The sequence below is a fragment of the Stenotrophomonas sp. GZD-301 genome, from assembly GCF_049310345.1.
Classification (GTDB): domain Bacteria; phylum Pseudomonadota; class Gammaproteobacteria; order Xanthomonadales; family Xanthomonadaceae; genus Stenotrophomonas.
The window spans coordinates 1-115,343 of sequence record NZ_JBMOWY010000008.1 but is presented as its reverse complement, the minus strand read 5'-3'; the positions used below and the strand labels follow the sequence as shown (position 1 = coordinate 115,343).

The following is a 115,343-nucleotide window of genomic DNA, read 5'->3' as shown; positions in this document are numbered from 1 at the left end:
GCGACCGGCGCCATCACGCTGGCCGCCACCGGCCTTCTTCGGGCCGGCATGGGCGTGGCGCGGGGCCTCGCTGTGCGGACGACGCGCGTGCTTGCGCGGCGAACGGTCGCCACCGGGCTGCTCGGCCTTGCCCGGCGCGCTGTTGCCCCAGCGGATCGGGGTCTGCGGCTCGAAGCCCGGCACATCACGGATGTCCATGTCCTTGTCCAGCAGGCGCACGATCTGGCGCAGCAGCTTGGCCTCGTCCTGGGCCACCAGCGAGATCGCCTGGCCGGTCGAGCCGTTGCGGCCGGTACGGCCGATGCGGTGCACGTAGTCTTCGGCCACCATCGGCAGGTCGTAGTTGATGACCTTCGGCAGTTCGTTGATGTCGATACCGCGCGCGGCGATGTCGGTGGCCACCAGCACGGTCACGCGGCCGGCCTTGAAGTCGCCGAGGGCGCGCAGACGCTGGCCCTGGCTCTTGTTGCCGTGGATCGCCGCGGTCTTGATGCCGGACTTCTCCAGGAACGTGGCCAGCTTGTCGCAGCCGTGCTTGGTACGGCCGAACACCAGGGTCTGCTCACGGCTGTCCTGGGCCAGCAGGTGCAGCAGCAGCTCGCGCTTGCGCGCGCCATCGACCGGGTGCACGCGGTGGGTGATGGTTTCGGCGACGGTGTTCTTCGGCGTGACCTGGATCTGTTCCGGGTCGCGCATGAACTCCAGCGCCAGCTGCTTGATGCTTTCCTCGAAGGTGGCCGAGAACAGCAGGGTCTGGCGGTTCTGGCGCGGCAGCTTGGCCAGAATCTTCTTGATCGACGGCAGGAAGCCCATGTCGAGCATGCGGTCGGCTTCGTCCAGCACCAGCACTTCGATCCCGGACAGGTCGACGCTGCGACGCTCCAGGTGGTCGATCAGGCGGCCCGGGCAGGCCACCAGCAGGTCCACGCCACGGCGCAGCACGTCGAACTGGTTGCCCATGCCGACGCCGCCGTAGATGCAGGCGCTCGGGATGCGCAGGTACTTGCTGTAGCCGCGCAGGCTGTCATGCACCTGGGTGGCCAGCTCGCGGGTCGGGGCCAGCACCAGCGCACGCGGCTTGCGCGGGCCGTTGACGGCCTGCGGGTTGGTGGCCAGGTGCTGCAGCAGCGGCAGGCCGAAGGCAGCGGTCTTGCCGGTGCCGGTCTGGGCGCCGGCCAGCAGGTCGCGGCCGTCCAGGGCCAGCGGGATGGCCTGTTCCTGGATCGGGGTAGGGGTGTCGTAACCCTGCTCGGCCAAGGCACGCAGCAGGAAGGGCGCAAGGCCCAGCGATTCAAAAGACATCGGGTGGAAGCTCCAAAAACGAAGTAACGCCAGGCCGATTGGCCGGACGTGAGGCAGATCGTTGAGATCGGCTGACTCGGAGCGTTCCCGTAAACCGCGCTGCGAGAATTGGGTGCAGCCGGCGCGGTGCGCAGACTGGAATGCATGACGAATGGCGTCGGAGTGGGGGCGGGCGACGGATCGTTGATCCATATCGCCGGCGATCCCGAAGGGAAACGGACGGCCGCTGCAGACCCGCATAGTCTAACGGATGTTTGAGATCCATACCAAATCAGCCTGTTCAGTTATGTGCAGCGACCCCACGGGCCGGCGAGCGCTGCACCGCCTGCCTATCGCCGGGTCGAGGCGCATGGCCGGTCCGTGCCGCTGCGCCGGGCATTCCTGAACGGGCCGCCCCGCAGCGTCGGCAGCCACCAACGTCTCAAAGCGCTTGCCACGCCGGCTCGGCCCGCACCACAGGGTTGGTATCGTTTATGGTGGTTTTCTGTCGCAACGCAGCTTGGCTGTGCCGCGCATTTGATTACACTTGAAACCTATTTTCGCGATCCCGGATACCCACCCATGAAGCTTGGTTCTTTGAAGGAAGGCGGCCGCGACGGCACCCTGATCGTCGTCTCGCGCGACCTCGCCCACGGCGTGCGCGCCACCGGCATCGCCGGCACGCTGCAGCAGGCCCTGGAAGACTGGAGCCACGTGGCGCCGCGCCTGAACGCGCTGTATGAATCGCTCAACGACGGCAGCGCCGACGGCGTGTTCGACATCGACCTGCAGGCGCTGGCCGCGCCGTTGCCGCGTTCCTATGAATTTGTCGATGGCAGCGCCTACCTGCCGCACGTGGCACGGGTGCGCCGCGCCCGCGGTGCCGAAGTGCCGGAGAGCTTCTACACCGATCCGCTGATGTACCAGGCCACCAGCGCCGGCTTCTACGGCCCGCGCGATGCGGTCAAGGTGGTCAGCGAGGAGTACGGCATCGACCTGGAAGCGGAGATCGTGGTGATCACCGACGACGTGCCGATGGCGGTCACCCCGGAGCAGGCCGCCGGCCATATCCAGCTGGTGGGCCTGGTCAACGACGTCTCGCTGCGCAACCTGATCCCGGGCGAACTGGCCAAGGGCTTCGGCTTCCTGCAGTCCAAGCCGCGCTCGGCGCTGTCGCCGGTGTTCGTCACCCCCGACGAGCTGGGCGATGCCTGGCAGGACAGCAAGGTGCACCTGCCGCTGGTGACGCATATCAATGGGGCCTGGTTCGGCGCGCCGGAAGCCGGGGTGGACATGCAGTTCAACTTCGCCCAGCTGGTGGCCCATGCCGCCAAGACCCGCCCGCTCGGCGCTGGCGCGATCGTCGGCTCGGGCACCATCGCCAACGAGGACACCAGCAAGGGTGCCTCGTGCTTCGCCGAGCAGCGCACCGTGGAAACCCTGCGCGACGGCAAGCCGAGCACGCCGTTCATGTCCTTCGGCGACGTGGTCCGGATCGAGATGTTCGACGCGGCCGGCGAGAGCATCTTCGGTGCGATCGAGCAGCGCATCGAACAGGCAGCCAAGCCCTGAACGCACGTTACGGAGCGCACATGGACCGGATCGAGCTGTACAGCTACTGGCGCTCCAGCGCAGCCTACCGCGTGCGCATCGGCCTGAACCTGAAGGGCCTGCCGCACCAGATCACCCCGGTGCATCTGGTCCGTGACGGCGGCCAGCAGCACACCGCCGCCTATGCCGCGCTCAATCCGCAGGAGCTGGTGCCGACCCTGCGGCATGGCGAACGCGTGCTGCAGCAGTCGATGGCGATCCTGGAATACCTCGACGAGGTGTTCCCGGACCCGGCGCTGCTGCCCGACGACGCCGAAGGGCGCGCACGCGTGCGGGCGCTGGCCCAGCTGGTGGCCTGCGACATCCACCCGCTCAACAACCTGCGGGTGATGCAGTTCTTCAGCGATACCTGGAACGTGCCGCAGCCCGAACGCGACGACTGGACCCGGCACTGGATCCGGGTGGGGTTCGACGCGATGGAGCGGATGCTGGTCGAATCGGTCGATACCGGCCGGTTCTGCCACGGCGACATACCGACCCTGGCCGACTGCTGTCTGGTGCCGCAGATGTACAACGCGCGCCGCTTCAAGCTGGACCTGGAGCCGTACCCGACCCTGGTCCGCATCGATGCAGCCTGCCTGGCCCTGCCGGCGTTCGGCGCGGCCAAGCCGGAAAGCCAGGCCGACGCATCGGCCTGACGGTGGGCGTACCGACCGTTGGTCGGTACGCCGCCGGCTCAGAACCCGTGGGTAATCGCGGCCGGGGTGGCGGCCGAATAGTCGGCGTAGGGGTCGTGCTCGCCGCTGCCGCCTTCGGACAGGCGGAATTTCAGCGCCAGGCCATCGCGTGAGTCGGCCGCGCGCAGCGCCTCTTCCTGCTCGATGATCCCCGACTTGGCCATCCGGAACAGGCACTGGTCGAAGCTCTCCATGCCTTCTTCCAGCGAGGCTTCCATCGCGGCCTTGATCTCGTGCACCTGGCCGCGGCGCAGCAGGTCGCGGATCATCGGGGTGTTGATCAGCACCTCGGTGGCCGGCAGGCGGCGCCCGTCCTTGCCTTTGACCAGGCGCTGGGAGACCACCGCGCGCAGGTTCAGCGAGAGGTTCATCAGCACGTTGCGGTGCGCGCTCTCGGGGAAGAAGTTGAGGATGCGCTCGATGGTCTGGTCGGCGTTGTTGGAGTGCAGGGTGGCCAGGCACAGGTGCCCGGTCTCGGCGAAGGCGATCGCCGCCTCCATCGTCTCGGCATCCAGGATTTCGCCGATCAGGATCACATCCGGCGCCTCGCGCATCGCGTTCTTCAGCGCGTTGTGGAAGGCGTGGGTGTCCAGGCCGACCTCGCGCTGGTTGACGATGGACATCTTGTGCTTGTGCAGGTACTCGATCGGGTCCTCGATGGTGAGGATGTGCCCGGTCGTGGTGCTGTTGCGGTGATCGATCATCGAGGCCAGCGAGGTCGATTTGCCCGAGCCGGTCGAGCCGACCACCAGCACCAGGCCGCGCGGCGTCATGATGACGTCCTTCAGCACCTGCGGGAGGTTGAGCTCCTCGATGCTGGGGATCTTGCTGCGGATGGCACGGATCACCATGCCCACTTCGCCGCGCTGCTTGAACACGTTCACGCGGAAGCGCCCCGCGTCCGGCAGGGCGATGGCCATGTTCAGCTCAAGCTCGCGCTCGAACTGCGGCACCTGGCCTTCATCCATCAGCGAGTAGGCGATTTTCTTGACCATGCCGGGCGGCAGGCCGGTGTTCCCCAGCGGGTACAGCTTGCCCTCGATCTTGATGTACACCGGGGCTCCGGTGGTCAAGAACATGTCCGAAGCGTTCTTTTCGGTCATCAGCTTCAGGAAGTAGCCGATATCCATGCGCAATGTTTCCCCAACAAATCAGCGGCGTACCGTTGCAAGCACGCCGCAGGCTTCCGACAATGGCCGCGCACAGACAACCCGGCGACGGCACCCCCAATGAAAACTAGCTTCGCACAAATACGACACCCTCTGTATGTGATGGTGTGCGCATTAGCGCTTTCCGGCACCGCCACGGCGCAGGAAGCGGCCCTGGAGCTGGCGCAGGCCCGTCAGGCCGTGGACAAGGCCACCCAGGCCGATGCCGACCAGTACGCACCGGACCTGATCGCCGTGGCGCGCCAAGGGCTGGAACAGGCCCAGCGCGCCGCCGGCGATCGCCACGAGCGCAAGAACGCCCCGGCGCTGGCGCTGCGGGCCACGGTCGATGCCGACCTGGCCCGGGCCCGCAGCGAAGAAGCCACCGCCACCGCGCAGCTGCAGCTGCGGCGCAACGAGGTGGCCCAGTTGCAGCGCCAGCTCGCCACTGGAGAAGACCGCCCGTGAAGCACACCCGCATCCTGTTGCTGGCCCTGAGCCTGTCGCTGCCGCTCGTGGCCGTGGCCGCCGACGACCCGGCCGTGGCCCAGCTCACCCAGCGCCTGCTGACCATCCAGGCCAATCCCGACACGGCCGAACTGGCCGCCTTCCAGCGCCTGCAGGCCCAGCAGGCCGTGGCCGACCTGGCCAAGGCCAAGCGCCGCGACGTGGACCAGGCCCGTTACCTGGCCGACCGGCGGGTGGAGATCGCCGAGTCCAGCGTGCGCGCGGCCCTGGCCCAGCGTGAAGTGGACCGCCTGGAGCGCACCCGCAGCGAACTGCTGATCGAGGCCAGTCGCCGCGACGCCGTGCGCGCCCGCCAGGAGGCCGAGCGCCTGCGCGTGCAGGCCCAGATCCAGGCCGAGGAAAGCGAACGCCTGCGGGTCGCCGCCGAGACCGAGGCGCTGGCCCGGCAGGATGCCGAGACCGCGCTGACCAGCGTGGCCGGCAAGCAGACCGCACGCCTCAGCGCCGCCCAGCAGAACGCGGCCAAGCTGGCCCGGGAAGAGGCCGAACTGGTGTCCGGCCAGAAGCTGCCCGGCTCGAAGTTCGATACCCGCGGGGAGGTGTTCACCTTCAACGGCGATGCCTTCGCTGCCGGCAAGGGCACCTTGTCGGGCGGGGCCAAGGGGCAGGCCAAGGCCCTGGCCGAGTACCTGAACATCGGCAAGAAGGGGCGGGTGCGGATCGAGGCCTACGATGCGGCGGCCGGGGTCGGTCAGCAGCGCGCGGACGCCCTGCGCGACGCCCTGGTGGCAGCCGGGGTCAGCGCCAGCCGCCTGCAGGCCAGTGGCAAGAAGGCCGCCGCCACCAAGGCCCGGTCGGCCGAGGTGATCATCGCGCCCTGATGCCGATCCGGCATATGCAGCTCGTTGTTTTCGTTGATTTTTCGTTGTCCTGTGCGTTCAGGCTGAACCCCGCCTAGGTGGGGTCGAAAATATCCTCGGAAACGCTTGAACCGCCCCTCAAGCAAGCGTAGGGTCAATTGTCCGGGGCGCCTCCGCGGCCCGGACGATTGGAGGGCCGGTAATGCGCCAGCGTCACGAACCACAGCCGTTTGTCGCCCCGCATGGGTGGGGTGCAGGTCGTGGTGAGGGCGCACGCAGCGCCGCGTGCTCCGCCCCCAAAGCAACGCCCCGTGCCGCAAGGCCGGGGCGTTCTTGTTTCAGCAAGACGCGATAGGAGGTTCATCATGTTTGAAGGTCAGCCCCAGAGTGAGATCGATGCACGTCGCAAGCGTGATCCGGAATTCAAGGCGCTCTACGAACGGCACCAGAAGTTGAACAAGAAGTGCATGGATGCCGAGCTGGGCGTACTTCCGATAGACCACCTCACCCTGGGCCAGATGAAGCGTGAGAAGCTGCTGACCAAGCAGAAGCTGGAACGGATGTACGACTCCCCCACGCATTGACGCTTTTCGGATGCCGGCCCAGGGCCGGCATCCGGCACCCACCGCCGCGGGCGGTACCTGTCACCTCGTCGACGGATGCCGTCCGCGTCGCTTTCCACCCTGTTGGCCGTGCCCCCCGGCCGGTGGCGAAGCGTGGGTGGATCGGCGCTTATGGCGCCCGGTAACCTGACATTCGTCGCCAACCGTCGGATAATCACCGGTCCGGCCGCCCTGCGGCGCGAATCGATGTGACCCGATGGCAATCCACTCCTCCGTACTCGACCTCATTGGCCAGACCCCGATCGTCAAGGCCCAGCGCCTGGATACCGGCGTCTGCGAGCTGTACCTGAAGCTCGAGAGCGCCAATCCCGGAGGATCGATCAAGGACCGCATCGGCCTGTCGATGATCGAGGCGGCCGAGCAGCGCGGGGATCTCAAGCCCGGCGCGACGCTGGTGGAAGGCACCGCCGGCAATACCGGCCTGGGCCTGGCCCTGGTGGCGCAGCAGAAGGGCTACAAGCTGATCCTGGTCGTGCCGGACAAAATGTCCCGCGAGAAGATCTTCAACCTGAAGGCGATGGGCGCCGAAGTGCGCCTGACCCGCTCGGACGTGGCCAAGGGTCACCCCGAGTACTACCAGGACATGGCCAAGCGCGTGGCCGAAGAAACCCCGGGCGCCTACTTCATCAACCAGTTCGGCAACCCGGACAACCCGGCCGCGCATGAGTTCGGCACCGGTCCTGAGATCCTGGAGCAGATGGGCGGGGACCTGGACGCGATCGTGTTCGGCTGCGGCAGCTCGGGCACCATGACCGGCCTGTCGCGTGCCTTTGCCACGCTGTCGCCGAAGACCGAGCTGGTGCTGGCCGATCCGGTCGGCTCGATCCTGGCCGAGTACATCAATGATGGCGTGCTCAACGACAAGTCGGGCAGCTGGCTGGTGGAAGGCATCGGTGAGGACTTCCTGCCCTCCATCGCCGATTTCAGCCGCGTCACCACGGCCTATGCGATCAGCGACGCCGAGAGCTTCCATACCGCGCGCGAGCTGCTGGGCAAGGAAGGCATCCTCGGTGGCTCCTCCACCGGCACCCTGCTGGCGGCCGCGCTGAAGTACTGCAAGGCGCAGACCACCCCGAAGAAGGTGCTGGTCCTGGTCTGCGACACCGGCAACAAGTACCTGTCCAAGATGTACAACGACTACTGGATGCTGGACAACGGCTTCCTGGAGCGCCCGCAGCACGGCGACCTGCGCGACCTGATCCTGCGCCCGTACGGCCAGCGCGACACCGTGGTGATCGGCCCCAACGACCTGCTCACCACCGCCTACCAGCGCATGAAGCTGTACGACGTGTCCCAGCTGCCGGTGATGGACGGCGACCAGCTGGTCGGCATCGTCGACGAAAGCGACGTGCTGCTGCATGTGTACGGCGATGAAGCGCGCTTCCGCGACCCGGTCTCCACCGCGATGGTCAGCAAGCTGGACCGGCTGGACGTGAAGTCCCCGATCGAGGCCCTGCTGCCGGTGTTCGACCGCGGCCAGGTGGCCATCGTGATGGACGGCGCCAGCTTCCTGGGCCTGATCACCCGCATCGACCTGCTGAACTACCTGCGCCGGCGCGTTCAGTAACCGCTGCCGGCCCCCGCGCCCCGCTCTGAACTCCCGTTTATCCGCGTCAATGGCTGATTAAGCCGCCGCTGATAGACTTCCGCTCCTTTTGCGGGGGCCCTCCGGGGCCTCCTCTGGCTGGGAAACAACATGTCCGATCACGCTTCCTCCGCGCACGACGCCCGCGCGCTCGCCCTGGCCACCCTGGCCATCCACGGCGGCCAGTCGCCGGACCCGAGCACCGGTGCGGTGATGCCGCCGATCTATGCGACCTCCACCTATGCGCAGTCCAGCCCCGGTGAGCACCAGGGTTTCGAGTACTCGCGCACGCACAATCCCACCCGCTTCGCCTATGAGCGCTGCGTGGCGTCGCTGGAAGGCGGCACCCGCGGCTACGCCTTCGCCTCGGGCATGGCGGCCAGCGCCACGGTGATGGAACTGCTGGATGCCGGCAGCCACGTGGTGGCGATGGACGATATCTACGGCGGCACCTTCCGCCTGTTCGAGCGCGTGCGCCGCCGCACCGCCGGGCTGCAGTTCGGCTTCGTCGACCTGACCGATCTGGCTGCCTTCGAAGCGGCGATCACCCCGCAGACGAAGATGGTCTGGATCGAGACCCCGACCAACCCGATGCTGAAGATCGTGGACATCGCCGCGGTGGCCGCCATCGCCAAGCGCCACGGCCTGATCGTGGTGGTCGACAACACCTTCGCCTCGCCGATGCTGCAGCGCCCGCTGGAACTGGGCGCGGACCTGGTCCTGCACTCGGCCACCAAGTACCTGAACGGTCACTCGGACATGGTCGGTGGCATGGTCGTGGTCGGCGACAACGCCGAGCTGGCCGAACAGATGGCCTTCCTGCAGAACTCCATCGGGGGCGTGCAGGGCCCGTTCGACAGCTTCCTGGCCCTGCGTGGCCTGAAGACCCTGCCGCTGCGCATGAAGGCGCACTGCGCCAACGCGCTGGCCCTGGCCCAGTGGCTGGAAAACCACCCGGCGGTGGAGAAGGTGATCTACCCCGGCCTGACCTCGCACCCGCAGCATGCGCTGGCCACGCGCCAGATGAACGGCTACGGCGGCATCGTCTCGATCGTGCTCAAGGGCGGTTACGAGGCGGCCAAGCGCTTCTGCGAGCGCACCACGCTGTTCACCCTGGCCGAATCGCTGGGCGGGGTGGAAAGCCTGGTCAACCATCCCGCGGTGATGACCCATGCCTCGATCCCGGTTGAACGCCGCGAACAGCTCGGCATCAGCGATGCGCTGGTGCGCCTGAGCGTGGGCGTGGAAGACCTGGGTGACCTGCAGGTGGATCTGGAGCGGGCGCTGTCGGCCTGAGGCCGCCCGTCCGCCGCTCGTTCCTTCGTTTTTTCATCGAGGTAAAGCAGGTTGCATAACACGACCCTCCAGGTCCCCTTCCGCCGCCGCCTGGTCCAGTGGGTGATCCGCCAACCGTGGCTGAAGGCGGTGTACCAGCATGTCCCCGCGTCGTTGCGCGACCGGGTCACCTCGCGTCTGAACGCACCGGTGGAACTGGCCGGTGTCCGCTTCGCCAACAGCGAGCGCTGGGCGGCCAAGAAGCAGCCGGTCACCGACGCGCCGGTGCGATTCTTCGACCAGGCCACGGTCTACGGGCCGGAGCAGGGGGTGAACATCTTCGCTTACCTGCGTGGGCAGTTCGGACTGGCCGAGTGCGCGCGCATGTACGCGCGGGCGCTGCTGGGCGCCGGCTATCCCACCGCGCTGATCGACGTGGACATCAAACTGCCGCACGACTGGAACGACCGCAGCCTGGACGCATACATCCGCGAGGACGCCCCGCACGGGGTGCACCTGGTTTTCATCAACCCGGACTACCTGCGGGCCTCGCTGGACCAGATTGGCGAGGCACGCCTGGCCGGCAAGTACATCATCGCGTGCTGGTTCTGGGAGCTGGAGAACATTCCGGCCTCCTGGTTGCCCGCCCTTGAGCTGGTGGATGAGATTCTGGTGGCATCGCAGTACGTCGGCGATGCGTTCGCCAAGGTGACCGACAAGCCGATCCTGTGCGTGCCGCTGCCGTTGAGCGACGTGGGCGACAGCGGGCTGCAGCGGGCCGACTTCGGCATCGATGCGCGTGCGTTCGTGTTCATGACGTCGTTCGACTTCAACTCTTTCGTACACCGCAAGAATCCGTTTGCGGTGATCCGTGCCTTCCAGCGCGCGTTCCCCGATCGCAACCGCAACGTGCAGTTGCTGATCAAGACCAGCAACGGGCACCGCAACCCCGAGCGCCTCAAGCTGCTGCTGGACAGCATGGGCGAGGATGCCCGCATCGTCGTGCGCGACCACGTGCTGGACCGTGCCGACGTGCAGGCGCTGCAGCGCTGTGCGGATGTGTACGTGTCGCTGCACCACGCCGAAGGCTTCGGCCTGGGCCTGGCCGAGTGCATGGCCCAGGGCAAGCCGGTGATCGGCACGGCCTGGTCGGGCAACATGGAGTTCATGGATGCCGACAACAGTGCCCTGGTTGGCTACACGCTGGTACCGGTCGAGGAGGGCGAGTATGCCCACTACGAGGGCCAGCGTTGGGCGGCCGCCGACGAGGGCCAGGCCGCCGACTGGATGCGCCGCCTGGCCGACGAGCCCGGGCTGGCCGAGGCGATCGGCGCGCGTGCGCGCGCGTCGGTGCTGCAGACCCTGTCCCCCGAACGCTCCGCCGCCGCGCTCATCGCACGCTTGAGCGCGATCAACGGCACCCCCCAGAATTCACGCAATGCCACGGCGACAATGACGCCACTTCAGGGAAGTCCGCACTGATGCACAGCTACTCCACCACCTTCAAAGACCTGCAGGAGGGCATCAAAGGTGCCAAGGTCTCCTTCTACATCGCGATGGGCGACATCCGTGCGCGCTACCGTCGCAGCATCCTGGGGCCCTTCTGGCAATCCCTGGCCACCGCGATCGGCGTGGTCGGCCTGGGCCTGCTCTGGAGCCAGCTGCTCAACATCGAGCGCGAGAAGTTCATCCCCACGCTGACCGCCGGCCTGATCATCTGGCAGATGCTGTCCGGCGTACTGATCGAAAGCTGCGGCCTGTTCGTGCGCCAGGCCTCGATCATCCGCAACGTGGTGATGCCGCTGTCGGTGCACCCGATGAGCGTGGTGACCCGCTACCTGGTCAACTTCGTGCACAGTCTGCTGGTGTTCGTGATCGTCGCGGTGGTGATGCGCATCGACGTCAACCTCAATACGCTGCTGTTCATTCCCGGGATGCTGCTGGTGGTGGCCAACCTGCTTTGGCTGTCCTTCGTGTTCGGCGTGATGGGCGCCCGGTATCGCGACCTGGAGTATGGCGTGGCCTCGGTGATGCCGATGCTGTTCCTGATCAGCCCGGTCATGTACCGCCTTGAATTCCTGCCGTTCTCCTCGGCCATCCTCGAATACAACCCCTTCACCTACCTGATCGAGGTGCTGCGCGCGCCGATGCTGGGCCACGTCCCGAGCCTGCATACCTACCTTGTGCTGGTGGCGATGGCGGTGCTGGGCTGGCTGCTGGCCTTCTGGTTCCTGCACAAAGCCAAGCTGCGCCTGCCTTTCTGGATCTGACATGACCGCCAAGCTCACCTTCGAAAACGTCACCCTGCGTTACCCGATCTACAACTCGCACAGCCTGTCGCTGCGGCGCAATCTGGTCGGCATCGCCACCGGCGGCCGGCTGATGGCCGGCAGCGGGCAGGTGACCCAGGTCACCGCGCTGGACAATGTGTCCTTCAGCCTGCGCAGCGGCGATGCGGTCGGCATCGTCGGCCACAACGGCGCAGGCAAGAGCACCATGCTGCGTACCATGGCGGGCATCTACACGCCGCTGGAAGGCCGCATCGAGCGGGTCGGCCGGGTGGCCACCATGTTCGAGGTCGGCGCCGGCATGGACCCGGAACTGTCCGGGTACGAGAACATCCGCCGCATGGGCATGATGCTCGGCCTGCCGCTGAAGGAAATCAACGCGCGGATCCCCGAGATCGAGGAGTTCACCGACCTCGGTGACTTCCTGCAGCTGGCGGTGAGGACCTATTCGGCGGGCATGGCGATGCGCCTGATGTTCGCGGTGGCCACCTGCACCACGCCCGACATCCTGCTGGTCGACGAGGTGTTCGACGTCGGCGACGAAGCCTTCAAGGAACGTGCGGCCAAGCGCATGCGCGAGTTCATCAAATCCTCGCAGATCTTCTGCCTGGCCTCGCACTCGCCGGAGACCATCGCCGAGTATTGCAATCGGGTGTTCGTGCTGAATCACGGCACGCTGCGTGAAATTTCGGTCTCACAACTCAAGTCAGAAGGATATGGCATTGAATCTCACGCTGGGTAATGCGGTCCGCAACGCCGCCGACATGGCGGCGCAGTCTCGGGCCAGCGATGGCTACCTGGCGCCAGGCGAAGAAGTCGTCCTGAGCAGCTCGCCGTACTCCAGCATGGACGCGGTGACCATGCGCGGCTTCGCGCTCCCGGAAACAGACGGCATCTGGTCCAATGGGGCGATCAGCTCGATCGATGTCCGCCTGCGCGACGTCGGCGCCGATCGTCGCTATCGCGTGGTCATGGGGGCGCTGGCCTTCGAAGCCGCCGGCCACCGGGCCCTGGTATCGATCGGGATCAATGGCGGGCCCGCGCACCAGGTCCTGGCCAACGGGTCGGGCTGGTCGAGCATCAGCGCCGACTGCGAAGTGCGGATGGTCGGCAAGGTGCCGATGATCCGGATCGAATTCCAGGTCGCCAACCCGATGTCGCCCACCGCGTTGAGCCTGGGCGACGACAACCGGCTGTTGGGTTTCAAGATCCGGTCGCTGCAGTTGATGGACATCGGTCCCGCTGCCGTGGTCGCTCCGGTCGCCGTTGCCCAGACGACACCCCTGGAACATCCAGTCGACGCGACCGCGCCGGCGCATGACGGGAGTTCGACAATGGAACGCTTGACCCAGAGTCCGACCGAGACCATCCGCGAGTTGGCCAAGCGCGGTCCGATCTGGCGCATGGTGCTGCTCGACAAGAATCCGGTCGTGCGCGTGGTGCGGTGGATGCGGCGGGTCAGCCGCAACCTCTCCGAGATGCGCTACCAGCTGGACCAGATCCGCATCGATTCGGCGCGCCAGACCCGCGAGCTGGCCGAGCGGGTGGACAACATCGAGATCGATGCGCGCGTGCAGGAGCGAGAGCGGCAGAAGGCCGGCTCCGATGTGGACGCCATCATCCAGCGCCTGGAGCTCAACCACGCACGCCTGCTGGCCATCGAGGAGTCGGCGCAGCAGGTCGAGCGGCTGCAGGAAGCCAGCCGTACCGAGCATGCCGACAATCTGGAGACCATCGTGGCCACCACCGACGGCCTCGGTCGGGATGTGGCGGTCGTACTGGATACCTTGAACAAAACGCTGGGTGAGTCGGTGCGGCTGCTGCGCGAGTTCGAAAGCGTGGATACCAAGCTGGCCGGCATGGACCAGGCCCTGCGGCGCGTGCAGCAGCAGGGCGAGGAACACGCGCGCCATGCAATCACCGGCATCCGTGAGCTGCGCGAGCAGCTGCACCTGTCGCTTCAGCAGCAGCACGACCGCGCGACCCAGTCCCAGAGCAGCATCGAGTCGAGCCTTCAGGGCGTGATCGAGCGCCAGTGGGCCGACGGCGACGAACTGCGCCGCCACCTGCATACCACCCTCCAGCAGATGGAGGAGCGCCATGAGGCCGAACGCGAGCGCCTGCGCACGCTGTTGCAGGAGACCCTGGAAGAGGGTGTCCAGGCGATGGACGCGCGCCCGGAAGTGGACGTGGACGCGATCCACGAGCACCTGATCGCGCTGCGTGAACGCGTGGACGGTCTGGGCGTGGTCGCCCGTGGGGCCCCGCAGTCCAACGAGAGTGCGGCGGTCCAGGCCCTGCACCTGGTCGGGTTGGTGCACCAGAAGCTGGACAACGGCGAAATCGAAGTCGGCCAGATGCTGGAGCTGCTGCTGAGCATCAAGCAGCGCGTGGATGCGCAGCAGGCGCTGCTGGACAACATGACCACACAGGGGCCAGTCACGTCCCCGCGCCGCGTCCTGCGCCGGCATGATGGCTGGATCATCGCCACCGAGTTCGGTTCGTTCTCCTGCAGCGAAAGCGACGATCTGCTGGCCATGTGCCTGCTCGACAGCGGCGATGTGGAGCGCGGCCTGCGGCTGTTCCTCGAGCACGCGCTGAAGGCCGGCGATGTGTTCGTCGACGCCGGCGCGAACATCGGCCTGCACACCGTGGCGGCGGCGCACGCCGTTGGCCCGGACGGCAAGGTGATCGCCATCGAGGCCATGCCGCGCACGCTCGAGCACCTGCGGGCATCGCTGCGGCTCAGCGGCGTCGAGCCGCAGGTCAAGGTGCTGCCGGTGGCGCTGGGCGCCCGGGACGAGGATGGCCGTGCCTTCCACGTCGGCGCCGTTGCCGGCCACAGCTCGCTGTACCCGCTGGATGAAGAGGTCGAGACCGTCCTGGTCGACGTGCGTACCCTGGATGGCCTGCTGGGCGAACGGCGGATCGATCTGGTCAAGATCGACGTCGAAGGTGCTGAACTGGACGTGCTGGCCGGCATGGAAGGGCTGCTCGCGGCAAATCCCGCGATCGGCGTGGTGGCCGAGTATGCGGTGTCGCACCTCGGCCGGGCCGGTACCAGCGAGGCCGACTGGGAGGCATTCCGGGTGCGGCACGGCTTCGACCTGTACCGTATCGACGATCTCACCGGCGCCTGTCTGCCGGTGGAGGCGTTCGCCGCGCTGCGTGACGAAGTCAGCTCCAACATCCTGCTGTGCCGCCCCGGTAGTCCGCTGCCGTCCACGATGAATACGGGAGCCGTTGCGTGAGCCGGGTCGCCGTGATCGGTGCCGGCGGCCATGCCAAGGTGATCATCGACCTGCTGCGCTGCGGCGGCCACGAGGTGGTGGCGTGCCTGGATGCAGGTCGGGTGGGGCAGATCGTCAATGGCGTGCCGGTGCTGGGCGACGAGCGCGTTGAACTGCCGCGGTTGATGGAGCAGGGCGTGGACGCGGCGTTCGTGGCGTTGGGCGACAACCGCCTGCGTCAGAAGGTCGCCGCTACCGTCACCGCGCTCGGGTTGCACATGGTCGCCGCGATCGGCCGATCAGCGGTCGTATCACCCAGTGCCCGGATCGGCCGTGGCTGCGCCATCATGGAGGGTGCCGTGGTGAATGCGGACGCCCGGATTGGCGAGTTTGCTATAATCAATACAAACGCCTCCATCGACCATGACTGTGTCGTCGGGCCTTATTCCCACGTTGCACCTGGCAGCGCCCTTGCGGGCGGCGTCGAGGTCGGTGCCGCCGTATTCATGGGCGCCGGGACGCGTGCGATTCCCGGGGTCAAGATCATGGACGGTGCCGTCGTTGGCGCCGGTACGGTCGTGGTAAGGGACATTGCCTCGCCCGGAACCTGGGTTGGCGTGCCGGCAAGACAAATTAAAAACAAGGACTGATCAATGTTGGCGTCAAAGCGGATTCCAGTTGCTGTTCCAAGCCTGACCGGCAACGAAAAGAAGTACGTGGAACAGTGTCTCGACTCGACGTGGATTTCGTCGGCCGGTGAGTTCATCGGCAAGTTCGAGCAGAGCTTCGCCGACTTCTGCGGCGTGCGCCACGCGGTAGCCATCAACAACGGCACCACCGCCATCCATCTTGCACTGGTCGCACTGGGTATCGGCGAGGGCGATGAAGTCCTGATCCCGACCCTGACCTACATCGCCACCGCCAATGCGGTGGCGTACTGCAATGCCAAGCCGGTGCTGGTGGATTCCGAACCCGGCACGATGAACATGGATCCGGCCAAGCTGGAAGCCAGGATCACGCCGCGCACCAAGGCGATCATCGTCGTGCACCTGTACGGTCACCCGACCGACATGGGGCCGGTGATGGAGCTGGCGCGCAAGCACAACCTCAAGGTGATCGAAGACGCTGCCGAGGCGCACGGCGCCGAGTACAACGGCAAGCGCGTGGGTGGCATCGGCGACTGCGCGACCTTCAGCTTCTTCGGCAACAAGATCGTCACCACCGGCGAAGGTGGCATGGTCACCACCGATGACGACGAACTGGCCGCGCGCCTGCGTCTGTACCGCGGTCAGGGCATGGACCCGAAGCGCCGCTACTGGTTCCCGGTGGTCGGCTTCAACTACCGCATGACCAACATCGCCGCGGCCATCGGCCTGGCGCAGATGGAGCGCATCGACGACGCCCTGGCGGCGCGGCAGAAGGTGGCTGGCTGGTATGAGCAGGCCCTGGCGGCGCACGCCGATATCATCGAGCGTCCGGTGGTCGCCGACTACGCGCACCACGTGTACTGGATGTACACCGTGCTGCTGACCGGCCTGACCGATGCACAGCGTGACGAAGTGATGCGCCTGATGGACGCCGACGGCATCGAAACCCGCCCGGTGTTCTACCCGATGCACGTGCTGCCGCCGTACCTGGAAGATGGCAGCAGCTACGCCGTCGCCAACGATCAGGCCGCGCGTGGCATCAACCTGCCCACGCATGCCCAGCTGGAAGCCGAAGACATCGAGCGCGTGGTCGCCTCGCTGGTGTCGGCACTGCGACGTGTGGGCAGCTGACCTTGCGTATCGCCATCTGCTCTTCGTTCGTCCCCTTCGTCAACGGTGGAGCGCGCTTCATCGTTGACTGGCTCGGAAGCCGACTGCGTGAACACGGGCACGAGGTCGAGATCATCTACCTGCCGATGGTGGAGACGCCCACCGACCTGCTGCAGCAGATGGCCGCGTACCGGATGATGGACCTGTCCGATTCGGTGGACCGGGTGATCACCACCCGGCCCCCGGCGCACCTGATCCAGCACCCCAAGAAGGTCGCGTGGTTCATCCACCATTTCCGCATGTATTACGACATGTGGGATACCTCGTACCGTGGCTTCCCCGACGACGCGCGCCATCGTGCGCTGCGCGGGGCGCTGGTGCGTGCCGATACCACGGCCCTGGCCGAATCGCATCGCCTGTTCACCAATTCGCAGGTGGTCGCCGACCGCGTCAAGCGCTACAACGGCCTGAACGCAGAGGTGCTGTACCCGCCGCTGTTCGACGTGTCGCACTTCCGCAGCGACCAGCAGGGCGACGAGATCGTCTACATCTGCCGGATGGAGCACCACAAGCGCCAGCACCTGCTGCTGGAGGCGTTCAAGTACGTGACCACGCCGGTCAAGCTGCGCCTGTGCGGCACCAGCAGCGGACCGGGCTACACCAACGGCCTGCGCGCCTTCATCGTGGCCGAAGGGCTGCAGGATCGCGTGGCCTGCGTGGACCGCTGGATCACCGAGGAAGAGAAGGCGCAGTGGCTGTCCACCGCGCTGGCGGCGGCGTACCTGCCGGAAGACGAGGATTCCTACGGGTATCCCTCGCTGGAGGCGGCACAGTCGTCCAAGCCGGTCATCACCACCACCGATTCGGGCGGCGTGCTGGAATTCGTCGAGCATGGCGTCAACGGCATGATCGCCGAGCCGGACCCGCGTGCGCTGGCCGAGGTGATCGATGCGCTGTGGCGCGATCGCGAGCACACCCGTCGCATGGGTGAGGCGGCCAAGGCGCGCGTGCAGGAACTGAAGATCAATTGGGACCACGTGCTGGAGCGGTTGCTGTCATGAAGGTACTGGTCGTCAACAACATGGTGCCCGGGCTGCGCGGCGGCGCCGAGGAGCTGGCCGATCAGCTGGTGCTGAACCTGCGCAAGGCCGGGCACCAGTCCGAGCTGCTGCGCATTCCGTTCACCTGGCATCCGCCGGAACGCATCGTCGGCGAAATGCTGATGTGCCGCAGCATGCGCCTGATCAACGTCGATCGCGTGATCGCGATGAAATTCCCGGCCTATCTGCTGCCCTTCGATGACAAGGTGTTCTGGCTGGCGCATCAGTACCGCCAGGCCTACGACATGTGGGATTCCGGGCACAGCAACATCCCCAACACGCCGGAAGGTCGCCAGATCCGCTCGGCGATCACCGAGGCCGACAACGATGCCTTCTCCCTCGGCCGTGGCGTGTATGCCGTTGGCCGCACGGTGCAGGATCGCCTGATGCACTACAACGGCATTCCGTCCGAGCTTCTGCGCGCACCCTTGAACGACACCGAGCTGTTCACCGGCGGTCCGCATGGCGATTACATCTTCGCCGGTGGTCGCATCAACGCCGGCAAGCGCCAGCACCGCCTGATCGAGGCGATGGCGCTGACCAAGGCACCGGTCAAGCTGATCGTGGCCGGCCCGGCCGACACGCCCGAGGACGCCGACCGCCTGCGTGCGCTGGTCGAAGCGCATGGACTGCAGGGCCGGGTGAAGCTGGATATCGGCTTCCATCCGCGCCAGACCATCGCCGACTACGTCAACGGTGCGCTGGCCTGCGCCTACCTGCCGATGGCCGAGGACTCCTTCGGTTACGTCACGATGGAAGCCTGCCAGGCCCGCAAGGCCGTGATCACGGTGGACGATTCGGGCGATCTGACCGAGTTGATCAAGGATGGCGTCAACGGTTGGGTCTGCGCCGACGATACCGCGCAGATCGCTGCGGCATTGACGCAGGCCTTCGCCACGCGGGCGGTGACGCTCGAACGTGGGCAGAGCGCCTATGAAAGCTGGACCAGCCTGGACATCAACTGGGCCACAACGGTGGAGAAACTCACCCGATGAAGCTTATCTGGGCCGGCCCCTACTGCGGTCCTTCGGCGATCGCACGTTTCAGCAGCCACGTCGTCGCCGAACTGCGCGCGCTTGGCCACGATGTGGCGATCTACCGCACTGAAACCGGCGAGGCCGCACTCAACGCCTCTCTGCCCGATCCCGTGGTGCTCGTGCCGGGCAGTGCGATGGAAGAGGAGTGGCTGCGTACCGCCGATCTGGTGTTTGCCAATATCGGCGACCACTACGGATTCCACGGTGGCATCTTCGAGCTGGCGCGCAAGCGTCCGTTCGTCGGCGTGATGCATGACTGGTTCGTGCTCAACCTGTTCTGGGATCGACTGAAGGCCGAAGGGCGTCCGCAGGATGCCCCGCGCGTGATCCAGGGGCTCTACGGCCAGGAAGCGGGGGAGCTGTGCGCTGCGGCCACCAGCGAAACCATCATGACCGTGGCTGCCGAGCACTTCCCGATGACGCAGTGGGCAGTCTCCGACCTGCTCGGCTGCATCATCCACTCCGAGTTCTACCGCGCCAAGGTCCAGGCACGCTGCCCGGGGCCAGTGCACAAGCTGTCGCTTGCCTATCCGGCGCCGGACGTGCCGCAGGATCGCCGTGCGCCGGTCGAGGACCGCTCGCGCCTGCGCTTGTGTACGCTGGGCGTGGTCAATCCGAACAAGTGCGTGGACAAGGTCGTGCGAGCATTGGTACGCGACCCGGAACTGGCGGCACGCACCGAGTACCACGTGCTCGGCGGCGTGGGCGATCAGGAACGCAGGCGCCTTGAGGCGATCTGCGCCGAGGTCGGTTTCCTGGGTCTGACCCTGGAAGGCCGCGTCAGCGACGAACGCCTGATCGAGGGCATGGCCGAGGCAGATGCCATCTGCTGCCTGCGCGATCCGGCGCTGGAGGGCGCCTCTGCCTCGGCGGTGGAAGGTATGCAGTCTGGCGTGCCGGTGATCGTGTCCAACGCAGGCTTCTATGCCGATCTGCCCGACGAGTACGTACTCAAGATCCCGCAGGGTGATTGCGAAGAGGAGCTGCTGGCGCAGCTTCAGTACATCGACCGCCATCGTGCCGAAGGTCGGCAGATGGGCGCCCGCGCCCGCGCATGGGCGCACGGCGAGTTCTCCGCCAAACACTATGCCACCGGCCTGGATCAGCTCATTCCCGAGTTCATCGCCTGCGAGCCCTACCTGCTGACCAGCAAGGCGCTGGGCCGCGAACTTGGCCGGATGGGCATCCCGGGCAGCAGCCCCGCCGCCGGCAGGGTCGCTGAAGCGCTGGATCGCATGTTTGCCCTGTGAGCGTCGCGCCGACCTTCACTTCACCTCATCACCCAGGAATGAAAACCATGAAATCTGCAGTTATCACCGGTATTTCCGGCCAGGACGGCGCTTACCTGGCGCAGTTGCTCCTTGAAAAGGGCTACAAGGTCTACGGCACTTACCGCCGCACCAGCTCGGTCAACTTCTGGCGTATTGAAGAGCTCGGCATCGAGAAGCACCCGAATCTGCATCTGGTCGAACACGACCTGCAGGATCTGGGCTCGTCGATCCGCCTGCTGCAGGAAAGCGAGGCAACCGAGGTCTACAACCTGGCCGCGCAGAGCTTCGTGGGCGTGTCCTTCGACCAGCCCGTGCTGACCGCGCAGATCACTGCGCTGGGCGCACTGAACCTGCTCGAAGCCATCCGTGCAGTCAATCCGAAGATCCGCTTCTACCAGGCATCGACCTCGGAAATGTTCGGTCTGGTCCAGCAGGTTCCGCAGACCGAGCAGACCCAGTTCTACCCGCGCAGCCCGTACGGCGTGGCCAAGCTCTACGCGCACTGGATGACGGTGAACTACCGCGAGTCCTACGACATGTTCGCGTCCAGCGGCATCCTGTTCAACCACGAGTCCCCGCTGCGCGGCCGTGAGTTCGTGACCCGCAAGATCACCGACTCGGTGGCCAAGATCAAGCTGGGCAAACTGGACGTGCTGGAATTGGGCAACCTGGATGCCAAGCGCGACTGGGGCTTTGCCAAGGAGTACGTGGAAGGCATGTGGCGGATGCTGCAGGCCGACAAGCCGGACACCTACGTGCTGGCCACCAACCGGACCGAGACCGTGCGCGACTTCGTCACGATGGCGTTCAAGGCCATCGGCGTGGACCTGGCCTGGAACGGCACCGGTCTGGACGAAGTGGGTACCTGCAGCGCCTCAGGCAAGACCCTGGTCAAGATCAACCCGAAGTTCCACCGTCCGGCCGAAGTGGACCTGCTGATCGGCAACCCGGAAAAGGCCAAGCGCGAGCTGGGCTGGGAACCGTCGACCACGCTGGAAGAGCTGTGCGAGATGATGGTGGCTGCCGACCTGCGCCGTAACGAGGCCGGCGCATCGTTCTGACCTGCGAAGTCGTTGCTTAATCGTCCAATCGCGTGGGGCGGGCCGGGATGACGGCCCGTCCACCGCGGTTCCACCTAGGCAGTCGAACCTCAACGGAACTCTCCCATGAAGCCCATCGCAGCGATAACCGGAATCGAGGGATTCACGGGCCCTTACATGGCCGCCGAGCTGGAACGGCTTGGCTACCAGGTACAGGGAATCAGCCGCAGCCCGATCGCAGGGCGCGACCACGTCATCGCCGACATCCTGGACCGCGATGCACTGGCTGCGGCGTTGGCCTGCATCCAGCCCCAGGTCGTGATTCACCTGGCGGGGGTCTCGCACGTCGCCCATCGCGACGTTTCGGCGATCTACCAGGCCAACATCATGGGCACGCGCAATCTGCTGGACGCGCTGGTCGAGCTGGAGACGCCTCTGCACAGCGTGGTGCTGCCCAGCAGCGCGCATGTCTACGGTGCTTCGTCCAGTGAGCTGCTCAGCGAGCAGTCGCCGATGGCGCCGTTCAACGATTACGCCATCAGCAAGGTCGCCAGCGAGCATGTGGCCCACCTGTACATGGACCGATTGCCGATCATGGTAACCCGTCCGTTCAACTACACCGGTGTCGGCCAGTCGCCCTCGTTCTTCGTCGCCAAGGTCATCGATCATGCGCGTCGCGGCAGCACCGACCTGCGGCTTGGCAACTTGGACGTGGAGCGGGATTTCACCGACGTCCGCGACCTGGTCCATTGCTATGGCATGTTGATCCAGCAGCGCTGTCGCGGCGATGTGGTCAACATCTGCAGCGGCGTATCGACCTCGCTGCGCACGGTCATCGACACTGTCAGTGAGCTGTCGGGCCTGGATTTCGCCATTGAAAGCGACTCGGGTCTGATCCGCAGCCACGACGTGGACCGGCTTGCAGGCTCCAATGCGCGCTTCACGGCGTTGACCGGGGGAATTGCGTTCCGCCCGCTGCGTGAAACCCTGCAATGGATGCTTGAAGGCTGACCCCAGGCAGGGCGCGCGCCAGCGGCGCGGGCCCACCAATGAAAACGCCCCGGAGCGCGTCGCGCTGCCGGGGCGTTTTTTTACACTGACCGCAATTACGGGGCGGTAGCCGCGAGCGGCGCACCCTTGTCGTCGCACAGGCCCTTGCCGTCCGCACAGCGGGCGAACGGACCCAGCACCAGCACCGGCTGCTGGAAGTTGAAGCCGAACCACGCCACACCTTCCTGCAGCAGTTCAACCTGCAGCTTGTTGCCCACCAGCAGCTCGGCCGGAACGGATGCCTTCATCTCCTGGGACTGACCCACCTGCAGGTCGCCGGTAAGCAGTGCGCGGCCGATATCCTGGCCACGCTTGCCTTCCGGCGTAGCGGGATCCGGAACCAGCTGCAGCACGCCAGCAGACACGATCTGGGTGCCGTTGGCGGGCAGCGCGACCTTGCCGTTGTTGGTGACCTTGAAGGCCACCGTCACGGTGTCTTCGGCCGCGTTGTAGGTGGTCTGACCCACCTGCTCAATGGCGATCGCCACCTCTTCCTGGGTCAGCGGCTTGTTCTGGTTCGCCGGAGCGGCCGCCGGAGCCGCCTGTTCGGCTGCAGCCGGCGTTTCGCTTTCATTGGAGGAGCAGGCCGCCAGTGCAAAGGTGGAGGCCAGAATCAGGGGGAATGCAATCCTGCGGTACTGTGTATTCATGAAATGCTCGATGAGCTGTTGGATTGGGGTGGTCGGATCCGTCGACGGCAATCCTTCCGGTACGTGGAAAGGTGGACATACAACTGAGCGAATGATACAGCCACTGCTCACCGGGCGGGAGAGGGTTCCTCAGGGTCCAGCGTCACCCAGTCGACGAGGAAGCTCAGGGGCGTGGCATCCTTGGACACCGGGCTGTCGAAGGCGATCACATTGGTGCCGATCCTGAGGGCATCGGCCGGGACGTCCGCGCTCAGGGTGGTCGGGTCCTTCCACTGCACTGCGATCAACCGGTCGTTGACGCGCAGCTTGATGGACTCGGGGGTGGTCGGTGGCACCAGCTGCAGGATCCGCGCGGTCAGCGTATACGGGCGCGGGCCTGGGAGCAGGTCGAACTGCAGCGTGGCTTCTGGTTGGATCTTCCATGCGACCGAGCGCCAGACCGGCACTTTGTGGCCGTTGATCGTCCAGCCACCGGCCGCCCAGCCAGCGCCTCGGGTCGGCTCTTCCATGCTCCACCAGCGGCCGAAGTCCCAGCGGAAGCGGTCGCTCGAACGCGCGGTGCGGAACTGGTCGAACGCCAGCGGCCATGCGCTCGGGCGCAGGATGTGACGGTAGCGCTCGGCGAGCGGCGCATGGCCGGTCTCCAGCATGCGCCGGTAGGCCACCAGGTCTTCCTGGGACGCGCTGGAGGTGGTGGTTCCATCGGCTTCCAGGGTGACAACCACCGTCTTCTCGCGGTTCACCTTCAGGGTCCGCGGTTCCTTGTCGGGGGCGCTGACCAACGGCGCTTCGGTCAAGGTCCAGCCGGTTTCGGTCTCCTCGCAGGTGCCCAGGCGGCCTTCCGCGTTGGGGAACTGCCAGACATTGCCGGACGGGCTGCAGATCACCGGGCGCTCGATGGGCCGGTCATACAGATAGGTCAGCGCCATCACCATGCCCTCACGGACCATCCAGACATCGTTGAGCTGATCACGCTTGTCCACGATCACCAGGGTCTGGTCGAGCTTGAACGGTGGCGCATTGGAGACGATGTCGCCCAGGAGCGTCTGCTGGGCGACCGACAGGCGGCGGTAGTGGTCGAACTGGAACATCTGTGCCGCGAAGGCCACGATCAACGCGCTGGCGGTCAGGACCACGCCCAGGCCCCAGCTGCGGCGGGTGAAGGCGACGAGCACGGCGACGCAGACCAGGGCGGCGCCCGGCGCGGCGCCCAGGAAGGTCCGCTGGGAGATCTGCAGGTGGGGCAGCGAGGCGGCGAACGGCAGGTACCCCAGACCGATCATCACCAGACCCGCCACCGCCATGCGTACCAGCGATGTGGAGGGGGCGACGATATCGGCGGTGGGGTTCTCACCGGGCAGCGCGCGGCTGCTGCGCCACACCGCGACACCGACCAGGCACGTGGAGAGCGCAAGATACAGGTGCGTGCGGTACTCGAACCAGGTAATGGCTGTGGCGTCGAGCCAGGCACCGACCAGGGCGCGGCCGAAGCCAATGCCGCCGACGCGTTGCAGGCGGTCGACGACGTCGATCTGCACCGACGGCCCCATCAGGGCAGCCTGGTAGGTATCGCCGCTGCCCTTGGCGTACAGCACATAGCCGATGTTGATCAGAATGCCAACAATCCAGGCGGCGCTGACCACCCGGTGACCGTTGACCTTGGCCAGGGCACCACGTACGCCGAAGCGCGCGTACAGCAACAGCAGCGGGACGACCACGAAGGTCAGGGCGGCCTCGTAGGCGAAGGTGGCCAGCACCGCGCACGGCACGGCCAACACCATCGCCAGCGCACGCTGCCACGTCTTCTGCAGCGTGTAGGCGTAGGCGCAGAGCGCCACGCCGAGCAGGGACAGGGAGATCGACCAGTCGATGTGGAAGGAGCGGAACGACAGCTGCATCGTATCGGCGGGGTAGAACACCACCAGCAGGCCGAGTACCGCCGCCCAGCGGCGGGAGCGGGTCAGCCACCAGCCCATGAGGCTTGCGCCGATGCCCTTCAGCATCAGCGAGCCGATCAGCAGCACGTGCCAGTAGGCGAACGAGTTCGGGTCGAGCAGATAACCGATCGCGTGCGGTGCCACCGTCAGCGGACGCAGGCGATGCGCGGTCAACGGTCCATCCGGGCTGACCCAGATGAATGGGTCACGCAGCGTGAACAGGGCAAGTACGTCCCATTCCTCGATCAGGCCGGTGATGCTGAAGCCGAAGGGCAGCCACAGCAGCGCGACCATGACCGCGCAGGGCAGGACCAGGAAGCCCCAACGACGGAGCAGCGCGATGGGTAGGGAAGAAGGACTGTTCAGACTCATGGACGGACTCGATGCCGGGCGGACCAGGTGGAAACCGGGTCTGCGGTGCGATTAGCGATCCGGGCGCTGCAGCAGCGCCCGGGTCAGCAGGAAGGAAACGGGAAGCGTGACGACGATGGAAATGATGGGCCCCAGCGCCGCGGGTACATGCAGGTAACCGACAGTCACCTTCAGTGTGAGTGCGCCCATGACATACACCACCGCGTAGATCAGCGGGAACGCCGCGAACTTCAGCCAGCTGTGCCGCGCCTTGAACACATAGCGCGTGTTCAAGGCGTAACTGAGCACGATGCCGGCGCAGTAGCTGATCAGGTAGGCCGCCTGGTAATGGACGAACCGCAGCAGCACCCAATAGAGCACCAGGGTCGCACCCGTGTTGAGCGCACCGCCGACCAGAAAACGCAGCGCCAGCACGTGCAGCGGCGGGCGTTGCGGTCCGGTCGGCAGGCCGCCGGGGGCGCCGGCATCAACCTGCGGCATGTGCCAGCGACTTGAAGCTGGCGTAGTCGCGGATGTACTCGTCCGAATCGTAGGGCTCGGAAGCGAACACCAGCAGCACGGCATCCTTGGAATACTTGTACTGCGTACCCCAGATCATCGGCGGCAGGTGGATGCCCTGGCTGGGCGAACTCAGCTCGACATCGATGCGGCGGGTGCCGTCATCGGCCAGTACCCGTACCGACCCCGACACGCAGACCAGGAACTGGTGGCAACGCTTGTGCGCGTGCTCGCCACGCGTTTCCTGGGTCGGCACGCCATACACGAGGAAGTAGCGCTTGGCTGCGAACGGCAGGAAAGAATCGAAATCGCCGACCGACAACGAGCCGCGGATGTCCACGTAGCTCGGCATGGTGTACAGCTTGACGCCCGGCACCGCGGTCTCGGCGATACCCTGCGGTGCGTTGATCTGGGGGGCGTGCGCGGCGCCGTCCTTGTCGCTGACGTAACCGACGATGCGTGCGGGATTGCCGATCACGATCGCATTCGGCGGCACCGAACGGGTCACCACTGCGCCGGCGCCGATCATCGCGCCGCTGCCAATGGTGGTGCCGGCCAGGATCGTGGCGTTGGCGCCGATCGAGGCGCCGGCTTCCACCACGGTCCCCAGGAACTGGTCGGGGTAGACCTTGCTGCGCGGGAACAGGTCGTTGGTGAAGGTGGCATTGGGGCCGACAAACACGTCGTCGCCCAGGCGCACGCCGTTCCACAGCTGGACACCGCACTTGATGGTGACACGATCACCGACCACGACGTCCGATTCGACGAACACGCCGTCGCAGATGTTGCAGTCGCTGCCCAGGCGCGCGCCGGGCAGTACATGGGCGAATGCCCAGATCCGGGTGCCGTCGCCGATCTGGTCGCTCTCGCACAGGGCGTTGGGATGAACGAAATGACTCACTTGACTTCCTTCTCGAAGGTCTCGACCGATTGCTTGATCGACAGGGGACGCGCCTTGGTGTTCTCGAACGCATGCCAGGCGTAGGTGCCGACGATGCCGAGGCCGAGGGAGTTGAGGGCCCCGAAGAACAGGACCGTCAGGATGGTGCCGGCATAGCCGGGCACGGTGACCAGGCCGGACAACTTGGCTGCCACCACCAGTACGCCGAGCAGCACGGTGAACACCAGGGCCAGCAGGCCCAGCGCAGTGAGCATGCGTACCGGCAGGTCGGTGAAGGCAAACACACTGTCGGACAGGTAGCGCAGCTTCTTGCTCAGCGTCCACGCACTCTTGCCGTGCTGGCGCTCGCGGCGTTGATACGGGACGAACTCCCGCTTGCCACCGAGCCAGAACAACTGCGCCAGCAGGCTGGAATGCGATTCGTTGAGCAGCAGCAGCCGTTCGCGGAAATCCGCGCTCACCGCGAAGATGTCCACACCACCCTTGGGAATATCCTTGATGACCAACCGGCGATACAGCGCCCAGAAGGCCGTGGACGCGAGCTTGGAGCCCATCGGATCCTGCCGCGCCTCGCGGATGCCGAACGCAACATCGTAGTGCTCGGCGGCGTAGCGCTTCCAGAAGTTGATCACCAGTTCCGGCGGCTCCTGCAGATCGGCCGCCATGACCGCAGTCACGTCGGCCTGGCTCTGCTGCAGGCCGGTGCGGATCGCGGGGAACGCGCCGAAATTGCGGGTGAGGTTGACCAGTTGCGAACGGAACGCGCAGCCCGGCAACTTCTCGCGCAGCAGCGCATGGCTACGGTCGGGACTGCCGTCGACGACGAAAATGGCCTCGAAGTCGCCGTCCACCGAGCGGGAGATGTGATCGACGGCCTGCAGCAGGTCGTCGATCGAACCCTCGTTGCGGTAGATCGGGACGACAAGCGCAAGCGATGGCACGCTGGGGCTCAGAACCGGTTGCATGCGGCGATGACCTGATCGGCTTCTTCGTCGGTCAGTTCCGGGAAGCAGGGCAGGGTAAGCACGCGCTCGGCGTCTGCTTCGGTGGCGGGCAACTGCACGGTGTCGAACGCGCCGGCATGGCACGGCTGGCGGTGGTCGCACAGCGGATAGTGGATTTCGGTCTGCACCCCGGCCGCCTGCAGGTGGCTGCGCAGTGCATCACGGTCATCGGTGCGCACCACATACAGGTGTGCCACGTTGTCCTCGCCGACCGGCGCGGCGACCTGGATCCGCGGATTGCGGATGCCGGCGGCATAGCGGTTGGCGATCTCGCGACGACGAGCATTCCATGCGTCCAGGTGCGGCAGCATCACGCGCAACATGGCGGCCTGGATTTCATCCAAACGGCTGTTGCGACCACCGCGCAGGCTGTTGGTGTACTTGGCCGACCAGCCGTACTGACGCAGCTGTGCGGCGGTCTGGGCCAGTGCAGCGTCGTTGCTGACAATCGCGCCGCCGTCGCCCAGCGCACCCAGATTCTTGGTCGGGTAGAAGCTGAAGCTGGCGATGTCGCCGAAGCTGCCGGCGCGCGTCTGGTTGCGAATGGCGCCATGTGCCTGGGCGCAGTCTTCAAGCACTTTGATGCCACGGCCGTGGCACAGGGCCACGATCGCGGCGATATCAGCCAGCTGGCCATACAGGTGCGTGACGATGACCGCCTTCGGGGCGGCGCCGGCATCCAGCGCTGCCTGCAGTGCCGTCACTGACATCACGCCGGTGGCGGCCTCTGTATCGATGAACAGCGGGGTGCCACCGCAGGCCAGGACCGCCGAGGTGCCGTACATCGCCGCGTTGGCAACCACGCCCACCGTATCGCCTTCGGTCACGCCCAGCGCGCGCAGGGACAGTTCCAGGGCATCGGTGCCGTTGGCGACGCTGACGCAGTGCGCTGCACCGCAGTAGGCGGCGAACTCCTGCTCGAAGGCCTTGACGTTCGGGCCAAGCACGTAATAGCCGCTGGCGATGATCTGTGCCGCGATGGCGCCCAACTGCTCCTGCAGGGGGGCGATATGCCGTGACAGGGAGTTGACGGGAATCTGGGTGGTCATGGATGTTCGCTGCAAGAAAAGAGGAAAGGGGCGGGCGATAGCCTTACTGGGCGCGGCCGTACTGGTCTTCGAACCGCACGATGTCGTCCTCGCCGAGATAGCTGCCCGACTGCACCTCGATCAGCTCCAGCGGCAGCTTGCCCGGATTCTTGAGGCGGTGGGTCACGCCGAGCGGGATATAGGTGCTCTGGTTCTCGGTGAGCAGGATCACGTCGTCGCCGCGGGTGACCTCGGCAGTGCCGCTGACCACGATCCAATGCTCGGCGCGGTGGTGGTGCATCTGCAGGCTCAGCGTGGCGCCGGGCTTGACGGTGATGCGCTTGACCTGGAAACGGGCGCCGTTGTCGATGGAGTCGTACGCACCCCACGGGCGGTAGACCTTGCGGTGCGCAGCGGCTTCGCTGCGGCCGTCGCGCTTGATCTGGCCGACGATTTCCTTGACGTCCTGCACGCGGTCCTTGTGGCCCACGAACACGGCATCGTCGGTCTCCACGACCACCACATCTTCCAGCCCGACCATCGCGATCAGGCGGGTGCCGTAGGCGTAGCTGTTGCGGCAGTCCAGCGCGATGACGTCGCCGTGGCAGGCATTGCCGTCGGCGTCCTTGTCGGACACGTCCCACAGCGCCGACCAGGAGCCCACGTCATTCCAGCCGGCATCCAGCGGAACCACGGAGGCATCGGCGGTCTTTTCCATCACCGCGTAGTCGATCGAATCGTTGGGGCTGGCCGCGAACGCTTCGGCGTCCAGGCGGATGAAGTCGCTGTCGCGCGAAGCCTTGTCCAGTGCGGCGCGGCAGGCAGCAAGCATGGCCGGCTGCAGTGCTTCGAGCTCCTGCAGATAACGGGATGCCTTGAACAGGAACATGCCGCTGTTCCAGTAGTACTCGCCGGAGCTGACGTACTGCTGGGCGGTTTCCAGGTTCGGCTTCTCGACGAAGCGGTCGACGCCGCGCACGCCTTCGCCGGCGTGGGCCTTGATGTACCCGTAGCCGGTTTCCGGTGCGGTGGGCACGATGCCGAAGGTGACCAGCTTGCCGGCATCGGCCGCCACGGCCGCCTGCTTGACCGCCGCGTGGAAGGCGGCATCGTTGCGGACCACATGATCGGACGGCAGCACCAGCAGCAGCGCGTCTTCACCGCCAGCCAGTGCCTGCAGCGCGGCGATGGCGATCGCCGGCGCGGTGTTACGCCCCATCGGCTCGAGAATCAGCGCCTGCGGCACCACGCTGCATTCGCGCAGCTGTTCGGCGGCCATGAAGCGGTGTTCCTGGTTGGCCACCACGATCGGCGCCCTGCCGGCAATGGCGGCCACGCGGTTCCAGGTGGCCTGCAGCATCGTGACATCGCCCACCAGCGGCAGGAACTGTTTCGGGTATGCCTCGCGCGACAGCGGCCACAGGCGGGTACCGGAACCACCGGAAAGGATGACGGGGAGAATGGGCAACATGAAGATCGTCCTGAATCAGTGTTGGGGGGCTTGTCCGCCGATCAGAGCGGTGAGCTCTTCGGTCCGGGCGCGCAGCAGCGCGGCATCGCCACGGGTCTCGACGTTCAGCCGGAGAAGGGGTTCGGTATTGGAGCTGCGCAGGTTGAAACGCCAGGTGGCGAATTCGACGCTGACGCCATCGGTGTGGTCCAGCTCGGGTGCCTGGTCGGCATAGTGGGCCAACACACGGGCCGTTGTGGCCTTGGCGTCATCGACGCGGAAGTTGATCTCGCCGCTGCAGGGGAAAGCCTTCATGCGGTCGGCGACCAGGTCCCCGAGCGACGTGCTGGTCTGCGAGACCAGTTCGGCGATCAACAGCCACGGGATCATGCCCGAGTCGCAGTAGGCGAAATCGCGGAAATAATGGTGCGCGCTCATCTCGCCGCCGTAGATGGCATCTTCGGCGCGCATGCGCTCCTTGATGAACGCGTGGCCGGTCTTGCTCATGATCGGCACGCCGCCGGCCTGCTCGACCATTTCGACGGTGTTCCAGGTCAGGCGCGGGTCGTGGATGACCTTGCCGCCCGGCCGGCGCTTGAGCAGCGCCACGGCCAGCAGACCGACCAGGTAGTAGCCCTCGATGAACGAGCCGGCGCTGTCGAAGAAGAAGCAACGGTCGAAATCGCCGTCCCAGGCGATGCCGAAATCGGCCCCGTGGGCGCGCACCGCATCGGCCGTGGCGGCGCGGTTTTCCGGCAGCAGCGGGTTGGGGATGCCGTTCGGGAACGTGCCGTCGGGCTCATGCTGGATGCGGATGAAGTCGAACGGCAGGTGCGGTGCCAGTTCGTCGATCACCACACCGGCGCCGCCGTTGCCGGCGTTGACCACGATCTTCAGCGGCTTGAGTGCGGTCACATCGACATAGCCCAGCAGGTGCTGGATGTAGGCGGTCTTGTCGGTATCGCTGCGCACCACACCCTCCCCCGAGGGCAAAGGTGCATCGCCGGCGGCAAAATCGCGTACGTCGAACAGGCCGGTGTCGCCGCTGATCGGGCGCGCGTGTTCACGAACCAGCTTCATGCCGTTGTAGCCCATCGGGTTGTGGCTGGCAGTGACCATCACCCCGCCGGCGGCCTGGCGGTGGAAGGTCTGGAAATAGACCTCCTCGGTACCGCACAGCCCAATGTCGATCACATCGCGGCCGGAGGCCGTGAATCCCTTTTCCAGGGCCGCCTGCAGCTCCGGGCTGCTCAGGCGGATGTCGCGTCCCAGGACGACAGGCCCCGGTCCCAGCAGGGACGCGGTGCCGGCGCCAATGCGCTCGGCGAGGGCAACGTCCAGTTCTTCCGGAACGCGGCCGCGGATGTCGTATGCCTTGAAACAGGGGAGCGTCATCAATGCAGTCCTTACGGGGGTGACCGCCGATTATAGCGACAGCGTTCTGGGGAACGGGTCGCTTTTTCGAGCGGAGGGGCCTTCCAAGGCCAGATGGCACAAGGGCCGCGCAACGGCAGGTTGCGCGGCCCAGGCGTCACGCAGCGCTTACAGCGCGGCTTCCAGCTCCGGCAGCAACGTGAACAGGTCCCCGACCAGGCCGATGTCGGCGATCTCGAAGATCGGCGAATCCGGGTCCTTGTTGATGGCCACGATGGTGCCTGCATCCTTGATGCCGGTCAGGTGCTGGATGGCGCCACTGATGCCCACGGCCACGTACAGCTCCGGCGAGATGATCTTGCCGGTCTGGCCGACCTGCAGGTCGCTGGGCACGTAGCCGGCATCGACCGCCGCGCGCGAGGCGCCGACGGCGGCGCCGAGCTTGTCGGCCAGCTGGAAGATGATCTTGAAGTTCTCTTCCGAGCCGACACCACGGCCGCCGGAGACCACGCGCTTGGCGCTCTGCAGGTCCGGACGGTCGGTGGCACCGGCGGCCAGGCCGATGAAGCGGGTGTGGGTCGGCAGGGCCGCGTCCACGCTGGCCGCTTCAACGGCGGCACTGCCGCCCTTGGCCGCTTCCGGCCAGGACGCCGCGCGCACGGTGGCGACCACGATCTGGTCGGCCGGCACGTCCACGGTGATGATCGCGTTGCCGGCGTAGATCGGGCGCTTGAAGCTGTGGCTGCCTTCGACGGTCATCAGGTCGGAGACCTGGTTGACGCCGAGCAGGGCGGCCACGCACGGCATCAGGTCCTTGCCGAAGGTGGTCGAGGGCCCGAACACATGCGTGTAGCCCTTGGCCAGCTGTGCGATCTGCGGCGCGAGCACCTGGGCCAGGGCCTGGGCGTTGGCGGCGTTGGCCACGGTCAGCACCTTGGCCACGCCTGCCAGTTCGGCGGCCTGGGCGGCCACGGCGGCCGGGTCGGCAGCCAGCACCAGCACGTCGATGCTGGCGCCGCTGATGGCGGCTGCGGCGCTGACGGTTTTGGCGGTGGCGGCGTTGAGCTTGCCGTCATGGTGTTCGGCAACAACGAGGATCTTGGTCATTACAGCAACCCCTTCTGCTTGAGTGCGGCGACCAGTTCGGCCGCGTCCTTGACCATCACGCCCTTGCTGCGCTTGACCGGCGCGGCGTAGTGGGTGGTGCTGAAGGTATCGGCCGCTTCCACGCCCAGATCGGCCAGCTGCAGGGTCTCCAGCGGCTTGGCCTTGGCCTTCATGATGTCGGGCAGCTTGATGAAGCGCGGCTCGTTCAGGCGCAGGTCGGTGGTGACCACGGCCGGCAGGTCCACTTCCAGCGTTTCCAGGCCGGCGTCGACTTCACGGATGACCGTGGCCTTGCCGTCGGCGATGTCCAGCTTGCTGGCGAAGGTCGCCTGCGGGCGGCCCCACAGCGTGGCCAGCATCTGGCCGGTCTGGTTGGCGTCGTCGTCGATCGCCTGCTTGCCCAGGATGACCAGGTCCGGCTGTTCCTTTTCGACCAGCTTGAGCAGGGTGCGTGCGGCGGTCAGCGGCTGGATGGCCTGGTCGGTGACCACGTGGATGGCCCGGTTGGCACCCATCGCCAGACCGTTGCGGAGGTGGGCCTGGGCGTCGGCCGGTGCGATGGTGGCAACCACGACCTCGGTGGCGATGCCCTTGTCGCGCAGGCGCAGCGCTTCTTCCAAGGCGATCTCGTCAAAGGGGTTGGGCGACAGCTTGACGCCATCGGTGACCACGCCGGAACCGTCCGGCTTGACCTGAATGCGGACGTTGTAGTCCACCACGCGCTTGTACGCGACGAGGATTTTCATCTGGTGCGGGATCCTTCAATAACGGGGGAACGTCCGGTCCTTGGAACAGCAACCGGTTCGGGGGTGGGACCTGGATTCTAACTGCCTGCGCGGCACCATGCGAATGCGTATGGTGATGCCGCAATGCAGCAGAAAAAGCGGCGCGTGCCGCTGGCGTTCACCTGCGGCAGGCAGTCGTGAAGGCGGGTGCAATGTATGCTGTGCCGCTGTGCCGGGGCGGCCCACCTACCCGCCCGGGACGTAACCGAACAGGAGAACGGGTAGTGCCCACTTGGCTTGTAACCGGCGGAGCCGGCTTCATTGGCGGTAATTTTGTACTGGAGGCGGTCGCCAAAGGCGTGCGCGTCATCAATCTTGATGCGCTGACCTACGCGGGCAACCTGAAGACCCTGTCCTCGCTGGAGGGCAATGCCAACCATCTGTTCGTCGAAGGTGACATCGGCGACCAGGCGCTGGTTGCCCGCCTGCTGGCCGAGCATCAGCCCGACGCGGTGCTGAATTTCGCGGCCGAAAGCCACGTGGATCGTTCCATCGACGGTCCTGGCGCATTCATCCAGACCAACGTGGTCGGCACGCTGGGGTTGCTTGAGGCGGTACGCGACTACTGGAAGGCGCTGCCGGCAGAGCAGGGCGCGGCGTTCCGCTTCCTGCACGTGTCCACCGATGAGGTGTACGGCACCCTGGGCGAGACCGGGAAGTTCAGCGAAACCACTCCGTATGCCCCGAACTCGCCGTACTCGGCGTCCAAGGCGGCCTCGGACCACCTGGTGCGTGCGTTCCACCACACCTACGGGTTGCCGGTGCTGACCACCAACTGCTCCAACAATTACGGCCCGTACCACTTCCCCGAGAAGCTCATCCCGCTGGTGATCGCCAAGGCGCTGGCCGGCGAACCCCTGCCGGTGTACGGCGACGGCAGGCAGGTGCGCGACTGGCTGTTCGTGTCCGACCACTGCGAGGCGATCCGCACCGTGCTGGCCAAGGGCCAGGTCGGCGAGACCTACAACGTGGGCGGCAATTCGGAGAAGGAGAACATCGAGGTGGTGCATGCGATCTGCGCGCTGCTCGATGCACGTCGTCCGCGCGAGGATGGCCAGCCGCGCAGCAGCCAGGTCACCTACGTGGCCGACCGCCCGGGCCATGACCGCCGCTATGCGATCGATGCCTCCAAGCTGAAGGATCAGTTGGGCTGGGAGCCGAAGTACACCTTCGAGCAGGGTATCGCCTTCACCGTGGACTGGTACCTGGACAACCAGGCATGGGTCAACGGCGTGCTCGACGGCAGCTACCGTCTGCAGCGCATCGGCACCGCCGCCTGACCGGCGGCGATCACCAGACACAGGACAACCGCATGACGCAACGCAAGGGCATCATTCTCGCCGGTGGCTCAGGCACCCGTCTCTATCCGATCACCAAGGGCGTCAGCAAACAGCTGCTGCCGGTGTACGACAAGCCGATGATCTACTACCCGCTCAGCGTGCTGATGCTGGCCGGGATACGCGACGTGCTGATCATCAACACGCCGCATGAGCAGGCCTTGTTCCAGGCATTGCTGGGCGACGGTTCGCAGTGGGGCATGAACATCGAGTACGCCGTGCAGCCGAGCCCGGACGGGCTGGCGCAGGCGTACCTGATCGGCCGCGACTTCATCGGTGGAAAGCCGAGCTGCCTGGTGCTGGGTGACAACATCTTCCACGGCCACGGCTTGGGGCAGATGCTGCGCAGCGCCGACGCGCGGCAGCACGGAGCGACGGTCTTCGGCTACTGGGTCAATGACCCGGAACGATATGGTGTGGCCGAGTTCGACAGCGCCGGCAAGGTCGTGGATCTGGTCGAGAAGCCGGAGAAGCCGCGCTCGAACTACGCTGTCACCGGCCTGTACTTCTACGACGGCAATGCCAGCGACTACGCCGCCGACCTCAAGCCGTCGCCGCGCGGCGAGCTGGAGATCACCGACCTCAACCAGCGTTACCTGCGCGAAGGCCAGTTGCACCTGGAAGCGCTCGGTCGTGGCTATGCGTGGCTGGACACCGGTACGCACCAGTCGTTGCTGGAGGCGTCCAACTTCATTGAGACCATCCAGACCCGACAGGGCCTGCAGGTGTGCTGCCCGGAAGAAATCGCGTTCGGTCAGGGCTGGATCAATGCCGAGCAGCTGGAAGCGCTGGCGGCACCATTGATCAAGAACGGCTACGGGCAGTACCTGCACAAGCTGGTGCAGCGAGGATCGGTGCCGTGAAAATCATCGACACCTTGCTGCCGGGCTGCAAGGTAATCGAGCCGAGTGTGTTCGGCGATGACCGCGGGTTTTTCTTCGAGACCTGGAATGCCGAGCGCTTTGCCGCGCACGACCTTCCGGGCGGTTTCGTCCAGAGCAACGTCTCCTCTTCTTCACGAGGTGTCCTGCGCGGCCTGCACTACCAGTGGCCGCGACCGCAGGGCAAGCTGGTGACCGTGCTGCAGGGGGAGGTGTACGACGTGGCGGTCGACATCCGCCGGGCGTCGCCCACCTTCGGGCGCTGGGAGGCCTTCATCCTCAGCGCCGAGAACCGTCGTCAGCTGTGGATACCGCCGGGGTTCGCCCACGGCTTTGCCGTGTTGTCCGAAATGGCGTTGTTCAATTACCTGTGCACCGATGTGTACGTCAAAGAGGCCGATGCGGCGATCCGCTGGAACGATGCCGATCTGGCCGTGGACTGGCCGGTCAGCGCGCCGTCGTTGTCGCCCAAGGATGAGCAGGCGCCGTTCCTGAAGGACATCGCCCCCGACCGGTTGCCGGTCTACGTGGCATGACCGTGCTGGTGCTGGGCGGCAATGGCCAGCTCGGGCGGGAACTGCTGCGCGCGCTGGCGCCGCTGGGCCCGGTGATCGCCACCACCCGCAGCGGGCGGCTCGCCGATGGGACGGTCTGCGAGGTGGCCGATCTGGATCGGCCGGCATCGCTGCCGTCGTTGCTGGATCGCCTGCGGCCCTCGGTGGTGGTCAACGCGGCCGCCTATACCGCCGTCGACCGGGCTGAGCAGGAACCGGATGCCGCGCGCCGGGCCAACACCGACGCCCCTGCGGCCATCGCGCGCTGGTGCGCGCAGCACGATGTCCCCGTGGTGCACTACTCGACCGACTACGTGTTCGACGGGCGCTCGCGCGTGCCGTACCGGGAGGACGCCCCGACCGCGCCGCTCAACGTGTATGGGATGACCAAGCGCGACGGCGAGGACGCCATCCGGGCCGCCGGCGGCCGTCACCTGATCTTCCGCACCGCCTGGGTGTACGCCCCGCACGGCGCCAACTTCCTGCGCACCATGCTGCGCGTGGGCGCCGAGCGTGATGTGCTGCGCGTGGTTGCCGACCAGATCGGTACGCCCACGCCGGCGGCGCTGATCGCCGAGGTCACCGCGCGCGCGCTGCACCCTGCCGGTGGCCTGTCCGGCACATGGCACCTGACCGCCACGGGCGAGACCAGCTGGCACGGCTTTGCCGAGGCGATCTTCGCCGCCGCCGTGGCCCGTGGCGTGCTGCCGCGTGCGCCGCGCGTGGAGGCGATCACCACTGCCGAGTACCCCACGCCTGCGCCCCGGCCCGCCTACTCGCACCTGGACGTATCGCGTCTGCAAGCCGATTTCGGTCTGGTTCTGCCGTCCTGGCAGGACGGCCTTGCGCAGGTGATGGCGCAGTTCCCCGCGCGCTGAACGCGCTGCAGCGCGGCAGGGAAAACAGTGTCCAACCGCTACAATGCGCCCTTACATCAACGAGGTGAGGGCGTAGATGAGCAAGTCCCCAGACACCGCCACGCGGCGCGGCAAGCAGTACGCCAGCGCTGCCGAGGCACTGCAGGGCGTGATCGCCGATGGCCAGACCCTGGCGGTCGGCGGTTTCGGCCTGTGCGGCATTCCCGAGGCGCTGATCGCCGCACTGCGCGACACCGGGGCCAAGGGCCTGACGGTGATCTCCAACAATGCCGGCGTGGATGGCTTCGGCCTGGGCCAGCTGCTGGAAACCCGCCAGATCCAGAAAATGATCTCGTCCTACGTGGGCGAGAACAAGGAGTTCGAGCGGCAGTTCCTGGCCGGTGAGCTGGAACTGGAGTTCAACCCGCAGGGCACCCTGGCCGAGCGCCTGCGCGCCGGTGGTGCGGGCATTCCCGCGTTCTTCACCGCGACCGGGTACGGCACCGTGGTGGCCGAGGGCAAGGAAACCCGCGAGTTCGACGGCAAGCACTACGTGATGGAAACCGCGCTGCGCGCCGACGTGGCGCTGGTCAAGGCGTGGAAGGCCGACGAGGCCGGCAACCTGGTGTTCCGCAAGACCGCGCGCAATTTCAACCCGGCCTGTGCGATGGCCGGCAAGCTGTGCATCGTCGAAGTGGAGGAGGTGGTGCCGGTGGGCAGCATCGATCCGGACCAGGTCCACCTGCCCGGCATCTACGTGCACCGCATCGTGCACAACCCGCATCCCGAGAAGCGTATCGAACAGCGCACCATCCGTGCGGAGGGCAACTGACATGGCATGGACCCGCGATGAAATGGCGGCCCGCGCCGCCGGCGAACTGACCGATGGCGCCTACGTCAACCTGGGTATCGGCCTGCCGACCCTGGTCGCCAACCATATTCCCGACGGCGTGGATGTGTGGCTGCAGTCCGAGAACGGCCTGCTCGGCATCGGTCCGTTCCCGACCGACGCCGAGGTGGATGCCGACCTGATCAATGCCGGCAAGCAGACCGTCACCGCGCGTGCCGGTGCCAGCTACTTCGGCAGCCACGACAGCTTCGCGATGATCCGTGGCGGCCACATCAACCTGGCCATCCTCGGCGCGATGCAGGTCACCGACAAGGGCGACCTGGCCAACTGGATGGTGCCCGGCAAGATGGTCAAGGGCATGGGCGGGGCGATGGACCTGGTGGCCGGCGTGCAGCGCGTGGTGGTGCTGATGGAGCACACCGCAAAGAACGGCGAGCACAAGATCCTGCCGGACTGCACCCTGCCGCTGACCGGCGTGGGCGTGGTCGACCGCATCATCACCGACCTGGCCGTGTTCGACGTGACCGACGATGGCCTGGTGCTCGTGGAAGCCGCCCCTGGCGTGGGCGTGGACGAACTGAAGGAAAAAACCGGCGTGGCGTTCGTCCAGGCCTGAGCGAACCGGAGGTGCATCGCAGCGTCCCGTCCGCGGGCGCTGCGGTGGCCCTGAGGGAGTGCATGGATCTCCACCTTCCCGATGCCCGGGTGCACTGGCACCGCCACTGGCTGGCCGCCCCGGAGGCCGATGCGTTGCAGCGCCAACTGCGCGAGGAGGTGCCGTGGGAGGTTCACCGCATCCGCCTGTTCGGGCGCCAGGTCGATTCGCCGCGGCTGAGCTGCTGGATGGGCGATCCGGCGGCGCGCTACCGCTACTCCGGCACGGACTTCGTGCCGGCGCCCTGGCATGCGGCGCTGCTGCCGCTGAGCGAGCGGCTGGCCGCGCTGTGCGGCACCGGATTCAACAGCGTGCTGCTCAACCGCTACCGCGATGGTGACGACGGCATGGGCTGGCACAGCGACAACGAGGCCGAACTGGGGCCCACGCCGTTGATCGCGTCACTGAGCCTGGGCGCCGAGCGGCGCTTTCTGCTGCGCCGTCGCGACGATCATGGCCGCAAGGCCGAGGTGACGCTGGGGCACGGCGATCTGCTGCTGATGGGCGGGCAGACCCAGCGTCATTACCAGCATGCATTGCCCAAAAGCACACGGCCGCTGGCCGAGCGCATCAACCTGACCTTCCGCTGGATCGCGCCTTCCTGACGGCCACGCGCCGGGGCTGGCCGCGTGGCGATGGCGCACCGCGTGAGGTTACCGCTGGTGGTCGGCCTGGCCGGTGGTCAGCGTCCAGCCCACCACCTCGGTGGTGAACGCCTGCAGGCTCTGCTCGATGGCCTGGGCGACGTCGGCCACCGCGGTGCTGCCAACCGGACGCTCCTGGCGGAAGGTGCGATCGGCCACCACCCGCTGGTCGACCACGTGGATCAGCTTGGCGTTGATCTCCAGCAGGGCGGTCGGGGTGGCCTGGCCGCGGTAGTCGGCCTCGAAACGGCGCACGTCCAGGGCCAGTTTGTAGTCGGCGCGGATGCCGGTGGTGGCGCGGGCCACGCCGCCGATCCGGCCGGAATCCTCGAAGCCGCGCACCAGCGCGTCATCGACCATGTCGGTGGCCGGCTGCGCCCAGCTCACGCCCTTGTACACCTCCAGCTCGGAGGGCGAGGGGCGTACGTTGATGCGCGGGCTGTCGACCACGCGCGCGGCGGTGGGCTTGACCAGGATCAGCTGCCAGTCCACGCGCGGCCAGGCCGGATCGGGCTGGATGCGCACCACCGGCGAGTAGATGGTCACGGCGCTGCGCTCGCTGCTGCCCAGCAGCGAGCAGCCGCCCAGCAGGGTCATCAGGGCAACGGGCAACAGGGTGCGGAGCAGGGTCGGGCGGCTCATTTGGGTTCGAACTCCTTGGGCGCGTCGTGGCCCAGCAGATAGCGTGCCGGATTGTTGTCGAGGCGGTCGCTGACCCGGCGCAGGTCACGGATCAGGCCGCGCAGCTCGGTCAGGGTCGGGCCGAGCTGGGCCAGGCCGTCGTTGGCGAAGCTGTTGATCGCCGCGCGGTTCTCGCCCAGGATCGAATCGGCGTTGCCGGCGGCCGAATCCAGCTTGGTCAGCGTGGTTTCCAGCTTGTCCAGGATCGGCGGCAGCTGCTGCACCAGATTGGTGTCCAGGCGCTGGATGGTGCCGTTGGTGGTCTTGAGCGTGGTGTCCAGGCTGCGCGCGGCATCGCGCGCACTGAGCAGCAGCGCCTGGGTGCCCTGGTCGCGGTCGGCCAGGCCGCCGCTGATGGTTTCCAGGTTGGCCAGGGTGGCGTTGATGCTGGCCACGTTGCGGTCGCTCAACACCTGGTCCATGCGTTCGACGATGCGGTTGGCCACGTCGGTGATGTTCTGCAGCGCCGACGGGGTGGTCGGAATGATCGGCGCGGGGTCCTTGTTGACCACCGTGAGCGGCTGCGCCTGCGGGGTGCCGCCGCTGAGCTGGATGATCGACGGCCCGGTCAGGCTGGTGATCGCCAGCTTGGCGCGGGTGTCGGTCTTGACCGGCGTGTTGGAGTTCAGGCGGATCCGGGCCACCACCTGGCGCGGGTCGTCGGGCACCAGGTTCAGTTCGGTGATCGAGCCGACCGCGATGCCGTTGTACTGCACCGGGCTGCCGACCGACAGGCCGGTCACTGCCTCGCGGAACACCACCCGGTATTCGGTCCAGGTACGGTCGGAGGAGTACTTGGCGGCCCACAGGCCGAACGCCAGCAGCGCCAGTCCCACCACCAGGGTGAAAGCGCCGATCAGTACGTAGTTGGCTTTGGTTTCCATGCGTCAGGTACCCGGAAAAGTGCGGTTCATCAGGGGGTGGTCGCCGTCGCGTCGCGATCGGGCGGTGGCGGCACGGCCGCGCGCGCGGCGCGGGCACGCGGCCCGTGGAAGTATTCCTGGATCCACGGATGGTCCAGCTGCTCGATCTCGTGCAGCGGTGCGTTGGCCACCACTTTGCGGTCGGCCAGCACCGCCACCCGGTCGCAGATGGCATACAGCGTGTCCAGGTCGTGCGTGATCAGGAACACGGTCAGGCCCAGTGCTTCCTGCAGGGTTTTGATCAGGCGGTCGAAGGCGGCCGCGCCGATCGGGTCCAGCCCGGCGGTGGGTTCGTCCAGGAACAGCAGCGGCGGGTCCAGCGCCAACGCGCGGGCCAGACCGGCGCGCTTGCGCATGCCGCCGGACAGCTGCGAGGGCAGCTTGTTGATCGCGTCGGCGGGCAGACCGGCCAGTTTGACCTTCAGCAGCGCCAGTTCGTAATGCCAGCGGTCCGGCAGTTCGCGATGGTGCTCCTTCAGCGGCACCTGCACGTTCTCGCCCACGGTCAGCGAGGAGAACAGCGCGCCGTCCTGGAACAGCACGCCGGTGTTGCGCTCGATGTGCAGGCGGTCGGCCGGATCACCGGAGCGCGCATCCACGCCGAGCACCTCGATGCGGCCTTCGTCGGGCGTACGCAGGCCCAGGATGCTGCGCATCAGCACCGACTTGCCGGTGCCCGAGCCGCCGACCACGCCGAGGATCTCGCCGCGCCGCACGTCCAGGTCCAGCCCGTCGTGCACCACCTGGCTGCCGAAGCGGTTGGTGAGCCCACGCACGCGGATGGCCAGGCCCGCGTCGTCGCAGGTGGTGTCGTCGGTGGCCGGGGCAGTGTCGGTCTGCATCGCTTACCAACCCATTTTCATGAACCACAACGCGGCGAACGCGTCGAGGATGATCACCAGGGAAATGGCCTGCACCACGCTGGAGGTGGTGCGCTCGCCGACCGACTGGGCGGTGCCTTCCACCTTCAGGCCTTCCAGGCAGCCGATCAGGCCGATCACCAGCGCGAACACCGGCGCCTTGGACAGGCCCACCAGCATGTTGCGCACTTCCATCGTCTCGTGCATGCGCGCGATGTACATCTGCGGCGGAATGCCCAGGTCGAACGCGCCCACGGTAATGCCGCCGGCCAGACCGGCGGCCATCGCGATGAAGGTCAGCAGCGGCAGGGTGATCAGCAGCGCCACCAGGCGCGGCAGCACCAGCAGATCGATCGGGTCCAGGCCGAGCGTTTTCATCGCGTCGATTTCTTCGCGCGCCTTCATCGCGCCGATCTGCGCGGTGAAGGCGCTGGCGGTGCGGCCGGCCAGCACGATGGCGGTGAGCAGGACCGCGAACTCGCGCAGGAAGGCGATGGAGACCAGTTCCACCACGTAGATCTCCGCGCCGAAGTCGCGCAGGATCGTCGAACCGAGGAAGGCGATCACCGCACCGACCAGGTACGACAGCAGCGCCACCAGCGGCACCGCGTCCAGCCCGACCTGTTCCATCTGCGCCACGGTGGCGGTGAGACGGAACCGGCGCGGCTCCTTGATCAGGCGCGCGCCCTTGACCAGGTTCTCGCCGAGGAAGCTGGCCAGCGCCACGATGTTGTGGCCCATGCCATGCACGCTGACGCCCAGCCGTTCCAGCGCGGCCAGCACGCCGAAGTCGCGCTTGGCGCGCGGCCGGTCGTCGGCGACTTCCTCGATGGTGCACACCAGCGCCTGGTGTTCCTCGCGGAAGATCAGCACATCCTCGGCCAGGTCGGCACGATGGGCCACACGCAGGACCTGCAGCACGCCGGCCGAATCGAGCTGGGTGATGCCGCTGGCATCGATGCCGGTCACCTTTTCGGGCGCCTGGCGCAGCACGTCGGCCGCCGCCAGCGCGGTGCGCAACGTCCATTGGCCGGACAACCGGATCAGGCCGGGGTCCTGGGCATCCTGCTCGAGATGGGGGGCTTGGGATGAAGTCATGGGGTCGTCCTGCACGCAGCATACCTTGTCCGAGTGCAAGGCTAGAGCGCGTGATGTGGTGCGCCGGCGTGCGTCCACCGCCGCGCGCTGCAGGGCACGGCGAGGTCGGATGTTCTGCCGGGGCATGGTTCAGGTAATACTACGACGCATGTCCGCCGATGCCGCCGCCATTCCCACCCCCCAGGCCACCTACGCACAGCGGGTGGCGTTCGTCTCGGAGATCGCCGGGCGCCTGCACAGCTATGGCACCACCGCGCAGCGGCTGGAAGCGGCCGTGGTGGCGCTGGCGCAGCGGCTCGACCTGGATTGCGAACCGTGGTCGAACCCGACCGGGTTGATCCTGAGTTTCAGCGACCCGACCAAGGCGATCGGCTCGTCGGACATCACCCGCGTGATCCGGCTGGCACCGGGCGAAAACGACCTGCATAAACTCAGCATTGCCGACCAGATCACCGATGCGGTCGCCAATGGCACGATGAGCATCGCCCAGGGCCATACCGCCCTGCGCCAGCTCGACAAGGACCCCGGTCGCCGCGGCAAGATCCGCATGATCCTGTCCTACAGCCTTGGCGCGGCCGGCGTGGCCGGGCTGTGGAAACTGCCGTGGCTGGATATCGCCACCGCCGGCGTGATCGGGCTGCTGATCGGCCTGATGACGCTGTATACCGACCGTCGCCCCGCCAGCCGCGAAGCCAGCGAGGCGCTGGCGGCGCTGCTGGCCGGCACGGTGGCCGCGCTGGTGGCCTCGTTCATCGGGCCGCTCAACCTCAATACGGTGATCATCGCCTCGCTGGTGGTGATGCTGCCCGGCATGTCGCTGACCAATGCGGTCAACGAGCTGGCCAGCCAGCACTGGGTATCGGGCACCGCGCGGTTTGCCGGTGCGATCACCACCATTCTCAAATTGACCGTGGGCGCGGTGATCGCGGTGACCCTGTCCGGCATCATCGGCCTGGAGCCGCACGTGCGCGCGTCGCGCCCCCAGGACGACTGGGTGGAATGGAGCGCGCTGCTGGTGGCCGCGTTCGCCTTCGCGATGCTGTTCAAGGCCAATCGCCGCGATTATCCCTGGGTGATGGCCGCCTCGGTGGCCGGGTATGCCATTTCCAAATTCGCCGGCCAGGCGTGGGGCCTGCCGGCCGGTATTTTCATGTCGGCGATGCTGATGACGGCAGCGGGCAATCTGTTCGGCCGGCTGGTGCAGCGCCCCGGTGCGATCATCCGCCTGCCCGGCATCATCATGCTGGTGCCCGGCAGCACCAGTCTGCGCGGCGTGCTCACCCTGGTGCAGCAGCAGGACATGAGCGCCGGCCAGACCGTGCTGATGACCGTGCTCAACGTAGTGATGGCGCTGGTGGCGGGCCTGCTGTTCGGCAACCTGCTGATTCCGGCGCGCAAGAATCTCTGAGCGGGCAGTGCCGCAGCGGAAAACAAAAACGCCGGCCCAGGGCCGGCGTTTTCAATCGTGGACGGGCCGCGATTACTTCTTGATCAGGAAATCTTCCGGCTTCTTGCCCTTGGCGGTATGCGCGGCCAGCCAGCGCGGCTGCTTGCCACGGCCGGTCCAGGTTTCCTTCGGATTGGCCGGGTTGCGGTACTTCGGCGCCACCTTGCCCAGCTTGCGCACGGCCTTCTTGGCCGGTGCCGTGGCGGCCTTGGCGGCGCGACCACGTGCCGGCGCGGCGCCACCGAACAGCTCTTCCACCGAATAACCCTGCGCCTTGGCGAGCTTGGTCAGCTGCGCACGCACCTTGCTGATGGCCGGCCGCTTGGCGACGATGGTCTGCTGCTTCTTCGCATTCTTGATCAGGGCGCCCAGCTCTTTGGCGGACAGGCCACTCAGGTCAATGCTCATTTACTACTCCGGAATATATATAAGGACAGGGTGAGCCGGTCCTTGGCATCGACAACAGCATACATTCCCGGAAGTCCACGGTACAAACCCGGGGGAATAATCAATCACATCGTAAAACAGGAAAGCCGGGATATTGCACCCGGCTTTCTGTCATCACGCGGTCAAGGTCGCCATCAGTGCCGACCGGTCCAGGTGCTGCGCCTCGGTGGCGCGGCGTGCCCGGTACTCGTAGGTGCCTGCGGCAAGGCCGCGGTCGGAGACCACCACGCGGTGCGGGACGCCGATCAGTTCCATGTCGGCAAACATTGCGCCCGGGCGCAGGCCGCGATCGTCGAGTGCGGCATCCAGCCCGGCGGCCTGCAGCTCGGCGAGCAGCTCGGCGGCAGCGGCGGCGATGGTCTCGTCCTGCTTGGGGTTGATCACGCACACCACCACCTGCCACGGCGCCATCGCGTCGGGCCAGATAATGCCGGCGTCATCATGGTTCTGCTCGATCGCTGCGGCGACGATGCGCGAGATACCCACGCCATAGCAGCCCATCGCCATCACCGCCGCCTTGCCGTTCTCATCCAGCACGGTGGCGTTGAGCGCCTGCGCATACTGGCGGCCGAGCTGGAAGACGTGACCCACTTCGATGCCGCGGGCGATTTTCAGCTCGCCACCATCGGCGGCGCGGTCGCCTTCCTTCGCGTTGCGGATATCGGCCACGTCCGGTTCGGGCAGATCACGGCCCCAGTTGACGCCGGCAAGATGGGCACCGGTTTCATTGGCGCCGATCACGAAGTCGGCCAGGGCGGCGACGTCGCGGTCGGCGACGATGCGCACCGGCTGTGCCGGGCCGAGCGGCCCGAGGAAGCCGGGTTCGCTGCCCAGGTGCGTGGCGATCTCCGCCTCGCTGGCCATGCGGTAGCCCTGCAGGCCGGGCACCTTGGCCAGCTTGATCTCGTTGACGTCGTGGTCGCCGCGCACCAGCGCGAGCACGAAGCCCGCTTCGCTCATGATCGCCACCGACTTGACCGTGCGCTCCAGGCCCAGACCGAGCAGCGCGGCCACGGCCTCGCAGGTCTTCTGCGTGGGCGTATCGACCTTGCGCAGGGCTTCGCTGGCGGCGGGGCGCGGGCCGGGGGCGGCGGCCACGGCCGCTTCCATGTTGGCCGCGTAGTCCGAGCCGGTGGAGAACACCAGCGCGTCTTCGCCGGAGTCGGCGATGACGTGGAACTCCTGCGAGGCGTCGCCGCCGATCGCACCGGAATCGGCCTGCACCATGCGGAAATCCAGGCCCAGGCGGGTGAAGATGCGGCTGTAGGCCGCCTTCATGTTTTCGTATTCGCGCACCAGGCACTCATCGTGCAGGTGGAAGGAGTAGGCATCCTTCATCAGGAATTCGCGCGCGCGCATCACGCCGAAACGCGGGCGGATCTCATCGCGGAACTTGGTCTGGATCTGGTAGAAATTGACCGGCAGCTGCTTGTAGCTGGACAGCTCCTGGCGCGCGAAATCGGCCGCGGCCTCTTCGGCGGTGGGGCTGTAGCAGAACACCTGCTCCTTGCGGTCCTTGATCTTGAGCAGCTGCGGACCGAACTTTTCCCAACGGCCGGTGGCTTCCCACAGTTCCTTGGGCTGGATGGTCGGAATCTGGAACTCGACCGCGCCGGCACGGTCCATTTCCTCGCGCACGATGCGTTCGACCTTGCGCAGCACGCGCAGGCCCAGCGGCGACCAGGTGTACAGCCCCGAGGCCAGCTTGCGGATCATGCCCGCGCGCAGCATCAGGCGGTGGCTGGTGAGCTCCGCGTCGCTGGGTGTTTCCTTGGTGGTGTGCAGGTGGAACTGGGAGAGGCGCATCGTCGGCTTCGCTGAACGGCGGAAAGCCTACATTCTGCCAGTCCCGCCCCAATCGACCAACGGTCCGCTGGGACGGGGCCGCCCGGACGGCGGGCCCGGTGGCGGCGGTCTGCGTGGGCGGCGATGGCCCCGGCCGGCTCAGCCGGTGGGTTTGCAGTAGGCCTTGATGGCTGCTTCGGCCAGGGCTTTCTGTGCCCCGCGCTGTTCGTCGTTCAGGGCGGTCTCGGCCTTGCCGTCGCCATCGGTGTCCTGCATCACCGCGCCCTGGCCGTTGAGCAGGGTCAGGTTGCTGCGGGCGGTGCTGCAGTCGGCCGACTCGGCGGCGGGGGCCGCGGCCTTGGCGGTCGGCGCGGCCGGGTCGCGGTTCTGCACCTGGCGCGTCTCGAAGGTCTTGCCGGCCGGCGGCTTCTCCGAATACTGGGTCACGCCGTTGGCGTCCTTCCACTTGTAGACGGTACCGGCACTGGCCGTGGCGCTGGCGAGCAGCAGCAGGCAGCACAGAGAGGGCAGGGCACGCATGGCAACTCCGGGCATCAGGGCAGGTGCGCGATTGCAGCATCCCGGTGGCGCGCTGGCAAGCCGGGCCGCCCGCACTGCCCCAAAGGCCGCCACACCCACTAAACTGGCCGGCATGGATCAGATGAAACCCCCGCCGCGCAACCGCAGCATCTACCTGCTGCCGAACCTGTTCACCACCGCAGGCCTGTTCGCCGGCTTCTACGCGATCATCGCCGCGGCCAACGGTGATTTCGTCAACGCCGCCATCGCCGTGTTCGTGGCCGCCGTCATGGATGGCCTGGACGGCCGGGTCGCGCGCCTGACCGGCACCAGCAGCGAATTCGGGGTGCAATACGACTCGCTGGCCGATCTGGTCAGCTTCGGCATGGCCCCGGCCCTGGTGATGTACCACTGGTCGCTGTCCTGGCTGAAGTTCGACGACCCGGTGATGGGCCGGGTCGGCTGGGCGGTCGCCTTCCTGTATGCCGCCTGCGCGGCGCTGCGCCTGGCCCGCTTCAATACCCAGGTCACGGTGGTCGACAAGCGCTGGTTCATCGGCCTGGCCAGCCCGGCCGCGGCCGGCCTGATGATGTCCTTCGTCTGGGCCTTTGCCGACGGCAACCTCGGCTGGGACGGCAACCAGCTGCGCTACGTGGCGCTCGGGGTGACCCTGGTGGCCGCCCTGCTGATGGTCAGCCGGATCCGCTTCTGGAGCTTCAAGGGCAGTGGCGAGAAGGGCCCGCGCGCCGACCGCGTGCCGTTCCTGGCGCTGGCCCTGGTGCCGATCGTCATCGCCATCATGGTCATCGACCTGCCGCGCGTGCTGTTCGCGGTGGGCGTGCTGTACGCCCTGTCCGGCCCGGTGTACTGGCTGTGGCAGCGCACCCGCAAGACGGCCGAGCCGGGCGCGTGAGTTCGCCGGTGCTGCCACCGCTGTGGTCCCCGGCGCAGCAGTCGTGGCTGCAGGCGATGGGCTGCACCGTGTTCGTGGATGGCAGCATCCCGCCGGAGCCGGTGGTATCGCCGGTGGCGCAGATCGAGGTGAGCGCGGCGCCGGTGGTGGCGCGTGCACCGGCGGCACCGGATACCCGGCCTGACGCCGCCCCGGTCGCCGCCGCGGTGGCCGCGCCGGCCGACGCACCGGTCCGGCGTACCGCCCCGGTCGCGGCCGACGCACCCACGGCGCCGGCACGTACGCGCGGCGGCCGCCGCCCGGCGGTGCAGATGCCCGACCGCCTGCAGATCGCCCTGCTGCGCGCCTCCGGCTGCAACCCCAATGCGCCGGAAACCCAGACCCTGATGGCCGGTTGGGCACTGGACGAACTGCGCGGCAACCCGGCCGCCAAGCGCGCGCTGTGGCCGCAGCTGCGCGCCCTGCGCCGGCAGGGCCGGCCGTGAGCGCGGTCAGCTCACCGCGGCCGTTGTCGTTGCGCGCGCTGCGTGAGAGCGATCTCAACGCGGTGATGGCGATCGAGGTACGCGGGTACCCCTATCCGTGGACCCGCGGCATTTTCCAGGACTGCCTGCGCGCCGGTTACCCGGCTCTGGCGCTGGAGGAAGATGGCCTGCTGATGGGCTATGGCGTGCTGAGCATCGCTGCTGATGAGGCGCATGTGCTCAACGTCTGCGTGGACCCTCTGTGCCAGTCGCGCGGGCATGGCCGCTTCCTGCTGCGGGCGCTGGTCACGCTGGCGCGCGACCACGGCGCGCACCGGGTGTTCCTGGAGGTGCGTCCGTCCAACACCCCGGCGCTGGCGCTGTACCACAGTGAAGGATTCAACGAGATCGGCCGCCGGCCGCGCTACTACCCGGCCCGCGATGGGCGCGAGGACGCGCTGGTGATGGCGATGGAACTGGTCGGCGACGACATCCAGACGATGCCGCCGCTGTAGGCGGGAATCACGCGATCCGCAGCACCGCCGCGCCCAGCACGATCACCCCCGCAGCGATCCAGCGCTGGCGGTCGACCCGCTCGCGCAGCACGAACGCGGAGATCAGGATGCCGAACAGGATCGAGGTTTCGCGCAGTGCCGAGATCATCGCCACCGGCGCGATGGTCATCGCCCACAGGGCAAGCGCGTAGGACGTCAGCGTGCCGGCACCGCCGACCACGCCATAGCGCCAGTTGCGCCGTGCGTAGGCCCGCAGCGCCGCCGCGCGCGTGCACAGCGCCCAGATCGGCAGGGGCAGCCCGGACAGCAGGAACAGCCACAGGGTGTAGCTCAACGCGGCACCGGACTGGCGCGCGCCCCACGCATCGACCAGCGTATAGGTGGCGATGACGCCGGCATTGAGCAGCGGCAGCCACAGGTGCTGGCGCGACTGGCCGCGGGTCATGGTGAGGATGCCCAGGCAGATCAGGGCGATGCCCGCCCAGGCCAGCGGCGGCAGCGGCTCGCCGACCACGAAGGTGCCGACCAGCGCCACCAGGATCGGTGCGCAGCCCCTCATCAGCGGATACGACGCGCTCATGTCCGTGACCCGGTAGGTGCGGGCCACCAGCACGTAGTAGGTCACCTGCAGCAGTGTCGATGCCGCCAGCCACGGCCAGCTCACGCGGGCGGGCGCCGGCAGGAAGGGCAGGGCAAGGGCGGCGATCACGGCCGCCGAGCCGGTCACCAGAATCGTGGTCAGCAGCGTGTCGCTGCCGCGTTTGACGATGGCGTTCCAGCTGGCATGCAGGGCGGCGGCAAACACCACCACCAGAAAAATGGTCAGCGACATCGTGTCGGTACGCGCTCCGTATCAGAGCGCCCATGATGCCAGCCGTGCCGGGGATGCGCGGACGCATCCCCGGTCAGTGCATCACAGCTTGGCGCGTTGCCCGCGCAGGCCGGCCAGCTGCGCGGTCCAGTCGACCAGGCGCACGCGCTCCTGTTCGACCACGGCCGGCGGCACCTTGTCGGTGAACTTGGACAGCTTGGTCTCGCTCTTTTCCTTCTCCGACTCGACCCGGGCGATTTCCTTGTCCAGGCGCGCGCGTTCGGCCCCGAGATCGACCAGGCCTTCCAGCGGCACCAGCAGCAGCAGATCGCCCACGATCGCCGTGGCGGCCGGCGGGATCTCGCCGTCATCGGCCAGCCACTCGATGCGCTCGAGCTTGAGCAGGAACGACAGCGCGGAGGTGAAGCGGGTGATCCGTGCGCGGTCGTCGTCGTTGCCACGCTGCAGCAGCAGCGGCACCAGCTTGGACGGCGGCACGTTCAACTCGCTGCGCACGCGACGCAGGGCGTTGACCATCGACTTCACCCATTCCACGTCGGCTTCGGCACGGGCGTAATCGCCGGCGAATTCGTCGGCCATCGGGTACGGGCGCAGCGACACCGTGTCCTCGGTGAGGCCCAGGCGCGGGGCGACCTGGCGCCACAGCTGTTCGGTGATGAACGGCGTCAGCGGGTGCAGCAGGCGCAGCAGCGCTTCGAGCACGTACAGCAGGGTGTGGCGGGTGCTGTTGGCATCGTCGGCGTCGGCACCGTTGAGGGCCGGCTTGGTCAGTTCCAGGAACCAGTCGCAGAACTCGTTCCAGGCGAACTCGTACAGGCACTGCGCCAGCAGGTCGAAGCGGTAGTTGGCGTAGTGCGTCTGCGCCTCGGCCGAGACCGCGGCCAGGCGCGCCAGGATCCAGCGCTCGGCATCGGTACGCGGCTGTGGTGCGCCGGTGAAGCTGCTGCCCTCGGTGTTCATCAGGGTGAAGCGGCTGGCGTTCCACAGCTTGTTGCAGAAGTTCTTGTAGCCCTCGGCGCGGTTCATGTCGAACTTGATGTCGCGGCCGTGGGTGGCCAGCGCGGCGATGGTGAAGCGCAGCGCATCGGCACCGTGGGCGATGATGCCGTCCGGGAATTCCCGGCGCGTGGCCTTCTCGATCTTCGGCGCGTCCTTGGGCTTCATCAGGCCGGTGGTGCGCTTGGCGACCAGGTCCTCGATGGAGATGCCGTCGATGATGTCCAGCGGGTCCAGCACGTTGCCCTTGGACTTGGACATCTTCTGGCCCTGCGCATCGCGGATCAGGCCGGTGATGTACACGTCCTTGAACGGAATCCTGCCGGTGAAGCTGTCGGTGGCCATGATCATGCGGGCCACCCAGAAGAAGATGATGTCAAAGCCGGTGATCAGCACCGACGAGGGCAGGTAGCGCTCGAACCCGCGCGCGTCCATCGCCTGCTCGTTCGGCCAGCCCAGGGTGGAGAACGGCCACAGCTGCGAGGAGAACCAGGTCTCCAGCACGTCGCTGTCCTGGTGCAGGGCGATGTCCGGACCCAGGTTGTTCTTCGCGCGTGCCTCGGCCTCGTCGCGGCCGACGTAGCAGGTGCCGGCATCGTCGAACCACGCCGGAATGCGGTGGCCCCACCACAGCTGGCGGCTGATGCACCAGTCCTGGATGTTCTCCATCCAGTGGCGGTAGGTGTTGATCCAGTTGGCCGGGACGAACTGGATCGAGCCGTTCTCAACGAGCTCCAGGCCGCGCTTGGCCAGCACGTCCATCTTCACGAACCACTGGTCGGTCAGGTACGGCTCGATCACCTGCTGGGTACGGTCGCCACGCGGCACCTGCAGCTTGTGCGCCTTGGTTTCGACCAGAATGCCCAGGTCTTCCAGCTCGGCCAGGATCACCTTGCGCGCTTCGTAACGGTCCAGCCCGCGGTATTTCTCCGGGGCGTTGTCGTTGATCGCCGCCACCGGGGTGAACAGGTTGATCATCGGCAGGTTGTGGCGCAGGCCCACCTGGTAATCGTTGAAGTCGTGCGCGGGGGTGACCTTGACCACGCCGGTACCGAACTCGCGGTCGACATAATCATCGGCGATCACCGGGATCTCGCGGTCGGTCAGCGGCAGCTTGACCATCCGGCCGATCAGGTGCGCGTAGCGCTCGTCTTCGGGGTGCACCATCACCGCGGTGTCGCCGAGCATGGTTTCCGGGCGCGTGGTGGCCACGGTCAGGCTGCCGCTGCCATCGGCCAGCGGATAGCTGATCGACCACAGGAAGCCGTCTTCCTCCACGCTCTCCACTTCCAGGTCGGAAATGGCGGTCTTCAGCACCGGGTCCCAGTTGACCAGGCGCTGGCCACGGTAGATCAGGCCCTGCTCATGCCAGCGCACGAAGGCTTCGACCACCGCCTCGGACGGCTGCGGGTCCATCGTGAAGGTGCTGCGCGACCAGTCGCTGGAGGTGCCCAGGCGGCGCATCTGGCGCTCGATGGTGTCACCGGACTGTGCCTTCCACTCCCACACCTTCTCGATGAAGCCGTCGCGGCCCAGCGAATCGCGGCTTTCGCCGTTGCCGGCCAGCGCGAGGTTGCGCGACACCACCATTTCGGTGGCGATGCCGGCGTGGTCGGTGCCCACCTGCCACAGGGTGTCGTAGCCGCGCATGCGGTGGTAGCGCACCAGCGCGTCCATCAGGGTCTGCTGGAAGGCATGGCCCATGTGCAGCGTGCCGGTCACGTTCGGCGGCGGCAGCAGGATGGTGTACGGCTCGCCCTTGCCGGACGGCTTGAAGTGGCCGGCCTTCTCCCACCCGTCGTACAGGTCGGTTTCGAAGGTGGCGGGGTCGTAGCTGGAGGCGAGTTGGGTCATGCGGAAACCGGATCGAAGACGGGAGGTGGGGGTGCCTGAGGATCAGCGGCCGAGGGCGCGCCGGATCTTCTGGTCGGTGTGGAACTGGGAGACCGCGTAGGCGGCCCAGATGGCGGCGGGCAGCCAGCCGATCAGGGTGATCTGCAGGATCAGGCAGAGGATGCCCGCAAACGGGCGGCCGATGGTGAAGAACGACAACCAGGGAAAGATCAGGGCAATCAGCAGGCGCATCAAGGGTCTCCGGACGCAGCGGGCACCCGCGCGGGGTGCCGGGCGTTACATGTCGTATTTGTTCAGGTCAAAGCCCAGCGCCTTGTACTGGCGCCAGCGCTCGCGCAGCGGCTCGCGGGCTTCCGGGTCGGCCGGGACCACTTCCAGCACGCGGTCGCAGCTGGCCAGGTAGGGGTCATCGCGCAGGTTGATCACCAGCGGGCGGGTCGGGGCGTCGGTGCCGGGTACCGCGATCAGCACCAGCGCCTCTTCCTCATCGACGTCATCGCCGGCGATCTGGTGCGGAATGTAGGCATCGTCGTCGAACGACCAAAGCAGTTCGTCCAGCTCCTCGGCCTGGGCCTGGTCGCGTGCCAGCACCAGGGTGAACAGCCCGGCGTCATTGGCCTTGCGTGCCAGCTCGCAGACCAGGCGCAGGGGCTCGGTCAGGAAGCGGGGCTTGGCGATCAGGTAGAAATCAGCACGGGACATGGGCAGGCCTGGAGCGGAGGGGAATGCCCGGCAGCCGGCCGGGCGGGATCGGAGCGGCCGGGCGGCCGCCCCGATCGAACGGCATCAGGCGCGTGCGACCTGGTCCAGCAGCCACTGGCTCAGCAGGCCGACCGGACGGCCGGTGGCCATGCCACGCTTGCCTTCGTCGCTGGCCACGCCGGCGATGTCCAGGTGGGCCCAGCGCTGGCCTTCGGTGAAGCGCGACAGGAAGCAGCCGGCGGTGATCGCACCGGCCCAGCGGCCGCCGATGTTGTAGACGTCGGCGAAGCTGGAATCCAGCATCGGCTGGTACTCGTCCCACAGCGGCAGGCGCCAGGCGCGGTCGAACACGTGCTCGCCGGCGACCAGCAGTTCATTGGCCAGGTCGTCGTGCTTGGTCATCAGACCGGCGGTCTGGTGGCCCAGGGCGACCATGCAGGCGCCGGTCAGGGTGGCCACGTCGACCAGGGCGGCCGGCTCGAAGCGCTGCGCGTAGGTCAGGGCGTCGCACAGGATCAGGCGGCCTTCGGCGTCGGTGTTGCCCACTTCGATGGTCTTGCCGGACATCGAGGTGATCACGTCGGACGGGCGGTAGGCGTTGCCGTCGATGGCGTTCTCGACGGCCGGCACCACCACCACCAGGTTCAGCGGCAGCTTGGCGGTGACCGCGGCGACGAAGGTGCCGATGACGTTGGCGCCACCGCACATGTCGTACTTCATCTCTTCGATGCCGCCCTGGGTCTTCAGGTTGACGCCACCGGTATCGAAGGTGATGCCCTTGCCGACCAGCACGTAGGGCTTGGCGTCGCCGCCGTTGCTCCACTTCAGCACGACCAGGCGCGGGCGGTTGGCCGAGCCGCGGGCCACGGCCAGCAGCGAGCCCATGCCCAGCGCTTCCATCTGGGTCTCGTCCAGGATCTCCGCGTCGGCGCCGGCATGGGCCTGGGCGAAGGCGACGGAGGACTCGGCCAGGTAGGCCGGGGTGCACAGGTTCGGCGGCAGGTTGCCCAGCTCGCGGGCGTACTGCACGCCGGCGGCGATGGCCTGGCCCTGGGTCAGCGCCTGGGCGTCGTCGCCGGCGATGGCCAGGGTGGTCAGGCCGGGTTCCTCGGCCTTCTTCTTGCCCAGGGTGGCGCTGTAGCGGTAGGCGGCGTGGTCGGCGGTGATGATGGCCTGGCGGATGTTCCAGGCGGCATCGCGGCCCTTCACCGGCAGTTCGGTCAGGGTGAACAGCGCATGGTGGTTGACCCCGCTCTTCAGGGCGCGGCTGGCGTCGCCGACCGCCTTGAGGTACTGCGGCACGCCGAATTTGGCCGTTTCGCCCAGGCCGACGACCAGCACGCGGGGCGCGGTCACGCCCGGCAGGTCGTGCAGCAGGGTGGTGTTGCCGGTCTTGCCGCCGACGTCGCCGCGGGCGACCAGCGCCGCCAGGCGACCACCGGAGGCGGCATCCAGGGCCTGTGCCGCCGGGCTCAGGGACTGGTCGGCAAAGACGCCGACGATGACGCAATCGCACGCGGCGGTGGCCGGTGCTGCGTGGTTCAGGGTGAATTCCAGGGCCATTGATCAGATTCCGTTGGCAAATCCGTACAATCGCGAGCTGTTTACGCCCAGCCAGTAGACTGGACCGTGCCGCGAACGAATCCGAGAGTTTAAACCACCGCCCCATGTCGAAGCTCGATCGCTATCTCCTGCGTGATTTCCTCCAGAGTTTCCTGGCCACCCTGATCGTGCTGCTGGTGGTGAGTGTCGGTGGTGTCCTGGTGGACATCCTCGGCAACATCGCCGATGGCCGCCTGCCCGCCCGCCTGCTGTTCTCGCAGCTGGGCCTGCAGTTCATCGTGTACATGCCTCTGATCCTGCCGCTGGCGCTGATGCTGGGCCTGCTGCTGGCCACGGCCCGCCTGTACCGCGACTCGGAGATGGCCGTGCTGACCGCCATCGGGGTCGGGCCCCGGCGCCTGCTGCGCCCGCTGATGATGCTGGTGCTGCCGGTAATCGCCGTGATCGGTCTGTGCTCGCTGTGGCTGGGCCCCTGGGCCGACCGCACCGGCGAGAAGATGATCGACGAGGCCAACCGCAGCATCGTGATGGCCGGCCTGGAGGCGGGCAAGTTCACCTCGCTGCCCAACGGCGGGGTGGTCTACCTGTCGTCGGTGTCGCCCGATGGCACCCAGCTGGGCAAGGTGTTCATGCAGCGCCAGAAGGGCGACCGCATCGAGGTGGTGTCGGCCGACCGTGGCCGGATGTTCTTCGAGGGCGAGCGTCAGCGCTACCTCGAGCTGGACGATGGCCACCAGGTGGAAGGCCCGGTCAACGGCGGCCTGGACTACAAGCTGGTGACGTTCGCGCGCAACGATGTGGCGCTGCCGGACGGGGCCGACACGCGCAAGGACGACGATCCGGAGCTGTTGACGACCGGCCAGCTGCTCGGCGATGACCGCCCGGCGGCCCGCGCCCAGCTGCACGCGCGCATCGCCCCGCCGCTGATCGCGCTGGCCTTTGCGCTGATGACACTGCCGCTGGCACGCAGTTCGCCGCGCCAGCAGCGCTACGGGCGGATGATGCTGGCGTTCCTGGCCTACATGGTGGGCATGAACCTGATGTTCATCGGCACCCGCTGGATCGCCGATGGCAAGGTGCCCGGCAGTGTGGGCCTGTGGTGGCTGAGCCTGCCGCTGCTGGCGTTGGCGCTTTGGATGTATTTCCGCGACGGCAAGCTGTCGCGTCCTCGGAGGACCGCATGAAACTGCGTCCCATGCGGTTTGATTTCTATCTGGGCCGGGCGGTGTTCGGCACGGTCCTGCTGACCTGGGCGGTTCTGGTCGGGCTGGACGTGGTGATGGCGTTCTCCGGCGAGTTCAAGGACGTGGGCAAGGGCAGCTATACGGCTGGCCATGCGGCGGCCTGGGTGCTGTACACAGTGCCGCGCCGCGCCTACACGTTCTTCCCGACGGCCGCGGTGATCGGCGCGCTGATGGGGCTGGGGCAGCTGGCGGCCACGTCGGAACTGACGGCGCTGCGGGCGCTGGGCCTGTCGCGCAAGCGGCTGAGCGTGTCGGTGGCGGTGGCGTTGTCGCTGCTGACGGCGGTGATGGTGTTCAGCGGCGAGACGCTCGGGCCGTGGGGCCAGAGCAAGGCCGACGACATCAAGATCAGCGCACGCTGGGGCAGCACGCTCAGCGCGGCACGCTACCAGGGTGTCTGGGCGCGCGAGGGCGATACGTTCCTGAGCGCGACCAGCGGCGATGAGCAGTTGCAGGCAGGCGGCGGGACGCGCCTGATCCTGCATGACGTGCGTCTGTACAAAATTGGCGACGACGGGCGTCTGGCCTCGCTGACGCATGCGGCGACGGCCGAGCACGATGCGAAGGGCTGGGTGCTGAACACGGTGCGCCGGGATACGTTCGGCGACCGCTCGGCAACGCGCCAGACCGTGGCCTCGGAGCCGTGGGATTCGCGGCTGGATGCGGCGGCGCTGGCCACGGGCATCGCCAAGCCGCGCAATCTGACGGCGATGGATCTGCGCAACAGCATCGAGTACCGCAAGCGCAACGGGCTGGATGCGCGCGACTACGAAGACATCTACTGGAGCCGCTGGTTCTATCCGTTGAACGTGCTGGCGCTGTGCCTGGCGGCCGTTCCGTTCGCGTTCGGCTCGCTGCGCAGCGGCGGCATGGGCAAGCGCCTGTTCCTGGGCATCCTGTTCGCGCTGGGGTTCTGGTTGCTGCAGCTGTTCTTCGGCCGCATGGCCGGCGCGCTCAAGTTCGATTACCGCATCGCCTACGCGCTGCCACCGATCGTGATGCTGGTGGTGTCGGGCATGCTGTTCCGGCGGAAGTCGGGGTAAGCGGCGTCAGGCGCCAAGCAGAAGCAGGGCGTGCGGCGCTTTGATTGTCCCGGGGCAGGCGTGACGCGGTGCCCATGCCGGGACACGCCGTAAACCCCGCTCCGCGGCCCGGCCCAGCCGCTGGCGGCTGGGCGTTCGGGCGCTTGCGAAGCGGTGCTTCGCAGGCAAAGCGCCCTCACCCGTGGGGGCTCGATGGCGGCATCCATGCCGCCAACGGTCCCGGCATGGGCACCGCGCCACGCCTCGACAGTGGGTCGGTGGCGGGCGCCACCATCAAAAACAAAGCCGATGCTGGAGCCAGAGCAGGGGGCATTGCTCGACGGCTTCTGCGCAGGTGGGTCACGCCTTCGCCGGTGCTTTGGCTTATTCCATCCGTTCGCGAAGAACCCTCCAGGGTGCCCGTGCCCCAGGGCTGCGGGACCGTTGGCGGCATGGATGCCGCCATCGAGCCCCCAAGGATGGGTTCACGGCGTGTCCCGCAGCCCTGGGGCACGGGTACCCAGCGCGGGAACACCTGAAACGCTGAAGTTGCCTTCGCTTCAGTGCTTCAGTGCTTCAGCGCTTCAGCAAGCGCACCAGTCGCGTGCCGCTGGCGCGGTCGTGCCAGGTCAGGCGCTGGCGGTCGAGCAGGGCCCACCACAGGCCCAGGCCACCGAGCAGTACCGAGAGGGTGCCCACGCTGTAGCGCAGCCAGAGCTGGCGGCGGGTGGGCGGCGTTCCGTCGGCGTTGATCACCTGCAGCCGCCACGGCCGCATGCCCAGTGTCTGGCCGCCACGCCGCCAGCTCCAGGTGGCATACACCCCGGTGACCAGCCAGCAGCACAGCCACAACAGCCATTGCAGCGTACTGAACGGCGCGATGTTCTCGCGTGCCGCGTGCCCGGACAACGTGTAGCCGGCCACGAACAGCGAGCTGACCAGCATCCACAGCGCCAGCGCGGGGAAGAAGTCGTACAGCAGCGCCAGCAGCCGCCACAGCAGCAGCGAGGCGGGGCGGGTCGCGGTGGGGGCATCGGCGGTGGTGACCATGCCGCGAGCATACCCGGGCATCGGCCCGGCGTGGATGGCCGGCGCGCGCCGCGCTCCGTATGCTGGTGGCATGTCCGATGTCTCCACCCCGGCGCAACGTCGCCAGCTGGTCCAGCACCTGCCCGCGCTGCGCGATGCCGATGCCGCCGCCATCCAGCACTTTCTCGACACGATCTGGGCCGAGCAGGGGCTCGCGCGGGCCTCCCTGGACAGCTACCGGCGCGATCTCGAAGGGCTTGCGCGCTGGCGCGACGGGCATGCCGGCGGTCTTGCCGCGATCGACCGGGCCGGCCTGTTCGATTACCTGGCCTGGCGCGCACAGCATGGCTGGTCGCCGCGCAGCACCGCACGCCTGCTCTCGGCCCTGCGCGCGTTCTTCGCCGATGCGCTGCGTCGTGGCCGGCGCGCCGACGATCCCACCGCGCTGCTTGACCCGCCGCGCCTGCCACGGCTGCTGCCCAAGGCCCTGGCCGAAAGCCAGATCGATGCGCTGCTCGATGCCCCCGACATCGACGATCCGGTCGGCCTGCGCGACCGGGCCATGCTCGAACTCATGTATGCCGCCGGCCTGCGCGTCAGCGAGCTGGTGCAGCTGCCGGCCAATGCGGTCAATCTGCGCCAGGGCGTGCTGCGCGTCACCGGCAAGGGCAGCAAGGAGCGTCTGGTGCCGCTGGGCGAGGAATCCCAGCACTGGCTGGAACGCTATCTTGCCGAATCGCGCCCGCGCCTGGCCGGCAAGCGCAGCGTGCCCGGCAGCCAGGACGGCAGCGTGCCGATGTTCCTGACACCGTCCCTGCAGCCGCTCAGCCGCCAGCAGTTCTGGGGGCTGGTGAAAAAGTATGCCGCCCTGGCCGGCATCGACCCGGTCCGGATCAGCCCGCACGGGCTGCGGCACAGCTTCGCCACCCACCTGCTCAACCGCGGCGCCGACCTGCGCGCGCTGCAGATGCTGCTTGGCCACAGCTCGCTGTCCACCACCCAGATCTACACCCTGGTCGCGCGCGAGCATCTGCAGAAGCTGCACGCCCGGCATCATCCGCGCGGCTGACCCGTCCCCGGCGTGCAACGCATCACTGTTCCGCTGCCGTGCAGCCGGGCGAAGGCCCGGCTATGCGAGAATCCCGGACCTTCTTTCCTACCGGATCGCGCCATGCTCCGAGTTGCCATTGCCGCCCTGTTCGGCGCGCTCAGCCTGACTGCCTGCGCGCAGCAGCCGTCCGCGCCGGCTGCCAAGCCCGCCGCGTCTGCCCCGGTGGCCGGCGGCAGCGCCGAGCAGCGCGTACGCACCGCCCTGCAGCAGCTGGACCCCAAGTTTGCCCCGGACTTCATCGGCGCCGCACCGTTCGCCGGCTTCCGCGAAGTGCTGGTGGCCGGCCAGGTGCTGTATGTCTCTGATGACGGCCGCTACCTGATGCAGTCCCAGCCGTACGACATCCAGAACAAGGCCCCGGCCAGCAGCCCCGGCCTGCTCGCGTACCGCCGCGGCCTGCTGGACAAGGTGCCGCAGGGCGAGCGCATCGTGTTCGCCGCGCCCAACGCCAAGTACACCGTCAGCGTGTTCACCGATATCGAATGCGGTTACTGCCGCAAGCTGCACCAGGATATCGCCGAGCTCAACCGCAACGGCATCACCGTGGAATACCTCGCCTTCCCGCGCATGGGCCTGGGCAGCCAGGATTACACCGACATGATCTCGGTGTGGTGCGCGGCCGACCGCAAGCAGGCGTTGACCGCGGCCAAGACCGGCAAGCCGGTGACGCCGAAGAGCTGCACCAACCCGGTGGCCATGCAGTACACGCTCGGCCAGCAGATCGGCGTCAATGGCACCCCGGCGATCTTCGCCGCCGATGGCACCCAGCTGGGTGGCTACGTGCCGCCGGCGCAGCTCAAGGCCGCGCTGGAGCGCATCTCGGCCGGCGGCAGCCGCTGAAAAACGACAACGCCCCGGCATGACCGGGGCGTTGCCGTTGTGGGGCCGGCCGATGCCTGGCCGGCGACCCGTCAGTTCAGGCCGTCGCTGATCGCCTTGGTCAGCGTGCCCTGCGTGTCATCGCCGCTGAACTCCCAGAAGAACGCGCCACCCAGGCCCTGGGCCTTCACGTAGCCCATCTTCTCGGTGACCATCGCCGGGGTGTCCACGCTCCAGAACGTGGTGCCGTTGGAGATCCACGTGGCCTTCGCCGTGGTGTCGGTATAGACCGGCCAGGCGAGGTTCTTGAGCACCTTCCAGTCTTCGATCCCGGCCTCGTACGTGCCCGGTGCCGCGCCGCTGGCGCTGCGGTACAGGCCGTTGTTGCCGCTGGCCACGCCGGTCCAGCCGCGCCCGTAGTAACCGATGCCCAGGTTCAGCTTGCTGGCCGGTACGCCGCGGCTGATGAAGGCCTCCATCGCATCGTTGCTGTTGTAGAACTTCTGGTCGCCCGTGGACGGGTCGGCCGGCGAGTTGAACAGCGCCGAGTGATGGTTGGTCTGCGGGTCCCACGCACCGTGGAAGTCGTAGGTCATCACGTTGATGAAGTCCAGGTACGGGTGGAACGCGGCCGGGTCGGTCACCCGGATCTTGTCGATACCCGCGCCCACCGCCACCGTCAGCAGCAGTCCAGGCCGCACCGCGTCGAGCTGGCGGCGGAACTCGGCCAGCAGTGCGGTGTAGTTGGCGTTGTCGGCCGGCGTACCGCAGCTCAGCCCGCAGGCCACCGGGTACTCCCAGTCGATGTCGATGCCATCGAACACCCCGGCCGCCGCGCCGACGCCACCGGCACCGTCGGTGACCGGCAGGTTGCCCTTGATGTAGGCATCGATGCACGAGGCCACGAAGGCCTGGCGGTTGGCCGGCTGTGCCGCGCTGGAGAAGCCGCGCGACCAGGTCCAGCCGCCGAGCGAGATCAGCACCTTCACGTTCGGGTGCTTGGCCTTGAGCTGCTTGAGCTGGTTCCAGTTGCCGCGCAGCGGCTGGTCCCACGTATCGGCGCTGCCGCTGACGCTCTCGCCGGCGCCGAAGGCCTTGGTGTAATCGGCGAAGGCATCGCCCCCCACCCCGGTATTCGGATCGGAGGCCTGGGTGACGCCCACTTCGCAGCGGTTGTTGCGCACGTTGCCGAAGGCGTAGTTGATGTGGGTCAGCCTGGCCGCCGAACCGCTGGTGTCGATGTTCCTGACCCGGTAGTTGCGCCCGTAGATGCCCCACTGGGTGAAGTAGCCGATCACCCGCTTGGTGCCGCCACCGCCGCCGCCGGCGGCGGTGGTCACGCTGATCGACGCGCTCTGCGCCGAGGCGTTGCCGGCGTTGTCGCGTGCGCGGACCGTGTAGGTGTAGGCCGTGCTCGCCGTCAGGCCGCCGTCGGTGTACTGGGGGGCGCTGGGCGAACCGACCAGGCCGCCGTTGCGGTACACGTCGTAGCCGGCCACGCCGCTGCCGCCACTGTTGTCGGTGGCCGCGTTCCACGCCAGGTTGACCGTGGTAGCCGTTTTCGACGGCGATGCCAGGCCGCCGGGCACGCTGGGCGGGGTGGTGTCGTTGCTGGCCGCGGTGACGGTCACGCTGACCGTGGCCGAGGAGGTGACCGCGTTGTTGTTGTCGGTGGCCACGGCCTTGAAGGTGTGGCTGCCGGCGGCCGCGTTGGCCCAGGTCACGCTGTATGGCGCGCTGGTGTCGATGCCCAGCGAGGTGCCGCCGCGGAAGAACTCGACCTTGCTGATGCTGCCGTCGCTGTCACTGGCGTTGGCGCTGACGGTGATGCTGCTGCCGGCGCTGAAGCTGGCCCCATTGGCCGGCGAGGTCAGGCTGACGCTGGGCGGCTGATTGCTGCCGCCGCCGTCGCAGGCGCCCAGGTTGGTGTAGTAGGGCGCACCGGCCAGATGATCCGGCGGGGCGTTCCAGATGTCCTGGTTGGCCCGGTACAGCACGCCGCCCTTCTGCAGGGTGGACCCGGACAGGTAGATCGCCGCCGGATTCCATTCCGGCGCGCCGGTACAGTTGGCGGCCTGGGCCAGGGTCGGGGCGCCGACGGCGGCGGCAAGGGCCAGCACCAGCAGCCAGCGGGCGTGGCTGCGTCGGGGCGGGGGAGATAACGATGTCACTGCACTGCGCACAATCGGGTCCTGCATGGGAGTTCTCCGATCAGGTGGTGGGCGCATGGCGCCGGTATGGCGCCATGCGTGCAGCAGTCCGGGGCCGGTGAGAGAGGCCGGCGACAGCAGTGGGGGCGGACAGGGCCCCGGCCGGACGGCGCCCGACCAGGTGGTGATAACGTTGTCATGCATTCGGCCGGCAATCCGTGAACCAGTGCATGGTTCGGCCGTGAAGACGCAGGCGGTCGCCACCTGGCCGGGCGGGCCCCGGCGGTGGAGTTGGGTACAATAGTGGGCCCCGTCTCCAACCACGGTTCCCCGGACATGATGGTCCTCGAGGGCGCATCCGCCCTTTCGCCGTTCCGCCGCGAACGTCTTGAATCCCGCCTGCAGTCCCTCGCCGCCACCCTGCGCATCGCCGGTGCCTGGCACGTCTACTTCATCCAGACCGAGGGCGATGCCGCCCCGGACCCGGCGATCCTGAGCCGGATCCTGGAAGCCCAGCCGACCCTGGCCGGGCAGGAAGAGGGGGCCGTTACCCGCTTCGTGGTGCCACGCCTGGGCACCTTGTCGCCCTGGTCGAGCAAGGCCACCGAACTGGTCCGTGGCGCCGGGCAGCCGATCCGCCGTGTCGAACGCGGTCTGCGCATCGATCTGGTCGGCTGGCCCGCCGACCCGGCCACGGCCGAGGCGGTGGCGCGCGTGCTGCACGATCCGATGACCCAGTCGGTGCTGGACAGCGCCGACCAGGCCCAGGCGCTGTTCACCGCGCCGGCCCGTGGCGAGCTGGAGCGCATCGCGCTGGACGACCTGGAAGCGGCCAACCGCCGCCTCGGCCTGGCGATGGCCCAGGACGAGATCGACTACCTGCGTGAGCGCTTCGGCGCGCTCGGCCGCAGGCCGTCGGACGTGGAACTGATGATGTTCGCGCAGGCCAACTCCGAGCACTGCCGGCACAAGATCTTCAATGCCAGCTGGACCATCGACGGCGCCGACCAGGCCCACTCGCTGTTCCGGATGATCAAGAACACCCACCAGCAGACCCCGCAGCACACGTTGAGCGCCTACAGCGACAACGCCGCAGTGGTCGCCGGCTTCCCCGCCGCGCGCTACCGTCCGGACCCGGCCACGGGCGAGTACCGCAGTGAAGCGGTGGTCGATTCGGCGTTCTGCATCAAGGTGGAAACCCACAACCACCCGACCGCGATCGCGCCCTTCCCGGGTGCCTCCACCGGTGCCGGTGGCGAAATCCGCGATGAGGGCGCGACCGGCCGCGGCGGCAAGCCCAAGGCCGGCCTTACCGGCTTCTCGGTCTCGCACCTGCGTATCCCGACCCTGCCGCAGCCGTGGGAAGCGCCGCGCGCGCTGAACCCGCGCATGGCCCCGGCGCTGGACATCATGCTGGACGGCCCGCTCGGCGGCGCTGCGTTCAACAACGAGTTCGGCCGTCCCAACCTGCTCGGCTACTTCCGCAGCTTCGAGCTGCCCGAAGGTGAGGGCCTGACCCGCGCCTACGACAAGCCGATCATGCTGGCCGGTGGCCTCGGTGCGATCGACCAGGTGCAGGTCGAGAAGCTCACCCTGCAGCCCGGCGACGCGGTGATCGTGCTCGGTGGTCCGGCGATGCTGATCGGCCTGGGCGGCGGTGCCGCCAGTTCGGTGGCCTCCGGCGAAAGCGCCGAGGACCTCGACTTCGCGAGCGTGCAGCGCGACAACCCGGAAATGGAACGCCGCTGCCAGGAAGTGATCGACCGCTGCGTCGCGCTGGGCCTGGACAATCCGATCCGCTGGTTCCACGACGTCGGTGCCGGTGGCCTCTCCAATGCGATTCCGGAGCTGCTGCACGACTCCGGCGTGGGCGGCGTGATCGACCTGGGCAAGGTGCCCACCGATGACCCGTCGCTGTCGCCGATGCAGCTGTGGTGCAACGAATCGCAGGAGCGCTACGTGCTTGGCGTGCCGCAGGCGCGCCTGGCCGAGTTCGCCGCGCTGTGCGCGCGTGAGCGCTGCCCGTTCGCCGCCGTTGGCGTGGCCACCGCCGAAGAACGTCTGGTGGTGGCCTACGGCGCAACCGTGGACAACATCCCGGCCGATGCGCCGATCGACCTGCCGATGGACGTGCTGTTCGGCAAGGCGCCGAAGATGCACCGCGATACCGTGCATCCGGCCGCGCCGCGCTGGCCCGCGCTGAAGACCGCCGGGCTGGACCTGCACGAAGCCGGCCTGCGCGTGCTCGCGCATCCGTCGGTGGCGTCCAAGAACTTCCTGGTCACCATCGGCGACCGCAGCGTCGGCGGCCTGACCGCGCGCGAGCAGATGATCGGTCCGTGGCAGCTGCCGCTGGCCAACGTTGCCATCACTCTGGCCGGGTTCGACACCGTGGCCGGTGAAGCAATGGCGATCGGCGAGCGCACCCCGCTGGCCCTGCTGGACGCGGCCGCGTCGGCACGCATGGCGGTGGGTGAAGCCATCACCAACCTGTGCGCCGCCCCGGTGGATGCGCTGGAGACGGTGAAGCTGTCGGCCAACTGGATGGCCGCGGCCGGCCACAACGGCGAAGACGCGCTGCTGTACGACGCCGTGCGTGCGGTGGGCATGGAGCTGTGCCCGCAGCTGGACCTGAGCATTCCGGTCGGCAAGGACTCGCTGTCCATGCAGGCGCAGTGGCACGACGCCGGTACCGCGCACAAGTCGGTCTCGCCGGTCTCGCTAGTGATCTCCGCGTTCGCCCCGGTGGCCGACGCCACCACCCAGCTGACCCCGCTGCTGGACCGCGATACCGACAGCGAGCTGTGGCTGATCGGCCTGGGTGCCGGCAAGCAGCGCCTGGGCGGTTCGATCCTGGCCCAGGTGCATGCCGACCACAGCGCGCTGCCCGCGTTCGCCGGCGCCGTGCCGGACCTCGACGACCCGCAGCGTCTGCGTGCGTTCTTCGAGCTGATCCGCGACGCGCGCCAGGCTGGCCTGCTGCTGGCCTACCACGACCGCAGCGATGGCGGTGCGTTCGCCGCGCTGTGCGAAATGGCCTTCGCCTCGCGCCTGGGCATGGACATCACCCTGGATGCCTGGGGCGATGACCCGTTCCGCAGTCTGTTCAATGAAGAACTGGGTGCGGTGGTGCAGATCGCCCGCGAAGACCGCGCCGCGTTCGCCGATCTGGTCGAACGCCACGCGCTGACCGAATGCGCGCAGCGCATCGCACGGCCGACCACCGCGCCGGTGGTGCGGGTGTCGCTGCAGGGCGAAAGCCTGGTCGAGTGGCGCTGGGAAGCGCTGTTCGATGCCTGGTGGTCGGTGACCCACGCCATGCAGAAGCTGCGCGACAACCCGGACAACGCCGACCAGGAGCGTGCGGTCGCGCGCAGCTTCAACGCGCCGGGCCTGAAGCCGAAGCTGAGCTTCGACATCAACGAGGATGTGGCAGCGCCGTACATGGACGTACCCGTGTCGCGGGCGCAGGATGCGCAGGAGCGACCGCCGTTCATCAACACCGGCGCGCGTCCGCGCGTGGCGGTGCTGCGCGAGCAGGGCGTCAACGGCCAGATCGAAATGGCCAACATCTTCGAGCGTGCGGGTTTCCGCACCTTCGATGTGCACATGAGCGACCTGATCGAGGGCCGCGTTGCGCTGTCGGACTTCACCGGCCTGGTCGCCTGTGGCGGCTTCAGCTACGGCGACGTGCTCGGTGCGGGCCGCGGCTGGGCCACCTCGGTGCTGGAGCGTACGGCGCTGCGCGATGCGTTCGCGGCGTTCTTCGCGCGGCAGGACAGCTTCGCGCTGGGCGTGTGCAACGGTTGCCAGATGATGAGCCAGCTCAAGGACATCATTCCGGGTGCCGAGCACTGGCCGCAGTTCCGCCGCAACCGCAGCGAGCAGTTCGAAGCGCGCACCGCCCTGCTGGAAGTGGTGGAGTCGCCTTCGATCCTGCTGCGCGGCATGGCCGGCTCGCGTCTGCCGGTGGCCGTGGCGCATGGCGAAGGCCAGGCGGTGTTCGCCTCCGCCGTGGACCAGGCGGCCGCACGCGTCGCGCTGCGTTACGTAGACGGTGATGGCAACGTGGCCACCCAGTACCCGCTCAACCCGAACGGTTCGCCGGACGGTATCACCGGCCTGACCACCACCGACGGGCGCGTCACCATCATGATGCCGCACCCCGAGCGCACGCCGCGCGCGGTGAATCTGAGCTGGCATCCGGCCGAGTGGACCGGCGACTCGCCGTGGCTGCGGATGTTCCGCAACGCACGCGTATGGTGCGGGTAATCGACCCTACCGCTGCGAATGGTTGCAGTGTGAAAGTCGCATGAAGAAAGTCGCCGGTATCCCCGGCGACTTTTTTTTTGCGCCGCGATTTTCATCGCTGGCAATGAGTTACAGCGCGTTACATGGCGGAAATCCGTTTTCACGCTGTTTCACGCTGTTATAACGAAATAACCCAATATGACGTCGAAAATGTGACGAAACACACGGTCATATGTTTTTCCACGTCAATGTCTTGACGGATTCGGCACGGTAAGTTAACACTGCATTCTCATTTCGACAGCGTTCAGTCAGCAGTAACCGCACGGAAAGCGAGCAACGCTGTACGTCTCTGCCTGCCGTTCGGCATAACGCAGTAAATCAAGCGAAAACGCCCCCAGGGGACGTTGGGCCACGCGGCCCGGCGTTGGCGTCGCTTTGCCTAAAACCAGCCTAATCAGGAGCCGTATCGATGAATCGGATTTATCGCAAGGTCTGGAACAAAGCACTGGGGCAGATGGTCGTCGCCTCGGAATTGGCCAGCAGCCAGTCCCCGGGGGGAGTCATCGATCAGCGCCGGTCCACCGGCGGCCGCAACGCCACGTTGCTGTCGGCCGCCATCGCCTTGACGCTCGGTCTGGGCGCGGCTGTCGCCACGCCAACGGCGCGCGCGCAGTCGGTTGAAGTGGGCGGCAACGCGAACTGCGTGGTGCTCAACAGCAAGATCCTCGACAGCTGCGTGGTTGATGGCAGCGCCAGCGCCACCGGCACCAACGCGGTGGCCATCGGCAGCAGCAGCACCGCGTCGGCCGCCAACAGCGTGGCGCTGGGCGCCGGCTCGCGCGCCAACCGTGCCAACACGGTATCGGTCGGCGATGCCGGCAAGGAACGCCAGGTCACCAACGTCGCTGCCGGCACCGCCGCCACCGACGCAGTGAACAAGGCGCAGCTGGACAAGGTCGCGGTTGCCGCCGAAGGCGCGACCCGCTACTTCAAGGCCGACGGTGACGGCAACGACACCGATGCGGCCCGTATCGATGGCGAAGGCGCGCTGGCGGCCGGTGCCGGTGCCACGGCCGATGGCGACGGCGCGACCGCGCTGGGCCACGGCACCCGGGCATTGGCCAATGCGACCACGGCGGTGGGCAGCGACGCGATCGCCGGCGGCCTGGGCGCCAGCGCCTTCGGTCAGAACGCACTGGCCTTCGGCGATGCAAGCACCGCGGTGGGGCAGAGTGCGGTTGCTCTCGGCCTCGGCGACGTCGCGCTCGGCGCGTCGGCCGTCGCGGCCAGCGAAAACGGCGCGGCCACCGCCATCGGCGGCCTGGCCGAAGCCAGCGCCGATGGCGCGACCGCCGTCGGTGGCGGTGCGCTCGCCATCGGTCTGGGCAGCACCTCGCTCGGCCGTGGCGCAGGCAGCGGTGGCGAAGCCTCCGTGGCGGTCGGCGCGTTCAGCGTGGCCGTCGGCGATTTCAGCGCCACCCTCGGCGCCAACTCGGCCGCCGTTGCCGTCGGCAGCGTGGCGCTCGGCGCCGGCTCCTACGCCGATCGCGTGGATACGGTGTCGGTCGGCAACGCCGACAACGGCCTGCGCCGACAGATCACCAATCTTGCCGAAGGCACCGAAGCCACCGATGCGGTGAACAAGGCCCAGCTGGATGAAGTGGGCGCGGTGGCCGCCACCACCGACAAGTACTTCCAGGCCAGTGGCAGCGCCGACAGCGATGCCGGTGCCTACGTCGACGGTGACAACGCCACGGCAATCGGCGAAGCGTCCAATGCGTTCGGCAACGGCGCCACCGCACTGGGCAGCGGCGCCACGGCCGTGGCGCAGAACGCCACGGCCGTCGGCTACAACGCCGTGGCCAGCGGCCAGAACAGCGCGGCCTTCGGCAACAACGCACAGGCCAACGGCCCGGGCAGCGTGGCCGTCGGTGGCGCTGCGGTGGATGCCGACGGCAATCCGCTGATCACCAATGGCGGCGTGCCGGTGGATACCGGCGCCACCAGCGCCGGCGTCGGTGGCACCGCTGTCGGTGCCAGCGCCGAGGCGTCCGGGTTCGCGGCCTCGTCCTACGGTGTCGGTGCCTACGCGGGCGGCGCGCAGTCGTCGGCGTTCGGCGCGGTCGCCAATGCGACCGGCGACTATTCCACGGCGGTCGGCACGCAGAGCGTGGCTACTGGTGCCAGCAGCACCGCCATCGGCGGCCCGGCCGACCTGCTGCCGGGGCTGGGCTTCTTCGTGCAGACCCAGGCCAGCGGCGAAGCCGCCACGGCCGTCGGCGCTGGCGCCATCGCCAGCGGCGACTACGCGGTCGCCAACGGCACCCTGAGCGAAGCATCGGGCACCGAAGCGACCGCGGTCGGCTACTTCGCCTATGCACCGGGCGAGGGCGCCTCGGCGCTGGGCGCGGAAAGCTGGGCCAGTGGCGACCTGAGCACCGCCGTGGGCTTCTACAGCACCGCGCGTGGCGCCAACAGCGTGGCGCTCGGCGCGAACTCCACCGCCACCCGCGACAACACCGTCTCGGTGGGCGATGTCGGCAATGAGCGGCAGATCACCCATGTGGCCGCCGGTACCGAGGCCACCGACGCAGTCAACAAGGCGCAGCTCGATGGCGTGGCGCAGGTCGCCAATGTCACCGCCAACCGCTTCAAGGCCAACCCCTCCGACGGCAGTGACGTCGGTGCCTTCGCCGACGGCGATGGCGCGCTGGCCGCCGGCGAAGCGAGCAACGCGCTCGGTGCCGGTGCCGCCGCGCTGGGCAACGGCGCCAGCGCGATCGGCGATGACACGGTGGCGGTCGGCCGCAACGTGGCTGCCAACGGCAACGGCAGCGTCGCCATCGGCGGCCTCGGCCAGGCCTACGATGAATACAACCAGCCGCTGGTCGATGCCGACGGCAACGCCGTTCTGGTCGGCACCACCGCCGTGGCCGACGCGGTTGCGGTCGGTGCCGGTGCACAGGCCACCGGTGCACTGAGCAATGCCTTCGGCAGCGGCGCGCAGGCCACCGGCGACAACAGCCTGGCGGGCGGCTACAAGGCCCGTGCGACCGGTGATTACAGCGTCGCGCAGGGCGACAACGCCTTCGCCAGCGGCGAGGAATCCACTGCGACCGGCGCCTATGCGTGGGCCACGGCAGACGGTGCAACCGCCTTCGGTGCCAGTGCGTGGGCGACCGAGGCCAATGCCACGGCCGTGGGCCAGTCGGCGTGGGCCAGCGGTACCGGTTCCACCTCCATCGGTTACAACAGCTGGGCACGCGGCACCAGCGCCACCGCGCTCGGACGTGGTGCGTTCGGCTATGGCGACAACAGCGTCGCGGTCGGCTTCCAGGCGCTGGGCAACAGCATCAACAGCATCGCCATCGGCACCAACGTGGTGGCCGGCGGCGAGAGCGCGATCGGCATCGGTGCCGGCAGCGCAGCCAGCGCCAGCAATGCGGTCGCGCTCGGTGCCGGGTCGGTGGCCGATCGTGCCTACACGGTGTCGGTGGGCAGCGATGCACGCCAGCGCCAGATCACCCAGGTTGCAGCCGGTACCGAAGGTACCGATGCGGTCAACCTGGATCAGTTGAACGCCGCAACGGAGCAGTTCCAGGCCAGCGGTGATGGCGTGGCCGTGGCCGGTGGCGAAGAGAGCGTGGCAGCCGGTGCCAATGCCGCGACCGATGGCGATTACGCCACGGCCGTGGGCTCCAGCAGCTATGCCGGCGCTGACGGCGCATCCGCGCTGGGCAGTGGTGCCTTCGCACTGGCCAACAATGCCAGCGCGGTTGGTTTCAACGCGCTGGCCACTGCGGCCAACGCCGTTGCGGTGGGTGCCAACGCACAGGCCACCGGCGAGTACGCCACCGCCAGCGGTGCCGAAAGCGAAGCGTCCGGCGAGCAGAGCACCGCCACCGGTGCGGCCAGCATCGCCTCCGGTGCCGGCAGCCTGGCCGGCGGCGCGCTGTCTGAAGCCGCCGGTGAAGAGTCGGTGGCGCTGGGCTACTTCAGCACCGCCAGTGGCGAGGGTGCCACCGCGGTTGGCGCTGAAAGCGTGGTCAGCGGGACGCTCGCGGCCGGCTACGGCTTCGCCTCCGAAGCCACGGCCAACTACGCCACTGCGATCGGTGGCTATGCCGTCGCGTCGGCCTTCAATGCCACCGCGCTCGGCAGCTTCGCCCAGGCCACCGGCTCCAACAGCGTGGCCGTGGGTGGCGATGCCGAAGCCTCCGGCGCCTACAGCACCGCGACCGGCCAGGGCAGCCTGGCCAGCGGCACCAACAGCGTGGCCGTCGGTGGCGCCCTGTTCGGGCTGTTGCCCACCGAAGCGTCGGGCAACTATTCCACCGCCGTCGGTGGTGGGGCCTGGTCGCCGGGCGTGAACAGCACGGCACTGGGCAATGCCGCCACCTCCAGCGGCGCCAACAGCGTCGCCCTTGGCGCCGATTCGATCGCCGACCGCGACGATACGGTGTCGGTCGGCAGCGCCGACGCGCAGCGCCAGATCACCAACGTGGCCGCCGGTACGCAGGACACCGATGCGGTCAACGTGGCGCAGCTGAAGGACGTGGCAGCGGTGGCCGAAACCACCAGCAAGTACTTCCAGGCCAGCGGCAGCGACGACAGCGATGCCGGTGCCCTGGTCGACGGTGACAACGCGCTCGCGGCCGGTGAAGCGGCCAATGCCATCGGCGACGGCACCACCGCGCTCGGCAGCGGAGCCAATGCACTGGCCGACAACGCCACCGCCATTGGTGTCGATGCCCTGGCCACCGGTGAAGGCGCGTCGGCCATCGGCAGCAACGCCCAAGCCACCGGCGAGAACAGCGTGGCGGTCGGTACCGGCGCCACCGCCAGCGAGCTCGGCGCCAGCGCGATCGGCAATGCGGCGCAGGCGTCCGGTGCCTACAGCACCGCCACCGGCACCGAGTCGGTGGCCAGCGGCCAGCAGGCTACCGCGAACGGCTTCCGCAGCAGCGCCAGCGATGCCGGCGCCACTGCCTACGGCAGCTACAGCGAGGCGAGCGGTCGTCTGTCCGCAGCGCTGGGCTACGGCGCCATCGCCTCCAGCAACCTGGCCACGGCGGTCGGCACCTCGGCCACTGCGTCCGGTGCCAGCTCGGTCGCGCTCGGCGAATCGAGCGAGGCCACCGGCGATGAAAGCGTGGCGATCGGCGGCTCGACCTTCTACGGTCTGCTGCCGGCACGTGCGTCGGGAACGGGCGCGGCGGCCTTCGGTGCCGGCGCGTGGGCTACCGACGACTACGCCACCGCGATCGGCTGGAATGCATGGGCCGATGCGGCCAGTGCCACCGCACTGGGCGAAAGCGCCGTGGCCAGCGGCGTCAACAGCGTCGCCCTGGGCGCCGGCTCGACGGCCGACCGCGACAACTCCGTCTCGGTTGGCACGGCAACCTCGCAGCGTCAGATCACCAACGTGGCAGCCGGTACCGAAGGCACCGACGCGGTCAATCTGGACCAGTTGAATGCCGTGGCCGATGTGGCCGAGGAAACCAACCGGTACTTCAAGGCCTCCGGCAGCGGCAACGGCGATGATGTCGGCAGCTATGTCGACGGTGCCTACGCCACGGCGGCCGGTGAGGCGGCCAACGCCTTCGGCACCGGCGCATCGGCGTATGGCAGCGGCGCGCTGGCGTCCGGCCGCAACGCGTCGGCCTCGGGCTTCAACGCGTCGGCCACGGCCGATTCGGCCACCGCCATCGGCGGCGCGCTGTACTACGAGGACGACAACGGCAACGTGGTGCTCGACCAGGCCACCAGCGCCAGCGGTATCGGCGCGACCGCACTGGGTGCCGGTGCGCAGGCCGAGGGGGTGTTCAGCACCGCCACCGGTGCGGCCGCCACCTCGGCCGGGCTGCAGTCGGCCGCGTTCGGCTTCAGCGCCGAAGCGGGCAGCGACTACAGCACCGCCGTGGGTGCCTTCAGCGCCGCCACCGGGGTGCGGACCACCGCGCTCGGCTACGGTGCCGAGGCCAGCGGCGACTACGCCTCCGCGCTGGGCTGGGGCAGCACCGCGGCGGGCAGCTATGCCAACGCGATTGGTTACGCCTCGCAGGCCAGCGGCGCCAACAGCCTGGCCGCCGGTTCCAACGCCTGGGCCACCGCTGCGCAGAGCACGGCAGTGGGCCAGCTGGCGTGGGCGACCTCGGCCGGTTCCACCGCGCTCGGCCAGGACAGCTACGCCTACAGCGGCATCAATGCCACCGCGCTGGGCAAGAGCGCCTCGGCCAGTGGCGCAGGCAGCGTCGCGCTGGGCGCCGGTGCACGCACCAGCGAGGCCAACGTGGTCTCGGTCGGCGGCGGCAACGGCACCACCGGTCCGGCCACCCGCCGCATCACCAACGTGGGCGCCGGCGTGAATGCCACCGATGCGGTCAACAAGTCGCAGCTGGACAGCGTGGCCGCCACCGCCGATGCGGTGGGCAAGCACTTCCAGGCCAGCGGCAGCGGCGTTGCCACGGCAAGCGGCACCGACGCACTTGCCGCCGGTTCCGGCGCGACCGCCAGCGCGACCCGCAGCAGTGCGCTGGGTACCGCTGCGGTGGCGTCGGCCACCGGGGCCACCGCGATCGGCGCCGATGCATCCGCACGGGGCACCAACAGCACGGTGATCGGCCGCCAGGCCTCCACCAACGCAACCAACGGCGTGGCCATCGGCAACGGTGCCTTCGCCAGCAACGGCGCCAACAGCATCGCCATCGGCTCCGCGGCGGGCGTGTCCGGCGCCAATGCGGTCGCGCTGGGTGCCGGTTCGCGCGCAGTGGAAGCCAACGTGGTCTCGGTGGGCGGCGGCAATGGTACCGACGGCCCGGCCACGCGCCGGATCGTCAACGTCGGCGCCGGGCGCATTGCCGAGGGCAGCACCGATGCCGTCACCGGTGGCCAGCTCAACACCACCAACCAGCGTGTGGGTGCCGTGGAAACCCGCGTGGGCGACATCGACAGCCGCATCGGCTCGGTGGAGAACGTGGCGGCCAACGCGCTGACCTATGACGACAGCAGCCGCGACACGCTGACCCTGTCCGGCCTGCAGGGCACCACCCTGGAGAACGTGGGCAACGGCTCGATCGCGTCCGGCAGCCGCCAGGCGATCAACGGCGGCCAGCTGTTCCAGTCGTTGACCGACGTCGCCACCTTCCTCGGCGGCGGTGCCAGCGTGGGCATGCAGGGCGTGTTCGTGGCGCCCAACTACGTGATCCAAGGTGCCAGCTACGCCAACGTGGGCGATGCACTGGGCGCGCTCGACCGCAAGGTCACCGAGCTCGACCAGCGCGCTGCCGGCGGTGGCAGTACCGCACGTGCACGCGGTGCCGGTGCCACGGTGGCCAGCGCCAGTCTGGCGGCCAACGTGGACACCGCCGCGCCGCTGTCCAGCGATGCGGCGCTGGCCGACGTGCAGGGCACGCCGACCGCCGCCAGCGTGGGCGGCAGCCAGGCCTACGTGGCACCGTCCGCCGCCGCACCGTCTGCCGTGAACGCGGTGGCGATGGGCGAGGGCGCGGTTGCCAGCGGTGCCTCGTCCACCGCGATCGGCCAGGGCGCCTCGGCGACCGCGGCCAACTCGGTGGCGCTGGGCCAGGGCTCGGTCGCCGACCGCGCCGACACGGTCTCGGTCGGTGCTACCGGCAATGAACGCCAGGTCACCCATGTCGCGGCCGGTACCCAGGCCACCGACGCGGTCAACAAGGGCCAGCTGGACGGTGGCATCGCCACCGCCAACAGCTACACCGACCAGCGTTTCACCACGATGGCCGACAGCTTTGACATCTACAAGGGCGAGATCGACCAGCGCCTGCGTCACCAGGATCGCCGCATCGACCGCCAGGGCGCGATGAGCGCGGCGATGCTCAACATGGCCACCAGTGCCGCCGGCGTACGCACGCAGAACCGCGTCGGTGTCGGCATCGGTTTCCAGGGCGGCGAATCGGCGTTGTCGCTGGGCTACCAGCGTGCCATCAGCGAGCGCGCCACGGTCACCCTGGGCGGTGCGTTCAGCAGCGATGACAGCTCGGTCGGCGTGGGTGCCGGCTTCGGCTGGTAAGCGGGTAAACGGGGCGGCGCCGGCAGGGCGCCGCCCCACGCAATGCAAGGCCTGAGGGGGCGGGTCACGGGAACCCTGGCCAGGGCCGGCCAGCGGTTGTCGCATGGAGTATTGGCCTGAACAGTCGTTTGATCCATGACCTTGAAGAGGACTTCAACGTGATCAGTAAGCAGAACCTTCGCATCAACGTACTGGCAGCCGCGCTGCTGTCGATGTCGGTCGGCACCGGTGCCGCGTTTGCCGGCACCCTTCGCGCCGAAGAGCCGGTGCGCGCGGCCACGGTCGCGCAGCAGGTCAGCGACGGCATCATCGTCAAGTACCGCAGCGGCACCGCTGCCGCGTCCGACCGGTCGGCCAAGCTGCAGGTGGTGCATTCGGCGCTGTCGCGGGCGAGCCTCAACGGTGGCACCGTGCGCGCCAACGCGCTCAGCCCGCAGGTGGTGCGCACGCTCGGCGTGGGCGCTGACCTGATCCGCCTGCAGAGCCGGCTCGGCGGCGCCGAACTGCAGAAGGTACTGGCCGAACTGTCGGCCGATCCCTCGGTGCAGTACGCCGTGGCCGACGTGCTGATGCAGCGCGCCGACCTGCGCGCCAAGGCCGACGCCACCCCGCAGCTGGTGCCCAACGACCAGTACTACCAGCAGTACCAGTGGCATTTCCACAACGCCGTGGGCGGCATCAACGCACCGGCGGCCTGGGACGTATCCCAGGGCGAGGGCGTGGTGGTGGCGGTGATCGACACCGGCATCGTGCCCAACCATGTGGACTTCACCGGCAACCTGCTGGAAGGCTACGACTTCATCAGCAACGCGGCGCGCTCGCGTCGCCCCACCAATGACCGTGTGCCCGGTGCGCTGGACTACGGCGACTGGGTGGAAAACGACAACGAGTGCTACCAGGGCTCGCTGGCCGATGACAGCTCCTGGCACGGCACGCACGTGGCCGGTACCGTGGCCGAAGCGACCAACAACGGCATCGGCATGGCCGGCATCGCCTACAAGTCCAAGGTGCTGCCGGTCCGTGTGCTCGGCAAGTGCGGTGGCAGCCTGTCGGATATCGCCGATGCGATCACCTGGGCATCCGGTGGCACGGTCGCCGGCATTCCGGCCAACCCCAACCCGGCTGAAATCATCAACATGAGCCTGGGCGGCGGCGGCGCCTGCGATCCGGTCTACCAGGCCGCGATCAACGGTGCGGTGCAGCGCGGCACGGTGGTGATCGTGGCGGCAGGCAACGACGGCGGCCCGGTGGCCAACGCACGCCCGGCCAACTGCAACAACGTGGTGGCCGTGGGCGCCACGCGCATCACCGGCGGCATCACCTACTACTCCAACTACGGGCCGGCGGTGGATCTGTCCGCACCGGGTGGCGGCGGCAGCGTCGACGGCAACCCGGGCGGCTTCGTCTGGCAGGCCGTGTCCAGCAGCACCACCTCGCCGGAGCTGGGCACCTCCACCTACGGTGGCAAGGGCGGCACCTCGATGTCCTCGCCGCACGTGGCCGCCGTGGCCGCGCTGGTGCAGAGCGCCCTGATCGCCAACAGCCGCGACCCGCTGACCCCGGCGCAGATGGAGACCCTGCTGAAGGAGACGGCCCGTCCGTTCCCGGTCAGCATTCCGGCCGGCACCCCGATCGGCACCGGCATCCTCGATGCCAAGGCCGCGCTGGACAAGGCACTGGAAGAACCGTGCACCGAGGACTGCGGCCCGACCGCGACCCCGCTGACCAACAAGGTGGCGGTGGGCGGCCTGAGCGGCGCCGGTGGCAGCGAAGTGCTCTACAGCTTCGAGGCCCAGGCCGGCAAGGTGCTGAGCGTGCTGACCTACGGTGGCAGCGGCAACGTCTCGGTGTACGTCAGCCAGGGCAAGGAACCGACCGCGACCGCCTACGACGCCAAGTCGGCCCGTCCGGGCAACAGTGAAACCGTGCGCTTCACCGCGCCGGTGGCGGGCACGTACTACATCAAGCTGGTCGGCGAGTCCGCGTTCAGCGGCGTGAGCATCGTCGCCAACCAGTAAGCGTATCGCCCTGCTGCGGGAGTCCGTCTTGTGACGGGCTCCCGCTTTTGCATTCCGCACCGGGGAATCCCGCGTAGGATCGCGACGAACTGCTAAAGTCGCAGGGGTTGCCAGGAGAGCTTCGTGAACGCGGTTGCCCACGATCCCACTGCCGAATCCGCAGCGGAAACACTACTAGTCGACGTATTGCTGCAGAAGGGGCGCCTGAAGGAAGGCGACCTGGCGCGCGCGCGTCCGTTGCACCGTGAGTCCGGCGGCAGCCTGCTGCAGCTGCTGGTGCGGCTGGGCCTGGTGTCCGAGCGCGACCATGCCCAGACCAGCAGCGAGGTGCTGGGGCTGCCGTTGCTGGATGCCAAGGCGATTCCGGAAAGCCCGCCCGAAGCCCTGCTCGAAACGCTGCCGCTGTCGCTGCGTTTCCTCAAACAATTCCATGTCTGCCCACTGGCGCTGCAGGACGGTGTGCTCGACCTGTGGGTCTCGGACCCGCAGGACCCGTACGCCGCCGAGGCGGTGCAGCTGGCCACCGGGGTCCCGGTGCGCCTGCACGTGGGGCTGCGCTCGGAGATCGACGACCTGATCGAACGCTGGTTCGGCCAGGGCCGCAGCGCGATGGGCGCGATCATCGAAACCGCTGACGGCGAAGGCGCCGCGGTGGACGACATCGAACACCTTCGCGACCTGGCCTCCGAAGCGCCGGTGATCCGCCTGGTGAACCTGGTGATCCAACGCGCGGTGGAACTGCGCGCCTCGGACATCCACATCGAACCGTTCGAAAACCGCCTGAAGGTGCGCTACCGCGTCGACGGCGTGCTGATCGATGGCGAAAGCCCGCCGGCCAACCTGACCGCGGCGGTGATCAGCCGCGTCAAGATCATGGCCCGGTTGAACATCGCCGAACGCCGCCTGCCGCAGGACGGCCGCATCATGCTGCGCGTGCAGGGCAAGGAGCTGGACCTGCGCGTGAGCACGGTGCCCACCGCGCACGGCGAGAGCGTGGTGATGCGCCTGCTCGACCGCGACACGGTGGTGTTCGACTTCCATCGCCTGGGCTTCACCGATGCCTTCCTGCCGCAGTTTCGCCGGGTGCTGGAACAGCCGCACGGCATCCTGCTGGTCACCGGCCCGACCGGCTCGGGCAAGACCACCACGCTGTACACCGCGCTGAGCCAGCTCAACACCGCCGACGTCAAGATCATCACCGTCGAAGATCCGGTGGAATACCAGATCGAGGGCATCAACCAGATCCAGGCCAAGCCGCAGATCGGGCTGGACTTCGCCAACGCCCTGCGCAGCATCGTGCGCCAGGACCCGGACATCATCATGATCGGCGAAATGCGCGATCTGGAAACGGCGCGCATCGCCATCCAGTCCGCGCTGACCGGCCACCTCGTGCTGTCCACGCTGCATACCAACAACGCCGCCGGTGGCATCACCCGCCTGCTCGACATGGGCGTGGAGGATTACCTGCTGACGTCCACCATCAACGGCATCCTTGCCCAGCGCCTGGTGCGCCGCCTGGAGCCGTCGCATGCGCTGCGCTATCCGGCCTCGCCGGAAGAGATCGAGAAATTCGGCCTGCGCCGCCTGCAGCCGCAGGGCGAGATCTTCCTGTACCGCGCGCAGCCGTCGGCGGCAGCGCCCACCGGTTACCTGGGGCGCACCACGATCATGGAGTTCCTGGTGATGAACGACGAGCTGCGGCGGGCGGTGATGCGGCGTGCCGGCATGGGCGAGATCGAGCAGATCGCGCGCGCTGCCGGCATGCGCACCATGTACGAAGATGGCCTGTCCAAGGCGCTGCAGGGTCACACCACCCTCGAGGAAGTACTGCGCGTGACGGAGGAATCCTGATGCGGTGCGCGTGCCGGCAGCGGAGCGGCGGCTGAGCATGCCCCAGTACCGTTACAAGGCGCTCAACGCCCACGGCGAGCTGTTCGACGGGCAGATGGAGGCCGCCAGCGAAGCCGAGGTGGCCGCGCGGCTGCAGGACCAGGGCCACGTGCCGATGGAAGCACGGCTGGCCAGCGACGGCGTGGCCAGCGCGTCGTCGTGGGCCACGCTGCTGCGGCGCAAGCCGTTCGACGGCGCCGCGCTGGTGCAGTTCACCCAGCAGCTGGCCACGCTGCTCGGCGCGGGCCAGCCGCTGGACCGTGCGCTGACCATCCTGCTGGAGCTGCCCGAGGACGAGCGCAGCCGCCGGGTGATCACCGAGATCCGCGACATCGTGCGCGGCGGTGCGGCGCTGTCCACCGCGCTGGAACGCCAGCACGGCCTGTTCTCGCGGCTGTACATCAACATGGTGCGCGCCGGTGAAGCCGGCGGCAGCCTGCACGACACCCTGCAGCGCCTGTCCGACTACCTCGAACGCAGCGCCGAGCTGAAAGGCCGCGTGATCAACGCGCTGATCTATCCGGCGATCCTGCTGGCGGTGGTCGGCGGCGCGCTGCTGTTCCTGCTCGGTTATGTGGTGCCGCAGTTCGCCACCATGTACGAAAGCCTGGATGTGGCGTTGCCGTGGTTCACCCAGTGGGTGCTGGCGGCCGGCACGGTGGTGCGCGAAGGCTGGATCGCGGTGATCGTGGTGCCGGCGCTGGTGGCGCTGGTGATCGAGCGCAAACTGCGGCAGCCCGCGTTCCGCCTGGCGCTGGATGGCTGGCTGCTGCAGCGCCGCGGCATCGGCGCGCTGGTGGCCAAGCTGGAAACCGCGCGGCTGGCACGCACGCTCGGCACGCTGCTGCGCAATGGCGTGCCGCTGCTGTCCGGGCTGGGCATCGCCCGCAACGTGCTGGGCAACCGCGCGCTGGCGGCCGACGTGGACGCGGCCAGCGACGAGGTCAAGAACGGCAACGGCCTGTCCGCCTCGCTGGCGCGCGGCAAGCGTTTTCCACGCCTGGCGCTGCAGATGATCCAGGTCGGCGAGGAGTCCGGCGCGCTGGACACCATGCTGCTCAAGACCGCCGATACCTTCGAACAGGAAAGCGCACGCGCCATCGACCGCCTGCTGTCGGCCCTGGTACCGGTGATCACCCTGGTGCTGGCCTCCGTGGTCGGGCTGGTGATCGTCGCCGTGCTGGTGCCGCTGTACGACCTCACCAACGCCATCGGCTGACCGCCGCCGGCCACCTTCCAACAGACCCGATCCAAGGAGCCCACTGCATGCAACGCCGCCTGATCCGCTTCTCCTCGCCGCGCAACCAGTCGGGTATGAGCCTGCTGGAAATCATCATCGTCATCGTGCTGATCGGCGCGGTGCTCACCCTGGTCGGCAGCCGGGTGCTCGGCGGTGCCGATCGCGGCAAGGCCAACATCGCCAAGGCCCAGGTGCAGACCGTGGCCGGCAAGATCGAGAACTACCAGCTGGACACCGGCAAGCTGCCGGCCAAGCTCGACGACCTGGTCACCCAGCCCGGCGGCAGCGGCGGCTGGCTTGGCCCGTACGCCAAGCCGGCCGACCTCAATGATCCGTGGGGCCACGCGCTGGAGTACCGCGTGCCCGGCGAGGGCCAGCCGTTCGAGCTGATCAGCCTCGGCAAGGACGGCAAGGTCGGCGGCAGCAGCTACGACGCGGACATCCGTTACGAGTGATCGACGCCGTCGCCCTGCACCCGCCGCGCCGCCGCCGCGCTGCCCCGCGCACGGGCGCGCGTGGCCTGTCGCTGCTGGAAATGCTGCTGGTGGTGGCCCTGATCGCGGTGGTCGGGCTGATCACCGCCAGTGGCATGCGCGGGGGGATCGACGGCATGCGGCTGCGCAATGCCGGCAAGGAAATGGCCAACCAGTTGCGCTACACCCGCACCCAGGCCATCGCCACGGGTGAGCAGCAGCGCTTCGTGGTGGACCCGAAGGCGCGCACCTGGACCGCCGCCAATGGCCGCCACGGCACCTTGCCCGCAGCGCTGGAGGTCCAGGTCAGTGCGGCGCGGGAAGTCGCGCCCGGTCCGCAGGAGGCTGCCATCGCGTTCTATCCCGATGGCGGCGCCAGCGGCGGGCGGATCGCCTTGAGCGCGCGCGATGCCGTGTGGGAGATCCACGTGGGCTGGATCACCGGCGAAGTGCGCTCGGGCATGCGGCGGGACAACCCATGAAGCGGCAGCGCGGCTATTCGCTGCTGGAAGTGATCGTCGCGTTCGCGCTGCTGGCACTGGCGCTGACGCTGCTGCTGGGCAGCCTGTCCGGCGCGTCGCGGCAGGTCGGCCAGGCCGACCTGCGGACCCGTGCGGTACTGCACGCACAGTCACTGCTGGAGGCCACCGGCATCGAGGCGCCGCTGGAAACGGGGCAGACCCGCGGCGAATGGGAGGACGGCCGCTACCGCTGGCAGCTGCAGGTGGAGCCGTTCGTGGACGCGCGCGGCGATACCGCGCCGGCGCTCACCGACCCCGCCGCGCCGGGCCTGGCCCAGATCACCCTGCAGGTGCGCTGGGGCGACGCCGCCGGCGAGACACTGCAGTGGCGCAGCCTGCGTCTGTTGCCGCCATCGACCACGCCGGGAGCCCCCCGATGACGCCGCTGGCGGCGCGCAGCCGCGCCGGCTTCACCCTGATCGAAGTCCTGCTGGCCACCGCGCTGCTGGTGGGCGGGCTGGCCCTGGCGTTCGCTACGGTCCGCTCGGCGATGGCGATCAGCCAGCGTGGCGAAGCGATGGCTGCGCACAACGAGCGCATGCGTGCGGTCGAAGGCTTCCTGCGCCGCCGCCTGGCGATGGCCACGCGCACCGCCACCACGCCGCCGGACCCGACCCGCGAGCCCGTCTACTTCGCCGGTGAAGCGCAGCGCATGCTGTTCGTGTCCGAATTGCCGGGGTATCTCGGCCGGGGCGGGCCGTATGTGCACGAGCTGGCGCTGCGCCCCGATGGCCGCAGCCAACGCCTGGATCTGACGCTCACCCTGGTGCAGAACGGCGAGCGCATCGAGGAAACGCCGCCGCGCGCACCGGAGCTGCTCGCCGATGCGTTGCGCAGCGTGCGCTTCCGCTATCGCGGCATCGACCCGCGCACTGGCGAACTCGGCGCCTGGCAGGACCGCTGGGACGATACCCGGCGGCTGCCACTGCTGGTCTCCATCGATGTGCAGCCCGTACAGGGCCTGGCCTGGCCCACGCTGGTGGTGGCGCTGTCGCAGCAGCAGGCCGCGCGCCCATGACGCGGCGCATGCGGGGTGCCGCGCTGGTACTGGTGCTGTGGCTGATTGCCCTGCTGACCGCCGTGGTCGGCGCGTACGCGCTCACCGCCCGGGTGGAGCACATGCAGCAGCGCGTGGTCGGCGATGACGCAATCGGCCAGGAGCATGCGCGGGCGGGCCTGGAATACGCGCTGCATCGCCTGCAGTCCACGGCCACGCAGCCGGCGTGGGTGCCCGATGGCCGCCGTTACCGGTGGCAGTTCGACGAACGCCGCATCGACCTGCGTATCGTCGATGAAAACGGCAAGATCAATCTCAACCTCGCCGATGCGGCGTTGCTGTCCGGCTTCCTGCGCGCGCTGGGCGAACCGCCGCCACGTGCCCAGCAGCTGGCCGGGGCGATTCTGGACTGGCGCGATGCCGACAACCTCAAACAACCCGGTGGCGGGGCCGAAACCGCGGATTACCGGGCCGCCGGGCTGCCGTATGGCGCGCGCAATGCGCGCTTCGACAGCCTCGGCGAACTGCAGCGTGTACTCGGCATGGATGCGGCGCTTTATGCGCGCATGGAGCCGATGCTGACGCTGTACAGCCGCCAGTCGCGGCCGGACCCGCGCTTCGCCGCTGGCCCGGTATTGAGCGCGCTGGGGCTGGATGCCGAGCGCCTGCTGGCCGAACGCGAGCGTGCGCAGGCAGCTGTGGAGGCCGGTGTGCCCACCGCGCCGCTTGCCACCGGCGGCGGCACCTATAGTATCGAGAGCCGCGCCACGGACGCGCGGGGCCGTGTGTCGGTGTTGCACGCCGTTGTGCGGATGGGGTCGGCGGGTACGCCGGGAAGGGTCTACACAGTGTTTCGCTGGGAACAGGGAATGGCAGCACGATGACGGCATGGCGTGACAGTCTGGTGCGGGCGCAGGGGCAGATGGCGCCGGGTGTGGGCCGTGGCCTGCGCTGGTGGCGGCGTTCGCTGCTGGCGTGGTTGCCGGCGCGCTGGCAGTGGGCACTGGGCTGGTCGCGCTCGCGCCTGCTGCTGTCCGCGCAGGCGGGACAGGTGCGCCTGATGCAGGAAACCGGCGCGGTGATCGGCCCGGTTGTCGAGGTGCCGCTCTCGACCTCGCCGGACGCGCTGGACAGTCTCCTCGACGCACGCCTGCGCACCCTGCCGCGGCATGGGCTGCTGCCCGCATCGGCGGTCCTGCGGCGGCCGCTGCGGCTGCCGGCGGCGGCGGCCGAGCGGCTGCACGACGTGGTGCGTTTCGAGATCGACCGGCAGACGCCGTTCGATGCGAGCCAGGTCGCCTTCGACGTACGCGAGCTCGGCGTGCTCGACGACGGGCAGCTCCAGGTTGAACTGGTGGTGGTGCCGCTGCAGGCGCTGGCGCAGTGGTCGCAGCAGTCCGGCGCGTGGTCGCAGGGCCTGGCCGGGCTGGATGCGCTCGATGCAGCCGGCGTGCCGCTCGGCGTGAACCTGCTGCCGCCCGCGCAGCGCCAGGCCACGCGCGATCCGATGCGGCGCTGGAACCTGCTGCTGGGCGCGGCCAGCGTGGTGGTGCTGGTGCTCGCCGGCCTGCAGCTGCTGGACAACCGCCAGGCCGCCGCCGACACCCTGCGCGCACAGGTTGATGCGGCCGCGCGCGATGCCCGCCAGGTGGCGGCCGAACGCCAGCAGCTGCAGTCGCTGGTGGACGGCGCGGCGTTCCTGGAACAACAGCGCGGGCGCCATGCCAGCAGCGTGGAAATCTGGAACGAGCTGACCCGGCTGCTGCCCGACGGCACCTACCTGGAGAAGCTGTCCATCGAAGGCAACACGCTGCAGTTGATCGGGCTCAGCCGCGAAGCCTCGCAGCTGGTGCCGCTGCTGCAGGTGTCACCGTTGTGGCGCAAGGTCAACCTGACCGGCGTGCTGCAGGCCGACGGTGGCGCTGCCGGCCGCGACCGCTTCACCCTGACCGCCGAACTGCAGCCGCTGCCCGGCCAGGGCGCCGCCCCCACCCCGTCACCGTCGGAGGGTGCCGATGGCGCAACCAACGACACGCCGTGACCGCTGGCTGGCGCTGGCGCTGCTGATCGCGGTGATCGGCGTGGCCTACCTGCTGCTGGTGCACCCGTGGTTCACCCAGCCGCTGCGCGCCATCGACGCCGACATTGCCGGGCTGCAGGAGCGCCAGCAACGTGTGCAGGCCCAGCTGCAGCAGCGTACGCAGGTGGCCCAAGGCCTGGCCCGGACGCGCACGGCGCTGCAGGGCCGCCCCGGTTTCCTGCGTGAAGCCACCGCCGAATCGGCGGCCGCCGCGCTCTCCACCCGCCTGCAGGATGCGGTTGCATCGGCCAGCCCGGGCAACCGCAGCTGCACGATCAGCAACCGCTCGCCGCTGCCCGATACCACGCCGGATGCGCGCTTCGCCCGCGTGGCGCTGCAGGTGCGGCTGCGCTGCGGCATACCGGAAATGGCCGCGGTGCTGCACACCCTGGAAACCGGCACGCCGCGTCTGTTCATCGACAATCTCAACCTGCTCGCACAGCGCTTCCAGCAGTCGCCCAGCGAAACCGGTACCGGGCTGGACGTGTCGTTCGAGCTGGTGGGGTATCTGAGCGACGCCGCCACCGATGGCCTCGCGCAGGCGCCTGTCGCGGCCGATGCCGCCGGTGCCGCGGCATCCGCAGCGGCGCTTGCCGCGCCGTCGATGGGCGATGCGATGGCCGCGCCGGCCGCGCCGATGGGCACGGACGGTGGCGAAGCGGTGCCGGATGAGGAGGGCGCGCATGAAAATTGACGTCGCCCCCCTGCGCACGTGGTGGCTCGGCGCGGTACTGGCCTGGGCCGCCGCGATCTGGCTGGCAACCCTGTTCGGGCTGGGCGGTCGCCTGGGCCCGGCGCCGCCGGCCGAACGTGGCGCCGCTGCCTTGCCGGTCCTGCCGCCTGCGGCTCCCGAGCGCATGGCCACGGCCGCGAGCTACGCCGACATCGGCACGCGCCCGTTGTTTGCCGAAGACCGCACCCCCCGGCCCTATCTGCTGGGCGGCAGCGAACCGGGTGCGACCAGCACGGTCAGCCTGACCGGCGTGCTGCTCACCGACAGTTTCGCGATGGCCATCCTCACCACCGACCAGCACCAGTCGCTGCGCCTGCGTCTCAACGGCGATGCCGTCAACGGCTGGCAGCTGCTGGCGCTGGAGCCGCGCCGCGCCACCGTCGCCGGCCCGGGCGGTACCCAGGTGCTGGAGCTGCCGGTGTTCAACGGGCAGGGCGGCGAGCCGCCCACCGTGCTCGGCAACCCGACGCCAGGTGGTGGCGTGCCGCCGGCCGGTCAGCCGATGCCCGCGCTTCCACCACCGGCATCGGCGGCCGCCCAGGCGCGGCCGACCAATGGCCCGTCGCCCGCACCGGTGGTGCGTCCGGTCGCGCCGGCACCCGCGCCGGCACCGGCGCAGAACGAAGGCCCCAGCGAAGAACAGATGAGTGCGATCCGCGAGCGCATCCAGGCGCGCCGCCAGCAGCTGCAGCAACAGCAGCAACAACAACAGTCGTCGCAGCGACCGCCCGCGGGCGGCTCCGGCCAAAACCCTTAGAGTGAAAGCATGACACTGCGTCTTTTCCCGATTTCCTTTGCCGTGGCCCTGCTGGTGGGCTGTGCCACCGTGCCTGCTCCCGAGGTGCGTCGCGACGCCGTGCTGGACGGGCCGCACCAGGTGGTGGCCGGCGACGGCTCGCGCGAAGGCGTGGCCACCGAAGGCCTGGAGGCCGGCGCACCGCAGGCGGTGATCCGCCGCGGCACCGGCACCATGATCAACCGCAGCGCCGCCGCGGCGCCGCAGCCGGCGCTCTCGCAGGCCGGCAGCGGGCAGGCCACCTTCAACTTCGAAGGCGAGTCGGTGCATGCCGTGGTCAAGGCGATCCTCGGCGACATGCTCGGGCAGAACTACGTGATCGCGCCGGGCGTGCAGGGCACCGTGACGCTGGCCACGCCCAAGCCGGTGTCGTCCGCGCAGGCACTGAACCTGCTGGAGATGGTGCTGGGCTGGAACAACGCGCGCATGGTCTACAGCGGCGGCCGGTACAACATCGTGCCCGCCGACCAGGCGCTGGCCGGCACGGTCGCGCCGAGCACCGCCCCGGCCGCCAGCGCGCGTGGCTTCGAGGTGCGCGTGGTGCCGCTGCAGTTCATTTCCGCCACGGAGATGAAGAAGGTACTGGAGCCGTATGCGCGGCCCAACGCGATCGTCAACGTCGACAGTGGCCGCAACGTGATCACCCTCGGCGGTACCCGCAACGAACTGGAAAACTACCTGCGCACGGTGGAGATCTTCGACGTCGACTGGCTGTCGGGCATGTCGGTGGGCGTGTTCCCGATCCAGTCGGGCAAGGCCGAGCAGGTCGCCGCGGATCTGGAGAAGGTGTTCGGCGAGGAGAGCAAAACGCCCAGCGCGGGCATGTTCCGCTTCCTGCCGCTGGAAAACGCCAACGCCGTGCTGGTGATCACCCCGCAGGCACGCTACCTGGACCAGATCCAGCAGTGGCTGGACCGCATCGACACCGCCGGCGGCAGCGCCCGCCTGTTCTCCTACGAGCTGCGCTACGTCAAAGCCAAGGACCTGGCCGAGCGCCTGGCCGAGGCGTTTGCCAGCGAGAACGGCCGCGGCCGTGGCAGCAGCAGCGCCTCGCTGGCGCCGGGGGGCTCGCAGATGGACGTGGGCAGCCGCGACCTGGGGGGCAACACCAACAACATCAGCACCAGCGGCAGCGGCAACGGCAACAGCCGCGGCGGCCTGGGCGAGGGCAGCATGAACCTGCCGCAGCGGCAGGCCGGCAACGCCAGCTTCAACCTGGAGGTGCAGGGCGACAGCGTCGGCGTGTCGGCGGTGGAGGAAACCAACACCCTGCTGGTGCGGTCCACGCCGCAGGCCTGGCGCTCCATCCGCGAGGTGATCGAAAAGCTCGACGTGATGCCGATGCAGGTGCACATCGAGGCGCAGGTGGCTGAAGTGTCGCTCACCGGCGACCTCAGCTATGGCGTCAACTGGTTCTTCGAGCAGGCCGTGGCCACCGGCAAGACCGAGAGCGGCGTCGACCTGCCCAGCGCCCTCGGCCGCTCGATCTGGGGCAGCATTTCCGGTGTGGTCGGCGACGGTGGCGTGGGCTGGACCTTCCTCGGCAAGAACGCGGCCGCCGTGGTGTCCGCGCTGGACAAGGTCAGCAACCTGCGCCTGCTGCAGACTCCCTCCATCTTCGTGCGCAACAACGCCGAGGCCACGCTCAACGTCGGCACCCAGATCCCGATCAACTCGGTCTCGGTCAACACCGGCGTGGGCGGTGACAACACCTACAGCCAGGTGCAATATCTGGACACCGGCGTGATCCTCAAGGTGCGTCCGCGCATCACCCGCGATGGCGTGGTGTTCCTGGACATCGTGCAGGAAGTCAGTTCGGCCGGCGCCATTCCCGCCGGCTGCGATCCGACCAAGACCACCTGCAACCCGCCGATCAACACCCGCAAGATCTCCACCGAAGCGGCCGTGCAGAGCGGCGATACCATCATGCTGGCGGGCCTGATCACCAATTCCGACGAGGATGGCAGCAACGGCGTGCCGGGGCTGAGCAAGATCCCGGTGCTGGGTGCGCTGTTCGGCAGGAAGACCCAGAACAGCGGGCGCTCGGAAGTGATCGTCCTGCTCACCCCGACGATCGTGCGCAACGCGCAGGAGTCGCGCAACCTGACCGACGAGTACAGCAGCCGCTTCCGCGCGATGGAGCCGTTCCCGAACCATCCGAAGAAGAACTGACGCGCACTCCCCGCGCCGCCTGTTACGCTGCGCGCATCCGGCAGCCACCACAGACAGGGGAAGCGATGGGGACGATCGTGTTGCTGCCGATCGGCGTCGACGACACCGCCTTGGACCAGTGCCTCGGCGCCCTGGACACCGGTACGGCGGCCGGTACGGCGGTGTGGCTGGCCGACGACGGGCAGGCCGGGCCGCGGGCCCAGGCGGTGATCGAGCACTGGCTGGCGCATACGCCGCTGCGCGCCGAGTACACCCGGCGGGCGCGCAGCATCGGCGAGGTGGCGCACCTGGATGAGATGCTGCAGGCCTGCGCCGGCGCCGACGTGGTGGTGCTGGCGCCCGATGCGATCCCCGCACCGGGCTGGCTGCAGCAGCTGGAAGCCTGTTTCGCGCACGACCCGTCGATCGGCTCGGCCACGCCGTGGTGCAATGCCGGCGAAACCGCTGCCTGGCCACGGCTGGGCGAAATCAATCCGGTCCCGGAGGCGCTCGACGCCCTGGCCCAGGCCTGCGCGGCGCTGCCGCCGTTGCACCCGGAGCTGCCCTCGGCGGTGACCCACGCGGTGTTGCTGCGTGGCAATGCGCGGCGCAAGGCAGGGGGCCTGGACGCGCACAGCTACGGCTCCTGGAATGCCGCGCTGATCGACCTGAGCCTGCGCATGGCCGGGCTGGGCTGGCGCAATGCGCTGTGCGAAACCGCGTTCGTCGCGCGGGCCGACGAGGGCCGCGCGCACGACGGTGACATGGATGCGCTGGGCACGCGCTGGCCCGGCTGGCGCCCGCGCCTGGCCGCGTTCCTGATGGGCGACCCGCTGCACCAGGCGCGCCAGGCGCTGCAGCAGGGGTACCAGCAGGCGATAATGCCGCGCGCACAGGGCGACCTGTTCGCGCCGCCCGCCGCACCGGAGTTCCCCGCTTGAGCCACGCCATCGCCGCCATCATCGTCAGCTACCAGAGCGGCAGCACCCTCGATGCCTGCCTGACCCGGCTGCGCGCCGCCCACGATGTCGCCGAGATCCGCGTGGTCGACAACGGCTCGACCGACGCAACCCTGGACATCGTCCAGCGCCATGCCACGGCCGATGCGCGGGTGCGCTTCATCGCCAACCCCGACAACCCCGGATTCGCTGCCGCCAACAACCAGGGCGTGGCCGACTGCCAGGCGCCGTGGCTGGCGTTCATCAACCCCGACCTGCTGGTCGCGCCGGACACGCTGTCGCTGCTGTGCGCCCGCGCTGCAGGACTGGGCGACTGTCTGCTCGGGGTGGAACAGGTGGATGAGGACGGTCGTCGCGACGACGCGGTGCGCCGCCGCGATCCGGATTTTGCGGCCATGCTGCGCCATCCCGGCCGTGGCGCGCGCCTGGCGATTCCGGCCGATCCGACCCAGACCCTGCAGGTGGTGCCGGCACTGTCCGGTGCACTGCTGCTGATGCCGCGGAGCCTGTTCGACCGCCTGGGCGGGTGGGATGCCGGTTACCGCCTGCATGCCGAAGACCTGGACCTGTGCCGTCGCGCCCGCGATGCCGGCGCGGTGGTGGCGATCGCCAACGACCTGCAGGTCACCCACGTCCGTGGCGTGTCCAGCCGCTCGCGGCCGTTCTTCGTCGAATGGCACAAGCACCGCGGGCTGTGGCGTTACTTCCGCAAGTTCGAGGCACCGCGCCGCAACCTGCTGGTGCAGGGCGCGGTATGGACGGCGATCTGGGCCCACGCCGCGGCGCAGGTGCCGCGCCTGCTGCGCACACGGCGCCCGGCCTGAGGCCGCGCCGAGATGAACGCGTGGCCAAACGCGGCCGCGCGCAGGTGCCGGTGACCGCCACGCCCGGCGCATAATTTACCGGCGCACCTTCCGAACGCGCGTGGATTCCGCATGATCATCCAGTCCCTGCTCGACACCGACCTGTACAAATTCACCATGATGCAGGCGGTGTTGCACCAGCATCCCGGCGCCCAGGTGCAGTACCGGTTCAAATGCCGCACGCCAGGCATCGACCTGGCGCAGTACATCGATCAGATCAACGACGAGATCGACCATCTGTGCCGCCTGCGCTTCACCGCCGAGGAACTGGACTACGTACGCGGCCTGCGCTTCGTCAAACCGGACTTCGCCGACTTCCTCGGGCTGTTCCACCTCGACCGCAAGTACATCGGCCTGCGCGCCTCGGAAACGGTGCCCGGCGAGATCGAGCTGGACATCACCGGCCCGTGGCTGCACACGATCCTGTTCGAAGTGCCGCTGCTGGCGATCATCAACGAGGTCTGGTTCCGCAATACCAGCACGCCCGACTTCGCCGAAGGCGAGCGACGCCTGCAGGCCAAGACCGCACTGCTGCGCGATACCCCGGGCTTCGAGCTGTGCCGCATTGCCGACTACGGCAGCCGCCGCCGCTACTCGCGTGACTGGCATGCGCGCATGCTGCCGATGATGCGCGATGCGCTGGGCGCGCAGTTCGTGGGCACCAGCAATGTGCATTTCGCCCGCCTGTACGGCATGACGCCGCACGGCACGATGGCGCACGAGTACCTTCAGGCGTTCCAGGCATTGGGGCCGCGTCTGCGCGATTCGCAGGTGGCCGCGCTGGAATCGTGGGCGCGCGAGTACCGCGGCGACCTCGGCATCGCCTTGTCCGACGTGGTCGGCCTGGACGCGTTCCTGCGCGATTTCGACATGTATTTCTGCAAGCTCTTCGATGGCGTGCGCCACGATTCGGGCGATCCGTTCGCCTGGGGCGACCGCATGCTCGCGCACTTCAACGCGCGCCGTGTCGATCCGCGCAGCAAGGTGCTGGTGTTCAGCGATGGGCTCAACATCGAAAAGGTGATGCAGCTGTTCGACTATTTCCGCGGGCGCTGCCAGGTGGCGTTCGGCGTGGGCACGCACCTCACCAACGATCTCGGCCCGACGCCGCTCAACATCGTCATCAAGATGGTCCGCTGCAACGGCCAGCCGGTGGCCAAGCTCAGCGATTCGCCGGGCAAGAGCATGTGTGACGACCCCGGCTACCTCGCCTATCTGCGCCAGGTGTTCGAACTTTCACCTGAGTAACGCGCCCACAAAGAGACACTGGTACTCGGGTGACGGCATAAAGTGACGCACAGCGTCACATTGGCCGTTGAAATGTGATGCGTATCACGTTGAACTGGCTAGGAAGCCCCACTTGGCCTACGATTTGCGTGATGGACGTCACACATCGTTAGTCAGCACATGGAGCGGTCAGGTGAAGGTTCTCTCTGTCTTTGGTACTCGCCCTGAAGCCATCAAGATGGGGCCCCTGGTCCGCGCGCTGGAAGCAGCGCCGGGAATCCACTCCGTGGTCTGCATCACCGGACAACACCGGGCGATGCTCGATCAGGTGATGTCGTTGTTCGGCATCCAGCCCGATCACGACCTCGACGTCATGGTTGCCAACCAGACCCTCAACGGGTTGTGCGGGCGGTTGTTCGCCAAGCTCGATGCACTCTACGAGCAGGTGCAGCCGGACCGCGTGCTGGTGCACGGCGATACCAGCACCGCGATGACCGCCGCGTTGGCCGCCTTCCATCGGCGCATCCCGGTCGGGCATGTCGAAGCCGGGCTGCGCACCGGCAACCTCGACCAGCCCTGGCCGGAAGAAATGAACCGCCGCGTCATCGACGTGGTCGCCGACCACCTGTTCGCGCCGACCGCCAGCTCCCGCTACAACCTGGAGCAGGAAAACCTCGGTGGCCGCATCACCATCACCGGCAACACCGTGATCGATGCGCTGGAACAGACCGTGGATCGCATCGACCGTGACGCGCCGCTGCGCGCCGGGCTGGATGCCGCGTTCCCGTTCCTCACCCCGGGTCGCAAACTGCTCCTGGTCACCGGGCATCGCCGCGAGAGCTTCGGCGACGGTTTTGCCAACATCTGCCGCGCGCTGGCCGAGCTGGCCCGTCGCCCGGACCTGGAGATCGTCTATCCGGTGCACCTCAATCCGAACGTGCAGGGCCCGGTGCACCAGCACCTTGGCGGCCTGGACAACGTGCACCTGATCGAGCCGCAGGATTACCTGCACTTCGTGCGCCTGATGCAGCGCGCGCACGTGGTGCTCACCGACTCCGGCGGTGTGCAGGAAGAAGCGCCGGCGCTCGGCCGCCCGGTGCTGGTGATGCGCGATGTCACCGAGCGCCCCGAAGCCGTGCAGGCCGGGGTGGTCAAGCTGGTCGGCACCGACGCGGCGCGCATCGTTGCCGAGGTGGGTGCCGCCTGCGATGCCGCGCCGACCCCCGCACGGTTCCGCCCCGATGCCAGTCCCTACGGCGATGGCCGTGCCTCCGCACGCATCGTTGCCGCGTTGCGCGGTGTGCCGTTCGACGAGTTCGTGCCCGGCCTTGCCGCCGACGCCCTGTCCACTCCCTCTCTGACCGAAGCGACCTCATGACCAAGACCACCCGTAGTACCGCACGCTTCTCCAAGGTATTGCCGCTGGCCCTGGTCCTGATCTCCCCGCTGCCGACGGCGTTGGCCGCCGACAGCGTGGCCGGTCAGTTCACCGAATGGGCCGGCGACAGCACCGTCAGCCGCAGCATGACCCTGCGCGACCTGGGCTTCACCCAGCCGGTAGTGCTGAGCGGGCAGGAGAGCCAGCGCGAGATCTATCTGCCGGTGCCTGCCGGGGTGGAAACTCGTGAGGCGCAGCTGCAGCTCGACGCCCGTTACGTGCGCGGCCACACCGGGCGCACCTCCAGCCTGGTGTCGATCGATGGCGACCCGGTCTCGGCGCGCTCGATCACCGATGCGCAGGGCGATGCCAGCCAGGTGATCGGCATCGACGGCTTCGCCCGTCCCAGCGGCTTCGTGCGCTTCGGCGTGGGCTGGTGGTCGGTGGTATCCGACTACCAGTGCGCCGACCAGAGCGCGCCGGCCAACGTGTTGCGGCTGTCGCCGGACACGCGCTTCAGCTATCGCTTCGATGGCCGCCAGATCGACACCGTGGCCAAGGCATGGGGCGCCTTGCCGGCCCGGGTCCGCCTGCTGGTCGACGGCCGCGCGCTCGGCGTGGACAGCTACGACGCGGCCTGGCGCGTGGGCACCGCACTGGAAAATGGCGGCAAGCGCGTGGACGTGGTCGGCCTGCCGGCCGTGGGCGGCACGGTGGACCTGCGCGGGCTGGTGATCCCGGCCAGCCTGGCCGGCATTCCCGCCTATGCCGCACTGTCCGATGGCAGCGCCACCCACCGTATCGGCAGCCTGGCCGAAGTCGGCGCGCTGCTGTCGCTGGCCGATGGCCCGCTCGCGCCGGACGTGGCGGTGACCAGCGATCCGCTGCGTGCCGCCGTGCGTGCCGCGTTGGATGCACTGGCGACCGAGGTCGCCGCCGCTTCGCCCGACGCCGCTGCGGCATTCACGCAGTGGCGCCGCGCCGACATGGCCGGCCTGGAAACCGCCCCGGGGACCGCGTCGGTGCAGGTGGCGATGGTCGGCGGGCGTCCGACCCTGCTGGTCGCGGTAGGCGCCGGCGCCAAGGTGGCCGGCCTGCTGACCGAACAGTGGCGCGCCTATGCACTGGGCCGTTCGCTGCAGGTCGAGCAGGCGCTGCTGCCGCAGGCCGACAAGGACGTGGTGCTGCTCAGCCGCCTCGGTGCGATGGCCGGTACCCAGGACATCGTCACGCGCGGCGACCGCATCGCCACGTTCGATCTGGGCGCACTGTCCAGCGAAGGCCGTCTGCCCAGCGAAGTGGTGCTCGACGTGTCTGCCGCGCCGAACCCGGCGGGGCAGGGCGCGGTGGCGTCCATCTTCTTCAACGACTACCTGCTCGGCGCCAAGGTGCTGGCCAACGATGGCAAGCCGCAGCGTCTGGTGGCCGCGGTGCCCAGCTACGCGCTGGCCGCACGCAACCAGGTCAAGATCAGCTTCCTGCGCCAGCCCGCGCGGCCGTACTGCCATGACCCGGCCACCGGCTATCCGGTATCGGTGCTGCCGAGCAGCCACCTGCGCCTGGCCGACCGCAGCATGGCGCCCGACTTCGTCGGCGCCGCCGCGCAGCTCGCCGGCAAGCACGATGTGTTCGTGCCGGCCACCTGGCTGCAGGACGCGCCGTCCTCGCTGGCCAAGGTGATCCACATCGCCAGCGCCGCCGGCGCCTCGCCCACCCAGGCGGTGCTCAAGGTCAGCGACGCCAAGGCGGCGATCGCCCCGGCCGGTGCCTACCTCAGCTTCGCGCTGGCCCCGCAGGACGTGGCGTCCAGCGGCGCGGTACGCAACGGCCACCTGGTGATCGCCGGTACCGGCAAGCAGGTGCTGCTGGATGTGGCCGGGCTGGACCAGTCGGCACTGGTGGAAGTGGTCGGCAGCGGTGACAAGACCGGGGTGATCTATCGGGAGCTGGGCGCGCATGCGCCGCAGATCGGCGAGCCGTTCCGGCTGATCCGCGGCAACATCGCGCTGCTTGATGGGCGCGGCGTGGTCCAGGACTTCGATGGCCAGGACCCGACCGGCGCCAACGTCGCCAAGCAGGGCAATCCCGAACCGGTCTGGAAGCAGCACATGGTGTGGCTGCTGGTGCTGGTGGGCGTGGTGGTGTTCATGCTGCTGGCCGCGCGCGTTGCGCAGGTCCGTCGTCGCCGCAAGTCCGCCTCGACCGGTCACTGATTCCCCGTGGACGGCCTGCACTGGGATATCTACCTGGCCAACTACTACGCCGGACTGGAAACAGTCGCGGCGGCGGTGGCCGTGTTGATCCTGATTTCCAGCCTGGACGACCTGTTCATCGATGTCTGGTACTGGGTGCGCGAAACTTGGCGCACCCTGACCGTAAAGAAGCGCCGCGAGTACCGGCCGCTGACCCAGCAGGACCTGCTGCAGCGGCCGGAGCAGCCGCTGGCGATCATGGTGCCGGCCTGGGCCGAGTACGACGTGATCGCGCAGATGGTCGAGAACATGATCGACGTGCTCGACTACCGCGAGTACGTCGTGTTCGTGGGCACCTATCCCAACGACGCCGAGACCATCGCCGAAGTGGAACGCATGCGCCGCCGCTACAAGCGGCTGCGTCGCGTCGAAGTGCCGCATCCGGGTCCGACCAGCAAGGCCGACTGCCTGAACTGGCTGATCCTGTCGATCTTCGACTACGAAAAACGCCACGGCATCGAGTTCGCCGGGGTGGTCCTGCATGACAGCGAAGACGTGCTGCACCCGATGGAGCTGCGCTTCTTCAACTACCTGCTGCCGCGCAAGGACATGATCCAGTTGCCGGTGACCTCGCTGGACCGCGAGTGGTACGAGCTGATTGCCGGCGTGTACATGGACGAGTTCGCCGAATGGCACGCCAAGGACCTGGTGGTGCGCGAGAGCGTCTCCGGCATGGTGCCGTCGGCCGGCGTGGGCACGTGTTTTTCGCGCAAGGCACTGCTGGCGCTGAGCGAGGCCACCAACAACCAGCCGTTCAACACCGACAGCCTGACCGAAGACTACGACGTCGGCGCACGGCTGGCGGCGATGGGCATGCATTCCATCTTCGCGCGCTTCCCGGTGCAGTTCCGCGTGCGCCGGCCGTCGTGGTTCGGCTGGGGCCCGGTGCGCGAGCGTACCCAGGGCATGGCGCTGTGCGTGCGTGAATACTTCCCCGACAACTTCCGCGCCTCCTACCGGCAGAAGGCGCGCTGGGTGCTGGGCATCGGCCTGCAGAGCTGGGAAACGCTGGGCTGGCGCGGTTCGCTGGCGACCAAGTACCTGCTCGCGCGCGACCGCAAAGGCATCGTCACGTCCTTCGTCAGCATCATCGCCTACGTGATTTTCCTGCAGCTCCTGCTGTTCTGGGTGCTCAAGGTCAGTGGCCTGTGGAACACCCAGTTCCCCACCATTTTCCAGGCCGGCACCTGGCAGATGAACGTGGCGCTGCTGACCACTGCGGCACTGGGCACGCGGGTGGTGCAGCGCTTCTATTTCGTCAACAAGCTGTATGGCTGGGAACATGCGCTGATGTCGATCCCGCGCATGGTGGTCGGCAACATGATCAACTTCATGGCCACCGCCCGTGCGTGGCGCATGTTCCTGCTGTACCTGCTGTTCGGCAAGCGCATGGTGTGGGACAAGACCATGCACGATTTCCCCAGCGCCTCGCAGCTGGTGCAGACGCGCAAGCGCCTCGGCGAACTGCTCACCACCTGGCAGGCGGTCGAGCCGGAACGCCTGGAAGAAGCGCTGCAGCAGCAGGAAGGCGGGCGCCAGCAACCGCTCGGCCGCATCCTGGTCTCGCAGGGGTGGCTGGACGATGAAACGCTGGCCGAGGCGATCGCCTTCCAGGGCGACCTGCCGCGTGCGGCGATCGACGTGGCCTACCTGCAGGCCGGCCAGTTCCCGCTGCCGGTGGATGCCTGCGTGCAGTGGCGCCTGCTGCCGTTGCCCTCGGACACGCCCGACGAACTGTCGGTGGCGGTGGCCAACCCGCTGTCCGAGGCCGAACAGGCGCAGCTGCTGAAGGGCCTGCCGGCCACCACGGTGGTGCAGTCGATCGCCCGCGAAAGCGAGATCAACGCCGGTCTGCGCCTGATCAGCGGTGAGACCTACCGCATCGATGCCGTGCCGCTGCTTGGCGACCTGCTGGTGGAAATGCGCCTGATCCCGCGCGACCAGTTCGAGCGCGTGCTGGACGAGTACAAGCCGCAGCGCGACGGACGCATCGGCGACTATCTGGTCAAACATGGCGTGGCCACCGAAGCGGCCATCGCCACCGCCGTGCGCGAGCAGCACCGCCGCTCGGGCCTTCCCCAGTACAGTGCCAGCGGAGAGCTGAAGGCATGAGAACCACACTGCTTTCCAGCATGATCGCGCTGAGCCTGCTGGGGCTGGGCTGCGCCAGCGCACAGGCGCAGGAACCACTGCCGCTGTCCGGCAACGCCTACCGCATTGCCGAGCAGGCGTTTGGCGCCTATGAGCGCGGTGATTACCAGCAGGCCTACCGGACGGCCACCGAGGCGGCACGCCTGCGCCCCGACGTGGCCCGCCTGCGCCTGCTGCAGATCTATGCCGCACAGAAGCTCGGCCGCTATGACGAGGCGCGCAGCCTGGCCCAGCGGGCCATCGCCGATGGCCTGCGCGACCCGGCGCTGCCCGGTCTGGCCGCGGCGGCACCGGCGCGCAGTACCGCAGCTGCCGGCGCACGTCCGTCTGCGGCCGCACGACCCAGCGCGGCCGAGCAGGCCTACCAGCGCGCCTTCGCGCTGGCCACCCAGGCCTACGAGGCCTACAACAACGACCGCATGGCCGAAGCGGCCAGCAAGGCCGAACAGGCCTTCCGCCAGCAGCCGCAGCAGGGCGCCTGGGCCACCTTGTGGGTGGCATCGTTGGAAGCGCAGCAGCAGCTGGAAGAGGCCGATGCGGCGGCGGCGACGGCCATCCAGCTCGGCGCGCCCAATGTCGGCGACCTGCAGGCCAAGCGTGTCGCGCTGGGACGCCAGCGCGCGGTCAAGCCGGCGCAGGAGGGCTACCAGGCGCTGATCGCGCAGGATTTCAACGCGGCCACCGGTTATGCGCGGGAGGCCGTCGAACGTGCGCCGGACGTGGCCTCGCACCGGCTGCTGTTGATGAGCGCGCAGCTGCTCGACGAGCAGCTGCCTGCGGCCGAGCGCACCGCCGACCAGGCGCTGGAGAACGACAGCGAAGACACCGTGGCACTGGTCATGCGCGCGTACCTGCGCCAGCGCCAGGGCAAGACCGATGCGGCCAATGCCGACTTCGATGCGGCGTTGAAGCAGGACTGGCTGGACGACCAGCAGCGGCGCAATGTGCGGCTGCTGGCCACCGATGCCGCCATCGCGGCCGGCGACCGCACGCGCGCGGCCGCGTTGCTGCAGCCGCTGCAGCAGGACACGTACGCCGACCTGGATGCCGATGCGCGCCAGGTGGTGGAGGCGGCCGTGGCGCAGCGTGCCAAGGCAGTGCGCCATGCCAGAAGCGGCCAGGAACTCACGCTGGCCGATTACCCCGCACCGTTCCAGCAGTGCCGCGACACGCCCTATGGCACGCAGTGCGAACTGATGCCGGCAGACCTGCAGGGCGAAGGCGGCCCCGCGCAGCGCGCCTATGCGGCGTTCGGCCGGCAGGATTACCAGGAAGCGATCCGCCAGGCGCAGCGCGCCGTGGAGGAGGATCCGCAGAACCTGACGCTGCAGTCGCTGCTGACCACCACCCTGTCGGCCGGCGATCGCGCACAGGCGGCCCAGGCCCGCGAGCGGCTGGATACGGCGTTGGCGGCCAAGCCCGCCGATGCCGGCCTGCTGATGCAGCGCGGCTACCTCAACCAGCGCGTCGGCCAGCCCGAACAGGCGCTGGCCGATTTCCGCGCTGCCCAGGCCACCGGCAAGGCACCGCCGACCGTGGTGCTGGATCAGGCCTATGCCAGTGCCGCCAGCGGCGACAACCGCCAGGCCGTGAGCCTGCTGCGCGGGGCCATCGACAGCGCGGATGCGGGGACGTTGAAGCTGGACAAAAGCCAGCGCTACAACACCCGCAGCTCGATCGCCAACCTCTCGCGCGAATGGGGCATCACCGCCTCGGCCGGCTACCGCGGCGCACGCCAGGCGGCCACCAATCTGGGCGGCGCGGCCATCAGCACGCCCGGCGATTCGGTGTTCGGCACGCTGGAAGCGTTCTGGCGTCCACCGGCGTTCAACAACCGCCACGGGACGCTGGAGGCGTATGCACGCATCGCCAACACGCTGTACGACGAAGGCGGGACGTACGAGTCGATCCTGGCCGTGGACCCCTGCACGGGCGTGGCGACCGAAGACGCCCGCGTCCGCGCCGAACGCCTCAGCCGGTCGCGCTCCATCGCCGGTTGGCCGTCCACCATCGCCTCGTTCGGCGTGCGCTATGCCTTCGGCCAGACCGGCCTGAGCGCCGGCATCGAGCGCCGCCAGTTCATCGGCACGGCCACCCGCAACGGCGGCGTCTATCCGGATTCGGCGGCGATCCAGTGCCGCCTCCAGCTGGAATCCAGCCAGCCGCTGCAGATGACCACCGCCGCGCGCTACCGGCTCAGGGACAACGCCGGCGGCTGGATGTCCTACCTGACCTACGGCTTCTACAACGGCACCGGCGTGCGCACCGACGTCAACCAGTGGTGGACCATCAGCGGCTATGCCCAGGCCGGCTTCAGCTGGGACGACAACCGTGCGCATTTCACCATCGACCGCATCGACATGAACGGTGACACGATGGCGCGCCTGACCGACTCCGACGGCCGCCTGCGCCGGCAGCAGTGGTTCGGTGCGGCCGAACTGCGTGCCGGGCGCAGCTACCGTTTCGGCGCCGACCAGACGCGCTGGGTGATCAATCCCTATCTGGTGGTCGGTGCGGACTGGATCGACCAGCGCTCCAAGGTGCGCGGCATCGCCTATCCGTTGATCGGCGCGCAGTCCTTCGATCTGTCCGACACCGCCAGCAGCTGGTCGCTGGGTGCCGGGCCGGGCGTGGGCGTGCGCTACTGGTTCCGCGAAGACCATTACAACGCGGCGCGCTCCTACCTCGACCTCGGCGTGCAGTACCGCTTTGCCATCGGCGGCGGCGATACCCAGCGGGCCAAGGGCCTGTTCGCCACCGCCACGCTCTACTACTGACCATCGAAAAGGAATCCACGATGACCCGACCCCATCGCCCCATGCAGCCGCGCCGTTCGGCGCTGCTGCTGCCGGCCGCCCTGTGCGCCACGTTGCTGGCAGCGGCGCCGGCATTCGGCCAGGCGCCGGCCGCAGCGCCGGCCCCCGCCGCGGCCAACCAGGATTCCTCGATCGTGCTGATCGGCAAGGACGGCTGGTTGTTCCCCGCCTGGGGCAGCCTGACCGATGTGGATGCGCCCGCCATCGCGCGCAACACCGCATTGATCGCCGATGCAAAGCGCGCGCTGGACGCCGCGGGCGTCAAACTGGAAGTGCTGGTGCTGCCGGACAAGGCGCTGTTCTACGAGGACAAGCTGCCTGAGGGCAAACGGCTCGGCGATGCGGTGCGCGGGCGCTATGCGCTGGTGCACGACGGCCTGGAGAAGGCGGGCGTGCCGGCGGTGGATGCGCTGCAGGTGCTGCGCCAGACCAGGCAGGGCGGGCAGGACGTGTTCTACCGCAGCGATCAGCACTGGACCCAGGCGGCCGCCGATGCGGTGGCCGTGGCCGTGGCTGCCCAGGTGCGCCAGCAGGTGCCCACGCTGGCCGGCGAGGCCGGCACCGGCATGGCGCTGGGCAGCGAGATCAAGGAGCGCCGCTTCGGCGATCTGGCCGAGCTGTTCCTCACCGACGCGCAGCGCAAGGCCATTGGCCGCGACACCTTCACCGTGCGTCGCCAGTCCGACCAGCAGTCGCTGCTGGATGATGCGCCCGCGCCCGTGCACGTGACCGGCCACAGCATGGTGCAGCCGTATTTCGGTTTCCCGCAGAAGCTGTCCAATGTGCTGGATCGACCGGTCTCGGTGAACTGGAAGCCCGGCAACGTGGGTCACTGGGTGATGCTGCTGGAGTACCTGGAATCGCCCGAGTTCCAGCAGCACAAGCCGCAGGTGCTGGTATGGCAGATGTTCGAGCCCTCCTACGTGCAGGGCCCGGACGCGCGCGGCCAGTGGGACAACGCCTCGATCATGACCCCGCAACAGTGGCAGGCGCGCCTGCACAAGGCCCTGGGACAGTAACCCGATGAGTGCCCGCCCCGGCGCACCCGCGCCCCTGCCACCGGCCGCACCGGCCCGTGCGCACATCGCCACCGCCGTGGTGGTGATCGTGCTGCTCGTGTTCGGCCTGGCCTCCGGCGCCTGGATGCTGGCCCACGCCAGACTGCCTGCCGCCTCGCTGGCGCCTGCACGCTGGGCCGATGGCGAAGCCGGCCGCGCGATCAACGAAGCGCTCAAGCTGCCGGTGCAGGCGCAGGCCGATCTGGTCAGCGCCGCCGTGCGCTACCGCTTCCTGGGCGACACCGGTCCGCAGGTGGCGATGGGCTGCCCGGACTGGCTGTTCTACCGCGATGGGCTGCGCCCGCCGGCCGGTACCGGCGACGCCGTCTTCGCCCAGCGCACGCGCCTGATGCAGCACTGGTCACAGCAGCTCAAGGCCCAGGGCGTGCAGCTGCTGGTGGTGGTGGTGCCGGACAAATCGCGGATCGAGGCGTCCCACACCTGCGGTCTGCGTCATTCCGCGCCGATGCGCGCGCGGTTTGATCAATGGCAGCAGGCGCTCGCCGCCGCCGGGGTGCCGTCCACCAACCTGCTGCCGGTGCTGCAGGGCGCATCGGAACCGGTGTTCTTCCGTACCGACGTGCACATGAACCGGATCGGTGCGCAGCGGGCCGCCGATGCCGTCGCAACGTCCGCGCTGCCGCTGCTCGGCGGCAAGGGAGGGCAGGCCTTCGAGGTCGGCGCGCCCGGGCCGGCCGAACCGCGCATGGGTGATCTGATCGTGCTGGCCGGGCTGGAGCACGCGCCGCCACGCTGGCGGCCGGCGCTGGACCGCGAGCCGGTGCAGGTGATCGAACCGCTGCGCAGCGGTGGGCTGCTCGATGACACCCCGCCGGTGGAGGTGCTGCTGCTGGGCAGTTCCAACGGCCGCCGCAGCCTGTTCGCCGAACGCCTCGGCAACGCGCTGGGGCGCGAAGTGTGGAACCAGAGCCTGGATGGCGGCCAGTTCTCCGGCGCCTTGCTGGCGGCGCTGCCGCAGCGGGCGCAGTGGCCGTCCAGCCTCAAACTGGTGATCTGGGAATACTCCGAAATGGCCCTGTCCTTGCCGTTGACCGACGGTGAGCAGGCGACGCTGGCCGAGATCGACTGAGCGCCGAACGACGATGCTTTTCAACTCCTTCCTGTTCCTCCTGGTGTTCCTGCCGATCGCGCTGGGCATCCACTATCTGCTCGGTGCCTGGAAGCCGCGGCTGGCCGCGTTGTGGCTGTGCGTGGCCTCGATCGTGTTCTACGGCTGGTGGAACCCGCAGTTCGTGGTGCTGCTGGCCGGCTCCATCGTGTTCAATTACCTGGTCAGCCTGGCGATCCTGTCACTGGCCACGCGCCCGCGCCTGCAGGTGCTGGTCACCGCGCTGGGCGTGGCCGCCGACCTGCTGCTGCTGTTCCACTACAAGTATTTCGCGGCGATGGTGAACTTCGTCGGCGAGATGGGCTTCAACGTCGGCCCGATGGACGCGCTGATCCTGCCGCTGGGCATTTCCTTCTTCACCTTCACCCAGATCGGTTACCTGCTCGACTGCCGCGCCGGCGTGGTCAACGACCGCAGCCCGCTCAGCTATGTGCTGTTCGTGACGTTCTTCCCGCACCTGATCGCCGGCCCGATCCTCCACCACAAGGAGATGATGCCGCAGTTCAGCAAGCGCGAAACCTACCGCTTCCAGGCCGACAACCTGTCGGTGGGCGGCATGCTGTTCGTGATCGGCCTGGCCAAGAAAGTGCTGCTGGCCGACACCATCGCCCCGTATGCCGATGCCGGTTTCGCCGAGACCGGCAGCGTGCAGTTCTGGGGCGCATGGGCCACCGCACTGAGCTACGCGCTGCAGCTGTACTTCGACTTTTCCGGTTACTCGGACATGGCGCTCGGCCTGGCGCGGATGTTCGGCATCCGCTTCCCGCTCAACTTCAATTCGCCGTACAAGGCGACCAGCGTGATCGACTTCTGGGCGCGCTGGCACATGACGCTCACCCGCTACATCACCGCCTACCTGTACTACCCGGTGGCGATGGCGGTGACGCGCTGGCGCACCCGCCACGGCCGCCCGACCGGCCCCACCGCGGTGGCCTCGGCCGGTGGCTTCCTGTCGATGATCGTGCTGCCCACGGTCTGGGCGATGGGCCTGGCGGGCATCTGGCACGGTGCCGGCCTGCAGTTCCTGATCTTCGGCCTGCTGCACGCGGCCTACCTGGCGATCAACCACGCCTGGCGCGTGTTCGTCGGCGGGCGCACGCCGGTGGCGCTGCGCAAGGTGAGCAGGCTGCAGCACGTGGGGTACCTGCTGCTGACCTTCGGCGCGGTCCTGGTGGCGCAGGCGTTCTTCCGCGCCGACGGTGTGGACGATGCCTGGCAGCTGGTGCAGGGCATGGCCGGCGTGCGCGGGTGGGAAGCGCTGGAGAGCGTCACCCATGCCGCCGGACTGGGCCTGGCCGATGGCGCGCGTCTGCTGATCGGGCATCACCTGCAGTTCGTGTATATCGTGGTGCTGCTGGCGATCGTGTGGGGCACACCCAACGCGCACCAGATCATGGGCGTGTACTCGCCTTCGCTGGCCAAGCCGAATCCGGCGCCGCGGGCGTGGATGCGCTGGCAGCCCAGCCTGCGATGGCTGCTGGTGATGCTGGTTCTGCTCGGGTTGTGCCTGATGAGCCTGCACAAAGAATCGCGTTTCCTCTACTTCCAGTTCTGACAAGGTGAACCACATGGATATCCAGACCCTCCAGACCCAGCTGATCGACATCGTCGAGTCGGTGATCGGCACCCGCGTGCAGCCCGACGAGTACATGGAGTCGCTGTTCGACTCGATGTCCAAGGTGCAGCTGATGGTCGAGGTCAAGGACCGCCTGGGCGTCACCCTGCCGGTCGATGAGATCGACGCGCTGGTTGATTCGGTGCAGGTGCTGGCCGACTACGTGGCCACGCACAAGCGCTGAGCCACACCCCTTCCGCAGGAGCCGATCGCATGCGATTCGATTTCGACCACGGCCGCTTCGCCGACCTCGCGCAGGCGCCGCATGCGGCGGCACTGCACGACGCCAACGGGATCATGGACTGGGCCGGCCTGTACCAGGCCACCCAGGACTGGATGGCGCGCGCGCAGGCGGCCGGCGTCCAGCCGGGACACGCCCTGGTGATTTCCGGCCACAAGCAGGCCGCCTTCGTGGTGGCCATGCTCGGCTGCCTGCAGATGGGCGTGACCTACGTGCCGGTGGACACCATCAATCCGCCGGCGCGCCTGCAGCGCATCACCGAGCTGGTGCATGCCGGTGCGGTCTACGATGCGGCTGCCGATACCTTCGGCCCCGGTGCGGCCGCGCCGCGCGCGCTGACCGTGTCGGGGCTGGCCTACATCATGTTCACCTCCGGCAGCACCGGTGATCCGAAGGGCGTGCAGATCGGCCGCGACAGCGTGGCACTGTTCACCGGCTGGATCCGCGACTGCCTGGCGTTGGGCGAGGCACCGGCGTTCCTCAACCAGATGCTCTTCAGCTTCGATTTCTCGCTGTTCGATCTGTGCGGCGCGCTGGGTCTCGGCGGCTGCTGCGTGCTGTGTCCGCGCGAGGTGATCGCCGACAGCGAGCGTTTCGTCGACCACCTGCGCCAGTCCGATGTCGCGGTGTGGGCCTCCACGCCGTCGTTCGTGCGCCAGCAGATGCTCAACCCGCGTTTCACCGCCGCCCAGCTGCCGTCGCTGCGCGTTTTTGTGTTCGGTGCCGAGTCGCTGACCCCGCGCGTGGCCGAAGAGCTGTGGGCGCGCTTCCCGCAGGCGCGCATCATCAACTCCTACGGTCCCACCGAGGCCACCTGTTCCACCACCTGGGTGGAGATCGATGCCGCGCTGCGTGCCGCCGCGCCCAATCCGTTCCCGATCGGCGTGGCCAAGCCCTATGCCGACGTGTTCCTGGACGACGGAGAGATCTGCATGGCCGGCGACCACGTGATGCGCGGCTATCTCGACCGGCCCGATCTCGATCAGGGCGTGCTGTTCGAGCACAACGGCAAACGTGCCTACCGCAGCGGCGATCTTGGCGATCTCGACGCGCAGGGCCGTGTCTACTTCCGCGGCCGCAAGGACGACCAGATCAAACTCAACGGGTACCGCATCGAGCTGGCCGAAGTGGATGCGGCACTGTCCACGCTGGCGGGCGTCGTGGCCGGTGCCGCGGTAGTGCTGCGCCGCCCCGACGGCAGCCTGGTGCGCATGATCGGTTTCGTCGAACTCACCCATCCCGGCGAAGGCGCGGTACAGCCCTTGCCCGAGGCCCTGCAGGACTGGAAGGAACAGCTCGGCCGGCGCATGCCGCCGTACATGATCCCCTCCGAACTGATCGCCGTGGACGCGTTGCCTACCGGCACCACCAACAAGGTCGATCGCAAACAACTGGAGCAGCGCTACGCGTTGGCGCGCACGCTCCGCAGCCAGGAACCCAAACGATGAAGACGCCGCTGACCCTGCTTGTCGCCGCCCTGCTGGCGTGCACTCCCCTGGCCGCAGGCGCCCAGCAGGGCGCGCCGGAAGGCCGCCTGGCGCAGTTGTACGCGGCGCGGCCGCCGGCCGGTTCGGCGTTCGTGCGCGTGCTCAATCCCGGCGCGGCCGCACTCAAGGTCGGTGTCGGCAATGGTGCCGAGCAGAGCATCGGCCCGGCCACGCGTGCCACGCGCTATGCGATCGTGGAAGGCGGCAAGCCATTCCCGGTCCGCGTGGCCGGCAAGCCGCGCACGCAGGCGCAGGTCGCCGCCGGCACCTTCACCACGCTGGTGCTGGACCCGGCCACGCCGTCGCGGCCGCTCGCCGTGCTGGCCGATGGCGGTGGCAGCAGCGACGCGCTCAAGGCGGAAATCCGCTTCTACAACCTGGCTGCCGGCTGCGCGCAGGCGCGGCTGGCGATGGCCGACAAGGGCGCGGTGGTGTTCCCGGCGGTGGCCGCCGGCGCCAGCAGCGCGCGTGCCATCAACCCGGTCAAGGCGCGGCTGGTGGCCGGCTGCGGCGGCAAGGACAGCCTGCCGGTGGCGCTGCCCTCGCTGCAGCCCGGCGACCACTACAGCCTGTTCCTGACCGGCAGCGCTACCGCCCCGGTGCTGCAGGGCCAGCTCAGCGGCACCGATCCGGTGGGGCGCTGATCCATGCATGCGCGCTCCATCTTCCGCGATGACCACACCCTGTTCCGCGACCAGGTGCAGCGCTTCATCGAAACGCAGATCGCGCCGCATTACGCGCAATGGGAGCGCGACGGCATCACCCCGCGTTCGCTGTGGCGTGAGGCGGGCGAGGCCGGGCTGCTCAACTGCCAGTTGCCCGATCCGTACGGACTCGGCGGTGACTATGGGCACGCCGCCTGCGTGATCGAGGAGCTGGCCCGCGCCAACTACCTGGGCATCGGCTTCTCGATCCATTCGGACATGGTCGCGCCGTATCTGATGCAGTACGGCAGCGATGCGCTGCGCGATGCGTGGCTGCCGGCAATGGCGCGCGGCGAGGCGATCGGTGCCATCGCCATGACCGAGCCCGGCGCCGGCAGCGACCTCAAGGCGATCCGTACCCGTGCCGAGCGCCAGGGTGACCACTACGTGCTGAACGGCCAGAAGACCTGGATCACCAATGGCACCAATGCCGATGTGGTGGTGGTGGTGGCGACGGTCGCACCGGAGCTGGGCGCGCGCGGACTCACCCTGCTGTGCGTGGACGCACATCTGCCCGGCGTCACCCGCGGCGCGCCGATGACCAAGATCGGCCAGCACGCGCAGGACACCAGCGAGCTGTTCTTCCAGGACGTGGAGGTGCCGGTATCGCATCTGCTCGGCGAGGAACAGCGCGGGTTCGACTATCTCGGCGACCAGCTGGCCGCCGAACGCCTGGCCATCGCGTTGCGTGCGGCCGCATCGGCCGAGGGCATGCTGGCCGAAACGGTGGCCTACGTGCGCCAGCGCAAGGCCTTCGGCCGCTTCCTGATCGACCACCAGAACACCCGCTTCGTGCTCGCCGATGCGGCCGCACGTCTGGCGATGCTGCGCACGTTCCTGGACCAGTGCCTGGGCGAGCAGATGGAGGGGCGGCTGGACGCGACCCGCGCGGCGATGGCCAAGCTCAACGCCACCGAGCTGCAGGGCCAGGTCCTCGACGACCTGCTGCAGCTGCACGGTGGCTACGGGTACAGCAGCGAATACGGCATCGGCCGTGCCTGGACCGACGCGCGCGCGCTGCGCATCTTCGGCGGCACCAGCGAAATCCTGCGCGAGATCATCGGGCGCACGCTGTAGCGCGCAACGACTACGGCGCGCTGGTACGCCAGCGCCGGCGCAGCGCCTGCGCGCGCGGGGTGTCCTGTGACAGCCACGGGTCCAGCGCGAAGGCGAACACGCCGGCCGCGCCACTGCGTTCGGCCCACGCCAGCTGTTTGGCGATGCGCGCGGCATCGGCCGTCTGTGCCTGGAAATGGCTGCCATCGGCGGGCGAGCTGGCCAGTTCCTCGAACAGTTCCACCACTACATCGAAGTCGACCTTGCGCGCGCGCAGCAGCGCCAGCAGCGGATCGACGCCGTCCAGATTGTCCATGCCGGCCACGCCGACGCCGTCCTGCACCATCGGCCGCAGCGGCGCCTGCTCCAGGATGCGGGTCCACAGCTGCGCCAGTGATCCGGTGGTCTGCAGACGGCTGAAGTAGGTGGAAATGGCGGTGACGTGGGGCGTGCCGGCCTTCGCCGCCTCGCACAGGGCAGCCAGCCAGGTGCACAGCCGCTGCTGGCGGTCGTCCTGCGCCCAGTGGAACTGTTCCAGTTCGTAGGGCAGGTACCAGCCGGCGAAATTGGCCTGCCGCGCCCACGGCGCGCGCTGCAGGTAGCCGCGTGCGTTGTCCAGGGTGAGCGCGAGGAACGCATCCAGCGCCGCGAGGTCCGCTCCCTGCAGCGCCTTCCACCAGCCGCTGTGATACGGCAGCCCCACGCGCACCTGCAGCCCTTCGGACGCGGCAGTGGAAAAGATCAGCTGCATCACCGTGTCGGGCACATCCCAGTCGGCGTCGCTGCCGCTGCCGTACAGGCCAGCCCACTGCACCACGATCTGGCGGCAGCCGAGCTGCCGGGCCAGCGCCATGTGCCGTTGCCAGTCCTGTGCGGTGAGGTCCAGGTGGCTGCGCCACGGCTGGATGAAGCTGCCGTCGAAGTGCGGCGGGGTGGAACACCCCGGCAGGGTCGCCAGCGCGGCGACCGCAGGCGCAAGCAGCGCCGCGCGCAGCAGGCGACGGCGCAGCGGTGACGGCAGATCGGCGGGCAGGCGGGCATCGGTCATGCAGGCATCATCCCAGAGCCGCGTTGCCGAGGGGTGAACCGCCTTAGTCCAGGGCGTAGCGCAGCACGAACAGGCCGGCCACCAGCCATACCGCCGGGTGCACATCGCGCCACCGCCCGGTGCCGGCCTTGAGCACTGCATAGGCGATGAAACCGAACGCCAGGCCATTGGCGATGGAGTAGGTGAAGGGCATCGCCAGCGCGCACAGCGCCGCGGGTACCGATTCGGTCAGGTCACCCCATTCCACATCAACCAGTTCGCGCAGCATCAGACCGGCGACGAACAGCAGGGCAGGGGCAGTGGCGTAGCCGGGCACCATCGCCGCCAGCGGCGAGAACAGCAGCGCGGCCAGGAACAGGGCCGCTACCACCAGCGCGGTCAGGCCGGTGCGGCCGCCGGCCTGCACACCGGAGGCGCTTTCGGCGAAGGCGGTGGTGCTGCTGGTGCCCAGCAGCGAGCCGGCCACAATGGCGGTGCTGTCGGCGAGCAGGGCGCGGCCGAAGCGCTTCTGCGCACCCGGCAGCTTGAGCAGTCCGGCACGCCCCACCACGCCGTACAGGGTGCCGGTGGCATCGAACACTTCCACCAGCACGAACACCAGCACCACCTGCAGCAGCACCGCGATCGGTGCGCCGCCGTCGTGATGCAGCAGGCCGGGCAGGTCCAGCTGCAGGAAGGTGGGGGCCAGGCTCGGCGGCAGCGACACCACGCCGTGGAACTGCACGTCGCCGAGCAGCCAGGCCGCGCCGGTGACCGCGAGAATGCCGATCAGGATCGCGCCCCGCACGCGGCGCGCTTCGAGAATGGCAATCAGCAGGAAGCCGGCCAGCGCGAGCAGGGGCGGTGCGGTGTTGAGCGGGCCGAGCGCGACGAGGGTGTCGGTGTTGGCAATGATCACGCCGGATTTCTGCAGGGCGATGATCGCCAGGAACAGGCCGATGCCGGCGACGATGGCCGCGCGCAGCGACGCGGGGATGCCGGCCACCAGCCAGGCGCGCACGCCGGTGAGCGACAGCACCAGGAACACCAGGCCCGAAATGAACACGGCGGCGAGCGCCTGCTGCCACGGCAACCCGGCCGCACCGACCACGGTAAAGGCGAAGAAGGCGTTCAAGCCCATGCCCGGTGCCATGCCGACCGGGAAATTGGCGGCGAAGGCCATCACCAGCGAACCCAGCGCGGCGGCCAGGCAGGTGGCGACGAATACCGCGCCCGGGTCCATGCCGGTGGTGGCCAGGATGTCCGGGTTGACGAAGACGATGTAGGACATCGTCAGGAAGGTGGTCAGCCCGGCCAGCAGTTCGGTCCGCACGGAGGTGCCGTGCTGCTGGAGCTGGAACAGGCGTTCAAACAGGTTCATGTCGGTTGTCCGTGGAAAATGACGTATTCCGGCGTGATGCCAAAGCCAAAGCCGGAAGCGCACAGCCTTCGTGTGCAAGCGCACAGCCTTCGTGTGCAGCATCGTGGGCTGAGGGCCGGTGGGTGCGGGGTACGGGACACGCCGTGAATACGTCCATGTAGGCTCGTAGAAAACATCCATGTTTTCTACGGTCCCGTACCCCCCCACCCGCCGGCCCTCCGACAGCGTGCTGGTGGCCACGGGAATTGCGACCCAACAGCCGCAGCGCCACGCGCTGCGTGGCTGCTGCTGCCAACCCGCGCACGCGATCTGTCGGGGGAGGCCGGCGGGTGGCCCCTGCAGGGACTGTCAAAAACATGGATGTTTTTGCCAAGCCCCCAAGGATGGGTTTACGGCGTGTCCCGTAAGGGGCTGCCCGTCGGCCTCCCCAGCCCGTAAGACCTGAATCGCTGCCGTTGACCTTGCACCACGACCAACGGTCGTGGCCTACCAGAATGCAAAACGGCCGCGCAGAGCGCGGCCGTTCTTTTTTCTCTTACTTCAGCGCCTTGAAGCGCAGGCGCTTCGGGGCGGCGTCGTCGCCCATGCGGCGGCGCTTGTCTTCTTCGTACTCGCGGTAGTTGCCCTGGAAGAACTCCACGTGCGAATCGCCTTCGAACGCCAGAATGTGGGTCGCGATGCGATCCAGGAACCAGCGGTCATGCGAAATGACGAAGGTGTTGCCCGGGAACTCCAGCAGCGCATCTTCCAGCGCACGCAGGGTTTCGATGTCCAGATCGTTCGACGGTTCGTCGAGCAGCAGCACATTGCCACCCTGCAGCAGGGTCTTGGCCATGTGCAGGCGGCCACGCTCACCACCGGACAGCGAACCGACCAGCTTCTGCTGGTCCTGGCCCTTGAAGTTGAAGCGGCCGATGTAGGCGCGCGACTGGATCTCGATGCCGTTGATGTTCAGGATGTCCAGACCGCCGGCGATTTCCTGGAAGACGTTGTGGTTGCCTTCCAGCGCGTCGCGGCTCTGGTCCACGTAGGACAGCTTGACCGTCGGGCCGACCGTGATCTCGCCCGAATCCGGCTTTTCCTGCCCGGTGATCATCTTGAACAGCGTCGACTTACCGGCACCGTTGGGGCCGATGATGCCCACGATCGCGCCACCCGGCACCAGGAAGCTCAGATCGTCGAACAGCAGGCGGTCGCCGAACTTCTTGGAGACGTTCTTGAACTCCATCACCGATGCGCCCAGGCGCTCGCCCGGCGGGATGAAGATTTCATTGGTTTCGTTGCGCTTCTGGTAGTCCACCGACTGCAGCTCTTCCAGGCGGGCCAGACGGGCCTTGCCCTTGGTGCGGCCGCCCTTGGCGTTCTGGCGCGACCATTCCAGTTCCTTCTGGATGGCCTTCTGGCGGGACTTCTCCTGATTGTCTTCCTGCTTCAGGCGCTCGTCCTTCTGCATCAGCCAGTCGGTGTAGTTGCCCTTCCAAGGAATGCCGCGGCCGCGGTCCAGTTCCAGGATCCACTCGGCGGCGTTGTCCAGGAAGTAGCGGTCATGGGTCACCGCCACCACCGTGCCGGTGTAGCGCGCCAGGAACTGTTCCAGCCATTCCACGGACTCGGCGTCCAGGTGGTTGGTCGGTTCGTCGAGCAGCAGCATGTCCGGCTTCTGCAGCAGCAGGCGGCACAGCGCCACGCGGCGCTTTTCACCACCGGACAGCTTGCCCACGATCGCGTCCCACGGCGGCAGGCGCAGTGCGTCGGCGGCCACGTCCAGCTGGTTTTCCAGCGTGTGCGAGTCGCCGGCGGCGAGGATCGCCTCCAGGCGCTCCTGTTCCTTGGCCAGCTTGTCGAAGTCGGCGCCTTCCTCGGCATAGGCCAGGTACACCGCGTCCAGCGCGGCCTGGGCCTGCAGCACTTCGCCCACGCCTTCCTCGACCGCTTCACGCACAGTCTTGGTCGGGTCCAGCTCCGGTTCCTGGGCCAGATAGCCGACCTTGATGCCGGCCTGCGGACGGGCTTCGCCCTCGAAGTCGGTATCCACGCCGGCCATGATCTTCAGCACCGTGGACTTGCCGGCGCCGTTCAGGCCCAGCAGGCCGATCTTGGCACCCGGGAAGAACGACAGCGAGATGTCCTTGATGATCTGCCGCTTGGGCGGGACCACCTTGCTGACGCGGTTCATGGTGTAGATGTATTGCGAGGACATGTGGTCTCCGAAGGCGCAACCCTGCGCCCGTTCCGTTGGGAACAGGAACAGATGTAAAAGGAATACCCCCGATTATAGCGGGAAGCGGTGACAACCGCCGGTCGGCCCCGGGGACGGGGCTTGCCGCCGCCTGAATGGGCCGTCAAAGCCCTTGAATTGGAAACCGTTTCCAGCCGGAAACCGTTCAGACCGGGTCAGCATGATGTAATCATCCACTCACCAAGCGAGGCCAGTCATGCGCATGAATCGAATTGTGGTCGGGGCCGTGGCCTCGCTGCTGGCCCTGGGCGCGGTGGCGCCGGCCTTCGCCGACAACGACCATCGCGGCCGTGGCCACGACCGCCATGACCGTTATGACCGTGATGATCGTCACGACCGCCGCCACGACCGTCATGACCGCCGCGAGTGGCGCGATGACCGCCGCGAAGCCCGTCACGACCGCCGCTACTACGACAACCGCGGCTACTACCGTCCGGCGCCCCCGCCGCGCGTGGTGTACCGCCCGGCACCCGGCTACGGTTCCTATGGCTGGGCACGTGGGCATCGCTACCGCGAGTATTACGGCGGCCCGGTCTACGTGGTCAACGACTACAACCGTTACTCGGTGCGTCGCCCGCCCCGCGACCACCACTGGATCCGCGACGACCGCGGCAATCTGCTGCTGGTGGCCATCGCCACCGGGATCATCGCCGACTACGTGATCAACAACCGGTAAGGCCAGGCCCGGCCCTGCCACCCGAACGGCGCCCGCGAAGGCGCCGTTCCTCGTTGTGGGGGGCCGGCGCTGCCCGATTGGTCACCCTGCGTCGCGGGGACTACAATCCAGAGCTCGCGCTGTACCCCCTCTGCCTGCCTGGAGTAACCGATGTTCCCGCGTGACGTCCGCATCGAAACCTACGATCCCGAACTGGCCAAGGCCATCGCCGCCGAAACCCAGCGCCAGGAAGACCACGTCGAGCTGATCGCCAGCGAGAACTACACCAGCCCGGCCGTGATGGAGGCCCAGGGCAGCCAGCTGACCAACAAGTACGCCGAAGGCTATCCGGGCAAGCGCTACTACGGTGGCTGCGAGTACGTGGACATCGCCGAGCAGCTGGCCATCGACCGCCTCAAGCAGCTGTTCGATGCCGACTACGCCAACGTGCAGCCGCACAGCGGTTCGCAGGCCAACCAGGCGGTGTACTTCGCCCTGCTGCAGCCGGGCGACACCATCCTGGGCATGTCGCTGGCCCACGGCGGCCACCTGACCCACGGTGCCAAGGTCAATGCCTCGGGCAAGCTGTTCAACGCCGTGCAGTACGGCGTCGATGAGCAGGGCCTGATCGATTACGACGAAGTCGAGCGCCTGGCCCTGGAGCACAAGCCGAAGATGGTCGTGGCCGGCTTCTCGGCCTATTCGCAGGTCGTGGACTGGGCGCGCTTCCGCGCGATCGCCGACAAGATCGGTGCGTACCTGTTCGTGGACATGGCCCACGTCGCCGGCCTGGTCGCCGCCGGTGTGTACCCGAGCCCGCTGCCGCACGCGCACGTGGTCACCTCGACCACCCACAAGACCCTGCGCGGCCCGCGCGGCGGCATCATCATCGCCAAGGGCGCCAACGAGGACCTGGTCAAGAAGCTGCAGTCGATCGTGTTCCCGGGCATCCAGGGCGGCCCGCTGATGCACGTCATCGCCGGCAAGGCCGTGGCGTTCAAGGAAGCGCTGGAGCCGGGCTTCAAGACCTACCAGCAGCAGGTGGTCAAGAACGCCCAGGCGATGGCCACCACGCTGATCGCGCGCGGCTACAAGATCGTCTCCGGTGGCACCCAGAACCACCTGATGCTGGTCGACATGATCGGCAAGGACGTGTCCGGCAAGGACGCGGAAGCCGCGCTCGGCAAGGCCCACATCACCGTCAACAAGAACTCGGTGCCCAACGACCCGCGTTCGCCGTTCGTCACCTCGGGCCTGCGCCTGGGCACCCCGGCCGTCACCACCCGCGGCTATGTGGAGCAGGACTGCGTGGACCTGGCCAACTGGATCGCCGACGTGCTCGACGCCCCTGCCGACGAGGCGGTGATCGCCCGTGTGCGCGAGGCGGTCAGCGCGCAGTGCCGCAAGTACCCGGTCTACGGGTGACATGAGCGAGGGCCGCGCGCAGCGACGCTGCGCGATCCCGGCCCTCGTGTTCGTCGTCCCCGGCCTGGCCGGGGGCGGCGCCCCTGCAAGGACGCCGACCACCGATGAATGACCTCGCGCAACGCCGCACCTATGCGGTGCTGGCCCTGCTGCTGGGTCTGCCGACGCTGGCCGTCGGCGGCACCTTGTCGGTGCTGGCGGTCATCGTCTATTTCTCCCGCAACAGCTACATGGGCACCACCGAAAGCCTGACGCTGCTGGCCTTGGGCCTGTCGGGCATCCTCGGTCTGCTGGGCTGGCTGTGGCTGAGCGGCGTGTACCTGCGGCACGGCCGCGCGGGCCTGCGCCGCAGCAGCCCGCTGGGCTGGATCGGCATCGCCTGCGGCGTCATCGGCGCGCTGATCGTGTTGGTGCTCGTCATGCGCCTGGTCCTGCAGGACGGCTGGGCGCTGCTCGGCTATCTGATTGCCGGCCCGCCCCTGCTGATACCGAGCGCACAGCTGGCGTGGATGCGCTGGTCGGGTGCGCCGCGGGGATGAGATCCAGGCCGGCGGCGAGGTGGGCCGGTCATGCGCGATAGCGTCCACCGGCGTCTGTACGCGCTCCAGTGCGTGCTCCTTGGGCTGCCAACCGTGGTGGCCTGCGGGCTCGTGGCGGTACAGGGCCTGCGCCATGTCGAGGTCCATCGCCGCTTCCTGCTCGCGGGCAACGAGGGCGGGCTGCTGCTGCTCTGGGGCGGCGCCGGTCTGCTCGGCCTGCTCGCGTGGGTGTGGTTGAGCGGCCTGTACCTGCGGCAGGGGCGCGACGGGCTGCGCGCGGCGGGCTCCCTCCCGTGGGCCGGTCTGGCCGTGGGGGTACTGGCCGCCGGCAGCCTGCTGCTGGTGCTGCTGTACGCCTGCGTGGTGGGCAGTTGGCAGGTGCTGGGCTATCTGGTGTTTGGGCCGCTGCTCCTGGTGCCCAGCCTGCACCTGACGTGGGTGCGGCGGGCGTCCGGCCCCGCCTGACGCGCAACGCGCATTTGCCGCCCCGCGCCTTCTCAGGTACCGTTGCGACGCTGCCATGACCGTGGCATGACGTTTTCCCCAGCTAGGCGTTCCATGTACTGTCCGTTCTGCCAGCATGCCGATACCCGTGTGATCGATTCGCGCGTCTCCGAAGACGGTGCGACGATCCGGCGTCGGCGCGAATGTGAGGCCTGCAACGAGCGCTTCAGCACGCTGGAAACCATCGAACTGAAACTGCCGGCGATCATCAAGAGCGATGGCAGCCGTGAGGCGTTCGATGCCCGCAAGCTGCGCAGCGGTTTTGATCGCGCGCTGCAGAAACGCCCGGTTCCCGAAGACAAGATCGAACTGGCGGTACGCGCGGTGATGCAGCAGGCGCGGACCTGCGGCGAGCGCGAAATTCCGTCGATCAAGGTCGGCGAGTTCGTCATGAACGAGCTGCACAAGCTCGACCACGTGGCCTACGTCCGGTTCGCCTCGGTGTACCGCAGCTTCGAGGATGTGGCCGATTTCCGCGAGGAGATCGAGAAGCTCGAACGCGAGCTGCCCACCAGCACCGAGCAGCTGCAGCTGCTTGGCGATGTGATCGCGCTGGGCAAGAAGAAGAAGGGCTGAGCCCCGCGCTTCACCGGCGCCCCCGCTGGGCTACCATCGCGGCTGCTTGCCTGCCTGCCGATGACCGTTGCCATGACCGATTTCTCCGCGCTGGATCACCTGCACATGGCGCATGCCCTGCGCCTGGCCGAGCGTGCCGCGTATACGGCGCGGCCCAACCCGATGGTCGGTTGTGTGATCGCGCAGGGGGCCGACGTGGTGGGCGAGGGCTGGCATCAACGCACCGGCGGCCCGCACGCGGAGGTGTTCGCGCTGCGCCAGGCGGGCGCGCACGCACGCGGGGCCACCGCCTACGTCACCCTGGAGCCCTGCGCCCACTACGGGCGCACGCCGCCCTGTGCGCTGGCACTGATCGAGGCCGGCGTCGGGCGGGTGGTCGCGGCGATGCGCGATCCGTTCCCGAAGGTCGACGGCGGCGGGTTCGATCTGCTGCGCGCGGCCGGCATCGAGGTGGCCGAAGGGCTGATGGCGGCGCAGGCGCGCGAACTCAACCACGGGTTTCTGTCGCGCATCGAACGCGGCCGCCCGTGGCTGCGGGTCAAGCTGGCCGCCAGCCTGGACGGGCGTACGGCAATGGCCGACGGCAGCTCCAAGTGGATCACCGGTGCGGCTGCCCGCGAGGACGTACAGCACTGGGGGGGGGGGGGGGGGGGGAGCATTACCGGCTAGTGCCCCGGGATTGCCCCCCCCCCCATACCCACC

Annotated in this window: 94 protein-coding genes and 2 pseudogenes (1 of these 96 running past the window's edge); 67 read left to right on the top strand and 29 right to left on the bottom strand. The window is 68.2% G+C overall.

Annotated elements, in window-relative coordinates:
- Positions 1-1,302: the 5' portion of a DEAD/DEAH box helicase gene (locus ACO6VK_RS02385; protein ID WP_411849787.1), read on the bottom strand. The gene continues 84 nt to the left of window position 1, outside the view; only the first 1,302 of its 1,386 coding nucleotides appear in the window; the start codon lies at positions 1,300-1,302; the stop codon falls past the left edge of the window.
- A gap of 561 nt (positions 1,303-1,863) precedes the next feature.
- On the opposite strand from ACO6VK_RS02385, the gene ACO6VK_RS02380 reads away from it, so the two are divergent.
- Together ACO6VK_RS02380 and maiA are read left to right on the top strand one after the other, a co-directional pair.
- Positions 1,864-2,853 carry a fumarylacetoacetate hydrolase family protein gene (locus tag ACO6VK_RS02380; RefSeq protein ID WP_422505281.1) on the top strand — a complete coding sequence of 330 codons (990 nt, stop codon included), beginning with the start codon at positions 1,864-1,866 and terminating at the stop codon, positions 2,851-2,853.
- Between the two features lie 20 nt (positions 2,854-2,873).
- The gene (maiA, locus tag ACO6VK_RS02375; protein WP_422505279.1) at positions 2,874-3,530 is read left to right on the top strand and encodes a maleylacetoacetate isomerase; all 657 of its coding nucleotides are present in this window, start codon (positions 2,874-2,876) and stop codon (positions 3,528-3,530) included.
- 38 nt (positions 3,531-3,568) lie between these two features.
- Here maiA and ACO6VK_RS02370 read toward each other — a convergent pair whose 3' ends face one another.
- Positions 3,569-4,699, bottom strand: a complete 1,131-nt coding sequence (locus tag ACO6VK_RS02370) for a PilT/PilU family type 4a pilus ATPase (RefSeq protein WP_422505278.1) — start codon at positions 4,697-4,699, stop codon at positions 3,569-3,571.
- A gap of 99 nt (positions 4,700-4,798) precedes the next feature.
- Between ACO6VK_RS02370 and ACO6VK_RS02365 the strand changes: the two genes are divergently transcribed.
- The 16 genes from ACO6VK_RS02365 to ACO6VK_RS02290 all read left to right on the top strand — a co-directional run bounded on the left by ACO6VK_RS02365 (position 4,799) and on the right by ACO6VK_RS02290 (position 22,262).
- A complete protein-coding gene (locus ACO6VK_RS02365; RefSeq protein ID WP_422505276.1) occupies positions 4,799-5,185 on the top strand; it encodes a DUF4398 domain-containing protein in 387 nt (128 codons plus the stop codon).
- Complete coding sequence (locus ACO6VK_RS02360) at positions 5,182-6,066, top strand: hypothetical protein (RefSeq protein ID WP_422505275.1); 885 nt, start codon at positions 5,182-5,184, stop codon at positions 6,064-6,066. Before ACO6VK_RS02365 ends, ACO6VK_RS02360 begins: the two co-directional genes overlap by 4 nt.
- A gap of 344 nt (positions 6,067-6,410) precedes the next feature.
- Complete coding sequence (locus ACO6VK_RS02355) at positions 6,411-6,629, top strand: YdcH family protein (RefSeq protein ID WP_017354721.1); 219 nt, start codon at positions 6,411-6,413, stop codon at positions 6,627-6,629.
- A gap of 235 nt (positions 6,630-6,864) precedes the next feature.
- Positions 6,865-8,235, top strand: coding sequence for a pyridoxal-phosphate dependent enzyme (locus ACO6VK_RS02350; RefSeq protein WP_422505274.1), 1,371 nt, complete (start codon positions 6,865-6,867; stop codon positions 8,233-8,235).
- Positions 8,236-8,364: 129 nt separating this feature from the next.
- Positions 8,365-9,549 (top strand): cystathionine gamma-synthase, encoded by a 1,185-nt coding sequence (locus tag ACO6VK_RS02345; protein ID WP_422505273.1) that lies wholly within the window; start codon positions 8,365-8,367, stop codon positions 9,547-9,549.
- A gap of 51 nt (positions 9,550-9,600) precedes the next feature.
- A complete protein-coding gene (locus tag ACO6VK_RS02340) occupies positions 9,601-11,010 on the top strand; it encodes a glycosyltransferase family 4 protein (protein ID WP_422505272.1) in 1,410 nt (469 codons plus the stop codon).
- Positions 11,010-11,798: an ABC transporter permease gene (locus tag ACO6VK_RS02335; protein ID WP_017354717.1), complete on the top strand. Its 789-nt coding sequence runs from the start codon at positions 11,010-11,012 to the stop codon at positions 11,796-11,798. The genes ACO6VK_RS02340 and ACO6VK_RS02335 overlap by 1 nt, the downstream gene beginning before the upstream one ends.
- Position 11,799: 1 nt before the next feature.
- Positions 11,800-12,558, top strand: a complete 759-nt coding sequence (locus tag ACO6VK_RS02330; protein WP_422505271.1) for an ABC transporter ATP-binding protein — start codon at positions 11,800-11,802, stop codon at positions 12,556-12,558.
- Complete coding sequence (locus ACO6VK_RS02325; protein WP_422505270.1) at positions 12,539-15,067, top strand: FkbM family methyltransferase; 2,529 nt, start codon at positions 12,539-12,541, stop codon at positions 15,065-15,067. Before ACO6VK_RS02330 ends, ACO6VK_RS02325 begins: the two co-directional genes overlap by 20 nt.
- A complete protein-coding gene (locus ACO6VK_RS02320) occupies positions 15,064-15,696 on the top strand; it encodes an acetyltransferase (protein WP_422505269.1) in 633 nt (210 codons plus the stop codon). Before ACO6VK_RS02325 ends, ACO6VK_RS02320 begins: the two co-directional genes overlap by 4 nt.
- Positions 15,697-15,699: 3 nt before the next feature.
- Entirely contained in the window at positions 15,700-16,824 is a 1,125-nt protein-coding gene (locus ACO6VK_RS02315; protein WP_422505268.1) for a DegT/DnrJ/EryC1/StrS family aminotransferase, read from the top strand.
- Positions 16,825-16,826: 2 nt separating this feature from the next.
- Positions 16,827-17,864, top strand: a complete 1,038-nt coding sequence (locus ACO6VK_RS02310) for a glycosyltransferase family 4 protein (RefSeq protein WP_422505267.1) — start codon at positions 16,827-16,829, stop codon at positions 17,862-17,864.
- Positions 17,861-18,898 carry a glycosyltransferase family 4 protein gene (locus ACO6VK_RS02305; protein WP_422505266.1) on the top strand — a complete coding sequence of 346 codons (1,038 nt, stop codon included), beginning with the start codon at positions 17,861-17,863 and terminating at the stop codon, positions 18,896-18,898. The genes ACO6VK_RS02310 and ACO6VK_RS02305 overlap by 4 nt, the downstream gene beginning before the upstream one ends.
- Complete coding sequence (locus ACO6VK_RS02300; RefSeq protein WP_422505265.1) at positions 18,895-20,190, top strand: glycosyltransferase family 4 protein; 1,296 nt, start codon at positions 18,895-18,897, stop codon at positions 20,188-20,190. The genes ACO6VK_RS02305 and ACO6VK_RS02300 overlap by 4 nt, the downstream gene beginning before the upstream one ends.
- Before the next feature lie 47 nt (positions 20,191-20,237).
- Positions 20,238-21,272: a GDP-mannose 4,6-dehydratase gene (gmd, locus tag ACO6VK_RS02295; protein WP_026070555.1), complete on the top strand. Its 1,035-nt coding sequence runs from the start codon at positions 20,238-20,240 to the stop codon at positions 21,270-21,272.
- Between the two features lie 105 nt (positions 21,273-21,377).
- The gene (locus tag ACO6VK_RS02290) at positions 21,378-22,262 is read left to right on the top strand and encodes an NAD-dependent epimerase/dehydratase family protein (protein ID WP_422505264.1); all 885 of its coding nucleotides are present in this window, start codon (positions 21,378-21,380) and stop codon (positions 22,260-22,262) included.
- A 95-nt stretch (positions 22,263-22,357) separates the two neighbouring features.
- On the opposite strand, the gene ACO6VK_RS02285 is transcribed toward ACO6VK_RS02290, so the two are convergent.
- The 10 genes from ACO6VK_RS02285 to ACO6VK_RS02240 form a co-directional block, all read right to left on the bottom strand.
- Positions 22,358-22,951, bottom strand: a complete 594-nt coding sequence (locus tag ACO6VK_RS02285) for a hypothetical protein (RefSeq protein ID WP_422505263.1) — start codon at positions 22,949-22,951, stop codon at positions 22,358-22,360.
- Positions 22,952-23,058: 107 nt separating this feature from the next.
- The gene (locus ACO6VK_RS02280) at positions 23,059-25,260 is read right to left on the bottom strand and encodes a hypothetical protein (RefSeq protein ID WP_422505262.1); all 2,202 of its coding nucleotides are present in this window, start codon (positions 25,258-25,260) and stop codon (positions 23,059-23,061) included.
- Positions 25,261-25,311: 51 nt separating this feature from the next.
- Positions 25,312-25,740 carry a GtrA family protein gene (locus ACO6VK_RS02275; RefSeq protein WP_422505261.1) on the bottom strand — a complete coding sequence of 143 codons (429 nt, stop codon included), beginning with the start codon at positions 25,738-25,740 and terminating at the stop codon, positions 25,312-25,314.
- The gene (locus tag ACO6VK_RS02270) at positions 25,727-26,659 is read right to left on the bottom strand and encodes a WxcM-like domain-containing protein (protein WP_422505260.1); all 933 of its coding nucleotides are present in this window, start codon (positions 26,657-26,659) and stop codon (positions 25,727-25,729) included. Before ACO6VK_RS02270 ends, ACO6VK_RS02275 begins: the two co-directional genes overlap by 14 nt.
- Positions 26,656-27,624: a glycosyltransferase family 2 protein gene (locus ACO6VK_RS02265; protein ID WP_422505259.1), complete on the bottom strand. Its 969-nt coding sequence runs from the start codon at positions 27,622-27,624 to the stop codon at positions 26,656-26,658. The genes ACO6VK_RS02270 and ACO6VK_RS02265 overlap by 4 nt, the downstream gene beginning before the upstream one ends.
- Positions 27,609-28,712, bottom strand: a complete 1,104-nt coding sequence (locus ACO6VK_RS02260) for a DegT/DnrJ/EryC1/StrS family aminotransferase (protein ID WP_422505258.1) — start codon at positions 28,710-28,712, stop codon at positions 27,609-27,611. The genes ACO6VK_RS02265 and ACO6VK_RS02260 overlap by 16 nt, the downstream gene beginning before the upstream one ends.
- Positions 28,713-28,755: 43 nt before the next feature.
- Entirely contained in the window at positions 28,756-30,162 is a 1,407-nt protein-coding gene (locus tag ACO6VK_RS02255; protein WP_422505257.1) for a mannose-1-phosphate guanylyltransferase/mannose-6-phosphate isomerase, read from the bottom strand.
- Between the two features lie 15 nt (positions 30,163-30,177).
- Positions 30,178-31,536 carry a phosphomannomutase gene (locus tag ACO6VK_RS02250; RefSeq protein WP_422505256.1) on the bottom strand — a complete coding sequence of 453 codons (1,359 nt, stop codon included), beginning with the start codon at positions 31,534-31,536 and terminating at the stop codon, positions 30,178-30,180.
- A 147-nt stretch (positions 31,537-31,683) separates the two neighbouring features.
- Positions 31,684-32,622, bottom strand: coding sequence for an electron transfer flavoprotein subunit alpha/FixB family protein (locus ACO6VK_RS02245; RefSeq protein WP_422505255.1), 939 nt, complete (start codon positions 32,620-32,622; stop codon positions 31,684-31,686).
- Entirely contained in the window at positions 32,622-33,368 is a 747-nt protein-coding gene (locus ACO6VK_RS02240; protein ID WP_422505254.1) for an electron transfer flavoprotein subunit beta/FixA family protein, read from the bottom strand. Before ACO6VK_RS02240 ends, ACO6VK_RS02245 begins: the two co-directional genes overlap by 1 nt.
- Before the next feature lie 263 nt (positions 33,369-33,631).
- Here ACO6VK_RS02240 and rfbB point away from each other — a divergent pair, with 263 nt between their 5' ends.
- The 7 genes from rfbB to ACO6VK_RS02205 all read left to right on the top strand — a co-directional run bounded on the left by rfbB (position 33,632) and on the right by ACO6VK_RS02205 (position 39,146).
- On the top strand, positions 33,632-34,687 hold the full coding sequence (gene rfbB / locus ACO6VK_RS02235; RefSeq protein ID WP_422505253.1) for a dTDP-glucose 4,6-dehydratase: 1,056 nt from the start codon (positions 33,632-33,634) through the stop codon (positions 34,685-34,687).
- Positions 34,688-34,719: 32 nt separating this feature from the next.
- The gene (gene rfbA / locus ACO6VK_RS02230; protein WP_422505252.1) at positions 34,720-35,607 is read left to right on the top strand and encodes a glucose-1-phosphate thymidylyltransferase RfbA; all 888 of its coding nucleotides are present in this window, start codon (positions 34,720-34,722) and stop codon (positions 35,605-35,607) included.
- The gene (gene rfbC / locus ACO6VK_RS02225; RefSeq protein WP_422505251.1) at positions 35,604-36,161 is read left to right on the top strand and encodes a dTDP-4-dehydrorhamnose 3,5-epimerase; all 558 of its coding nucleotides are present in this window, start codon (positions 35,604-35,606) and stop codon (positions 36,159-36,161) included. Before rfbA ends, rfbC begins: the two co-directional genes overlap by 4 nt.
- A complete protein-coding gene (gene rfbD, locus ACO6VK_RS02220) occupies positions 36,158-37,057 on the top strand; it encodes a dTDP-4-dehydrorhamnose reductase (RefSeq protein ID WP_422505250.1) in 900 nt (299 codons plus the stop codon). The genes rfbC and rfbD overlap by 4 nt, the downstream gene beginning before the upstream one ends.
- 76 nt (positions 37,058-37,133) lie before the next feature.
- A complete protein-coding gene (locus ACO6VK_RS02215; RefSeq protein ID WP_422505249.1) occupies positions 37,134-37,868 on the top strand; it encodes a CoA transferase subunit A in 735 nt (244 codons plus the stop codon).
- 1 nt (position 37,869) lies between these two features.
- Positions 37,870-38,502, top strand: coding sequence for a CoA transferase subunit B (locus ACO6VK_RS02210; RefSeq protein ID WP_422505248.1), 633 nt, complete (start codon positions 37,870-37,872; stop codon positions 38,500-38,502).
- A gap of 62 nt (positions 38,503-38,564) precedes the next feature.
- The gene (locus ACO6VK_RS02205) at positions 38,565-39,146 is read left to right on the top strand and encodes an alpha-ketoglutarate-dependent dioxygenase AlkB family protein (protein WP_422505247.1); all 582 of its coding nucleotides are present in this window, start codon (positions 38,565-38,567) and stop codon (positions 39,144-39,146) included.
- 48 nt (positions 39,147-39,194) lie between these two features.
- Here ACO6VK_RS02205 and ACO6VK_RS02200 read toward each other — a convergent pair whose 3' ends face one another.
- Genes ACO6VK_RS02200 through ACO6VK_RS02185 form a run of 4 tightly spaced genes read right to left on the bottom strand, consistent with a single transcriptional unit; the run spans position 39,195 to position 42,747 of the window.
- A complete protein-coding gene (locus ACO6VK_RS02200; protein ID WP_422505246.1) occupies positions 39,195-39,827 on the bottom strand; it encodes an ABC-type transport auxiliary lipoprotein family protein in 633 nt (210 codons plus the stop codon).
- Positions 39,824-40,750, bottom strand: a complete 927-nt coding sequence (locus ACO6VK_RS02195; RefSeq protein ID WP_017354688.1) for an MlaD family protein — start codon at positions 40,748-40,750, stop codon at positions 39,824-39,826. The genes ACO6VK_RS02200 and ACO6VK_RS02195 overlap by 4 nt, the downstream gene beginning before the upstream one ends.
- Positions 40,751-40,779: 29 nt before the next feature.
- The gene (locus ACO6VK_RS02190) at positions 40,780-41,631 is read right to left on the bottom strand and encodes an ABC transporter ATP-binding protein (protein WP_422505245.1); all 852 of its coding nucleotides are present in this window, start codon (positions 41,629-41,631) and stop codon (positions 40,780-40,782) included.
- A 3-nt stretch (positions 41,632-41,634) separates the two neighbouring features.
- Entirely contained in the window at positions 41,635-42,747 is a 1,113-nt protein-coding gene (locus tag ACO6VK_RS02185; RefSeq protein WP_422505244.1) for an MlaE family lipid ABC transporter permease subunit, read from the bottom strand.
- Between the two features lie 148 nt (positions 42,748-42,895).
- On the opposite strand from ACO6VK_RS02185, the gene ACO6VK_RS02180 reads away from it, so the two are divergent.
- On the top strand, positions 42,896-44,155 hold the full coding sequence (locus tag ACO6VK_RS02180) for a threonine/serine ThrE exporter family protein (protein ID WP_422505243.1): 1,260 nt from the start codon (positions 42,896-42,898) through the stop codon (positions 44,153-44,155).
- Between the two features lie 75 nt (positions 44,156-44,230).
- Here ACO6VK_RS02180 and ACO6VK_RS02175 read toward each other — a convergent pair.
- The 3 genes and pseudogenes from ACO6VK_RS02175 to ACO6VK_RS02165 form a co-directional block, all read right to left on the bottom strand.
- A pseudogene (locus ACO6VK_RS02175) lies at positions 44,231-44,602 on the bottom strand (H-NS family nucleoid-associated regulatory protein); the annotation flags it as partial.
- A gap of 153 nt (positions 44,603-44,755) precedes the next feature.
- The gene (locus ACO6VK_RS02170; protein ID WP_422505242.1) at positions 44,756-46,447 is read right to left on the bottom strand and encodes a proline--tRNA ligase; all 1,692 of its coding nucleotides are present in this window, start codon (positions 46,445-46,447) and stop codon (positions 44,756-44,758) included.
- Positions 46,448-46,585: 138 nt separating this feature from the next.
- A complete protein-coding gene (locus ACO6VK_RS02165) occupies positions 46,586-46,966 on the bottom strand; it encodes a DUF4124 domain-containing protein (protein WP_422505241.1) in 381 nt (126 codons plus the stop codon).
- A 112-nt stretch (positions 46,967-47,078) separates the two neighbouring features.
- Between ACO6VK_RS02165 and pssA the strand changes: the two genes are divergently transcribed.
- Genes pssA through rimI form a run of 3 tightly spaced genes read left to right on the top strand, consistent with a single transcriptional unit; the run spans position 47,079 to position 48,837 of the window.
- On the top strand, positions 47,079-47,858 hold the full coding sequence (gene pssA, locus ACO6VK_RS02160; protein WP_422505240.1) for a CDP-diacylglycerol--serine O-phosphatidyltransferase: 780 nt from the start codon (positions 47,079-47,081) through the stop codon (positions 47,856-47,858).
- Positions 47,855-48,343, top strand: a complete 489-nt coding sequence (locus tag ACO6VK_RS02155) for a hypothetical protein (protein WP_422505239.1) — start codon at positions 47,855-47,857, stop codon at positions 48,341-48,343. The genes pssA and ACO6VK_RS02155 overlap by 4 nt, the downstream gene beginning before the upstream one ends.
- On the top strand, positions 48,340-48,837 hold the full coding sequence (rimI, locus tag ACO6VK_RS02150; protein WP_422505238.1) for a ribosomal protein S18-alanine N-acetyltransferase: 498 nt from the start codon (positions 48,340-48,342) through the stop codon (positions 48,835-48,837). The genes ACO6VK_RS02155 and rimI overlap by 4 nt, the downstream gene beginning before the upstream one ends.
- A gap of 7 nt (positions 48,838-48,844) precedes the next feature.
- On the opposite strand, the gene ACO6VK_RS02145 is transcribed toward rimI, so the two are convergent.
- From ACO6VK_RS02145 to ACO6VK_RS02125, 5 genes are all read right to left on the bottom strand, one after another.
- Positions 48,845-49,669, bottom strand: a complete 825-nt coding sequence (locus ACO6VK_RS02145; RefSeq protein ID WP_422505237.1) for an EamA family transporter — start codon at positions 49,667-49,669, stop codon at positions 48,845-48,847.
- Positions 49,670-49,750: 81 nt separating this feature from the next.
- A complete protein-coding gene (locus ACO6VK_RS02140; protein WP_422505236.1) occupies positions 49,751-52,519 on the bottom strand; it encodes a valine--tRNA ligase in 2,769 nt (922 codons plus the stop codon).
- Between the two features lie 42 nt (positions 52,520-52,561).
- A complete protein-coding gene (locus ACO6VK_RS02135; RefSeq protein WP_017356290.1) occupies positions 52,562-52,750 on the bottom strand; it encodes a YqaE/Pmp3 family membrane protein in 189 nt (62 codons plus the stop codon).
- 45 nt (positions 52,751-52,795) lie between these two features.
- Positions 52,796-53,221, bottom strand: coding sequence for a DNA polymerase III subunit chi (locus tag ACO6VK_RS02130; protein WP_422505235.1), 426 nt, complete (start codon positions 53,219-53,221; stop codon positions 52,796-52,798).
- Positions 53,222-53,305: 84 nt separating this feature from the next.
- Positions 53,306-54,784, bottom strand: coding sequence for a leucyl aminopeptidase (locus tag ACO6VK_RS02125; RefSeq protein WP_422505234.1), 1,479 nt, complete (start codon positions 54,782-54,784; stop codon positions 53,306-53,308).
- A gap of 104 nt (positions 54,785-54,888) precedes the next feature.
- Here ACO6VK_RS02125 and lptF point away from each other — a divergent pair, with 104 nt between their 5' ends.
- Both lptF and lptG read left to right on the top strand, forming a co-directional pair.
- Complete coding sequence (gene lptF, locus ACO6VK_RS02120) at positions 54,889-55,968, top strand: LPS export ABC transporter permease LptF (protein WP_422505233.1); 1,080 nt, start codon at positions 54,889-54,891, stop codon at positions 55,966-55,968.
- Complete coding sequence (lptG, locus tag ACO6VK_RS02115; RefSeq protein WP_422505232.1) at positions 55,965-57,071, top strand: LPS export ABC transporter permease LptG; 1,107 nt, start codon at positions 55,965-55,967, stop codon at positions 57,069-57,071. The genes lptF and lptG overlap by 4 nt, the downstream gene beginning before the upstream one ends.
- Before the next feature lie 555 nt (positions 57,072-57,626).
- On the opposite strand, the gene ACO6VK_RS02110 is transcribed toward lptG, so the two are convergent.
- Positions 57,627-58,100, bottom strand: coding sequence for an RDD family protein (locus tag ACO6VK_RS02110; protein ID WP_422505312.1), 474 nt, complete (start codon positions 58,098-58,100; stop codon positions 57,627-57,629).
- Positions 58,101-58,170: 70 nt separating this feature from the next.
- On the opposite strand from ACO6VK_RS02110, the gene xerD reads away from it, so the two are divergent.
- Positions 58,171-59,148, top strand: a complete 978-nt coding sequence (xerD, locus tag ACO6VK_RS02105; RefSeq protein WP_422505231.1) for a site-specific tyrosine recombinase XerD — start codon at positions 58,171-58,173, stop codon at positions 59,146-59,148.
- Between the two features lie 102 nt (positions 59,149-59,250).
- On the top strand, positions 59,251-60,030 hold the full coding sequence (locus ACO6VK_RS02100) for a thioredoxin fold domain-containing protein (RefSeq protein ID WP_422505230.1): 780 nt from the start codon (positions 59,251-59,253) through the stop codon (positions 60,028-60,030).
- Between the two features lie 71 nt (positions 60,031-60,101).
- On the opposite strand, the gene ACO6VK_RS02095 is transcribed toward ACO6VK_RS02100, so the two are convergent.
- Positions 60,102-62,207: a glycosyl hydrolase family 18 protein gene (locus tag ACO6VK_RS02095; protein ID WP_422505229.1), complete on the bottom strand. Its 2,106-nt coding sequence runs from the start codon at positions 62,205-62,207 to the stop codon at positions 60,102-60,104.
- Between the two features lie 288 nt (positions 62,208-62,495).
- On the opposite strand from ACO6VK_RS02095, the gene purL reads away from it, so the two are divergent.
- The 28 genes from purL (at position 62,496) to ACO6VK_RS01955 (ending at position 106,316) form a co-directional block, all read left to right on the top strand.
- Positions 62,496-66,431 (top strand): phosphoribosylformylglycinamidine synthase, encoded by a 3,936-nt coding sequence (gene purL / locus ACO6VK_RS02090; RefSeq protein WP_422505228.1) that lies wholly within the window; start codon positions 62,496-62,498, stop codon positions 66,429-66,431.
- A gap of 448 nt (positions 66,432-66,879) precedes the next feature.
- Positions 66,880-74,460, top strand: coding sequence for an ESPR-type extended signal peptide-containing protein (locus tag ACO6VK_RS02085; RefSeq protein WP_422505227.1), 7,581 nt, complete (start codon positions 66,880-66,882; stop codon positions 74,458-74,460).
- Between the two features lie 158 nt (positions 74,461-74,618).
- Positions 74,619-76,478, top strand: coding sequence for a S8 family peptidase (locus tag ACO6VK_RS02080; protein WP_422505226.1), 1,860 nt, complete (start codon positions 74,619-74,621; stop codon positions 76,476-76,478).
- 123 nt (positions 76,479-76,601) lie between these two features.
- Positions 76,602-78,329: a type II secretion system ATPase GspE gene (gene gspE / locus ACO6VK_RS02075; RefSeq protein WP_422505225.1), complete on the top strand. Its 1,728-nt coding sequence runs from the start codon at positions 76,602-76,604 to the stop codon at positions 78,327-78,329.
- Between the two features lie 37 nt (positions 78,330-78,366).
- On the top strand, positions 78,367-79,587 hold the full coding sequence (gene xpsF, locus ACO6VK_RS02070; RefSeq protein ID WP_422505224.1) for a type II secretion system protein XpsF: 1,221 nt from the start codon (positions 78,367-78,369) through the stop codon (positions 79,585-79,587).
- 47 nt (positions 79,588-79,634) lie between these two features.
- Positions 79,635-80,063, top strand: a complete 429-nt coding sequence (gene gspG, locus ACO6VK_RS02065; RefSeq protein WP_422505223.1) for a type II secretion system major pseudopilin GspG — start codon at positions 79,635-79,637, stop codon at positions 80,061-80,063.
- An 80-nt stretch (positions 80,064-80,143) separates the two neighbouring features.
- Positions 80,144-80,563: a type II secretion system protein XpsH gene (gene xpsH / locus ACO6VK_RS02060; protein ID WP_422505310.1), complete on the top strand. Its 420-nt coding sequence runs from the start codon at positions 80,144-80,146 to the stop codon at positions 80,561-80,563.
- On the top strand, positions 80,560-80,982 hold the full coding sequence (xpsI, locus tag ACO6VK_RS02055) for a type II secretion system protein XpsI (protein WP_422505222.1): 423 nt from the start codon (positions 80,560-80,562) through the stop codon (positions 80,980-80,982). Before xpsH ends, xpsI begins: the two co-directional genes overlap by 4 nt.
- Positions 80,979-81,620, top strand: coding sequence for a prepilin-type N-terminal cleavage/methylation domain-containing protein (locus ACO6VK_RS02050; RefSeq protein ID WP_422505221.1), 642 nt, complete (start codon positions 80,979-80,981; stop codon positions 81,618-81,620). The genes xpsI and ACO6VK_RS02050 overlap by 4 nt, the downstream gene beginning before the upstream one ends.
- A complete protein-coding gene (locus ACO6VK_RS02045) occupies positions 81,617-82,483 on the top strand; it encodes a general secretion pathway protein GspK (RefSeq protein WP_422505220.1) in 867 nt (288 codons plus the stop codon). Before ACO6VK_RS02050 ends, ACO6VK_RS02045 begins: the two co-directional genes overlap by 4 nt.
- Positions 82,480-83,640: a PilN domain-containing protein gene (locus ACO6VK_RS02040; RefSeq protein WP_422505219.1), complete on the top strand. Its 1,161-nt coding sequence runs from the start codon at positions 82,480-82,482 to the stop codon at positions 83,638-83,640. Before ACO6VK_RS02045 ends, ACO6VK_RS02040 begins: the two co-directional genes overlap by 4 nt.
- The gene (gene gspM / locus ACO6VK_RS02035; RefSeq protein WP_422505218.1) at positions 83,615-84,373 is read left to right on the top strand and encodes a type II secretion system protein GspM; all 759 of its coding nucleotides are present in this window, start codon (positions 83,615-83,617) and stop codon (positions 84,371-84,373) included. Before ACO6VK_RS02040 ends, gspM begins: the two co-directional genes overlap by 26 nt.
- Entirely contained in the window at positions 84,363-85,169 is an 807-nt protein-coding gene (locus tag ACO6VK_RS02030) for a hypothetical protein (protein WP_422505217.1), read from the top strand. The genes gspM and ACO6VK_RS02030 overlap by 11 nt, the downstream gene beginning before the upstream one ends.
- Positions 85,170-85,178: 9 nt before the next feature.
- Positions 85,179-87,380 carry a type II secretion system secretin GspD gene (gspD, locus tag ACO6VK_RS02025; protein ID WP_422505216.1) on the top strand — a complete coding sequence of 734 codons (2,202 nt, stop codon included), beginning with the start codon at positions 85,179-85,181 and terminating at the stop codon, positions 87,378-87,380.
- A 65-nt stretch (positions 87,381-87,445) separates the two neighbouring features.
- Positions 87,446-88,300, top strand: a complete 855-nt coding sequence (locus ACO6VK_RS02020) for a glycosyltransferase family 2 protein (RefSeq protein ID WP_422505215.1) — start codon at positions 87,446-87,448, stop codon at positions 88,298-88,300.
- On the top strand, positions 88,297-89,142 hold the full coding sequence (locus ACO6VK_RS02015; protein WP_422505214.1) for a glycosyltransferase family 2 protein: 846 nt from the start codon (positions 88,297-88,299) through the stop codon (positions 89,140-89,142). Before ACO6VK_RS02020 ends, ACO6VK_RS02015 begins: the two co-directional genes overlap by 4 nt.
- A gap of 111 nt (positions 89,143-89,253) precedes the next feature.
- Complete coding sequence (gene pncB / locus ACO6VK_RS02010) at positions 89,254-90,429, top strand: nicotinate phosphoribosyltransferase (protein ID WP_422505213.1); 1,176 nt, start codon at positions 89,254-89,256, stop codon at positions 90,427-90,429.
- A gap of 172 nt (positions 90,430-90,601) precedes the next feature.
- The gene (gene wecB / locus ACO6VK_RS02005; RefSeq protein WP_422505212.1) at positions 90,602-91,786 is read left to right on the top strand and encodes a non-hydrolyzing UDP-N-acetylglucosamine 2-epimerase; all 1,185 of its coding nucleotides are present in this window, start codon (positions 90,602-90,604) and stop codon (positions 91,784-91,786) included.
- A complete protein-coding gene (locus ACO6VK_RS02000; protein ID WP_422505211.1) occupies positions 91,783-93,999 on the top strand; it encodes a hypothetical protein in 2,217 nt (738 codons plus the stop codon). The genes wecB and ACO6VK_RS02000 overlap by 4 nt, the downstream gene beginning before the upstream one ends.
- 6 nt (positions 94,000-94,005) lie before the next feature.
- Positions 94,006-96,150, top strand: a complete 2,145-nt coding sequence (locus tag ACO6VK_RS01995) for a glycosyl transferase family protein (protein WP_422505210.1) — start codon at positions 94,006-94,008, stop codon at positions 96,148-96,150.
- Complete coding sequence (locus tag ACO6VK_RS01990) at positions 96,147-98,966, top strand: NfrA family protein (protein ID WP_422505209.1); 2,820 nt, start codon at positions 96,147-96,149, stop codon at positions 98,964-98,966. Before ACO6VK_RS01995 ends, ACO6VK_RS01990 begins: the two co-directional genes overlap by 4 nt.
- Positions 98,967-98,986: 20 nt before the next feature.
- Positions 98,987-100,024 carry an alginate O-acetyltransferase AlgX-related protein gene (locus ACO6VK_RS01985; protein WP_422505208.1) on the top strand — a complete coding sequence of 346 codons (1,038 nt, stop codon included), beginning with the start codon at positions 98,987-98,989 and terminating at the stop codon, positions 100,022-100,024.
- A 4-nt stretch (positions 100,025-100,028) separates the two neighbouring features.
- Positions 100,029-101,153 carry an alginate O-acetyltransferase AlgX-related protein gene (locus tag ACO6VK_RS01980; RefSeq protein ID WP_422505207.1) on the top strand — a complete coding sequence of 375 codons (1,125 nt, stop codon included), beginning with the start codon at positions 100,029-100,031 and terminating at the stop codon, positions 101,151-101,153.
- Positions 101,154-101,166: 13 nt separating this feature from the next.
- Positions 101,167-102,747, top strand: a complete 1,581-nt coding sequence (locus ACO6VK_RS01975; RefSeq protein ID WP_422505206.1) for an MBOAT family O-acyltransferase — start codon at positions 101,167-101,169, stop codon at positions 102,745-102,747.
- 13 nt (positions 102,748-102,760) lie between these two features.
- Entirely contained in the window at positions 102,761-102,991 is a 231-nt protein-coding gene (locus tag ACO6VK_RS01970) for an acyl carrier protein (RefSeq protein WP_422505205.1), read from the top strand.
- 29 nt (positions 102,992-103,020) lie between these two features.
- Positions 103,021-104,496: an AMP-binding protein gene (locus tag ACO6VK_RS01965; RefSeq protein WP_422505204.1), complete on the top strand. Its 1,476-nt coding sequence runs from the start codon at positions 103,021-103,023 to the stop codon at positions 104,494-104,496.
- Positions 104,493-105,179, top strand: coding sequence for an alginate O-acetyltransferase AlgF (locus ACO6VK_RS01960; protein WP_422505203.1), 687 nt, complete (start codon positions 104,493-104,495; stop codon positions 105,177-105,179). Before ACO6VK_RS01965 ends, ACO6VK_RS01960 begins: the two co-directional genes overlap by 4 nt.
- Before the next feature lie 3 nt (positions 105,180-105,182).
- Positions 105,183-106,316, top strand: coding sequence for an acyl-CoA dehydrogenase family protein (locus ACO6VK_RS01955; RefSeq protein ID WP_422505202.1), 1,134 nt, complete (start codon positions 105,183-105,185; stop codon positions 106,314-106,316).
- Positions 106,317-106,326: 10 nt separating this feature from the next.
- Here ACO6VK_RS01955 and ACO6VK_RS01950 read toward each other — a convergent pair whose 3' ends face one another.
- From ACO6VK_RS01950 to ettA, 3 genes are all read right to left on the bottom strand, one after another.
- The gene (locus tag ACO6VK_RS01950; protein WP_422505201.1) at positions 106,327-107,343 is read right to left on the bottom strand and encodes a DUF4434 domain-containing protein; all 1,017 of its coding nucleotides are present in this window, start codon (positions 107,341-107,343) and stop codon (positions 106,327-106,329) included.
- Between the two features lie 43 nt (positions 107,344-107,386).
- Positions 107,387-108,703 carry an NCS2 family permease gene (locus ACO6VK_RS01945; protein WP_422505200.1) on the bottom strand — a complete coding sequence of 439 codons (1,317 nt, stop codon included), beginning with the start codon at positions 108,701-108,703 and terminating at the stop codon, positions 107,387-107,389.
- A gap of 535 nt (positions 108,704-109,238) precedes the next feature.
- The gene (gene ettA, locus ACO6VK_RS01940) at positions 109,239-110,903 is read right to left on the bottom strand and encodes an energy-dependent translational throttle protein EttA (RefSeq protein WP_411849873.1); all 1,665 of its coding nucleotides are present in this window, start codon (positions 110,901-110,903) and stop codon (positions 109,239-109,241) included.
- Positions 110,904-111,138: 235 nt separating this feature from the next.
- Here ettA and ACO6VK_RS01935 point away from each other — a divergent pair, with 235 nt between their 5' ends.
- From ACO6VK_RS01935 to ribD, 6 genes and pseudogenes are all read left to right on the top strand, one after another.
- A complete protein-coding gene (locus ACO6VK_RS01935; protein WP_411849874.1) occupies positions 111,139-111,618 on the top strand; it encodes an RcnB family protein in 480 nt (159 codons plus the stop codon).
- Between the two features lie 150 nt (positions 111,619-111,768).
- Positions 111,769-113,022, top strand: a complete 1,254-nt coding sequence (gene glyA, locus ACO6VK_RS01930) for a serine hydroxymethyltransferase (protein ID WP_422505199.1) — start codon at positions 111,769-111,771, stop codon at positions 113,020-113,022.
- 104 nt (positions 113,023-113,126) lie between these two features.
- Positions 113,127-113,561: a hypothetical protein gene (locus ACO6VK_RS01925; RefSeq protein WP_422505198.1), complete on the top strand. Its 435-nt coding sequence runs from the start codon at positions 113,127-113,129 to the stop codon at positions 113,559-113,561.
- 30 nt (positions 113,562-113,591) lie between these two features.
- Positions 113,592-114,026 (top strand): hypothetical protein, encoded by a 435-nt coding sequence (locus ACO6VK_RS01920; protein WP_422505197.1) that lies wholly within the window; start codon positions 113,592-113,594, stop codon positions 114,024-114,026.
- Positions 114,027-114,119: 93 nt separating this feature from the next.
- Positions 114,120-114,641 carry a transcriptional regulator NrdR gene (gene nrdR / locus ACO6VK_RS01915; protein ID WP_422505196.1) on the top strand — a complete coding sequence of 174 codons (522 nt, stop codon included), beginning with the start codon at positions 114,120-114,122 and terminating at the stop codon, positions 114,639-114,641.
- A gap of 60 nt (positions 114,642-114,701) precedes the next feature.
- A pseudogene (ribD, locus tag ACO6VK_RS01910) lies at positions 114,702-115,307 on the top strand (bifunctional diaminohydroxyphosphoribosylaminopyrimidine deaminase/5-amino-6-(5-phosphoribosylamino)uracil reductase RibD); the annotation flags it as partial.
- Positions 115,308-115,343: the final 36 nt, after the last annotated feature.

Coding starts and splice junctions, on each gene's coding strand:
- ACO6VK_RS02290 (WP_422505264.1), top strand. CDS start 21,378: ATGAAGCCCATCGCAGCGATAACCGGAATCGAGGGATTCACGGGCCCT.
- ACO6VK_RS01960 (WP_422505203.1), top strand. CDS start 104,493: ATGAAGACGCCGCTGACCCTGCTTGTCGCCGCCCTGCTGGCGTGCACT.
- ACO6VK_RS02050 (WP_422505221.1), top strand. CDS start 80,979: ATGACGCCGCTGGCGGCGCGCAGCCGCGCCGGCTTCACCCTGATCGAA.
- ACO6VK_RS01950 (WP_422505201.1), bottom strand. CDS start 107,343: ATGACCGATGCCCGCCTGCCCGCCGATCTGCCGTCACCGCTGCGCCGT.
- ACO6VK_RS01965 (WP_422505204.1), top strand. CDS start 103,021: ATGCGATTCGATTTCGACCACGGCCGCTTCGCCGACCTCGCGCAGGCG.
- ACO6VK_RS02030 (WP_422505217.1), top strand. CDS start 84,363: ATGAAAATTGACGTCGCCCCCCTGCGCACGTGGTGGCTCGGCGCGGTA.
- ACO6VK_RS02330 (WP_422505271.1), top strand. CDS start 11,800: ATGACCGCCAAGCTCACCTTCGAAAACGTCACCCTGCGTTACCCGATC.
- ACO6VK_RS01945 (WP_422505200.1), bottom strand. CDS start 108,703: ATGAACCTGTTTGAACGCCTGTTCCAGCTCCAGCAGCACGGCACCTCC.
- ACO6VK_RS02265 (WP_422505259.1), bottom strand. CDS start 27,624: ATGCAACCGGTTCTGAGCCCCAGCGTGCCATCGCTTGCGCTTGTCGTC.
- rfbA (WP_422505252.1), top strand. CDS start 34,720: ATGACGCAACGCAAGGGCATCATTCTCGCCGGTGGCTCAGGCACCCGT.
- xpsF (WP_422505224.1), top strand. CDS start 78,367: ATGCCCCAGTACCGTTACAAGGCGCTCAACGCCCACGGCGAGCTGTTC.
- gspG (WP_422505223.1), top strand. CDS start 79,635: ATGCAACGCCGCCTGATCCGCTTCTCCTCGCCGCGCAACCAGTCGGGT.
- ACO6VK_RS01980 (WP_422505207.1), top strand. CDS start 100,029: ATGAGTGCCCGCCCCGGCGCACCCGCGCCCCTGCCACCGGCCGCACCG.
- ACO6VK_RS01990 (WP_422505209.1), top strand. CDS start 96,147: ATGAGAACCACACTGCTTTCCAGCATGATCGCGCTGAGCCTGCTGGGG.
- ACO6VK_RS02215 (WP_422505249.1), top strand. CDS start 37,134: ATGAGCAAGTCCCCAGACACCGCCACGCGGCGCGGCAAGCAGTACGCC.
- ACO6VK_RS02335 (WP_017354717.1), top strand. CDS start 11,010: ATGCACAGCTACTCCACCACCTTCAAAGACCTGCAGGAGGGCATCAAA.
- ACO6VK_RS02300 (WP_422505265.1), top strand. CDS start 18,895: ATGAAGCTTATCTGGGCCGGCCCCTACTGCGGTCCTTCGGCGATCGCA.
- ACO6VK_RS01920 (WP_422505197.1), top strand. CDS start 113,592: ATGCGCGATAGCGTCCACCGGCGTCTGTACGCGCTCCAGTGCGTGCTC.
- ACO6VK_RS02135 (WP_017356290.1), bottom strand. CDS start 52,750: ATGCGCCTGCTGATTGCCCTGATCTTTCCCTGGTTGTCGTTCTTCACC.
- ACO6VK_RS02180 (WP_422505243.1), top strand. CDS start 42,896: ATGTCCGCCGATGCCGCCGCCATTCCCACCCCCCAGGCCACCTACGCA.
- ACO6VK_RS02100 (WP_422505230.1), top strand. CDS start 59,251: ATGCTCCGAGTTGCCATTGCCGCCCTGTTCGGCGCGCTCAGCCTGACT.
- ACO6VK_RS02205 (WP_422505247.1), top strand. CDS start 38,565: ATGGATCTCCACCTTCCCGATGCCCGGGTGCACTGGCACCGCCACTGG.
- ACO6VK_RS02130 (WP_422505235.1), bottom strand. CDS start 53,221: ATGTCCCGTGCTGATTTCTACCTGATCGCCAAGCCCCGCTTCCTGACC.
- ACO6VK_RS02000 (WP_422505211.1), top strand. CDS start 91,783: ATGACCAAGACCACCCGTAGTACCGCACGCTTCTCCAAGGTATTGCCG.
- ACO6VK_RS02285 (WP_422505263.1), bottom strand. CDS start 22,951: ATGAATACACAGTACCGCAGGATTGCATTCCCCCTGATTCTGGCCTCC.
- ACO6VK_RS02145 (WP_422505237.1), bottom strand. CDS start 49,669: ATGTCGCTGACCATTTTTCTGGTGGTGGTGTTTGCCGCCGCCCTGCAT.
- ACO6VK_RS02200 (WP_422505246.1), bottom strand. CDS start 39,827: ATGAGCCGCCCGACCCTGCTCCGCACCCTGTTGCCCGTTGCCCTGATG.
- ACO6VK_RS01985 (WP_422505208.1), top strand. CDS start 98,987: ATGACCCGACCCCATCGCCCCATGCAGCCGCGCCGTTCGGCGCTGCTG.
- xpsH (WP_422505310.1), top strand. CDS start 80,144: ATGCTGCTGGTGGTGGCCCTGATCGCGGTGGTCGGGCTGATCACCGCC.
- ACO6VK_RS01935 (WP_411849874.1), top strand. CDS start 111,139: ATGCGCATGAATCGAATTGTGGTCGGGGCCGTGGCCTCGCTGCTGGCC.
- xpsI (WP_422505222.1), top strand. CDS start 80,560: ATGAAGCGGCAGCGCGGCTATTCGCTGCTGGAAGTGATCGTCGCGTTC.
- pssA (WP_422505240.1), top strand. CDS start 47,079: ATGGATCAGATGAAACCCCCGCCGCGCAACCGCAGCATCTACCTGCTG.
- ACO6VK_RS02280 (WP_422505262.1), bottom strand. CDS start 25,260: ATGAGTCTGAACAGTCCTTCTTCCCTACCCATCGCGCTGCTCCGTCGT.
- ACO6VK_RS02170 (WP_422505242.1), bottom strand. CDS start 46,447: ATGCGCCTCTCCCAGTTCCACCTGCACACCACCAAGGAAACACCCAGC.
- ACO6VK_RS02195 (WP_017354688.1), bottom strand. CDS start 40,750: ATGGAAACCAAAGCCAACTACGTACTGATCGGCGCTTTCACCCTGGTG.
- ACO6VK_RS02350 (WP_422505274.1), top strand. CDS start 6,865: ATGGCAATCCACTCCTCCGTACTCGACCTCATTGGCCAGACCCCGATC.
- pncB (WP_422505213.1), top strand. CDS start 89,254: ATGATCATCCAGTCCCTGCTCGACACCGACCTGTACAAATTCACCATG.
- ACO6VK_RS02315 (WP_422505268.1), top strand. CDS start 15,700: ATGTTGGCGTCAAAGCGGATTCCAGTTGCTGTTCCAAGCCTGACCGGC.
- rfbD (WP_422505250.1), top strand. CDS start 36,158: ATGACCGTGCTGGTGCTGGGCGGCAATGGCCAGCTCGGGCGGGAACTG.
- ACO6VK_RS02140 (WP_422505236.1), bottom strand. CDS start 52,519: ATGACCCAACTCGCCTCCAGCTACGACCCCGCCACCTTCGAAACCGAC.
- ACO6VK_RS02040 (WP_422505219.1), top strand. CDS start 82,480: ATGACGGCATGGCGTGACAGTCTGGTGCGGGCGCAGGGGCAGATGGCG.
- nrdR (WP_422505196.1), top strand. CDS start 114,120: ATGTACTGTCCGTTCTGCCAGCATGCCGATACCCGTGTGATCGATTCG.
- ACO6VK_RS01970 (WP_422505205.1), top strand. CDS start 102,761: ATGGATATCCAGACCCTCCAGACCCAGCTGATCGACATCGTCGAGTCG.
- ACO6VK_RS02240 (WP_422505254.1), bottom strand. CDS start 33,368: ATGAAAATCCTCGTCGCGTACAAGCGCGTGGTGGACTACAACGTCCGC.
- ACO6VK_RS02355 (WP_017354721.1), top strand. CDS start 6,411: ATGTTTGAAGGTCAGCCCCAGAGTGAGATCGATGCACGTCGCAAGCGT.
- ACO6VK_RS02085 (WP_422505227.1), top strand. CDS start 66,880: ATGAATCGGATTTATCGCAAGGTCTGGAACAAAGCACTGGGGCAGATG.
- ACO6VK_RS02380 (WP_422505281.1), top strand. CDS start 1,864: ATGAAGCTTGGTTCTTTGAAGGAAGGCGGCCGCGACGGCACCCTGATC.
- ACO6VK_RS02165 (WP_422505241.1), bottom strand. CDS start 46,966: ATGCGTGCCCTGCCCTCTCTGTGCTGCCTGCTGCTGCTCGCCAGCGCC.
- ACO6VK_RS02045 (WP_422505220.1), top strand. CDS start 81,617: ATGACGCGGCGCATGCGGGGTGCCGCGCTGGTACTGGTGCTGTGGCTG.
- ACO6VK_RS02305 (WP_422505266.1), top strand. CDS start 17,861: ATGAAGGTACTGGTCGTCAACAACATGGTGCCCGGGCTGCGCGGCGGC.
- ACO6VK_RS02255 (WP_422505257.1), bottom strand. CDS start 30,162: ATGTTGCCCATTCTCCCCGTCATCCTTTCCGGTGGTTCCGGTACCCGC.
- ACO6VK_RS02190 (WP_422505245.1), bottom strand. CDS start 41,631: ATGCAGACCGACACTGCCCCGGCCACCGACGACACCACCTGCGACGAC.
- ACO6VK_RS02185 (WP_422505244.1), bottom strand. CDS start 42,747: ATGACTTCATCCCAAGCCCCCCATCTCGAGCAGGATGCCCAGGACCCC.
- ACO6VK_RS02250 (WP_422505256.1), bottom strand. CDS start 31,536: ATGACGCTCCCCTGTTTCAAGGCATACGACATCCGCGGCCGCGTTCCG.
- gspM (WP_422505218.1), top strand. CDS start 83,615: ATGGCGCAACCAACGACACGCCGTGACCGCTGGCTGGCGCTGGCGCTG.
- ACO6VK_RS01975 (WP_422505206.1), top strand. CDS start 101,167: ATGCTTTTCAACTCCTTCCTGTTCCTCCTGGTGTTCCTGCCGATCGCG.
- ACO6VK_RS01925 (WP_422505198.1), top strand. CDS start 113,127: ATGAATGACCTCGCGCAACGCCGCACCTATGCGGTGCTGGCCCTGCTG.
- ettA (WP_411849873.1), bottom strand. CDS start 110,903: ATGTCCTCGCAATACATCTACACCATGAACCGCGTCAGCAAGGTGGTC.
- glyA (WP_422505199.1), top strand. CDS start 111,769: ATGTTCCCGCGTGACGTCCGCATCGAAACCTACGATCCCGAACTGGCC.
- ACO6VK_RS02095 (WP_422505229.1), bottom strand. CDS start 62,207: ATGCAGGACCCGATTGTGCGCAGTGCAGTGACATCGTTATCTCCCCCG.
- lptG (WP_422505232.1), top strand. CDS start 55,965: ATGAAACTGCGTCCCATGCGGTTTGATTTCTATCTGGGCCGGGCGGTG.
- ACO6VK_RS02345 (WP_422505273.1), top strand. CDS start 8,365: ATGTCCGATCACGCTTCCTCCGCGCACGACGCCCGCGCGCTCGCCCTG.
- ACO6VK_RS02020 (WP_422505215.1), top strand. CDS start 87,446: ATGGGGACGATCGTGTTGCTGCCGATCGGCGTCGACGACACCGCCTTG.
- xerD (WP_422505231.1), top strand. CDS start 58,171: ATGTCCGATGTCTCCACCCCGGCGCAACGTCGCCAGCTGGTCCAGCAC.
- ACO6VK_RS02365 (WP_422505276.1), top strand. CDS start 4,799: ATGAAAACTAGCTTCGCACAAATACGACACCCTCTGTATGTGATGGTG.
- purL (WP_422505228.1), top strand. CDS start 62,496: ATGATGGTCCTCGAGGGCGCATCCGCCCTTTCGCCGTTCCGCCGCGAA.
- ACO6VK_RS02125 (WP_422505234.1), bottom strand. CDS start 54,784: ATGGCCCTGGAATTCACCCTGAACCACGCAGCACCGGCCACCGCCGCG.
- ACO6VK_RS02260 (WP_422505258.1), bottom strand. CDS start 28,712: ATGACCACCCAGATTCCCGTCAACTCCCTGTCACGGCATATCGCCCCC.
- ACO6VK_RS01955 (WP_422505202.1), top strand. CDS start 105,183: ATGCATGCGCGCTCCATCTTCCGCGATGACCACACCCTGTTCCGCGAC.
- ACO6VK_RS02370 (WP_422505278.1), bottom strand. CDS start 4,699: ATGGATATCGGCTACTTCCTGAAGCTGATGACCGAAAAGAACGCTTCG.
- maiA (WP_422505279.1), top strand. CDS start 2,874: ATGGACCGGATCGAGCTGTACAGCTACTGGCGCTCCAGCGCAGCCTAC.
- ACO6VK_RS02110 (WP_422505312.1), bottom strand. CDS start 58,100: ATGGTCACCACCGCCGATGCCCCCACCGCGACCCGCCCCGCCTCGCTG.
- ACO6VK_RS02245 (WP_422505255.1), bottom strand. CDS start 32,622: ATGACCAAGATCCTCGTTGTTGCCGAACACCATGACGGCAAGCTCAAC.
- ACO6VK_RS02275 (WP_422505261.1), bottom strand. CDS start 25,740: ATGCCGCAGGTTGATGCCGGCGCCCCCGGCGGCCTGCCGACCGGACCG.
- ACO6VK_RS02210 (WP_422505248.1), top strand. CDS start 37,870: ATGGCATGGACCCGCGATGAAATGGCGGCCCGCGCCGCCGGCGAACTG.
- gmd (WP_026070555.1), top strand. CDS start 20,238: ATGAAATCTGCAGTTATCACCGGTATTTCCGGCCAGGACGGCGCTTAC.
- gspD (WP_422505216.1), top strand. CDS start 85,179: ATGACACTGCGTCTTTTCCCGATTTCCTTTGCCGTGGCCCTGCTGGTG.
- lptF (WP_422505233.1), top strand. CDS start 54,889: ATGTCGAAGCTCGATCGCTATCTCCTGCGTGATTTCCTCCAGAGTTTC.